At 69.0% G+C, this 110788-nt stretch carries 116 protein-coding genes, 1 tRNA gene and 1 other RNA gene (2 of these 118 running past the window's edge); 48 read left to right on the top strand and 70 right to left on the bottom strand.

Features of this window, described 5'->3' with window-relative positions; translation table 11 throughout:
* Positions 1-645, top strand: partial view of an N-acetylmuramic acid 6-phosphate etherase gene (locus AC0685_RS05275; protein WP_465435033.1) — the 3' portion only. Its footprint begins 285 nt before the window's first position; 645 of the gene's 930 nt are visible here — the last part of the coding sequence; its start codon lies off the left edge, out of view; its stop codon occupies positions 643-645.
* Positions 596-1744, top strand: coding sequence for a Nickel transporter NicT (gene nicT / locus AC0685_RS05270; protein WP_478224377.1), 1149 nt, complete (start codon positions 596-598; stop codon positions 1742-1744). The genes AC0685_RS05275 and nicT overlap by 50 nt, the downstream gene beginning before the upstream one ends.
* A gap of 114 nt (positions 1745-1858) precedes the next feature.
* Here the strand turns inward: nicT and AC0685_RS05265 are convergent, their stop codons facing one another.
* Positions 1859-3028 carry an MFS transporter gene (locus tag AC0685_RS05265; protein ID WP_478224376.1) on the bottom strand — a complete coding sequence of 390 codons (1170 nt, stop codon included), beginning with the start codon at positions 3026-3028 and terminating at the stop codon, positions 1859-1861.
* 52 nt (positions 3029-3080) lie between these two features.
* Here AC0685_RS05265 and AC0685_RS05260 point away from each other — a divergent pair, with 52 nt between their 5' ends.
* Complete coding sequence (locus AC0685_RS05260) at positions 3081-3386, top strand: ArsR/SmtB family transcription factor (protein WP_478224375.1); 306 nt, start codon at positions 3081-3083, stop codon at positions 3384-3386.
* Here AC0685_RS05260 and AC0685_RS05255 read toward each other — a convergent pair.
* Entirely contained in the window at positions 3363-4217 is an 855-nt protein-coding gene (locus tag AC0685_RS05255; RefSeq protein ID WP_478224374.1) for an extracellular catalytic domain type 1 short-chain-length polyhydroxyalkanoate depolymerase, read from the bottom strand. The genes AC0685_RS05260 and AC0685_RS05255 overlap by 24 nt on opposite strands.
* 118 nt (positions 4218-4335) lie before the next feature.
* Here AC0685_RS05255 and AC0685_RS05250 point away from each other — a divergent pair, with 118 nt between their 5' ends.
* Entirely contained in the window at positions 4336-5607 is a 1272-nt protein-coding gene (locus tag AC0685_RS05250; protein ID WP_478224373.1) for a tannase/feruloyl esterase family alpha/beta hydrolase, read from the top strand.
* Positions 5608-5611: 4 nt separating this feature from the next.
* A complete protein-coding gene (locus tag AC0685_RS05245; RefSeq protein WP_478224372.1) occupies positions 5612-6196 on the top strand; it encodes a nitroreductase family protein in 585 nt (194 codons plus the stop codon).
* Here AC0685_RS05245 and AC0685_RS05240 read toward each other — a convergent pair.
* The 5 genes from AC0685_RS05240 to AC0685_RS05220 all read right to left on the bottom strand — a co-directional run bounded on the left by AC0685_RS05240 (position 6174) and on the right by AC0685_RS05220 (position 11489).
* Positions 6174-8009 carry a helix-turn-helix domain-containing protein gene (locus AC0685_RS05240; protein ID WP_478224371.1) on the bottom strand — a complete coding sequence of 612 codons (1836 nt, stop codon included), beginning with the start codon at positions 8007-8009 and terminating at the stop codon, positions 6174-6176. The genes AC0685_RS05245 and AC0685_RS05240 overlap by 23 nt on opposite strands.
* A complete protein-coding gene (locus AC0685_RS05235) occupies positions 8006-9322 on the bottom strand; it encodes an MFS transporter (protein ID WP_478224370.1) in 1317 nt (438 codons plus the stop codon). Before AC0685_RS05235 ends, AC0685_RS05240 begins: the two co-directional genes overlap by 4 nt.
* A gap of 23 nt (positions 9323-9345) precedes the next feature.
* Positions 9346-10104: a 3-hydroxybutyrate dehydrogenase gene (locus AC0685_RS05230; protein ID WP_478224369.1), complete on the bottom strand. Its 759-nt coding sequence runs from the start codon at positions 10102-10104 to the stop codon at positions 9346-9348.
* Positions 10105-10263: 159 nt separating this feature from the next.
* Entirely contained in the window at positions 10264-10995 is a 732-nt protein-coding gene (locus tag AC0685_RS05225) for a Fic family protein (protein ID WP_340685302.1), read from the bottom strand.
* Positions 10992-11489, bottom strand: a complete 498-nt coding sequence (locus AC0685_RS05220) for a phosphoribosyltransferase (protein ID WP_034314770.1) — start codon at positions 11487-11489, stop codon at positions 10992-10994. The genes AC0685_RS05225 and AC0685_RS05220 overlap by 4 nt, the downstream gene beginning before the upstream one ends.
* Before the next feature lie 114 nt (positions 11490-11603).
* Here AC0685_RS05220 and AC0685_RS05215 point away from each other — a divergent pair, with 114 nt between their 5' ends.
* From AC0685_RS05215 to AC0685_RS05205, 3 genes are all read left to right on the top strand, one after another.
* Entirely contained in the window at positions 11604-12182 is a 579-nt protein-coding gene (locus AC0685_RS05215) for a GNAT family N-acetyltransferase (protein WP_478224368.1), read from the top strand.
* 100 nt (positions 12183-12282) lie between these two features.
* Positions 12283-14253 carry an acetate--CoA ligase gene (gene acs / locus AC0685_RS05210; RefSeq protein ID WP_478224367.1) on the top strand — a complete coding sequence of 657 codons (1971 nt, stop codon included), beginning with the start codon at positions 12283-12285 and terminating at the stop codon, positions 14251-14253.
* Positions 14254-14420: 167 nt separating this feature from the next.
* The gene (locus tag AC0685_RS05205; protein WP_478224366.1) at positions 14421-14906 is read left to right on the top strand and encodes a DUF6319 family protein; all 486 of its coding nucleotides are present in this window, start codon (positions 14421-14423) and stop codon (positions 14904-14906) included.
* A gap of 53 nt (positions 14907-14959) precedes the next feature.
* Here AC0685_RS05205 and AC0685_RS05200 read toward each other — a convergent pair whose 3' ends face one another.
* The gene (locus tag AC0685_RS05200) at positions 14960-15295 is read right to left on the bottom strand and encodes a cupin domain-containing protein (RefSeq protein ID WP_478224365.1); all 336 of its coding nucleotides are present in this window, start codon (positions 15293-15295) and stop codon (positions 14960-14962) included.
* Positions 15292-16596, bottom strand: coding sequence for an MFS transporter (locus AC0685_RS05195; RefSeq protein WP_478224364.1), 1305 nt, complete (start codon positions 16594-16596; stop codon positions 15292-15294). The genes AC0685_RS05200 and AC0685_RS05195 overlap by 4 nt, the downstream gene beginning before the upstream one ends.
* Before the next feature lie 107 nt (positions 16597-16703).
* Between AC0685_RS05195 and AC0685_RS05190 the strand changes: the two genes are divergently transcribed.
* Positions 16704-17384, top strand: coding sequence for a DUF2848 domain-containing protein (locus AC0685_RS05190; RefSeq protein WP_478224363.1), 681 nt, complete (start codon positions 16704-16706; stop codon positions 17382-17384).
* Here AC0685_RS05190 and AC0685_RS05185 read toward each other — a convergent pair.
* Both AC0685_RS05185 and AC0685_RS05180 read right to left on the bottom strand, forming a co-directional pair.
* Entirely contained in the window at positions 17348-18124 is a 777-nt protein-coding gene (locus AC0685_RS05185; protein WP_478224362.1) for a tRNA(His) guanylyltransferase Thg1 family protein, read from the bottom strand. The two genes, AC0685_RS05190 and AC0685_RS05185, sit on opposite strands and share 37 nt — an antisense overlap.
* 3 nt (positions 18125-18127) lie before the next feature.
* Positions 18128-18580: an AAA family ATPase gene (locus AC0685_RS05180; protein ID WP_478224361.1), complete on the bottom strand. Its 453-nt coding sequence runs from the start codon at positions 18578-18580 to the stop codon at positions 18128-18130.
* A gap of 111 nt (positions 18581-18691) precedes the next feature.
* Here AC0685_RS05180 and AC0685_RS05175 point away from each other — a divergent pair, with 111 nt between their 5' ends.
* Positions 18692-19411: a VIT1/CCC1 transporter family protein gene (locus AC0685_RS05175; protein ID WP_478224360.1), complete on the top strand. Its 720-nt coding sequence runs from the start codon at positions 18692-18694 to the stop codon at positions 19409-19411.
* Positions 19412-19493: 82 nt separating this feature from the next.
* On the opposite strand, the gene AC0685_RS05170 is transcribed toward AC0685_RS05175, so the two are convergent.
* Entirely contained in the window at positions 19494-20954 is a 1461-nt protein-coding gene (locus AC0685_RS05170) for a peptide MFS transporter (RefSeq protein WP_478224359.1), read from the bottom strand.
* 208 nt (positions 20955-21162) lie between these two features.
* On the opposite strand from AC0685_RS05170, the gene nhaA reads away from it, so the two are divergent.
* Genes nhaA through AC0685_RS05150 form a run of 4 tightly spaced genes read left to right on the top strand, consistent with a single transcriptional unit; the run spans position 21163 to position 24257 of the window.
* Positions 21163-22359, top strand: a complete 1197-nt coding sequence (gene nhaA / locus AC0685_RS05165; RefSeq protein ID WP_478224358.1) for a Na+/H+ antiporter NhaA — start codon at positions 21163-21165, stop codon at positions 22357-22359.
* A 51-nt stretch (positions 22360-22410) separates the two neighbouring features.
* On the top strand, positions 22411-22905 hold the full coding sequence (locus AC0685_RS05160; RefSeq protein ID WP_478224469.1) for a phage holin family protein: 495 nt from the start codon (positions 22411-22413) through the stop codon (positions 22903-22905).
* A gap of 15 nt (positions 22906-22920) precedes the next feature.
* Positions 22921-23844 carry an alpha/beta fold hydrolase gene (locus AC0685_RS05155; protein WP_478224357.1) on the top strand — a complete coding sequence of 308 codons (924 nt, stop codon included), beginning with the start codon at positions 22921-22923 and terminating at the stop codon, positions 23842-23844.
* Positions 23841-24257 carry a DnaJ family domain-containing protein gene (locus tag AC0685_RS05150; RefSeq protein ID WP_478224356.1) on the top strand — a complete coding sequence of 139 codons (417 nt, stop codon included), beginning with the start codon at positions 23841-23843 and terminating at the stop codon, positions 24255-24257. The genes AC0685_RS05155 and AC0685_RS05150 overlap by 4 nt, the downstream gene beginning before the upstream one ends.
* Positions 24258-24347: 90 nt before the next feature.
* Here the strand turns inward: AC0685_RS05150 and AC0685_RS05145 are convergent, their stop codons facing one another.
* Genes AC0685_RS05145 through nth form a run of 4 tightly spaced genes read right to left on the bottom strand, consistent with a single transcriptional unit; the run spans position 24348 to position 27519 of the window.
* Positions 24348-25532 carry a MarP family serine protease gene (locus tag AC0685_RS05145; RefSeq protein ID WP_478224355.1) on the bottom strand — a complete coding sequence of 395 codons (1185 nt, stop codon included), beginning with the start codon at positions 25530-25532 and terminating at the stop codon, positions 24348-24350.
* Positions 25533-25538: 6 nt separating this feature from the next.
* Positions 25539-26246: an NUDIX hydrolase gene (locus AC0685_RS05140; RefSeq protein ID WP_340685288.1), complete on the bottom strand. Its 708-nt coding sequence runs from the start codon at positions 26244-26246 to the stop codon at positions 25539-25541.
* A complete protein-coding gene (locus AC0685_RS05135; protein ID WP_478224354.1) occupies positions 26243-26839 on the bottom strand; it encodes a TlpA family protein disulfide reductase in 597 nt (198 codons plus the stop codon). Before AC0685_RS05135 ends, AC0685_RS05140 begins: the two co-directional genes overlap by 4 nt.
* Positions 26836-27519 carry an endonuclease III gene (gene nth / locus AC0685_RS05130; protein WP_478224353.1) on the bottom strand — a complete coding sequence of 228 codons (684 nt, stop codon included), beginning with the start codon at positions 27517-27519 and terminating at the stop codon, positions 26836-26838. The genes AC0685_RS05135 and nth overlap by 4 nt, the downstream gene beginning before the upstream one ends.
* A gap of 237 nt (positions 27520-27756) precedes the next feature.
* On the opposite strand from nth, the gene AC0685_RS05125 reads away from it, so the two are divergent.
* The 4 genes from AC0685_RS05125 (at position 27757) to dnaN (ending at position 31641) form a co-directional block, all read left to right on the top strand.
* Positions 27757-28008 carry a hypothetical protein gene (locus AC0685_RS05125; protein ID WP_005166943.1) on the top strand — a complete coding sequence of 84 codons (252 nt, stop codon included), beginning with the start codon at positions 27757-27759 and terminating at the stop codon, positions 28006-28008.
* Positions 28009-28168: 160 nt separating this feature from the next.
* Positions 28169-28843, top strand: a complete 675-nt coding sequence (locus tag AC0685_RS05120; RefSeq protein WP_003081747.1) for a Crp/Fnr family transcriptional regulator — start codon at positions 28169-28171, stop codon at positions 28841-28843.
* Between the two features lie 461 nt (positions 28844-29304).
* Positions 29305-30567, top strand: a complete 1263-nt coding sequence (locus AC0685_RS05115) for an MFS transporter (RefSeq protein ID WP_478224468.1) — start codon at positions 29305-29307, stop codon at positions 30565-30567.
* Between the two features lie 9 nt (positions 30568-30576).
* Complete coding sequence (gene dnaN / locus AC0685_RS05110) at positions 30577-31641, top strand: DNA polymerase III subunit beta (protein WP_478224352.1); 1065 nt, start codon at positions 30577-30579, stop codon at positions 31639-31641.
* A 136-nt stretch (positions 31642-31777) separates the two neighbouring features.
* Here dnaN and AC0685_RS05105 read toward each other — a convergent pair whose 3' ends face one another.
* The 7 genes from AC0685_RS05105 to AC0685_RS05075 form a co-directional block, all read right to left on the bottom strand.
* Complete coding sequence (locus AC0685_RS05105) at positions 31778-32029, bottom strand: glutaredoxin family protein (protein WP_034314716.1); 252 nt, start codon at positions 32027-32029, stop codon at positions 31778-31780.
* Complete coding sequence (locus AC0685_RS05100) at positions 32026-32796, bottom strand: MBL fold metallo-hydrolase (RefSeq protein ID WP_478224351.1); 771 nt, start codon at positions 32794-32796, stop codon at positions 32026-32028. The genes AC0685_RS05105 and AC0685_RS05100 overlap by 4 nt, the downstream gene beginning before the upstream one ends.
* Positions 32793-33605 carry an NUDIX hydrolase gene (locus AC0685_RS05095; protein ID WP_478224350.1) on the bottom strand — a complete coding sequence of 271 codons (813 nt, stop codon included), beginning with the start codon at positions 33603-33605 and terminating at the stop codon, positions 32793-32795. Before AC0685_RS05095 ends, AC0685_RS05100 begins: the two co-directional genes overlap by 4 nt.
* A gap of 89 nt (positions 33606-33694) precedes the next feature.
* Positions 33695-34843: a hypothetical protein gene (locus AC0685_RS05090; protein ID WP_478224349.1), complete on the bottom strand. Its 1149-nt coding sequence runs from the start codon at positions 34841-34843 to the stop codon at positions 33695-33697.
* Positions 34844-34881: 38 nt separating this feature from the next.
* Positions 34882-35511, bottom strand: a complete 630-nt coding sequence (locus AC0685_RS05085) for a hypothetical protein (protein ID WP_016337887.1) — start codon at positions 35509-35511, stop codon at positions 34882-34884.
* Positions 35511-35966 carry a RidA family protein gene (locus AC0685_RS05080; protein ID WP_125679755.1) on the bottom strand — a complete coding sequence of 152 codons (456 nt, stop codon included), beginning with the start codon at positions 35964-35966 and terminating at the stop codon, positions 35511-35513. Before AC0685_RS05080 ends, AC0685_RS05085 begins: the two co-directional genes overlap by 1 nt.
* 12 nt (positions 35967-35978) lie before the next feature.
* On the bottom strand, positions 35979-36140 hold the full coding sequence (locus tag AC0685_RS05075; RefSeq protein WP_005166970.1) for a Sp36 family protein: 162 nt from the start codon (positions 36138-36140) through the stop codon (positions 35979-35981).
* A gap of 129 nt (positions 36141-36269) precedes the next feature.
* Here AC0685_RS05075 and AC0685_RS05070 point away from each other — a divergent pair, with 129 nt between their 5' ends.
* The 4 genes from AC0685_RS05070 to bagB all read left to right on the top strand — a co-directional run bounded on the left by AC0685_RS05070 (position 36270) and on the right by bagB (position 39781).
* Complete coding sequence (locus AC0685_RS05070; protein WP_478224348.1) at positions 36270-37214, top strand: esterase/lipase family protein; 945 nt, start codon at positions 36270-36272, stop codon at positions 37212-37214.
* A gap of 161 nt (positions 37215-37375) precedes the next feature.
* Positions 37376-37624, top strand: a complete 249-nt coding sequence (locus tag AC0685_RS05065; protein WP_478224347.1) for a hypothetical protein — start codon at positions 37376-37378, stop codon at positions 37622-37624.
* 22 nt (positions 37625-37646) lie between these two features.
* A complete protein-coding gene (gene bagA / locus AC0685_RS05060) occupies positions 37647-38651 on the top strand; it encodes an ATPase BagA (RefSeq protein WP_005166973.1) in 1005 nt (334 codons plus the stop codon).
* Complete coding sequence (bagB, locus tag AC0685_RS05055) at positions 38651-39781, top strand: ATPase BagB (RefSeq protein WP_478224346.1); 1131 nt, start codon at positions 38651-38653, stop codon at positions 39779-39781. Before bagA ends, bagB begins: the two co-directional genes overlap by 1 nt.
* Before the next feature lie 63 nt (positions 39782-39844).
* On the opposite strand, the gene AC0685_RS05050 is transcribed toward bagB, so the two are convergent.
* A complete protein-coding gene (locus AC0685_RS05050; protein WP_005166974.1) occupies positions 39845-40162 on the bottom strand; it encodes a WhiB family transcriptional regulator in 318 nt (105 codons plus the stop codon).
* 350 nt (positions 40163-40512) lie between these two features.
* Between AC0685_RS05050 and AC0685_RS05045 the strand changes: the two genes are divergently transcribed.
* The 3 genes from AC0685_RS05045 to AC0685_RS05035 all read left to right on the top strand — a co-directional run bounded on the left by AC0685_RS05045 (position 40513) and on the right by AC0685_RS05035 (position 44002).
* Positions 40513-42687, top strand: coding sequence for a transglycosylase domain-containing protein (locus AC0685_RS05045; RefSeq protein ID WP_478224345.1), 2175 nt, complete (start codon positions 40513-40515; stop codon positions 42685-42687).
* A gap of 285 nt (positions 42688-42972) precedes the next feature.
* Positions 42973-43899 carry a metallophosphoesterase gene (locus tag AC0685_RS05040; protein ID WP_425342026.1) on the top strand — a complete coding sequence of 309 codons (927 nt, stop codon included), beginning with the start codon at positions 42973-42975 and terminating at the stop codon, positions 43897-43899.
* Positions 43900-43928: 29 nt separating this feature from the next.
* A tRNA-Pro gene (locus AC0685_RS05035) sits at positions 43929-44002 on the top strand.
* 395 nt (positions 44003-44397) lie between these two features.
* Here AC0685_RS05035 and AC0685_RS05030 read toward each other — a convergent pair.
* On the bottom strand, positions 44398-45090 hold the full coding sequence (locus AC0685_RS05030; RefSeq protein ID WP_478224344.1) for a class I SAM-dependent methyltransferase: 693 nt from the start codon (positions 45088-45090) through the stop codon (positions 44398-44400).
* 39 nt (positions 45091-45129) lie between these two features.
* On the opposite strand from AC0685_RS05030, the gene AC0685_RS05025 reads away from it, so the two are divergent.
* Entirely contained in the window at positions 45130-46974 is a 1845-nt protein-coding gene (locus AC0685_RS05025; RefSeq protein ID WP_478224343.1) for a S9 family peptidase, read from the top strand.
* A 15-nt stretch (positions 46975-46989) separates the two neighbouring features.
* Here AC0685_RS05025 and AC0685_RS05020 read toward each other — a convergent pair whose 3' ends face one another.
* The 6 genes from AC0685_RS05020 to AC0685_RS04995 form a co-directional block, all read right to left on the bottom strand.
* Complete coding sequence (locus AC0685_RS05020) at positions 46990-47175, bottom strand: 2-hydroxymuconate tautomerase (RefSeq protein ID WP_101611157.1); 186 nt, start codon at positions 47173-47175, stop codon at positions 46990-46992.
* A 9-nt stretch (positions 47176-47184) separates the two neighbouring features.
* On the bottom strand, positions 47185-47811 hold the full coding sequence (locus tag AC0685_RS05015; RefSeq protein ID WP_478224342.1) for a TIGR03085 family metal-binding protein: 627 nt from the start codon (positions 47809-47811) through the stop codon (positions 47185-47187).
* A gap of 62 nt (positions 47812-47873) precedes the next feature.
* Positions 47874-49247, bottom strand: a complete 1374-nt coding sequence (gene gad, locus AC0685_RS05010; protein ID WP_478224341.1) for a glutamate decarboxylase — start codon at positions 49245-49247, stop codon at positions 47874-47876.
* A 129-nt stretch (positions 49248-49376) separates the two neighbouring features.
* Positions 49377-49853 carry a Dps family protein gene (locus tag AC0685_RS05005; RefSeq protein WP_034314675.1) on the bottom strand — a complete coding sequence of 159 codons (477 nt, stop codon included), beginning with the start codon at positions 49851-49853 and terminating at the stop codon, positions 49377-49379.
* A gap of 59 nt (positions 49854-49912) precedes the next feature.
* Complete coding sequence (locus tag AC0685_RS05000) at positions 49913-50335, bottom strand: organic hydroperoxide resistance protein (RefSeq protein ID WP_478224340.1); 423 nt, start codon at positions 50333-50335, stop codon at positions 49913-49915.
* A 138-nt stretch (positions 50336-50473) separates the two neighbouring features.
* A complete protein-coding gene (locus AC0685_RS04995; RefSeq protein WP_478224339.1) occupies positions 50474-51049 on the bottom strand; it encodes an NADPH-dependent FMN reductase in 576 nt (191 codons plus the stop codon).
* Between the two features lie 148 nt (positions 51050-51197).
* On the opposite strand from AC0685_RS04995, the gene AC0685_RS04990 reads away from it, so the two are divergent.
* The gene (locus AC0685_RS04990) at positions 51198-52244 is read left to right on the top strand and encodes an alpha/beta hydrolase (RefSeq protein WP_478224338.1); all 1047 of its coding nucleotides are present in this window, start codon (positions 51198-51200) and stop codon (positions 52242-52244) included.
* A 103-nt stretch (positions 52245-52347) separates the two neighbouring features.
* Here the strand turns inward: AC0685_RS04990 and AC0685_RS04985 are convergent, their stop codons facing one another.
* Together AC0685_RS04985 and AC0685_RS04980 are read right to left on the bottom strand one after the other, a co-directional pair.
* Entirely contained in the window at positions 52348-52878 is a 531-nt protein-coding gene (locus AC0685_RS04985; RefSeq protein WP_378443548.1) for a hypothetical protein, read from the bottom strand.
* Positions 52879-53312: 434 nt separating this feature from the next.
* Positions 53313-54755 (bottom strand): catalase, encoded by a 1443-nt coding sequence (locus AC0685_RS04980; protein WP_478224337.1) that lies wholly within the window; start codon positions 54753-54755, stop codon positions 53313-53315.
* 207 nt (positions 54756-54962) lie between these two features.
* Between AC0685_RS04980 and AC0685_RS04975 the strand changes: the two genes are divergently transcribed.
* Positions 54963-56105 carry an MFS transporter gene (locus tag AC0685_RS04975; protein WP_478224467.1) on the top strand — a complete coding sequence of 381 codons (1143 nt, stop codon included), beginning with the start codon at positions 54963-54965 and terminating at the stop codon, positions 56103-56105.
* Positions 56106-56177: 72 nt separating this feature from the next.
* Here the strand turns inward: AC0685_RS04975 and AC0685_RS04970 are convergent, their stop codons facing one another.
* The 4 genes from AC0685_RS04970 to AC0685_RS04955 form a co-directional block, all read right to left on the bottom strand.
* Positions 56178-56549, bottom strand: a complete 372-nt coding sequence (locus tag AC0685_RS04970) for a hypothetical protein (RefSeq protein ID WP_478224336.1) — start codon at positions 56547-56549, stop codon at positions 56178-56180.
* Positions 56550-56623: 74 nt separating this feature from the next.
* Entirely contained in the window at positions 56624-57814 is a 1191-nt protein-coding gene (locus AC0685_RS04965; protein WP_478224335.1) for an RtcB family protein, read from the bottom strand.
* A gap of 135 nt (positions 57815-57949) precedes the next feature.
* Positions 57950-58990, bottom strand: a complete 1041-nt coding sequence (locus AC0685_RS04960; protein WP_478224334.1) for an aspartate-semialdehyde dehydrogenase — start codon at positions 58988-58990, stop codon at positions 57950-57952.
* Positions 58990-60255: an aspartate kinase gene (locus tag AC0685_RS04955; RefSeq protein WP_478224333.1), complete on the bottom strand. Its 1266-nt coding sequence runs from the start codon at positions 60253-60255 to the stop codon at positions 58990-58992. The genes AC0685_RS04960 and AC0685_RS04955 overlap by 1 nt, the downstream gene beginning before the upstream one ends.
* 281 nt (positions 60256-60536) lie before the next feature.
* Here AC0685_RS04955 and AC0685_RS04950 point away from each other — a divergent pair, with 281 nt between their 5' ends.
* Positions 60537-61133, top strand: a complete 597-nt coding sequence (locus AC0685_RS04950) for a nitroreductase family protein (protein WP_478224332.1) — start codon at positions 60537-60539, stop codon at positions 61131-61133.
* On the opposite strand, the gene AC0685_RS04945 is transcribed toward AC0685_RS04950, so the two are convergent.
* Positions 61094-62554, bottom strand: a complete 1461-nt coding sequence (locus tag AC0685_RS04945; RefSeq protein WP_478224331.1) for an MFS transporter — start codon at positions 62552-62554, stop codon at positions 61094-61096. The genes AC0685_RS04950 and AC0685_RS04945 overlap by 40 nt on opposite strands.
* 103 nt (positions 62555-62657) lie before the next feature.
* Between AC0685_RS04945 and AC0685_RS04940 the strand changes: the two genes are divergently transcribed.
* Complete coding sequence (locus AC0685_RS04940; RefSeq protein WP_478224330.1) at positions 62658-63497, top strand: helix-turn-helix transcriptional regulator; 840 nt, start codon at positions 62658-62660, stop codon at positions 63495-63497.
* A gap of 9 nt (positions 63498-63506) precedes the next feature.
* Entirely contained in the window at positions 63507-64100 is a 594-nt protein-coding gene (locus AC0685_RS04935) for a hypothetical protein (protein ID WP_478224329.1), read from the top strand.
* Here the strand turns inward: AC0685_RS04935 and AC0685_RS04930 are convergent.
* Positions 64093-64947, bottom strand: coding sequence for an ANTAR domain-containing protein (locus tag AC0685_RS04930; protein WP_478224328.1), 855 nt, complete (start codon positions 64945-64947; stop codon positions 64093-64095). The two genes, AC0685_RS04935 and AC0685_RS04930, sit on opposite strands and share 8 nt — an antisense overlap.
* A gap of 178 nt (positions 64948-65125) precedes the next feature.
* On the opposite strand from AC0685_RS04930, the gene AC0685_RS04925 reads away from it, so the two are divergent.
* Positions 65126-65869 carry an ANTAR domain-containing protein gene (locus tag AC0685_RS04925; protein WP_478224327.1) on the top strand — a complete coding sequence of 248 codons (744 nt, stop codon included), beginning with the start codon at positions 65126-65128 and terminating at the stop codon, positions 65867-65869.
* A gap of 1 nt (position 65870) precedes the next feature.
* On the opposite strand, the gene AC0685_RS04920 is transcribed toward AC0685_RS04925, so the two are convergent.
* The 3 genes from AC0685_RS04920 to AC0685_RS04910 are packed head-to-tail and all read right to left on the bottom strand — an operon-like array spanning position 65871 to position 68708.
* On the bottom strand, positions 65871-67715 hold the full coding sequence (locus AC0685_RS04920) for a CheR family methyltransferase (protein WP_478224326.1): 1845 nt from the start codon (positions 67713-67715) through the stop codon (positions 65871-65873).
* The gene (locus tag AC0685_RS04915) at positions 67712-68317 is read right to left on the bottom strand and encodes a chemotaxis protein CheB (protein WP_478224325.1); all 606 of its coding nucleotides are present in this window, start codon (positions 68315-68317) and stop codon (positions 67712-67714) included. Before AC0685_RS04915 ends, AC0685_RS04920 begins: the two co-directional genes overlap by 4 nt.
* Positions 68318-68342: 25 nt before the next feature.
* The gene (locus AC0685_RS04910; RefSeq protein WP_478224324.1) at positions 68343-68708 is read right to left on the bottom strand and encodes a hypothetical protein; all 366 of its coding nucleotides are present in this window, start codon (positions 68706-68708) and stop codon (positions 68343-68345) included.
* Between the two features lie 244 nt (positions 68709-68952).
* Here AC0685_RS04910 and leuA point away from each other — a divergent pair, with 244 nt between their 5' ends.
* Complete coding sequence (leuA, locus tag AC0685_RS04905) at positions 68953-70710, top strand: 2-isopropylmalate synthase (RefSeq protein WP_478224323.1); 1758 nt, start codon at positions 68953-68955, stop codon at positions 70708-70710.
* Between the two features lie 64 nt (positions 70711-70774).
* On the opposite strand, the gene AC0685_RS04900 is transcribed toward leuA, so the two are convergent.
* Positions 70775-71401, bottom strand: coding sequence for a peroxiredoxin-like family protein (locus tag AC0685_RS04900; RefSeq protein WP_478224322.1), 627 nt, complete (start codon positions 71399-71401; stop codon positions 70775-70777).
* A gap of 58 nt (positions 71402-71459) precedes the next feature.
* Between AC0685_RS04900 and AC0685_RS04895 the strand changes: the two genes are divergently transcribed.
* Positions 71460-72065 carry a TetR/AcrR family transcriptional regulator gene (locus AC0685_RS04895; RefSeq protein ID WP_478224321.1) on the top strand — a complete coding sequence of 202 codons (606 nt, stop codon included), beginning with the start codon at positions 71460-71462 and terminating at the stop codon, positions 72063-72065.
* On the opposite strand, the gene AC0685_RS04890 is transcribed toward AC0685_RS04895, so the two are convergent.
* Positions 72001-72960: a LysR family transcriptional regulator gene (locus tag AC0685_RS04890; RefSeq protein WP_478224320.1), complete on the bottom strand. Its 960-nt coding sequence runs from the start codon at positions 72958-72960 to the stop codon at positions 72001-72003. The genes AC0685_RS04895 and AC0685_RS04890 overlap by 65 nt on opposite strands.
* Positions 72961-73047: 87 nt before the next feature.
* On the opposite strand from AC0685_RS04890, the gene AC0685_RS04885 reads away from it, so the two are divergent.
* Positions 73048-73971 carry an EamA family transporter gene (locus AC0685_RS04885; protein ID WP_478224319.1) on the top strand — a complete coding sequence of 308 codons (924 nt, stop codon included), beginning with the start codon at positions 73048-73050 and terminating at the stop codon, positions 73969-73971.
* Here the strand turns inward: AC0685_RS04885 and erm are convergent.
* Positions 73874-74608: a 23S ribosomal RNA methyltransferase Erm gene (gene erm / locus AC0685_RS04880; RefSeq protein ID WP_478224318.1), complete on the bottom strand. Its 735-nt coding sequence runs from the start codon at positions 74606-74608 to the stop codon at positions 73874-73876. The two genes, AC0685_RS04885 and erm, sit on opposite strands and share 98 nt — an antisense overlap.
* Before the next feature lie 183 nt (positions 74609-74791).
* Positions 74792-75490 (bottom strand): SDR family oxidoreductase, encoded by a 699-nt coding sequence (locus tag AC0685_RS04875; protein ID WP_478224317.1) that lies wholly within the window; start codon positions 75488-75490, stop codon positions 74792-74794.
* Between the two features lie 88 nt (positions 75491-75578).
* Between AC0685_RS04875 and AC0685_RS04870 the strand changes: the two genes are divergently transcribed.
* Positions 75579-76142: a CGNR zinc finger domain-containing protein gene (locus AC0685_RS04870; protein WP_478224316.1), complete on the top strand. Its 564-nt coding sequence runs from the start codon at positions 75579-75581 to the stop codon at positions 76140-76142.
* Here the strand turns inward: AC0685_RS04870 and AC0685_RS04865 are convergent.
* The 12 genes from AC0685_RS04865 to AC0685_RS04810 form a co-directional block, all read right to left on the bottom strand.
* Positions 76135-76776 carry an SDR family oxidoreductase gene (locus AC0685_RS04865; protein WP_478224315.1) on the bottom strand — a complete coding sequence of 214 codons (642 nt, stop codon included), beginning with the start codon at positions 76774-76776 and terminating at the stop codon, positions 76135-76137. The two genes, AC0685_RS04870 and AC0685_RS04865, sit on opposite strands and share 8 nt — an antisense overlap.
* 130 nt (positions 76777-76906) lie before the next feature.
* A complete protein-coding gene (locus tag AC0685_RS04860) occupies positions 76907-78025 on the bottom strand; it encodes an ABC transporter ATP-binding protein (RefSeq protein ID WP_478224314.1) in 1119 nt (372 codons plus the stop codon).
* Entirely contained in the window at positions 78022-79017 is a 996-nt protein-coding gene (locus tag AC0685_RS04855; protein ID WP_340686321.1) for an ABC transporter ATP-binding protein, read from the bottom strand. Before AC0685_RS04855 ends, AC0685_RS04860 begins: the two co-directional genes overlap by 4 nt.
* Positions 79018-79024: 7 nt before the next feature.
* Positions 79025-79960 (bottom strand): ABC transporter permease, encoded by a 936-nt coding sequence (locus tag AC0685_RS04850; protein WP_034314615.1) that lies wholly within the window; start codon positions 79958-79960, stop codon positions 79025-79027.
* On the bottom strand, positions 79957-80958 hold the full coding sequence (locus AC0685_RS04845; protein WP_063275656.1) for an ABC transporter permease: 1002 nt from the start codon (positions 80956-80958) through the stop codon (positions 79957-79959). Before AC0685_RS04845 ends, AC0685_RS04850 begins: the two co-directional genes overlap by 4 nt.
* An 87-nt stretch (positions 80959-81045) precedes the next feature.
* Positions 81046-82719 carry an ABC transporter substrate-binding protein gene (locus AC0685_RS04840; RefSeq protein ID WP_478224313.1) on the bottom strand — a complete coding sequence of 558 codons (1674 nt, stop codon included), beginning with the start codon at positions 82717-82719 and terminating at the stop codon, positions 81046-81048.
* A gap of 385 nt (positions 82720-83104) precedes the next feature.
* Positions 83105-83620 (bottom strand): uridine kinase family protein, encoded by a 516-nt coding sequence (locus AC0685_RS04835; protein WP_478224466.1) that lies wholly within the window; start codon positions 83618-83620, stop codon positions 83105-83107.
* A 29-nt stretch (positions 83621-83649) separates the two neighbouring features.
* Positions 83650-84087: a DUF2304 domain-containing protein gene (locus tag AC0685_RS04830; protein ID WP_016337936.1), complete on the bottom strand. Its 438-nt coding sequence runs from the start codon at positions 84085-84087 to the stop codon at positions 83650-83652.
* Positions 84088-84099: 12 nt separating this feature from the next.
* Positions 84100-84801 carry a glycosyltransferase family 2 protein gene (locus tag AC0685_RS04825; protein ID WP_257489823.1) on the bottom strand — a complete coding sequence of 234 codons (702 nt, stop codon included), beginning with the start codon at positions 84799-84801 and terminating at the stop codon, positions 84100-84102.
* 59 nt (positions 84802-84860) lie between these two features.
* Entirely contained in the window at positions 84861-86840 is a 1980-nt protein-coding gene (locus AC0685_RS04820) for a DUF6541 family protein (protein ID WP_478224312.1), read from the bottom strand.
* A gap of 71 nt (positions 86841-86911) precedes the next feature.
* Positions 86912-88210 carry a polysaccharide biosynthesis protein gene (locus AC0685_RS04815; protein ID WP_478224311.1) on the bottom strand — a complete coding sequence of 433 codons (1299 nt, stop codon included), beginning with the start codon at positions 88208-88210 and terminating at the stop codon, positions 86912-86914.
* Positions 88207-89223 (bottom strand): glycosyltransferase family 2 protein, encoded by a 1017-nt coding sequence (locus AC0685_RS04810; protein WP_478224310.1) that lies wholly within the window; start codon positions 89221-89223, stop codon positions 88207-88209. The genes AC0685_RS04815 and AC0685_RS04810 overlap by 4 nt, the downstream gene beginning before the upstream one ends.
* A gap of 61 nt (positions 89224-89284) precedes the next feature.
* On the opposite strand from AC0685_RS04810, the gene AC0685_RS04805 reads away from it, so the two are divergent.
* A complete protein-coding gene (locus AC0685_RS04805) occupies positions 89285-90397 on the top strand; it encodes a UDP-N-acetyl glucosamine 2-epimerase (RefSeq protein ID WP_457959305.1) in 1113 nt (370 codons plus the stop codon).
* Positions 90398-90481: 84 nt separating this feature from the next.
* On the opposite strand, the gene recR is transcribed toward AC0685_RS04805, so the two are convergent.
* Both recR and AC0685_RS04795 read right to left on the bottom strand, forming a co-directional pair.
* Complete coding sequence (gene recR / locus AC0685_RS04800; protein ID WP_005166260.1) at positions 90482-91078, bottom strand: recombination mediator RecR; 597 nt, start codon at positions 91076-91078, stop codon at positions 90482-90484.
* A 1-nt stretch (position 91079) separates the two neighbouring features.
* Entirely contained in the window at positions 91080-91436 is a 357-nt protein-coding gene (locus AC0685_RS04795; RefSeq protein WP_007035126.1) for a YbaB/EbfC family nucleoid-associated protein, read from the bottom strand.
* A gap of 68 nt (positions 91437-91504) precedes the next feature.
* Here AC0685_RS04795 and AC0685_RS04790 point away from each other — a divergent pair, with 68 nt between their 5' ends.
* Entirely contained in the window at positions 91505-92371 is an 867-nt protein-coding gene (locus tag AC0685_RS04790) for an N-acetylmuramoyl-L-alanine amidase (RefSeq protein ID WP_478224309.1), read from the top strand.
* Between the two features lie 48 nt (positions 92372-92419).
* Here AC0685_RS04790 and AC0685_RS04785 read toward each other — a convergent pair whose 3' ends face one another.
* Positions 92420-93211 carry a helix-turn-helix domain-containing protein gene (locus AC0685_RS04785; protein ID WP_478224308.1) on the bottom strand — a complete coding sequence of 264 codons (792 nt, stop codon included), beginning with the start codon at positions 93209-93211 and terminating at the stop codon, positions 92420-92422.
* A 250-nt stretch (positions 93212-93461) separates the two neighbouring features.
* On the opposite strand from AC0685_RS04785, the gene AC0685_RS04780 reads away from it, so the two are divergent.
* A complete protein-coding gene (locus AC0685_RS04780) occupies positions 93462-94442 on the top strand; it encodes an ArsR/SmtB family transcription factor (protein ID WP_478224307.1) in 981 nt (326 codons plus the stop codon).
* On the top strand, positions 94439-95200 hold the full coding sequence (locus AC0685_RS04775) for an endonuclease/exonuclease/phosphatase family protein (RefSeq protein ID WP_478224306.1): 762 nt from the start codon (positions 94439-94441) through the stop codon (positions 95198-95200). Before AC0685_RS04780 ends, AC0685_RS04775 begins: the two co-directional genes overlap by 4 nt.
* Before the next feature lie 58 nt (positions 95201-95258).
* On the opposite strand, the gene AC0685_RS04770 is transcribed toward AC0685_RS04775, so the two are convergent.
* Positions 95259-97277, bottom strand: coding sequence for a DNA polymerase III subunit gamma and tau (locus AC0685_RS04770; protein WP_478224305.1), 2019 nt, complete (start codon positions 97275-97277; stop codon positions 95259-95261).
* Positions 97278-97306: 29 nt separating this feature from the next.
* On the opposite strand from AC0685_RS04770, the gene AC0685_RS04765 reads away from it, so the two are divergent.
* On the top strand, positions 97307-98140 hold the full coding sequence (locus AC0685_RS04765; RefSeq protein WP_478224304.1) for a spermidine synthase: 834 nt from the start codon (positions 97307-97309) through the stop codon (positions 98138-98140).
* An 84-nt stretch (positions 98141-98224) separates the two neighbouring features.
* Here AC0685_RS04765 and ffs read toward each other — a convergent pair.
* An RNA gene (ffs, locus tag AC0685_RS04760) (signal recognition particle sRNA small type) lies at positions 98225-98321 on the bottom strand.
* Positions 98322-98366: 45 nt separating this feature from the next.
* Here ffs and AC0685_RS04755 point away from each other — a divergent pair.
* Entirely contained in the window at positions 98367-99257 is an 891-nt protein-coding gene (locus tag AC0685_RS04755; RefSeq protein ID WP_478224303.1) for a serine/threonine dehydratase, read from the top strand.
* Here AC0685_RS04755 and AC0685_RS04750 read toward each other — a convergent pair.
* Both AC0685_RS04750 and AC0685_RS04745 read right to left on the bottom strand, forming a co-directional pair.
* Positions 99235-100716 carry a sensor histidine kinase gene (locus tag AC0685_RS04750; protein WP_478224302.1) on the bottom strand — a complete coding sequence of 494 codons (1482 nt, stop codon included), beginning with the start codon at positions 100714-100716 and terminating at the stop codon, positions 99235-99237. The two genes, AC0685_RS04755 and AC0685_RS04750, sit on opposite strands and share 23 nt — an antisense overlap.
* Positions 100694-101443 carry a response regulator transcription factor gene (locus AC0685_RS04745; protein WP_478224301.1) on the bottom strand — a complete coding sequence of 250 codons (750 nt, stop codon included), beginning with the start codon at positions 101441-101443 and terminating at the stop codon, positions 100694-100696. Before AC0685_RS04745 ends, AC0685_RS04750 begins: the two co-directional genes overlap by 23 nt.
* 169 nt (positions 101444-101612) lie before the next feature.
* On the opposite strand from AC0685_RS04745, the gene AC0685_RS04740 reads away from it, so the two are divergent.
* A complete protein-coding gene (locus tag AC0685_RS04740) occupies positions 101613-102143 on the top strand; it encodes a hypothetical protein (protein ID WP_478224300.1) in 531 nt (176 codons plus the stop codon).
* On the opposite strand, the gene AC0685_RS04735 is transcribed toward AC0685_RS04740, so the two are convergent.
* A complete protein-coding gene (locus AC0685_RS04735) occupies positions 102137-103201 on the bottom strand; it encodes an AAA family ATPase (protein WP_478224299.1) in 1065 nt (354 codons plus the stop codon). The two genes, AC0685_RS04740 and AC0685_RS04735, sit on opposite strands and share 7 nt — an antisense overlap.
* 52 nt (positions 103202-103253) lie before the next feature.
* Between AC0685_RS04735 and AC0685_RS04730 the strand changes: the two genes are divergently transcribed.
* From AC0685_RS04730 to AC0685_RS04720, 3 genes are all read left to right on the top strand, one after another.
* A complete protein-coding gene (locus AC0685_RS04730; protein WP_478224298.1) occupies positions 103254-104423 on the top strand; it encodes a sensor histidine kinase in 1170 nt (389 codons plus the stop codon).
* Positions 104420-105076, top strand: a complete 657-nt coding sequence (locus tag AC0685_RS04725; protein WP_478224297.1) for a response regulator — start codon at positions 104420-104422, stop codon at positions 105074-105076. Before AC0685_RS04730 ends, AC0685_RS04725 begins: the two co-directional genes overlap by 4 nt.
* Before the next feature lie 67 nt (positions 105077-105143).
* A complete protein-coding gene (locus tag AC0685_RS04720) occupies positions 105144-105350 on the top strand; it encodes a hypothetical protein (protein WP_478224296.1) in 207 nt (68 codons plus the stop codon).
* A gap of 115 nt (positions 105351-105465) precedes the next feature.
* Here the strand turns inward: AC0685_RS04720 and AC0685_RS04715 are convergent, their stop codons facing one another.
* A complete protein-coding gene (locus AC0685_RS04715) occupies positions 105466-105915 on the bottom strand; it encodes a nitroreductase family deazaflavin-dependent oxidoreductase (RefSeq protein WP_478224295.1) in 450 nt (149 codons plus the stop codon).
* Between the two features lie 117 nt (positions 105916-106032).
* On the opposite strand from AC0685_RS04715, the gene AC0685_RS04710 reads away from it, so the two are divergent.
* Positions 106033-106722: a TetR/AcrR family transcriptional regulator gene (locus AC0685_RS04710; protein WP_478224294.1), complete on the top strand. Its 690-nt coding sequence runs from the start codon at positions 106033-106035 to the stop codon at positions 106720-106722.
* On the opposite strand, the gene AC0685_RS04705 is transcribed toward AC0685_RS04710, so the two are convergent.
* Positions 106706-107329 carry a TetR/AcrR family transcriptional regulator gene (locus AC0685_RS04705; protein WP_034314557.1) on the bottom strand — a complete coding sequence of 208 codons (624 nt, stop codon included), beginning with the start codon at positions 107327-107329 and terminating at the stop codon, positions 106706-106708. The genes AC0685_RS04710 and AC0685_RS04705 overlap by 17 nt on opposite strands.
* Positions 107330-107338: 9 nt before the next feature.
* On the bottom strand, positions 107339-107533 hold the full coding sequence (locus tag AC0685_RS04700) for a hypothetical protein (RefSeq protein ID WP_478224293.1): 195 nt from the start codon (positions 107531-107533) through the stop codon (positions 107339-107341).
* 169 nt (positions 107534-107702) lie between these two features.
* Here AC0685_RS04700 and AC0685_RS04695 point away from each other — a divergent pair, with 169 nt between their 5' ends.
* The gene (locus AC0685_RS04695; protein WP_478224465.1) at positions 107703-109226 is read left to right on the top strand and encodes a 3-hydroxyacyl-CoA dehydrogenase; all 1524 of its coding nucleotides are present in this window, start codon (positions 107703-107705) and stop codon (positions 109224-109226) included.
* Positions 109227-109302: 76 nt separating this feature from the next.
* Here AC0685_RS04695 and AC0685_RS04690 read toward each other — a convergent pair whose 3' ends face one another.
* On the bottom strand, positions 109303-110788 hold the 3' portion of the coding sequence (locus AC0685_RS04690; protein ID WP_478224292.1) for a PQQ-dependent sugar dehydrogenase. Its footprint extends 1340 nt past the window's final position; only the last 1486 of its 2826 coding nucleotides appear in the window; its start codon lies beyond the right edge, outside the window — the gene reads right to left on this strand; it ends in the stop codon at positions 109303-109305.

Genomic DNA, 110788 nt, shown 5'->3' with positions numbered 1-110788 from the left:
AACGTGCCCTCCGATTGGTTCATCGCGCATCACGCGGGCGGCGCACGCGCGCTGCGCCAAGCCGTCGAAGACGCCGAGGACAACGCGAAGGCCGGAGCCGCCGAGGTGGCCGAGTCCGTCGCACCCGGCGACTTCGTGCTCGGGCTGACGGCTTCCGGCCGGACGCCCTACGTCCTCGGCGCGCTGGCCGCGGCCAGCCGTCGCGGTGCCCGCACCGCCTTGGTGTCGGGTAATCCGGCCGCGGTGACGCCGCCGGGTGTCGATGTCCTCATCGCGGTGGACACCGGCCCCGAGGCGATCGCCGGGTCGACGCGGATGAAGGCGGGCACGGCGCAGAAGATCATCCTCACCGCGTTCTCCACCGCGACGATGATCAAGCTCGGCCGCACGTATTCGAACCTGATGGTCAGCATGCGGGCGACCAACGCGAAGCTGCGCGGACGGACCATCAGGATCCTGCGTGAGGCCACCGGTATGAGCATGGCGGACTGCTCCGACGCGCTCACCGAGGCCGACGGCGACCTCAAGGTCGCGCTGGTCCATCTGCTGTCCGGCGAGGACGTCGCGAGTGCGGCGAAGGCGCTGGCGGCCAACGATGGCCACGTACGCAAGGCTCTCGACTCCCTGCGGGTGCGCGCGAGCTGATCGATTGCCCAGTTCCGGCGGACAGACCCGTTCATCCCGACGCCTCGCGCTCACGCGACGCGAACGGGTGTCCGTCGCCGGGATGGCCGGGTTCATCCTGCTGCTCAACGTCATCGGCTGGGGGGTCCTGACGCTTTTCGTGGCGCCGCGCCGATACGAGCTCGGCGCCACGGGCGTGTTCGGGGCCGGCCTCGGTGTCACGGCGTTCGTGCTCGGGATGCGGCATGCGTTCGACGCGGACCACATCGCCGCGATCGACAACACCACTCGCAAGCTGATGGCCGACGGGCAACGGCCGCTTTCGGTCGGTTTCTGGTTCTCCCTCGGCCATTCGACGATCGTGTTCGCCCTGTGCCTGCTGCTGTCGCTCGGCGTGCGAGCGCTGGCCGGCGCCGTCGAGGACGACTCCTCGGCGCTACACGAGGCGACCGGGCTGATCGGAACGTCGGTTTCCGCGGTGTTCCTGTACCTCATCGGGATCATGAACCTGGTGGTGCTGGTCGGCATCGTGAAGGTGTTCCGGCGGATGCGGCGGGGCGAGTTCGACGAAGCGGCGCTGGAGCGGCAACTCGACAACCGCGGCTTCCTGAACCGCCTGCTCCGTGGCGCCACCAAAGCGGTGCGCAAGCCGTGGCACATCTACCCGATCGGCTTGCTGTTCGGCCTCGGCTTCGACACCGCGACCGAGATCAGCCTGCTGGTGCTCGCCGGCGGGGCGGCCGCGTTTTCGCTGCCCTGGTACGCGATCCTGGTGCTGCCGATCCTGTTCGCCGCGGGGATGACGCTGTTCGACACCGCCGATGGCTGCTTCATGAACTACGCGTATGGCTGGGCCTTCGCGAAGCCGGTGCGGAAGATCTACTACAACCTCACCGTGACGGCGCTTTCCGTCGCGGTCGCCTTGCTCATCGGGACGATCGAGGTCATCTCGATCATCACCGAACGCTTCGGCATCACGACCGGACCGCTCGCGGCGATCGGGTCGATGAGCCTCGACTACGTGGGCTACGCGGTCGTAGCGCTCTTCGTGCTTACGTGGCTCTTCGCGCTCCTCGTGTGGCGCTTCGCGCGTATCGAGGAGCGCTGGTCCGTCGAATAGCGGTCTGACCTGCGAAAAGAGAGCAAGGGACCTTTGCTGCCGCTGGGCGCGTCCACGCAGTAGTTAGCATGCCTACGTAAACGAGAGCAAAGGTCCCTTGCTCCCCCCTTTTGATCAGGCGGGCTCGGGCACCCGCGTCCGCGAAGGCACCGAAAGCGCGAAGCCCAGCAGAGCGACGAAGGCGGCAACGGGACCGACCCACCAAACGCCCGCCGAGGACAGGACGACGCCACCCAGCGCGGCGCCGAGTGCACCACCCGCGTAGATCGCGGAACCGTTCAGCCCCAAGGCGACCGTCGGCACGTCGGGCGCCAGCGAGAACAGCCGGTGCTGCTGCGGCACCATCAGCATTCCGCCGAACACACCCGATGCCAGCGCGAGGATCAGCGCGCCGGGCAGGCTCAGCACGGCGACGTCCACCAGCGCCAGGGTCACGACCGTCCCGATGAGCGAGAGAGCGCGGACGCGCGCGGGGCCGAGCGAGTCGGTGGCCCGGCCCGCGAAGGCGTTGCCCGCGATCTGCCCGATCCCGAAACCGACGAGCAGCCACGAGATCATCGCGCCCGCCGCCACCGGAGCGACCAGCACCGGCAAGTACACGAAGGCCGCGAAGCCCGCGGCGGTACCGAGAACACTCACGCCGAGCACGCGCGCGATCGGTGGCCGTACGACGACGGCGAGCCTGTCGCGCAACGACACCGTCGGCATCCGGACTCCCGGCAGAAGCGGCACGAGCAGCATCACGATCAGCGCCACCGCGCCGATCCCCCACATCACCGCACGCCAGCCGAACCAGTTCCCGGCCAGCACCCCGATCGGCACGCCGAGCACCATCGACACGCTCATCCCGGCGGAGACCGTGGCCAGTGCCTGACCACGGCGCTCGTCCGACGCCAGAGCACCGGCGAGGACATAGGCGTTGGACTGGAACGCGGCGGCGCCGAGGGCGGCCAGCACGCGTGCGACGGCGACCACGGCGAAGGACTCGCCGAGCGCTTGACCGGCCATGCCGATCGTGAAGAGCACCATCCCCGCGCCGAGCACCCAGCGCCGGTCGAGCCGTCCGGTGAAGGCCGCGATGATCGGCGAGGAAACCGCGTAGGTCACCGCGAAGACCGTGGTCAGCTGACCCGCGACGGCTTCGGAGACGCGCAGGTCCGCGGCGATGGTGGGCAGCAGCCCGTTCAGGACGAATCCGTCGGTGCCGACGGTGAACGTCCCGACGGCGAGTACCAGCAGAGCCCCCAGAGCGAGCCGATCATTTGATGATCGTCGAATCGTCATACGCGGTATAGTGGCGTGACTATTCGATGACTGTCAAATAGTTTGGAGTGAAGTGAGCACCACGCTGCCGCAGCCGTCGATCGACGAGATCGAGATCGTGCCGGTGCTCCAGGCGCTCGCGGACCCCGTACGCCTGGAGCTGATCCGCGCACTGCGGAGCAATCCTTCGCCGCGAAGCTGCGCCATCACCGAGTACGACGTCGAGATCAGCGCGCCGACGCTCTCCCATCACTGGAAGGTCTTGCGCGAGGCCGGCCTCACGACGACGTTCGTCGAGGGCCGGACCCGCTGGGTCGAACTACGGACCGAGGACGTCCACGCGCGTTTCCCCGGGCTACTGGACGCCGTCCTCTCCTAGCCGCCACTTCGCCGCGAGTTCCGCCGCGGCGCACACGCCGACGTCGAGCAGATACGGCCCCGCCTGCCCGCATCCGGCTCCCGGCGCGATCGGCTGACCGTGCCCCATCCCGGTGACGGCGTGCGTGTCGACGGCCGCGCCGACGTCGGTCCACTGCTCGGCAAGCTCGCGCATGTTCATCGGAGCCACCGTGTGGTCCGCGGTCCCGTGCCAGACGCTGACCGGCGAACGCGGCCCACTGCTCGCGGCCCGCACCTTGTCGCCCCACTGCTTCGGGGCCAGGTCCTTGCCGGGATTCATGCAGGAGTACGCGTCGATCATCGAAGTCGCGCAGCCATAAGGCAGTCCCGCGACGACACCGCCGCCCGCGAACAGTTCCGGATACGCCGCCAGCAGCACCGAAGTCATCGCGCCACCCGCCGACAGGCCGGTCACGTACGTCCGGCTCCCGGCCGAGAACCGCGCCATCTGCGCGATCGATTCGGCCTCTCCGGATCCTCGCTTGATGTCACCCGCCTGGAACCAGTTGAAGCACTTGCTGAAGTTGTTCGCCGAAACCTGCTGCGGCAGAACGAGTTTGAACCGCAGCTTGTCCGCGAGACCGATCCAGCCGGAGCCACGCGCGTACCCGGCCACGTCCTGGGTGCAGCCGTGCAGCACGACCACCGCCGGACGTCCGGACGGCAGCCCGTCGGGAACGTATTCGAACATCTGCAACGCGCCGGGATTGCTCCCGAACCCGGCGACCGGGCGGATCGCCGCCGCCTGTGCCGGAGCCGGAAAGAGAAGGACCAATGCCGAAACCACCGCGCCGATGAGGAGTTTTCGCATCACCTCAGGCTAAATCCACCGACGCCCGCTTCCCACGTGGAAGACCACCACAGCGGCGGCCCGTTTTGTGTGGTCACACCCGATACCGGCACACGAAGCCGCCGCTTACCGTCGTCCGATGCGGCTCATTCTGGTCCTCGCGATGATGCTGGCCATGGCGACACCCGCCCAGGCGGCGAGCGGTTGCGGGAACGTGCGCGTTCCCGGCGCCGCGACCCAGCAACTGTCCTGTTTGGACGATCTGACCACCACCGGCACCCTGGTCACCGGGCACACCGTCCAGTCCGACTGGGCCGGGCTCACCTCCGCCGGTTTCCCCGCGCCCAAGGCGGTTCCCGGCATCCAGATCGACGGCTACTTCCCGGATTCGTCGACGGCCAACACGACGCACGGCTGGAACCACGACGCGCAGTTCGTGCTGCGGCTGCCCGATCGCTGGAACGGTGGCCTGGTGGTCTCGGGGTCCCCCGGTGTGCGACGGCAGTACGCGAACGATCGCGCGATCGGCGACCAGGTCCTCGCCGCCGGCTACGCGTTCGCCGCCACCGACAAGGGCAACACCGGCGCCGGCTTCCACACCGACGGACGCCGCCCCGGTGACGCGCTCGCCGAGTGGAACTCACGGGTCACCCAGCTGACGATCGCCGCGAAGGCCGCCGTCGCGCATCGCTACGGGCGCCTGCCTAGCCGCACCCTCGCGGCCGGGATGTCGAACGGCGGCTATCTCGTCCGCTGGCAGCTCGAGAACCGGCCATGGCTCTACGACGGCGGTATCGACTGGGAGGGCACGCTTTGGCACGAAGACGGCCCGAACCTGTTCACTTTCCTGCCGCCCGCGATCAAGGCCTACCCCGCCTACGCCGCCGGTTCCGCGCAAGCCCATCAGCGGATTCTCGACGCCGGTTTCGCGCCGGGATCGGAATTCCTCTGGCCGTACCACAACGACGTCTACTGGGGCCTGACCCAGCGCATCTATCAGGCGGAATTCGATCCGTCGTTCGCCGGAACCGACTACGATTACACCACTCGCCCGCCGTCGGTGCACCGCGCGGTGGAACGGATCTCGCTGACCGGCCGGATCGGCAAACCGCTGATCACCCTGCACGGCACCCTCGACACCCTGCTGCCGATCACCCGCGATTCCGACGTCTACCAGCGGATGATCGCCGACCAGGGCCGTGCCGGACTCCAGCGCTACTACCGGATCGTCGACGGCAACCACGTCGACGGGCTCTACGACGCGCACCCGGACAAGCTGCGGCCCATCGGCCCGTGTTTCCGCACGGCTTTCAGCGCTCTCGAAGGCTGGCTCGACGGCGTCCGCCCGCCCGCTTCGGCGACGATCCCGCGCGCGAGCGGTGACCTGGCGACCACTTGCGCACTAAGCTGATCGGATGGAATTCCAGGACGTCGTACGACGCCGTCGCATGGTCCGGAAGTTCACCGGCGAACCCGTCGCCGAGGCGAGCCTGCAGCGCATTCTGCGCAACGCGCTGAAAGGCCCCTCCGCCGGATTCTCACAGGGACAAGGATTTCTCGTCCTCATCGGCGAAGAACTCGCCAAATTCTGGGAGTTCGGGGCGAGCTGGGCGCCGGAAACCGTCACCACGGCCCCGGTCGCGATCGTGCCGCTTTCCGTCAAGAACGCGTACCTCGACCGCTATGCCAAGCCGGACAAGGGTTTCGCCGAGGGCGACGACTCGTGGTGGCGCGTGCCGTACTGGGATGTCGACACCGGGATGGCGACGATGCTGATCCTCCAGACGGCGGTCGACGAGGGTCTCGGCGCGGTGTTCTTCGGGCTGGCGCCGGAAGGCGTGGAGCGGCTGCACAGCGAGTTCGGCGTGCCGGAGGACCACGACCCGATCGGCGTCGTGGCGCTCGGACACGGTGCGGAATCCGGGCCTTCACCCGGTTCTTCGGCGACCAAGATCGCTCGCCGCGACTTCGACGACGTCATTCGTTTCGGTCATTGGTGAGGCGGTGCAGCCTGAGCGCGAGCTGGAGTTCCAGCGCGCGCTCGGGCGCCTGCCACTGCTCGCCCAGCAGTGACGCGATGCGGTCCAGCCGTTGCACGACGGTGTTGACGTGCACGTGGAGCAGGTCCTTCGCGCGCGTCAAGTTGCCGCCACAGGCGAAATACGCGCGAAGGGTGCCGATCAGATCCGTGCCGCGGCGTTCGTCGTAGTCGAGCACCGGGCCGATCGTGGCGGTCACGTACGCGCCGAGGTCGGCGTGCTCGCCGAGCAGCAGCCCGACGAAACCGAGGTCGGCCATGCTCGCGCCTTCCCCCGCCCGGCCCAGCGCCAGCAGCGACGCGACGCATCGCGCGGCTTCGGCGTGCGCCACGGCCAGCTCCCGCGGTGACGCGGCCGGCCCCGCCGCACCGACCGTGACCGCACAGTCCATTGTGGACGTCAGCTCGGCGGCGACGGACCGGGCGAGCGCCCCGGCGTCCGCACCTCGAATCAGAAGGACCACTTCGTCGGCGTGGACACCGACGAGGTCCGCGTGCCGTGCGGCCGCCGTGGCCAGTCTCCGCCGGGAGACGTCGTCGGCATGCGCGACCAGCACCGCGTGCGGTGCCGATAAATCGACCCCCAGGCGGCGGCCGCGGGCCAGCAGCGCGGCCGGATTGCGGCCCGGCGCGGTGAGCAGGTCCGACAGCAACTCCCCGCGCACCTCGTCCTCGGCGCGCGCGACGGAACGCCGCTGCATCAGCAGGACGGCGGTGACCACGCCCGCCCGCTCGAACAGCCGCCGGTCGGCCTCGCCGAGCGACGGCCCACCGCCGAGTACCAGACTGCCGAGGAATTCCTGCCCCGCCTGGACCGCGCACAGCCATCCGTCCTCAGTGGACACAGCGCGTCCGCTCGTCCTGGACGCCGAAACCGCCGCACGCGAAAGGCTCAGCTCGCCGTCGGTCCTGGCGAGGACGACGCCGTCGGCGTCATAGACGGCGATCGCGCCGCCGAGCACGTCCGCGACCGCGGCGGCGACCTCGGCCAGGTCACCACCGCGCAGCACGAGATCCATCAGCCGGTCGTGAGCGTCCTCGGCGCGGCGCATCGCGTCGTTGTGCGCGCTGATCGTCGCGTTGGCGGCGTTCAGTTCGGCGACCGCGCGGCGCGTCTCGTCGAGCAGATGCGCGTTGTCCAGCGCGATCGCCGCGTGGTCGGCCAGCGACGACAGCAGCGCGACCTCGTCGGGCGAGAACTCGCGGGTGGTCCGGTCGGAGGCGAACAGCACCCCGATGACCTTGCTGCCGATCGCCAGCGGTACCCCGAGGATCGCGGTCAGGCCCTCGTCGAGCACCCCGGTGTCGATCGAGGCGGTGTGGCGGAACCGCTTGTCGTCGAAGTAGTCCGCCGTCGCGTACGGCCGCGCGGTCTGCGCGACCAGCCCGCCGAGCCCCTCGCCCATGCCCAGCACGATGTCCTGGAACAGCGCGGAGACCGAGCCGTCGGTCACCCGGACGTAGGTCTTGCCTTCGGTCTCGTCGTTGAGGCTGAGATACGAGACGTCCACGCCGAGCAACGCCCGCGCCCGCCGCACGATCGACCGCAGGACGGCGTCCGGATCGTCCAGCCGGGCGAGGTCGCTGGCCGTGTCGAACAGCGCGGCCAGCTCCGCCTCGCGCCGCCTGTGCTCGGCGACGGTGTCCCGGATCCGCAGTGCCAGCTCGGTGGCCTTCGGGTCGACGGGGACGTGCGCCAGCTGCTCGCTGCCCGCCCCGGAGGCGAGCAGTTCGAGCAGCCGGCGCAACTGCGCGGAACCGTCCACAACGGTCATGCTGACACGTGACCGCGCTCCGTGAGAACTTCGGAGTGCAGGGACTCGCCCTTGGTCTCGCGGGCGGCGAGCAGGGCGGTCACGGTCAGCACGCACATCGCGACCACGTAGAGCGAGACCGGGATCGTGCTGCCGAACTCCCTGAACAACGCGACCGCGATGAGCGGCGCCACCGCCCCGGCCGCGATCGACGACAACTGACCGCCGACCGAAAGTCCGGTGTAGCGCACCCGCGTCGGGAACTGCTCGGAGAAGAACGCGGCCTGCGGGCCGTACATCGCGCCGTGCAGCACCAGCCCGACGGTCGCCGCGAGAATGATGACGCCCGGGTTCTTCGTGTCGAGCATGGCGAAGAACGCGAAACTCCACACCGCCATGCCGATCGCGCCGAACAGGTACACCGGGCGGCGGCCGATCCGGTCGGAAAGCATGCCCCACAAGGGAATGGTCAGGAAGTGCACGGCCGAACCGATGAGCACCGCGTTGAGTCCCGCCGATTTCGGCAGGCTCAGCCCGGTGGTCACGTAGACGAGGATGAACGCCGTGATCACGTAGTACGAGACGTTCTCCGCCATCCGCGAGCCGATCGTGATCAGCACCGCGCGCCGGCTCTTGCGGAACACCTCGACGACCGGCGCGTGCGTGGTCGCGTTGTTCTCCTGCGCGGCAAGGAAGACCGGTGATTCGCTGACCGCGAGCCGGATCCACAGCCCGATCACCACGAGGACACCGGAAAGCAGGAACGGGATCCGCCAGCCCCAGCTGAGGAACACCTCGTCGGACTGTGTCGCGGCGAGGATCGCCAACACCGCCGTCGCGAGCAGGTTCCCGCCGGGAGCACCGCATTGCGGCCAGGACGCCCAGAATCCGCGTCGCTTGTCGTCGCCGTGTTCGGAGACGATCAGCACCGCGCCACCCCATTCGCCACCGAGCGCGAAACCCTGCACGAGCCGCAGCAGCGTCAGCAGGATCGGTGCCAGGACACCGACGGAGGCATACGTCGGGAGGATGCCCATGGCGCAGGTGGAACCGCCCATCAGCAACAGGCTCAGCACCAGCAGCTTCTTGCGGCCGACGCGGTCACCGAAGTGGCCGAACACCAGCCCGCCGATCGGCCGCGCGAGGAAACCGACGGCGTAGGTCAGGAACGCGAGCAGCGTACCGGTCAGCGGATCGTTGGAGGGGAAGAACAATTTGCCGAACACCAGCGCCGCGGCGGAGGTGTAGAGGAAGAAGTCGTACCACTCGATCGTCGTTCCGATCAGGCTGGCGCTGACGACCTTCGCGATCGAGCCACGGTTCTGGGTGGTCACCGAAGACGTCCTTTCTTGGGGGTTCACGCGGCGGTCCAGCCGCCGTCGAGGGGGATCGAGGTACCGGTGACATGGGCGGCGTGCTCGCCGGACAGCCAGAGCACGCACGCGGCGACGTCGGCGGGTTCGATGAGCCGCTTGATCGCGGAACGGCGCAGGAGGACCTGCTCGATGACGGCGTCGCGTTCGAGGCCGTGTTCCTCGGCCTGCGCCTGGAGCTGGCCGGTGACCAGCGGCGTGCGGACGTAGCCGGGGTTGACGCAGTTGCTGGTCACGCCGTGCTCCGCGCCTTCGAGCGCGGTGACCTTGGAGAGGCCTTCGAGCGCGTGCTTCGCGGTGACGTACGCGGATTTGAACGGGCTCGCGCGGAGGCCGTGGACGCTGGACATGTTGACCACGCGTCCCCAGCCGCGTTCGTACATGTGCGGCAGCGCGCGGCGGATCAACAGGAACGGCGCGGTGACCATGAGCGCCTGGACGCGGGTGAACGTCTCCGGCGGGAACTCGTGGATCGGCGCGATGTGCTGGAAACCGGCGTTGTTGACGAGGATGTCGACCTCGGCCGGGAGCGTCTCGACGGCTTGGGCGTCGGTGAGGTCGACGACGTGCGCGATGCCGTTGACGTCGGCCGCCACCTTCTCGACGGCGTCGTCGATGTCGGCGAGGTGGACCTTGGCCCCCGCCTCGGCGAGCGCTTCGGCGCAGGCCAGGCCGATCCCGCTCGCCGCGCCTGTGACCAGCGCGGACTTACCGGCCAGATCGCTGTGATACGCACCACTCATGCCGGACGACGTTAGGTCGATCCCGGCACTTAGACCATGTGGTCACGCCCTACACCTGCGCGAGATCCCGTGTGGGCTCACCCCACTCCCGCATTTCGTCCTCTGAATGCGGTAGTTGGCATCGCGAACTACCGCATTCAGAGGACGAAATGCGGGAAGTCAGCCGGCGGCGTCGGAGATCGACTTCGCCTCACGAGCGCCCGCCTCGAACGCTTCACACGAAAAGAGCAGCCAAGCCCGGACGCCCTCCGGGGTTCCGCCCGCGAACGCCGAAGCGGCTTCGAGGTACTTCGGCACCCGCCGGAAGTACGCGACCTCCGGCACCGTCAGCGCCTTCGGGTCCAGTCCGGTCGCCACCGCCGAAAGCCGCGCCGCCGCCCTCGCGACAACACCGTCCGCGGAGCCGAAAGGCTTGAGTGCCAACAGTTCCCCGTGCACGACGGCGGTCAGCACCGGCCCCGGCACCGACGTCGCACCGGTGACCAGCTGCGCCAGCATCTCCAGCCGCGGCCCGACGTCACCGGACGACCGCGGCCGCCCCAGCGCGTCGAGATCCGTCACCAGATCCGACGCGGCGAGAACGTGCAGACGCGCCAACGCCTGCAACGGCGCGCGCCGCCACGTCGGCAGCAGACCCTCCAGCGCTTCCGCGACCCGCAGCGCGCCCGCCAGCACCGGATCGGTCACTTCACCGGATTCGGGCAGTTCGGGCGCGGCGCCTTCGATCCCGGCCGACGCCCGCGCCGACCGCACGGACGCTTCGGCGGCCGTCGCCGCGCCGCCGCGCAGGTTGGCGGGCAGCCGATGGACGGCGAACACCGCGTCCTGCGCCGATTTCGCGGCCGCGGCGACCCCTTCGAGGTCCAGCAGTGGCTTCAGCGGATCCGTCACGCGTCCAGCACCTGGCCCACGCGCCGCACCACGGGCGCCTGCACCGACCACGGGAAGTTGATCCAGCGGTCCGTGTGCTTCCAGACGTACTCGCATTTGACCTCGGAGCGCGGCTTCTCGTAGACGACCGCGCAGCGCACCTCGGCGACGTGATCGGCGCAGAAGTCGCGGACCAGCTTCAGGGTCGCACCGGTGTCCGCGACGTCGTCGGCGACGAGCACCTTCTTCTTCGTCAGGTCGACGACGTTCGGCACCGGCGGCAGCATGACCGGCAGGTCGAGACGCTGGTCGACGCCGGTGTAGAACTCGACGTTCATCACGTGCAGGTTCTTCACGTCGAGCGCGTAACCGAGCGCGCCGGCGACGAACAGCCCGCCACGCGCGATCGACAGGATGAGGTCCGGCTCGAAGCCGTCGTCGGCGACGGCCTGCGCCAGCTCCCTGCTGGCCGTCCCGAACAACTCCCAGGTGAGCTCTTCCCGCTCCTCGGCCATGCTGCCTCGCCTTCTCGATCGTTCCCGCGAGCATAGGCAACGCCGCAGTGGCCTTCTCGAATGCTTCGAAACTGGCTATCCAGTAAGGCCATTGCCGTCCGTAGCGTCGAGGCCGTGACCGACTGGAACACCCACGCCACCCTGCGCGGCGAACGCGTCCACCTCGAACCGCTCACCCGCGACCACACGAAGGGCCTGTTCGCGGCGGGCTCCGACCCGGCGATCTGGACCTGGCTCAGCCTCCGGCAGCCGCAGGACCTCGCCGCCGCCGAAGCCATGGTCGACGACATCCTCGCCGACACCGACCGCCGCGCCTGGGCCCAGATCGACGCGCGCACCGGCGAAGTCGCGGGCACGACGTCGTTCTACGCGATGAGCGCGCGCCACAAGATCGTTTCCATCGGCCACACCTGGATCGGTTCCGAATGGCAGCGGACCGGACTCAACCGCGAGTCGAAACTCCTGTTGCTGCGCCACGCTTTCGACGACCTCGGCGCGAACCGCGTCTCGTGGGAGACCGACATCCGCAACCTCAAGTCACAGAAGGCGATCGAACGTCTCGGCGCGCAACGGGAAGGGGTGCTGCGAGCGCATCGCGTCCGGCCCGACGGAAGCGTCCGCGACACCGTCGTCTACTCCCTCACCGGACCAGAATGGCCCGCGGTCCGTACCGCTTTGTCCTCAAGCGTGTGAACGCCGCGCGCAACCACGATGCAACCTTTTACTTCGCGTCGTAACGTCGATAGCGTGCCAACGGGCGTGAAGACACGCGAATCACAGGAGGCATCGCACCATGACCGAGCAGTCGCCGGCGCTGGACAATTTGCTCACGGAGAGCAGGACCTTCCCCCCGAGTGAGGCTTTCAGCGCGCAAGCGAATGCCACCGCCGACTTCTACGCCGAAGCCGACGCCGACCGGGAAGCGTTCTGGGCCAAGCAGGCCGAGCGCCTTCACTGGGAAACGAAGTGGTCGCAGGTAGTGGACTGGACCAATGCGCCGGTGGCGAAGTGGTTCGTGGGCGGGAAGCTCAACGTCGCGTACAACTGCGTCGACCGCCACGTCGATTCCGGGCACGGCGACCAGGTCGCCATCCACTGGGTCGGCGAGCCCGGCGACAGCCGCGACATCACCTACGCCCAGCTGAAGGACGAGGTTTCCAAGGCCGCGAACGCGCTCGAGTCCCTCGGCCTCAAGGCGGGCGACCGCGTCGCCATCCAGATGCCGATGGTGCCCGAGGCGATCGTCGCGATGCTCGCCTGCGCCCGGATCGGCGTCCTGCACAGTGTCGTCTTCGGTGGTTTTTCCCCGACAGCCCTGCGTTCCCGCGTGGACGACCAGGCGGCGCGGATCGTCATCACCACCGACGGCCAGTACCGTCGCGGCAAGGCCGCCCCGATGAAGGCCAATGTCGACGAAGCGCTCGAAGGCGCCGAATCGGTCGAGAAGGTCATCGTCGTGCGCCGCACTGGCGAAGAGGTGCCGATCACCGAAGGCCGCGACATCTGGTGGCACGAACTGGTCGACGGCCAGTCCGCGGAGCACACGCCGCAGGCGTTCGACTCCGAGCACCCGCTCTTCATCCTCTACACCTCCGGCACCACCGGGAAGCCGAAGGGCATCCTGCACACCTCCGGCGGCTACCTGACCCAGGCCGCGTACACGCACCACAACGTCTTCGACCACAAGGCAGGCGAAGACGTCTACTGGTGCACCGCCGACATCGGCTGGATCACCGGGCACACGTACATCGTGTACGGGCCGCTGGCGAACCGGACGACGCAGGTCGTCTACGAAGGCACGCCGAACACCCCGCACGAGGGCCGCCACTGGGAGATCGTCCAGCAGCACAAGGTCTCCATCTACTACACCGCGCCCACGCTGATCCGCACGTTCATGAAGTGGGGCAACGAGATCCCGCAGAAGTACGACCTCTCCTCGCTGCGCGTGCTCGGCAGCGTCGGTGAACCGATCAACCCCGAAGCGTGGATCTGGTACCGCGAGAACATCGGCGCGAACTCGGCGCCGATCGTGGACACCTGGTGGCAGACCGAGACCGGCGGGATCATGATCTCGCCGCTGCCGGGCGTCACCGCCACGAAGCCGGGTTCCGCGCAGAAGGCGCTGCCGGGCATCTCGGCGAAGGTCGTCGACGACCAGGGCGTCGAGGTCGGCAAGGGCGGCGGCGGATACCTGGTGCTCGACAAGCCGTGGCCGGGCATGCTGCGCGGCATCTGGGGCGACGAGCAGCGGTTCCGCGAGACTTACTGGTCCCGCTTCGCCGACCAGGGCTACTACTTCGCCGGCGACGGCGCGAAGTACGACGCCGACGGCGACGTCTGGCTGCTGGGCCGGGTCGACGACGTGATGAACGTGTCCGGGCACCGCATCTCGACCACCGAGGTCGAGTCGGCGCTGGTCTCGCACCCGACGGTCGCCGAGGCCGCCGTCGTCGGCGCGACCGACCCGACCACCGGGCAGGGCATCGTCGCCTTCGTCATCCTGCGCGGCAACGCGGTGGATGGCGGCGATGAGGCCGTCCAAGAGCTGCGTAACCACGTCGCCAAGGAGATCGGGCCGATCGCGAAGCCGCGGCAGATCCTGGTCGTGCAGGAGCTACCGAAGACGCGCTCCGGCAAGATCATGCGCCGCCTGCTGCGTGACGTCGCGGAGAACCGCCAGGTCGGCGACGTGACCACGCTGGCCGACTCGTCGGTGATGGACCTGATCTCTTCGGGCCTGAAGTCCGGCAAGTCCGAGGAGTAGCCACTCCCGCACGCGCCATGAAAGGTCCTTTCCTCGCAAAATTTGCGAGGAAAGGACCTTTCCTCGCACGCGACACGCCTACCACACCCCGGTTCGCATCACTCGAACGCCTGTTCTAGGATGTGCCGGGTACCACCCCATACCCGGGCAAGGAGACGACACCGACGATGACCGTGGATGCCTTGACACGCACTAACGCCGTGTCCGAAGAAGCGGCTACCGAAGCGCCCGTCGACTCGACGCCGCAGGCGGAGACGGCCGAAGCCCCGGCGGAGGCGAAGACCGAGACTCCGGAAACCCCGGAGACCCCCACCGACGAAAACACGGTGGAGTCCCCCAAGCCCAAGCGTGGCCGCCCGAAGGTCGCCACGACGGCGAAGAAGACCCGCACCGTCGAGCTGACCCTCACGGTCACCGGCACCGCCGACGGCGAGTGGCAGGCCGAGCTCAAGAACGGCAGCAAGTGGGTCACGAAGGGCCTGGAGATCCCGGCCGCGGCCGTGTCCCGCGCCGCCAAGGAACTGCACGCCGACCTGTCGGGCCCGATCGACGAGGTCATCAACGCCGCCCGCGAGCTGCAGGCCGCGAAGGTCGCCCAGCTCGAAGCCGAGCTGGAGAAGGCGAAGCTGGCGCTGGCCGAGCTGGACGCGTAAGACTTTCCTCCCGACCGGGGCGGACGCTGGAAATCAGTGTCCGCCCCGGTTTTTCATTCCGCGATCGGTGCCCGCGTGGGCAGCGGCGTCTTGAATTCGACCCACTGACTGTCCACAATGGCCTCGACGCTGTGCTGGACGCCGCGCGGGTGGACGATCGTGCCGCCCGCTTCGAGGGTCACTTCCCGGCCGCCGAGCGTGCCGCGCAGCGAACCCGAAACCAGGTACACGATGCTGTCGTGATCGTGGCTGTGCACGGGAGAAGCGACGCCCGCCGGGTAGGCGATCTCGTACGCCAGCCCGCCTTCCGCCGTGGCGAGCGTGCGGAACCTGCCCTGTCCGCCGATCAGCGGCAGACCCTCCACTGTGGACATGGTCGTCCAGGTCATCGCACGGGCTCCATGGCAGCCGCCTCCTCGCGGTCCGGGTCACGGGCGAGCACGACACCGATGATGGTCACCACCGCCGTCACGAGCAAGTAGCCTCCGATCGCGAGCCAGGTGTCGAAACCGGCCAGCAGCGCCGTGAACAGCAGCGGCGCGGGAGCCCCGCCGATCACGCCCGCCAGGGTGTACGCCAGCGAGCTGCCGGTGTAACGCAGGCGCGGCGAGAACTGCTCGGTGACGAGCGCGGCCTGCGGCCCGTAGAGCGCCGCGTGGATGACGAGCGCGAGCACGATCCCGATCGCCAGCATGAGGAACGAACCGCCGCTGACCATCGGGAAGAACACGAACGGCCAGATCCCGGCGGCGATGGTCGCGATCAGGTACATCTTGCGCCGCGAGACGCGGTCCGAGAGCGCGCCGAACAGCGGCATCAGCACCAGCTGGAACGCCGAACCGATCATCACCGCGGCCAGGCCGGCGCCGCGCGAGAGATCGGTGTGCGTGGTGACGTACGTGAGGACGAAGACGGTGAACAGCGCGTACAACACGTCCGGACAGACACGGATCAGCACGGCCGCGACCAGCGCGCGGCGTTCGGTGCGGAAGACCTCGGAGATCGGCGCCGACGGACGTTCGCCGCGCTCCTGGATCTGCTTGAAGACCGGGGTCTCCTCCAGCTTGAGCCGGATCCACAGGCCGAACCCGACCAGCGCGCCGGAAAGCAGGAACGCGATCCGCCAGCCCCAGCTGTTGAACTGGTCCTCGGTGAGCAGTCCGGCCAGCACGGCGAGGACGCCGTTGGCGAGCAGGTTGCCCGCGGGCGGGCCGATCTGGGCGGCGGAGGCCCAGAAACCGCGTTTGTTCGGATCGCCGAACTCACTCGAGAGCAGGACGGCGCCACCCCACTCGCCGCCGATGCCGACACCCTGCGCGAACCGCAGCGCCACGAGCAGCACCGCCGCGAAGCCGCCGATGGTCTCGTAAGTGGGCAGGACACCGATGAGGAACGTCGCCACCCCGGTGAGCACGAGCGTCATGACCAGGATGCGCTTGCGGCCGAGCACGTCGCCGAGGCGGCCGAACAGGAACCCGCCGAGCGGCCGGGCGAGGTAGCCGACGGCGTAGGTGGAGAACGCCGCCATCGTGCTCGCGAGCTGGTCTTCCGAGGGGAAGAAGAGATTCCCGAAGATCGTCGCGGCCGCCACCGAGTAGGCCGCGAAGTCGTACCACTCGAGCGCTGTTCCCGAGAGGCTGGCCGCGAAGGCCTTGTGCAACGAACGCCGGTCACCGGCTGGTGAGGTCATGTCCACATCCGTCCGTAGGAGATCCGCAACCCCGCCGGGAGGGGTTGAATTGCGGATATACTCCTTGTATACAAGCTGTATGCGCAACCCCCGATCTCGGAGGACAGATGCCTGAGCTGCGTTTCACCCTTCCCGGCGGCCAGGAGCGGCGGACCGAGGTCCACACGCTGCTGAACGCCGGATACGCCGGTCGCAGCCAGGAGGACGTCGCCGCCCACGTGGCCGAACTGGCCGAACTCGGCGTCCCCGCGCCTTCGGTGATCCCGGCGCTCTACCCCGTCGCGCCGTACCTGGCGACCCAGACCGACGAGGTCCCGGTGCAGCACGAGCGGACCTCCGGCGAGGCCGAATGGGCCATCGTCATCACCGGCCCCGCGCCCGAGGACGTCCTCCTGACCGCCGCCTGCGACCACACCGACCGCGCGCTCGAAGCGCACGGCGTCGCGTGGAGCAAGAACGCCGGCCCCGACGTCCTCGCCGCCAAGGCGTGGCGGCTCGTCGACGTCCAGGACCGGCTCGACGACCTCACGCTGTCCGCCTGGGCCGGGGAAAACCTTATCCAGCGAGGAAAGCTCGCGGAACTGCTGCCGCCGTCGTACTGGCTCGACGTGCTGCGCGAGCGTGACCTCCACGCCCCGGGCACCGTGTTGATCTCGGGGACGATCCCGATGGTGCACGGCGTCGACCAGTTCGCCGACTCCTGGCGCGTGGAACTGGGCGACCCGGCGACCGGCGAGACGATCGAACTCGCCTACACCGTGCGACGGCTGCCCGAACCGATCGGCTGAAGCAGCTCGCCGAGGAAGGCCCGGTACTCGTCCTTCATCGGCAGCTCGCGTTCCACGCGGACGCGGCGGCGGGTCGCGGAGACCTCGATCTCCCGCACCGGATCGAATCCGGTGCGCTCGTAGGACTCCCAGTACAGCCCGACGCCGCGCCGTTGCCAGGCGGGGACTTCGGCGAAGTTGACGCCGTGCGCGAAGAGCAGCTCGTTCTTCTCGGAGACGCCGGCGCCGTCGAGGACGGCTCCGGCCTCGCTCGCCGATTTCCCCGCCTTGCGGAGGATCCAGTAGCACCAGCCGTTGAGCGCGCATCGGGCCGCGTCCGCCTGGCGCCAGGAGAAGTAGTCGACGACGTCCTCCGCCGTCGTGCCGAGCCAAACGCGGCCGTCGAAGTGCGCGGGTACCCCGGCCGCGTGGGTGAACGCGGCCGAGGCGACGCCGGCGGAGATCGACACGAGCTTCTCGACACCCCGGCCGAAGAGGTCGGCGGACGGGGCTAGCACGAGCGAGATCTCGTCGCTTTCCGTGTATACGTAAGGCGAAGCGAACTCCGACAACAAGGCGCCCGCCGCCTCGGCCATACAGTCGGCGAACCGGGGATCGAACGGCTTCTCGAACCGCGCTTCGGTGAACTTCGAGAAACCCCGGCCGTCGACGCGGAGCACCGTCCAGGCTCCCGGCGGCACGGTCAGCCCGTGGAACCACTCCCGTTCCCGTTGCCGCGCCTCGAAATCACCGGCGTCCATGGTTCACTCCCGCTCGACGACGAAACCGCCTTCGCCGTCGAAACCGACGGTGTACAGCTCGTCGAAACCGTCTTCGGCGCTCGGGCGCCTGAGGCGTTTCAGCGTCGCATACAGACCGACGTCGGGCACCCGGGTTTTCCCTTTCCGGCGGCCGTTGCGCTCTTGGGAGCCTTCGAGATCCGGCGGGAACCAGTATCCGAGGACCCGCGCGCCGTACCGCCTGGCGACTTCGACCAACGGCGCCCATTCCTCCGGCGAGGGGTTGGTGTTGTCCACGACCACCGAACGGCCGCCCTCGAACGCTTCGGCCAGCATCCGCAGCTGCCGGGCCTGCGGCCGCCGGGCGTTGGGGAAGGTGTCCTTGCTGACGTGGACGTGCGTCGCCGCGAACTCCCGGCGGAAGAACGTCGTCTTCCCGGCTGCCTGGAGCCCGATCAGGATCACCACCTCGGCCACGGACACAACGTAGCCGATGGGTTAGGTAAGGCAATAGTCAATAAGGATTGCCTCTATTTACCGAAACGGTCTTCGCTCGCCGGATACCGTTCTTTGTGTTTCACTGAAAAGGTGACCGATACCGTATCGACTTCACATCCGCACGAACCGCACGCGGACCTCGGCGGCAAGCTGAACTGGTTGCGCGCCGGGGTTCTCGGCGCGAACGACGGGATCGTCTCGGTGGCGGGCATCGTGGTCGGCGTCGCGGGCGCGACCACCGACTCCACCGCGATCGCCACCGCGGGAATCGCGGGACTGGTCGCGGGCGCGCTTTCCATGGCGGGCGGCGAATACGTCTCCGTGAGCACACAGCGCGACACCGAACGCGCCCAGTTGCGGCTGGAAAAGCGCGAACTGAAAGAGATGCCCGAGGCCGAAGAACGGGAACTCGCGGAAATCTACGAGGAGAAGGGGCTTTCCCCGGAACTCGCCGCCGAGGTCGCCCGCGAACTGACCGAAAAGGACGCGCTGCAGGCGCACGCCGAAGCCGAACTCGGCATCGATCCGGACAATCTGACCAGCCCATGGCAGGCGGCGTGGGCGTCGCTGGTGGCGTTCACCGTCGGCGCGCTCCTGCCGCTGCTGGCGATCGTGTGGACGCAGACCTCGGCGCGGGTCTGGGCGTGCGCGTCGGCGGTCGTGGCCGGGCTGGCGCTGACCGGGTTCATCAGCGCGAAACTCGGCGACGCCCGCGTGGGCCGCGCGATCGCGCGGAACGTCGGCGTCGGTGCGCTGACGATGCTGGTGACCTACTACGTCGGTGTGCTGTTCGGGACGAGCGTGGCGTAAGCGGTCGCGCGCTGGGGTCGTGAGTGGCGATTCGGGTTAGAACCCGAATCGCCACTCACGACCATCTGGACAGCGAAGCGCGTCAGTGAACGCCCTTCATCAGCTTGCGGATCATCGGCGTAGCCACCAGGAGCGCCACACCGACCACGATGGCCACCCCGCCGACGATGCTGAAGTACGGCGCTTCGTCGTCCACCGTGTAGAACTCGGCGAGCTTTCCGGACATCGCCGTACCGAGCGAGATGGACAGGAAGTTCAGCGCCACCATCTGCGTCCGGAACGCCTCCGGCGCGAGTTTGGTCGACAGCGAGAGACCGACCGGCGAAAGCATCAGTTCCGCCATGGTGAACACGAACAGGATGCCGGCCAGCGCGAGCAGCGGGCTCGCGTTCTTGCCGCTGCCGACCATCGGGAGGAACAGCAGGAACGCCACGCCCATGGTGACCGTGCCGAGTACGAACTTGATCGGCGACGACGGCTGCCGCGAGCCGAGTTTCGTCCAGACCGCCGCGATCACCGGCGCGAACAGGATGATGAACACCGGGTTGATCGAGTTGACCCACGCCACCGGCATCTCCCAGCCGAAGATCGTCCGGTTCAGGCGTTCGTCGGTGTAGGCCGCGACCACGGTGAACTGCTGCTGGTACAGCGAGAAGAACGCGGCGCTCGCGATGAACATCGGGATGAACGAGTACACCCGGCTGCGTTCGTCGGCGGTGATCTTCTTGCTGCTGATGATCACCACGAAGTAGATCACCGAGATGACCGCGACGGCCCAGACGACGACGTCGACCAGGTTCGCCGGGGTGATCACGCCGAAGACCACGAGCAGCACGATCGCGGCGACACCTGCCGCGGTGCCACCGAAGACCAGCGGTCGCTGCGACGCGGGCAGCGGGTTGGGGACCTCGCTCGCCTTCTCGCCGAGGTTCTTGCGGCCGATCGTGTACTGGATCAGGCCGAGCGCCATACCGAACGCGGCGAGCCCGAAGCCGACGTGGAAACCGATCTCGCTCTGCGCGAGCCCGGTCAGCAGCGGGCCGACGAAGCCACCGACGTTCACGCCCATGTAGAAGATCGTGAAGCCGCCGTCACGTCGCTCGTCGCCTGGCGCGTACAGCGTCCCGACGATGGCGGTGGCGTTGGACTTCAGCCCGCCGCTGCCGACGGCCACGCAGACGAGACCGACACCGATACCGGCCAGACCGGGCAGGACGGCGAGGCTGATGTGGCCGATCATGATCAGGATCGCGCTGTAGAACAGCGTGCGTTCCGAGCCGAGCACCCGGTCCGCGACCCAGGCGCCGATCACCGCCGACAGGTAGACCATGCCGCCGTACGCGCCGACGATGCCGAGCGCGGAGGCCTTCGGCAGCGCCAGGCCGCCCTGGCTGACTTCGTAGTAGAGGTAGATCGGGAGGATGCCGAGCATCCCGTAGAACGAGAAACGCTCCCACATCTCGACGCCGAAGAGGTTCGCGAGCCCTCGTGGGTGCCCGAAAAACCTCGTGTCCCGCTGGACCTCGGTAGAGGTACTCACCATGCCGTCCTTAGTGAAGACATCGTTGTCGGTTTCCGGTTGACATGCTAGAAGCCCACTATGTGGACGGGACACCGACGTCCGCATGATCTCTGTGGCAGCTGTCATGAAGGCGGGATTTCCGCAGCTTGAGGCATTAAAATCGCGTCAAGGTGCGCCGGGAAGTCTGGTCGGCAACAGTATTCGTCGTTGCCGAAACCCGGAGGATGCCTTGTCCGGCCCCACCCGCCCCGCGAAAGCCGTCGCAGAGTTCGCCCGCTACCTGCGCACGGAGACGACCGGCGGGATGATCCTGCTCGGCGCCACCGCGATCGCCCTCATTTGGGCCAATTCGCCCATCGACGACCTTTATCGCGCGATCCGCGATTTCCGGCTGGGCCCCGAATTCCTCCACCTGAATCTGACGATCGGCGACTGGGCGAAGGACGGCCTGCTCGCGTTGTTCTTCTTCGTCGCCGGGCTCGAACTCAAACGCGAACTCGTGGTCGGTGAACTTTCGCGGTTCAAGCAGGCGATCCTGCCGGTGGTCGCCGCGATCGGCGGCATGGTCGTCCCGGCGCTGGTCGCGCTCGCGGTCGGCTGGGGAGCGCCGGGCATCGAACGCGCGTGGGCCATCCCGGTCGCCACGGACATCGCCTTCGCGCTGGGCGTCCTGGCTCTGACCGCGTCGAACCTGCCGAGCAGCGCCCGTGTCTTCCTGCTCTCGCTCGCGGTGGTGGACGACCTCGGCGCGATCCTCGTCATCGCGATCCTGTTCACCGCGAAATTCGACCTCGTCGCCGCGGGCGTCGCCGTCGTCGCGCTCGCGCTGTACGCCTACCTGCAGAAACGCCGCGTCCGCAGCGCCTGGATCTACGTGCCGCTGGCCTTGATCACCTGGATCGCGGTGCACTCGGCCGGCATCCACGCCACCATCGCCGGTGTCGCGCTCGGCCTGCTCACCCGCGTCCGCGCCGACGAGGGCGAGGAGCACGCGCCCGCGATCCGGCTCGAACACCGGTTGCAGCCGTGGTCGGCCGCGGTCGCGGTGCCGTTGTTCGCGCTGTTCGCGGCCGGGATCACGGTGGACAGCGAATCGCTCAGCGCGGTGTTCACCACGGCGTTGCCGCTGGCCGTGCTGATCGGGCTGGTCGGCGGGAAGCTGCTCGGGATCTTCGGTGCCAGCCTGCTCGCGGTGAAGTTCAAACTCGCGGAGAAACCCAGGGGTATGGGCTGGCGTGACATCGGGGCACTGTCGATGCTCGGCGGCGTCGGGTTCACCGTCAGCCTGCTGATCGCCGATCTCGCGCTCGACGGCGAAGCCGTGGACCAAGCCAAGATGGCGGTCTTGATCGCCTCGGCGGTCGCCTCTCTGGCGGGCGCCGGGATGCTGCTGCACCGCAGCCGCGTGCACGCGCGCGAGGATTGAGAACGCGACACTCGCCGGTCCGTCGCGCCCGTGATCGGGGCACGTGGCACGATGGCCGGTGTGAGCAGCCCCAAGCACGAACGTACCGGCCCCGACGGCGTGGGGGCCGTGCCCTACCTCCCCCTGTCGAGCGATGACGACGTGGTAGCGAGCGAGCAGTCCCTCGGGAAACTCGTCGGCGATGCCACACAGCACGTCTCGACGCTGATCCGCGCCGAGGTCGAGCTGGCCAAATCCGAAGTCGTCGCGGAGGCGAAGAAGGGCCTCAAGGGCGCCATCTTCTTCCTGGTCGCGCTGGTCATCGGCCTGTACAGCTCGTTCTTCTTCTTTTTCTTCCTCGGCGAACTGCTGTCGGAGTGGCTGATGCGCTGGGCGGCGTTCGCGATCGTGTTCGGGCTGATGCTCGTCGCGACGGCGGCCGCGGGCTTCCTCGGCTATCGCAAGGTGAAGAAGATCAAGGCGCCGGAGCGCACGATCAACAGCTTCAAGGACACCGCCGCCGCGTTCAAGCCGCGTCATGACGACGCGCCCGCGAACCGCGACTGAGAAGTTTTCGAGTCGGTGCAGGCGACACCGGATCCGTCGATCGTCCGGATCGACGGTCCGTGGACCCATCGTGACGTCTCGGCGAACGGCATCCGGCTGCACGTCGCCGAACTCGGTGACGGGCCGGTGGTCCTGCTGTTGCACGGGTTCGCCGAGTTCTGGTGGACCTGGCATCACCAGCTGAAGGCGCTCGCCGACGCCGGTTTCCGCGCGGTCGCGGTCGATCTGCGCGGGTACGGCGACTCGGACAAACCCCCGCGCGGCTACGACGCCTGGACTCTCGCGGGCGACGTCGGCGGGCTGATCAAGTCGCTCGGCGCGCGCAAGGCCCATCTCGTCGGGCATGCCTGGGGCGGCATGCTCGCGTGGACGGTCGGCGCGCTGCACCCGCGGCTGGTGTCGTCGGTCAGCGTGCTGGGCGGCGCGCATCCGCTGGCGTTGCGCCGGTCCATCCGGCGGCCGGGGCAGTTGCGCGCTTCGGGACATCTGTTCCGCTTCCAGGTGCCGATGGCGCCGGAAAAGTGGCTGGTCAAGGACGACGCGCTCGCCGTCGAGGAACTCTTCCACGCCTGGTCCGGTCCACAGTGGACGGTCACTTCCGACTTCACCGAGACCGTGCGCGCGTTCCGGCAGGCGATGCTCGTGCCGGGGGTGCCGCACAGCGCGCTCGAGTACTACCGATGGGCGTTCCGCGCACAGTTCCGCGGCGAAGGACGCCGATTCAGCGAAGCACTGCGAGGCCGCTTCGCTCCCCGTGTGCTGCAGCTACACGGCGAGGAGGATCGGTGCGTCCTGCCCGACACCGCGGCGGCGTCACGTCGCTGGGCCCCGGACGCCCGCCTCGAGCGCTGGCCCGGGATCGGGCACTTCCCGCATCTGGAGGCCCCGGAGCGCACGTCGGCCGCGCTGCTGGACTTCTTCCGTATCTTGGAAACATGACCGAGCGCAAACCGACGGGCGTGTCGTTCGAGTCCTGGGTGGACCGGCAGATCAGCGCCGCGGAGGCGAAGGGCGAGTTCGACGACCTGCCCGGCGCGGGGAAGCCGCTGCCGAAAACGGACGGCAAGGACACCGCGCTGGCCTGGGTGGTGAACAAGGTGCGCGCCGAAGGGCACGACGTCTCGGCGCTCCTGCCGCCGTCGCTGGCGATCGCGAAGGAGCTGGACGACCTGCCGGACACCTTGGCGAAGGTGCGCCGGGAGGCACGGGTGCGGGAGATCGTCGAGGACCTGAACGAACGGATCCGCGCCGAGCACCGGCGTCCGGCCGGAGGTCCGGTGCTGCGGGCACGGCCGCTGGACGTGGACGAGACCGTCGCTTCGTGGCGCGAAGGCCTCTCTCCGAACGCCTGACCAGCCCCTCGCGCGTGCAATGAAAGGTCCTTTCCTTGCAAATTTCGCAAGGAAAGGACCTTTCATTGCACCGGCGAGCGAGTGAGTGGGCTAGTTGGCGCAGGGCCCCGTCGACGTGTTCGCGCTCAGCGCGGGAGCCGTCTCCACCACCGGCCGCACCTGCTCCGACGTCAGCGTGAAGCCGGTCTCCGGATCCTCGACGGCCGCGCCGAAGACGACTCCGATGACCTCGCCTTCGGGGTTGATCATCGGCCCGCCCGAGTTACCGCTGCGCACCTGCCCGCGCACGGTGAACACGTCCCGCTGCACGGTGTTGGCCTCGTAGATGTCCGGTCCGCGCAGGTTGATCCGGCCGCGCACTCTGGCGGGCGTCGCGGTGTACGGGCCGTCGAGCGGGTAGCCGAGCACGATCGCGTTGTCGCCGGCCCGCGCGACCCGCGGCGTGAACGGCAGCACCGGCGCCTGGAGCCTCGGCACCGCGAGCACGGCCACGTCGGCCTCGGGGTCGAAGTAGACGACCCTGGCCGGGAACTTGCCCGAAGTCGATTCGATGGCGACCTCGTCGGTCCCCGCGACGACGTGCGCGTTCGTCATCACGCGCTGCGGCGCGACGACGAATCCGCTGCCTTCCAGCGCCCGCGAGCACGAAGTCGCGTTGCCGCGGATCTTCACGACACTGCGGTGCACCTGTTTGACGATCGCGCTCGCCTGCAGCGCGGTGTCCGGCGGGCTGGTGTCCTGGACGTTCGGCTTCTGGAACGGGTCCACAATGGACGGGAAGCCGGACGCGTCCAGCAGTTTGCGCAGTTCGCTCGGAAAGCCCTGCGCCGCTTCCGGCATCACGTCGTTGACGCCGCCCAGCACCACCGAGCTGTTGATCGACTTCGCCAGCCCTGGCACACCCGAGACGGCCGTCAGTGGCGTCGCGATCAACCACGCGACCACGAACACCACGGCGGCCTGCACCACCGCGCCGAGCGTCTTGTCGACACCGGAAAGCTTGTCCGGGTTGATCTTCTGCCGCAGCTTCCGGCCTGCCCAGACACCGAGGGTCTCGCCGAGCGCGACCAGGAACACCACGGTGGCCACCGCGAAGGCGACCTTCGCCGCCGGATGCTGGAAGAGTTCGACGACCAGCGGCGCGATCTTGATCCCCGCGAGCGCTCCGAGCACCACCCCGACCAGCGAGGGGAGGGCGATGATCACCCCCTGGAACGCGCCGGACACGCCCGCCAGCAGCGCGAGGAGGATCACCAGTACGTCGACCCAGTTCACCGGCGCCTACTCCTTCTCCGGCACTTGCCGCCCGTCGACCCGCGCCTGATGTTCGGCCAACGCTACGTCAAGCTCCCGGACATCGCCGTGGTCCCAGTCCCGTTCCCAGCCGCCGAGCGACAACGTCATCGCCAGCAGGCCGCCCGTGAACCCCCAGACGAACATCCCACCGACGTCGAACGCGGGCCCCTTCCAGTCGTAACCCTCGCGTTTGACCTGGAACCGGTTGGCCGGGTCGGTGAGCTCGGCGATCGGCACCCTGGCCACCGCCGCGGTCTCGCCGGGATCGACCGCGTGCACCGGCGACGGTGTCCGCCAGTAGGCGAGCACCGGCGTCACGGCGAAGCTCGACACCGGCACGAACAGTTCCGGGAAGACCGCCATGGGCAGCACGCCGGAGGGTTCGACGCCGGTCTCCTCCTCCGCCTCGCGCAACGCGGTGCCGACCGGCCCACCGTCATCCGGCTCGGCGCCCCCGCCCGGGAAGCTGACCTGCCCGGCGTGCGAGCCGAGTGTGTCGGCGCGGCGCTGGAGCAGGACGTCGGGCCCCCGCGGGCCCTCGCCGAAGAGCATCAGGACGGACGCGGACCGGTAGGTCGCGTCCCTCGGCACGCTGAACCGGCTGAACGCGTCCGCGCCGACCTCGCCGCTGATCTTGACCAGCGGCTGCAACCAGGCGGGCACGTCCTCCGGGTCCACGAGGGGGCCGGTCATGGTGTCCCTTCCACAGCGGCGCGCACCTGGTCAGTGTTCAGGAAGACGCGTGGGTTCTCGATGAGCCGGACGTCGCCACCCGCCGTGACCAGGTACGTCGCGGGGAGGGAGGAAGGGACCTTCAGTGCCGTCCGCACCGGCCCCGACTGACCGTCACCGTCGAACACCGACGGCAACCGGACACCCAGTTCGCTCAGCATCGCGAGCCCGTCGGCCCCGGAGCTCGCGACCTGGACGAGGAGCACGCGCGCGGCACCGGGCAGCGCGGCGTACTGCTGGAGCAACGGCAGTTCGGCGCGGCACGGCTCGCACCACGACGCCCACAGGTTGACCAGTACGGGACCACCCGAGACCACCTTGGCGAGGTCGACCCGCGAGCCGTCGCCGAGGCATTCGACATCGACTCCGCGCAGCTTCGCCACTTCGCCCGGCCCAGGCGGCGGACAGGGGGCGAGCGCGGCCTTCGCCCGCGCGGCCGTGAGATCCCCCGACGTCTTGGCGGGCGCCTGGCCGTCACGCGTCGTGAGCAGCGCGACGATCAGGGCCACCACCAGCACGGCGGCCCCGAGGGCCAGTTTGGTGACCCTGGTCACCGGACGGCCGCCAGTTCCAGGATGTGCTCGCGTTCTTCGCCCTTGACCAGCTTCGCGGCCTCTTCGAACCCCGTCGGGCCGATTCCGTACGAGGGGCACATCTTGGCCAGCGGGCAGGCGCCACAGGCGGGTTTACGGGCGTGGCACACGCGGCGGCCGTGGAAGATCGTCCGGTGTGAGAGGAGCGTCCACTCCTTGCGCGGGATCAGCTCGCCGACGGCGTGCTCGACCTTGACCGGGTCCTCCTCCTCGGTCCAGCCCCAGCGGCGGACGAGACGGCCGAAATGGGTGTCGACGGTGATCCCGGGAACCCCGAAGGCGTCGCCGAGCACGACGTTGGCCGTCTTGCGGCCGACACCCGGCAGCGTGACGAGGTCCTTCAGCTTGCCGGGCACTTCGCCGTTGTAGCGCTCCACCAGCGCCGCGCCCAGGCCCATCAGCGAGTTCGCCTTCGCACGGAAGAACCCCGTCGGCCGGAGGTACTCCTCGAGTTCGGCGCGGTCGGCGCCGGCGTAATCGGCGGCCGTCCGGTAGCGGGCGAAGAGCGCGGGCGTGACCTGGTTCACGCGGACGTCGGTGGTCTGCGCCGAAAGCACGACCGCGACCAGCAATTCGAGCGGAGTGGTGAAGTCAAGCTCACAGTGCGCGTCCGGGAACTCGTCGTCGAGGCAACGCTTCATCCGCCTGGCGCGTCTCACCAACGCGAGCCGGCTTTCACCCTTGCCCCCCGCACGGGGGGCATTGGTGGGGGCAGGAGGCACCCCGATAGCCTACGGGCGCCATCGGACGAGCCAGTGGGAGCACCCGCCGGTCGACGGCCGACACGCCAGAGCACCACCTCGGCGCTTCGATCGAGGACGCCATGAGCGAGGATCTGGAGTAATGCACAACTTTTCGGAATTCCCTGGGCAGGGCTCATGACCGTCTGGTTCGTCATCCTGGTGCCCCTGGTGATCATGTTCTTCGCGCTGTTCATGGAACGCGTGGAGACCAGGCTCAAGCACGTCGCGGTGCAGGAGAACGAGGTCGAGGAGTTCCTCGAGCAGGCTCAGCCCAACGAGGTCAGGGCCCTTTACGGGCACGGCATCGGGCGCGCGCTCGAGCTTTTCCGGCTGCGCAGGCTGGGCGGGAAGGCGGCCAGGCTTCGCGCGCGACGCGTGCGGAGTTAGGCTCCACGTTCGAGCGAGATCGTTCCCGGGCCGCGCGCACGTTCGGCGTGCCGACGAGCGATCTCGCGCGCACGACCTAGACTGACGCGAAAAGTGATCGACGACACGGTCCTCGGCAGGATGAGGATCGACGTCGTATCTCGATGAGGAGGCACCCGAGGTGGACGAAACCCTGGCCCGAGCGGGCATTTTCCAGGGTGTTGAGCCGGCAGCCGCCGAGGCGCTGGCACAGACCTTGGAATCCGTGGAGTTCCCTCGCGGGCATGTCATCTTCAACGAGGGTGAACCCGGCGACAAGCTTTACATCATCCAGTCCGGCAAGGTGAAGATCGGCCGCAAGTCACCCGACGGCCGGGAGAACCTGCTGGGCATCTTCGGCCCGTCCGACATGTTCGGCGAGCTGTCCATTTTCGACCCCGGCCCGCGGACGTCCAGCGCGACGACCGTGACCGAGGTCCGTGCGGTGACGATGGACCGCCCGGCGCTGCGGCAGTGGATCTCCACCCGCCCGGAGATCGCCGAGCAGCTACTGCGCGTGGTCGCCCGTAGGCTGCGCCGGACGAACAACATGGTCGCCGAGCTGATCTTCACCGACGTCCCCGGACGCGTGGCGCGTGCGCTGCTGCAGCTGGCGCAGCGCTTCGGCAGCCAGGAGGCCGGTCTGCTGCGGGTCACGCACGACCTGACGCAGGAAGAGATCGCCCAGTACGTCGGCGCTTCGCGCGAGACCGTCAACAAGGCTCTCGCCGACTTCGCGCACCGCGGCTGGCTGCGGCTCGAAGGCAAGAGCGTGCTGATCCTGGACCCGGAGCGCCTGGCCCGCCGCGCCCGCTAGGACCCCGCTTCACGTGCAATGAAGGGGCCTTTCATCGCAAATTTCGCGATGAAAGGCCCCTTCATTGCGCCTGGTGCCGAACACAACGAAGAGCCGGGCGCCACCCCCGACGTGGCGCACCGGCTCTTCGCTGTGCGCGGATCATCCCCCGACGATCCGCGCTCCCCGCCCTCCGGAACAAGGCCCCGACCCGTACGCCGGAGGGAGCTGGAGACTGTGTGATTGTCGTACAACCATCCACGGCCGTCGGCCGTGAACTCAAGTTCTTTCACTCTCAAGGACGCCAAACGCGTCGATTTGTTGCCCCGAATGACCCAAAATCGACCGACTGTTACCTGATCGTGACGAACCAGGGCGATTCAAGGTCCGTAATACCCGAATCCGGTGGTGACCAAACTTACCGCCGCAGATCTGGTACTCGCGTACCAAAGTAGTTCATACTGGTACGCGTGTCCCAGTCTGTGTCCGCTTCCGCCGAGAGCCACCGCACCTCCCTCGCCGACTACCGAGCCGCGCTGACCGCGCCCGGATCCCGCGGGGCGGTGATCGCGTCCCTGCTCGCCCGCCTGCCGATCGCGATGATCGGCATCTCCGCACTGCTCTACGTCCAGCGCGAGACGGGCTCCTTCGCCGCGGCCGGGCTGGTGTCGGCCGGGTCGCTGGTGGGCGTCTCCGTGGGCGCGGTCGTGCAGGGACGGCTCATCGACCGCTTCGGGCCGACAAGGCCGCTGCTGACCACCACGGTGTTTTTCGCGCTGGCGATGACCGCGCTGGTGCTCGCGATCGAGGCGCACGCGCCGACTCTCGTGCTGGTCCCGCTCGCCTTCGGCACCGGGATCACGGAACCGATGGTCGGTTCGGCCTCGCGCGCGCTGTGGACACGGCTGCTGCCCGCCGGGCCGACGCGGAACGCCGCGTTCTCCTACGAGGCCATCAGCATGGAGGTTTTCTTCATCCTCGGACCCGGGTTCGCGGGGCTGCTGATCGCCGCGCCGTGGGCGGGCACCGGGATCGTGACCGGCTCGCTGACCATGATCGCGGGCGCGGTGCTGTTCGCGCTGAGCCCGACCGTGCGCGCCTGGGGTCCGTCGCCTTCGTCGGGCGGCAAACTGCTCGGCGCGCTGGCCAGCCCCGGAATGCGCACGCTCGCGGTCGCCGCGCTGGGCTTCGGTGCCGTGATCGGATTCGTCGAGGTCGCCGTCCCGGCGGCCGCCACCGAGGCGGGGAACACCTCCATCGGCGGCCTGCTGCTCTCGGCCTGGTCGGTCAGTTCGGTCGCGTTCGGGGTCGCGTACAGCCTGCGCCCATGGCCACGTCAGATGGGCTTGCGGCTGCCGGTGCTGCTGGCCGGATTCGGCGCGCTGGTGGCGCTGTTCGCGCTGCCCGGCTCGCTCTGGGGCCTCGCGCTCGCCATGCTCGCCGCGGGCGCGCTCATCACGCCGCAGTCGACGACGCATTCGGCGGCCATCGAGATCGCCGCGCCGAAGGGCACGGCGGCCGAGGCGTTCGGCTGGGTGCTCACCGCGGTGACCCTCGGTCTCGCGTTCGGGCAGTCGATCAGCGGCTACCTCGTCGAGCACGCCGGGCACGAAGCGGCGTTCCTCGCCGCCGGCGGTGTCGGGTTCGCGCTCGCCGCGGTGGTGTGGCTGCTGCGCGGCACCTTCCGCCCGCAGCCGGCCGGAGCCGTCGCCGAGGCCCCCGAACTTGTCGGTGCCGCCCGCTAGCTTGCGGGCATGGACCTGACTGCCGCCACCCGCTCCCTCTCGTCCGCCGTTTCCGCCGCCGCCCGGCTGCTCACGGCCCGCTCCGGCCTGCTCCTGCGCGCCGGGAAGGATGGGCTGACCGTCTGCGGCAGCGACGGTGAACGGGCGGTCCGCCTGACCAGTGACGCCATGGTCCACACCGACGGCGAGGTCCTCGTCCCGGCCGGGCCGCTCGCGGAAACGCTGCGGATGCTCGAAGACGACCTGGTACGCCTGGTCGTCGAGGGTTCGCGGCTGGCCGTGCGGGTCGAGGGCGGCCGTTACGCGCTTCCGCTGCTGAGCCGCGAACTGAACCTCCCGGACATGCCGCCCAAAGTGTCCGAAGTGGACGGTCACGCACTGGTGACCGCGTTGCGCACCGTCGCGGGCACGGCGGCCAAGGACGACGCGCTGCCCATGTTCACCGGTGTCCGCGTGCAGAGCTTCAGCCGCGAGCTGCGGCTGACGGCGTCCGACCGGTACCGGATGGCCGTGGCCACCCTTCCGCTGCGGTCCGAAGGCGAGCCGATCGACGCGCTTGTCCCGGCAGGCCTGCTCGCGGAGACGGGGAAGCAGGCACGCGGCGTCGTCGGCCTGCACGGCGACAAGACCCGCTTCGGGCTGAGCTGGGCGGGAGTCACCGTCACCACCGCCGTACTCGACGCGGGATTCCTGTCGGAGAAGCTGATCGACTCGTCCACTGTGGATACAACGGTCGAGGTCGCCGCCGACGCGCTGGCCGCCGCCGTGCGCCGGGTTGGTGTCTACGCGGACGATCGCCGGGTGCTGACGCTGGAGGTCGGCGACTCACATCTGCGGCTGGCCAGCTCGAAGCAGGACACCGGGGAGGCCGAGGAGACGTTGAAGGCCGAGGTTTCGGGCGGCCGGACTTCACCGTCGTTCCAGGCGCGCTACCTGCTGGACGCGCTGCAGGGTTTCGCCGGGGAACGGGTGCGGCTCGAGATCCAGCCCGGGATGCGGGCCTGCGTCATCCGGGCGGTGGAGCCTGGCGATGTGGAGCTGACGTACTACGTGATGCCGATGCTGCCGCGCTGACACTGTCCACAAGGGACCTATGCCGCAACGCCACCTCGGCGCCCCAAACTCGACGCGGTCACCCCTGCCGAACGCCATGAAAGGTCCTTTCCTTGCGAATTTTGCAAGGAAAGGACCTTTCATGGCATTTGGCGACCTAGGCGGACGCGGCCTTCACGGCGGCCTCGATCTCACCGAACGAAGGATTCACCATCGCCTTCGAGCCCACGAAGACCGTCGGCACGACCTCGTTCCCGTTCGCCACCGAACGCACCCGCGCGGCGGCGTCCGGGTCCTCCCAGATGTTGACCCGCTTCACCTTGAAGCCGCTCTTCGACAGCGGCCGTTCCAGCGCGGCGCAGAATCCGCATCCGGGGCGCCAGTAGAACTCGACCTCGACGTCACTCATTCGCCGTCCTCCGACCTCAGGTAGTCCAACTGTGCCTGCACACTCCACTCCGCGGGCGCCCACAGAGCCTTGTCGACGTCGGCGTAGACGACCTCGACCACCTGGCGCGGGGTGGCGTCCGCGCCGAGCTTCTCCAGTGCCGAACGCACCTGGTCCAGCCGTTCTTCCCGGTGTGCCAGGTATTCGCGCGCGGTCGCGGCCAGGTCGGGCAGTTCGGGGCCGTGCCCCGGCAGACCGGTGGTGCCGCCGGGCAGGCCGATGAGTTTCCGCAGCGAGCGCAGGTAGTCGCCGAGGTCGTGCAGCACGGTGGTGCCGCGGCCGAGGATGGTGTCACCGGTCAGGATCTGCCCGTCGGACACCAAGCAGATCGAGTCGCCGGTGTGGCCGGGCGTGTGCAGCACCGACAGCCGGAGACCGGCGGCCTCGATCACCTCACCGTCAACAAGGGACTTCCCGCCGACGCAGAGCGACTCGTCGAAGGCCCGCACCGGGGCGCCGACGCGCTCGGCGAACCAGGGCGCGCCCTCGGCGTGGTCGGGGTGGTGGTGGGTCAGGACGATCAGCGCGACGGCGCCGGTTTCCGCCAGCAGCGTCAGATGTTCGATGTCCTCGTGCCCGGGGTCGACGACCACGGAACCGGCCGCACCCGGTCCGCGCAGCACCCAGGAATTGGTGCCCTCCAAGGTCATCGACGACGGGTTGTGCTCCAGCAGCACGGAAGCCGTCGGCGTCACCTGGCGCAGCACGCCGTACGCGGGGGCGCTCATGCCGGGTCCAGGACGACGCGGACCTTGTCGCCTTCGCGCACCAGCGTCGGCATGATCTTCGAAATCTCGCGCTCGACGGCCTGCGCCGCGGCCGCCGAGTCGAATTCGCCCAGTTCCGCGAGCGTGATCCAGGTCGGTGGCATGAGCATGCGGCGCCCTTCCTTGGCATCGGCGATGGCCTCGGCGGGCCGCTGCCAGCCGGAGCTGACGGCCTCGGAGGTGGCGCCGTCCGCCTCCTGTCCCTCGGGCAGCACGGCGACGAAGAAGCAGGTGTCGTAGCGGCGCGGTTCCTGCGGCGGGGTGACCCAGTTCGCCCACGGGCGCAGGAGATCCGCGCGCAGCGTCAGGCCGTTGGCTTCGAGGAACGCGGCGAGTGAGAGTTCCCGGGAGATCAGCTTCGCGCGGGCGCCGTGGTAGGGCGTCGTGTCGGTGACGACGGTGTCCCCGAGGCTCGCGAGCAGCACGCCCGACTCCTCGAACGTCTCCCGCACGGCCGCGCACACCAGGGCGCGGGCGAGCGATTCGTCGCAGCCGAAGCGTTCAGCCCACCACGCCGGCTCCGGGCCCGCCCAGCTGACGGAGGTGTCGACATCGCGGGAATCCACGCCACCGCCGGGGAAGACGGTCATCCCGCCGGCGAACGGCATGCCCTTCACCCGGTGCTGCAGGAAGACCTCGACGCCGTCGGCGCCGTCCCGGAGGAGGATCACGGTCGCCGCGTCCTTGGGCGTCACGGGCTCGCCGTCGGCGTTGGCGCGGGTGCCCACCCCGGCCCCCACCGGGATGTCGAATGTCAGTTCTTCAGCCACCCTCGCAACCTAACATCGCAATTCGTCCTCTGGATGCGGTAGTTGCGCGTGCAACCACCGCGCCCAGAGGACGAAATGCTCAGAACATGTCAGGAAGACCAGCCGCTGCTGCGCGAAGCACCGTTCAGCCGGATCTTCGCCGCTTCGGCGCGCTCCCGTTCGGCGAGCTCGGCGTGCAGCTCGCGCAGGAGCGCGCGGTCGCGCTCGCTCAGGCTGGGGTCGTCGAGGTCGAGAGCGGGCAGCTCGACGACCTCGTGCATGCTCGGCTTGCCCGTGGCGATCTCGCGGCCCTTTTCGGGGTCCTCCTTGAGCGCCTGGCGCAGCTGCGCCACCTCGGCGGGCGTCAGGTCGGCCGTGCGCTCGGCGCGGGTCTCCGCCCGCGACTTGCGCGGCGGTGCCGACTCCGACGAAGACGAGGACGACGGCGTCGCCGAGGGCGCCTGCTGCACGATCGGCACCACCGGCGCGATCGGCTCGACCGGTTCGTGAGTACTGCTGCTGACCGGCCGCAGCCCGTGCCTGCTCGGCTGCTCCTTGACCGGCTCGGGAGCCGGGCTGGGAGCGGGCGGCGGGGTCACCGGCTCGGACCGAAAGTCACTGGAGTGAGCACTCCCGGTGACCCAGACAGGACTCGCGGCCGACGACGCGGCCTGGTGGTACGCGGACCGCGCGACGCCGGGCCCCGCGACCTCGACGACCGAACGGATCCCCGCGCGGCGAAGCGCGGTGTCCACGCGGAACGCGACCGCGGGCGGGTTGCCCTCCGGGCCGATCTCGACCAGGACCACCCGCTGCGGCAGCGCGCCGGGCACGCTGCCCGCCGGCGTGTTCCGCCACACCGCGTGCACCGACCGGACGTCCGGCAGCACCTGCAGGGTGCGGTCGAGCGCCTCGGCGAGGCCGAATTCGGGCTGGTTCTCACCGGTGAACCGGTGGGTGAGCACCGGCTCGTCCTCCTCGACGACCAGCAGGTCGTTCGCCAGGGTGGCGTCGGACCTGCTCATCTCGAGGACGAGCGCGAGTTCACGCTGTTCGGCCGAGCTCACCGGGATCTTCCCCGCGATCAGGGTGCCGGTGGTGAGCTCCACCGCTTCGTCGATGTGCGCACGCGCGATCAGCTCACGCGCTTCGGTCAAAGCACTGTCGTCGATCCGACCCGCCAGGGCCAGTAACAGGTTGTGCAGGCGCAGGGGCACCGAGAACCCGTCCATGGGCGGGCCGTCGTGGACCTCCACCATTGCTCTGCTCCCTCCCGGCTCGCCTGGTGGAGCGAGCGTTAAGCGGCGACCAGCCGACTTCCGGTGTCCACCGCGCCCACACAGACCAGCTCGGAGTTGGCGAGCGCGGTGCGGTGATAGCCGGTGAGGTCGATGCTCGGCGGGAGAACCTCGACGCCGGGCTCCTCGTCACCGAGCACGCGCAGGACGCGCTGCAGCTCGCCGGTCAGCCTCGGCAGGCCGTTCGTCGCCGTGACCAGGAGGACTCGTTTCGCCCCACCCTCGCCGACCACACCGAGGTGTCGCCAGCTTTGCCGCACTTCACCCACATCCGGCCGTCCCCGCAACGTCGCGTGGATCAATACGGACACAGAGTCGACGGAGTTCACCCATTCGGGCGCACTCTGCGTGAATGTGTACCTGGTCTCGGTGACGTCGTCTACCCCCAGGGTGGAACTCACCTGATGCCAGTCGGCTCCGTGCGGGATGAGTCCGGCGACTAGCAGGCGATACTCCGTCTGATCCAGGTCGATCCTGTGCTTAAGCAAAGACCTGGGCAGGGTGCGCGCGAGCGTGCCCATCGCGCCCTCGCCCAGCCAGTCACGGAACCGCCACAAGAGCTGGTCCGGCAGCCGTCCGGCCAGCCGGAGCAGGAGCTCGTGCGAGGACCGTTCGATGTCCGGGTCCATCACTTCACCTCCACGATCAGTTCGATCTCGACCGGCGCCCCGATCGGCAGCTCGGCGACCCCGACGGCCGAGCGGGCGTGGATACCCGCCTCGCCGAAGATCTCGCCGAGCAGCTCGGACGCCCCGTTGATCACCGCGGGCTGACCGGTGAAGCCCTCCGCGGACGCCACGAACCCGACGACCTTGACCACCCGCACGACGTTGTCGATGCCGACGACCGAGTCGACCGCGGCGAGGGCGTTGAGGATCGACGTCCGCGCGTACTGCTTCGCCTCTTCGGGGCTGACCTCGGCGCCGACCTTGCCGGTCGCTTCGAGCTCACCGGAGACGAAGGGCAGCTGCCCGGCCGTGTAGACGTGCGAACCCGTGCGGACGGCGGGCACGTAAGCCGCCAGCGGGGCGGCGACGGCTGGCAGCTCGATACCGAGCTCGGCGAGTCGATCGCTCCAGGTCATGACTTCAATCCCTCAGTTCTTCGCTCGTTTGAGGTAGGCGACGTGCTGCTCGCCGGTCGGGTTCGGGAGCACGGTGACGAGCTCCCAGCCGTCCTCACCCCACTGGTCGAGGATCTGCTTGGTGGCGTGGATCAACAGGGGGACGGTCGCGTACTCCCACTTGGTGGCGCTCATGCCCGGGAGCGTAGCCAAACCGGCAAGCGCGCCCGACACACATGCGGAAAACCCTCTCGCGACCGGTTCGCCGAATTCCCGCCGATGTGTTTCACTTCACACCTACTCGGGAGTAGATAGGACGCCGACATGCGGACGACGAAGTCCCTCGCCGCCACCTTCCTGGCCGCGGCCCTTGCCCTGATCTGCGCCTCACCGGCGAACGCCGACGAGGAACTCCCCGTCCCGTGGACCCTCGCCGCGGCACTGCCCGCGCAGGCGGCGAATCCCGGCGGCCCGCCGCCCGGCTCGAACGACTTCGGCTGCCGTCCGGGCGAGGCCCACCCGAATCCGGTGGTGCTCACCCACGGCCTGAGCGCCAACCAGACGGTGAACTGGCAGACGTTCGCCCCACTGCTCAAGAACAACGGGTACTGCGTCTTCTCCCTGACCTACGGGGTCCCCGGGAAGCCGCTGCCGGTCTACCAGCCCGGCGGCCTCCTGCCGATGGAGCAGAGCGCGAAGGAGCTTTCGGCGTTCGTCGACAAGGTGCTCGGCGCGACCGGCGCGGCCAAGGTGGACCTCCTCGGGCATTCCGAAGGCACGCTGATGCCTTCCTATTACGTGAAGTTCCTCGGCGGGGCGTCCAAAGTGGACAAGTACGTCAGCCTGACCCCGCTCTGGGACGGCACGACCCTGTTCGGCGCCTCGCGTCTCTACGCGCTTTCCGGCGCGCTGGGGCTCGCGACCGGCTTCAACGGCATCCTCGACCCGCTCTGCGGCTCCTGCCGCCAGTTCCTGCGCGGCTCGGAATTCCTCACGAAGCTGCGGTCGGGCAACGGCGTCTTCCAGCCGGGCGTGACCTACACGAACATCATGACCCGGTACGACGAGGCCGTCGTCCCGTACACGAGCGGGATGGGCAAGGGGCCGAACGTGAAGAACATCGTGCTTCAGGACAGTTGCGTGCTGGACCTGGCCGAGCACGCCGGGGTCGCCGCCGACCGCAACGCGGCCGGGCATGTCCTCAACGCGCTGGACCCGGCGCACGCGAAGCCGGTCCCCTGCGTGCCCGCGACCCCCATCGGGAGCTGACCGACCTGGCGTGCTCGAATCCCGAACTCGCGTGCTTGAAGACGGAACTCACGTGCTTGAGGGCGGAACTCGCGTGATCCGTCTTCAAGCACGCGAGTTCCGGGCTCAAGCACGCGAGTTCGGTGCCCGAGCACGCGTGTGACGCGCACTAGGCTGGGCCCGTGGAGACCTGGCGTGTGGTCGCGACCGTCCTGCTCGCCGCGGCCGGGCTGCCGCTGGTGCTGGTCCTGATGGCGAAGGCACGGGACCGCACGGACCGCTCGGCGACGGTCGCGATCACCGGCGCGGTGGCCTTCGTGGCCCTCCTGCTGCTCGGTGTGGTGATGCTCACGGTCCTGCCCGGCGCTCTGACCTGGGGCGTCGTCGCGGTGGTCGTGGCCGCGCTCGGCGTCATGATGCTGGCGAGCTGACCGCTCAATTAGGGTGGGACCGGTGAGCACACCCCTTGCCGGCTGGACCGACGAACTCGCGAGAGCCAGGCTGCATTTCGTCACCGGTAAGGGCGGGACGGGCAAGACAACGCTCGCCGCCTCCCTCGGCCTCGCGCTCGCCAAGGGCGGACGCCGGGTGCTGCTGATCGAGGTCGAGGGCCGCCAGGGCATCGCCCAGCTCTTCGACACGGAGCCGCTGCCGTACGCCGAGCAGCGCATCGCGGCCGTTCCCGGCGGCGGCGAACTGCGCGCCCTGCACATCGACGTCGAGGCCGCGCTCCTCGAGTACTTCGAGATGTTCTACAACCTCGGCTTCGCGGGTCGGACGCTGCGGCGGATGGGCGCGATCGAGTTCGCGACCACGCTCGCGCCGGGTCTGCGCGACGTCCTGCTCACCGGGAAGATCAAGGAATGTGTCGGCCGCACCGAATCGGACGGCCGCCACACCTACGACGCCGTCGTCGTCGACTCGCCGCCCACCGGCCGGGTGGTGAAGTTCCTCGACGTCACCAAGGCACTGACCGATCTCGCCAAGACCGGCCCGATCCGCGGCCAGGCCGACGGGGTCGTGCGCCTGCTGCACTCCGGTGAGACCGCGGTCCACCTGGTGACGCTGCTGGAAGAGATGCCGGTGCGGGAGACCGTCGAAGCGGTCGCCGAACTCGACGGCGCCGACCTGCGCCCCGGCGCGGTCCTGGTCAACCGGGTTCGCCCGCCGCGGCTGCCCGCCCGTTCGGTGACCGCCGCCGCGGACGGCCGCGTCGACGCCTCGCGCGTCCGCGCCGGGCTCGCGTCGGCCGGGCTGAACCTGCCCGACAGCACCCTCGACGCGCTGGTCGAGGAAACCGTCGAGCACGCCGTGCGGGTCGCGGCCGAGCAACGCGCCCGCGAGCAACTGTCCGAAGCGGACTTGCCGGGTCTCGAACTGCCGGACCTGACCGACGGGGTCGACGTCGCGGCGCTCTACGACCTCGCCGAAGCGCTGACCGAGCAGGGGGTGCGCTGATGTCGGACGTCTTGGAGGTCGACAGGCTGATCGACGATCCGGAGAGCCGGGTCATCGTGTGCTGCGGGTCCGGCGGGGTCGGCAAGACGACCACCGCGGCGGCGCTGGCGTTGCGCGCGGCCGAACGCGGGCGGCAGACGGTGGTGCTCACCATCGACCCGGCCCGGCGGCTGGCGCAGGCGCTCGGCCTGCGGGAACTGGGCAACCACCCGAAGCAGGTGCTGGTCGAAGGCTTCGAGCCCAAGGGCGAGCTCTGGGCGATGATGCTCGACATGCGCCGCACCTTCGACGACATGGTGCGCGTGCACGCCGGCCAGGAACGCGCCGAGCAGCTGCTCCAGAACCCCTTCTACCAGACCATTTCCACTTCGTTCTCCGGAACGCAGGAGTACATGGCGATGGAGAAGCTGGGGCAGCTCGCGGCCACCGACGAGTGGGATCTGATCATCGTCGACACGCCGCCGAGCCGGTCCGCGCTGGACTTCCTCGACGCGCCGACGCGGCTTTCCAGCGCGCTCGACGGCCGGATGATCCGGCTGCTCACCGGTCCCGCCAAGGCGGGCGGCTGGGGCTTGCGCAAGGTCGTCAACGCCGGGTTCTCGATGTTCGCGAAGGCGGTCTCGACGATCATCGGCGGCCAGTTGCTGACCGACGCCTCGGCGTTCATGCAGGCCTTCGACAGCATGTTCGGCGGGTTCCGCGAACGCGCACGCAAGACCTCCGAGCTGCTGCGGTCCGGCGGCACTTCTTTCCTTGTCGTGGCCGCGCCGGAGCCGGACGCGCTGCGCGAGGCGTCCTACTTCGTGGAGCGGCTCTCGGAAGAGAGCATGCCGCTGGCCGGGCTGGTCGCGAACCGGACGCACCCGGTGCTGGCGCCGTTGTCCAGTGCCGAAGCCATCGCCGCGGCCGAGCAGCTCGCGAAGGGCGAGGCCAGCGCTCCGCTGGCCGAAGCCGTCCTTCGCCTGCACGCGGACCGGGTCGCGCTGGCCGATCGAGAGACGCGGCTGCTCGCCAGGTTCACGCGGGCGCATCCCGAGGTCCCGCTGGTGCGGGTGCCCGCGCTCCCCAGTGACGTGCACGATCTCGAAGGCCTGCGCGACATCGGGACCAGGCTGGCCACCCAGTCCTGAGTTTCCGTGAAGGACCCCTTCCCTACCTTGGACTCAGGGAAGGGGTCCTTCACGAAACCATGATCACGAGACTCGGACGCGTACGTCTTCCTCTTCGTCGATCCCGGTGAAACTGCGCTTCGCCGCTTCAAGCAGGTCCGCCCAGCTGGAAACGTCCGGCCGCCGCCGCAGCAGCGCCCGCCGTTCCCGTTCGGTCATACCTCCCCAGATGCCGAAGTTGATCCGGCCATCGAGCGCTTCGGCGAGGCATTCCGTCCTGACCGGGCAACCGAGGCAGACCGCCTTGGCCCGGTTCTGTTCCGCCCCCCGGACGAACAAACCGTCCGGATCGGTGTCGCGGCACGACGCATTGACTCGCCAGCTCGACTGGTTGGTTTCCATACCCCCAGCTCCCTACCCTGGTGTTCGACACACCACGGGAGGACGAAAAGCCTGCGCTCCTGCCCCCATGAGCGTGTCTCCCTGTGTGCTCACGTCGGTTGAGCCGACACCTCCCCGGTGCCGGTGCCTCCGTTCGGCCGAATGCGACTGCCGCTCGCACTCACCCGTCTGTCGGCTTTTTCATACGTGAGACGTTGACGGACTGTAGGGGCCCTCGGTTCCCCCCGCCAAGCCCTAGAATGCCTGGCGTTACCGAACGTCACCTCATGGGGTCGATTTCGTGACCGAATCCCCACTTACAGCGAGGTGACGTCACGGTGGGCTAACGGGATCCGCGTACCCTGGTCCGCGTGCGCAAAACGGACGGTCTGCTGAAGCTCATTGGCCTGTGTGTGCTCGCGGGGGTGCTGGTCGCGGGGATGTTGTTCCCGGTGGCGGGCGCCGCGGGGGTGCTGTCGAACCAGGCGAGCGAGACCGTCGACAAGACATCTTCGGACCTGGCGGACATCCCGCCGCCGTTGGTGACGACGATCACCGACAACACCGGCAAGCAGATCGCGACGCTGTACAAGCAGTTCCGCATCCCGACGAGCGAGACCCAGATCAACGACGCCATGAAGTGGGCGCTGATCTCGGTCGAGGACAAGCGCTTCTACGAGCACAACGGGGTGGACTGGAAGGGCACGCTGCGCGCCGCGGTCAGCAACAGCACCGGCGGCGACACGCAGGGCGCGTCGACGCTGACCCAGCAATACGTCAAGAACTACCTGATCAACGTCGTCTACCGGGACGACAAGCCGGGGCAGAAGCGCGCACAGGAGCAGTCGGTCGCCCGGAAGCTGAAGGAAGCCCGGATCGCGATCCAGCTGGAAACCAAGCTGAACAAGATGCAGATCCTGACCGGCTACCTGAACGTCGTCGAGTTCTCGCGCGAGATCTACGGCGTCGGCGCGGCCGCGAACGCGTACTTCAACACGCCCGTCGAGAAGCTCACGGTGCCGCAGGCGGCGCTGCTGGCCGGTCTGGTGAACAACCCGATCGTCAACGACCCGTGGAAGAACCCGGCGAAGGCGACCGAGCGCCGCAACCTGGTGCTGGACCGCATGGTCGACAACCAGAAGCTCGCGAAGGTGGACGCGGAACGCTTCAAGGCCGAGCCGCTCGGCGTCGTCGAGGGCGGCCCGCAGAAGCCCGCTTCGAACTGCACCGGCGCCGGTCCGGAGAACGGTTTCTTCTGCCAGTACGTCGAGGACTACCTCCTCAAGTCCGGGATGACGAAGGACGACCTCTACACCGGCGGCTACCAGATCAAGACCACTTTGGACGAACGGGCGAACCACGAAGCCAAGATGTCGGCCGAAGCCCAGGTCAAGAAGACCCAGGACAACGTGGCGAACACGCTCTCGCTGGTGAAACCGGGCAAGCAGCGGCACGAAGTCGTGGCGCTGGCGGCGAACCGTGACTACGGGCTCCACGAAGACCAGGGGCAGACGACCTTCGCGTTGCCTTCCGGCGTCTACAACACCGGCGGTGCCGGCTCGGCGTACAAGGTCTTCACCGCCGCGGCGGCTTTGGAAGCGGGCGTGGCCGGGATCAACAGTTCCCTCCCGGTGCCCGATCTCTACACCTCTCACGTGTTCGCCGGTGGCCCGAAGCGATGTCCTGTAGCTCCCCGGCCCCCCGCCGGGCCAGGTGGTAACTGGTACTGCGTCGGCAACGCGGGCGACTACAACCCGGCGGGTGGGGCCATGTCACTGCAGCAGGCACTGGCGACCTCGCCGAACACCGCGTTCGTGAACCTCGAGGACAGGCTCGGGAGCACTGGACCGATCGTGGAGATGGCGCGCAAGCTCGGCATGCGCGACACCATGGCCAGCAACCTCGGCGGTGGCGCCGTCGACCCGAACTCCGACAACCCCGGCGTCAACGCCAGCCAGCTGCAGGCCTTCGGCCCGAGGCCCGGCTGGCCCGGAAGCGCCTCGTTCACCCTTGGCCCCGCCGCGCTGAGCGGCCTGGAATTGGCGAACGTCGGTGCCACGATCATGAGCGGTGGCGTCTGGTGCCCGCCGACCCCGCTGGCGGGTGTCACAGACCGGGACGGAAAGCCTGTTCCCGTCAAGGAAGCCGCTTGCGAGCAGGTGGTCCCCGAAGGTCTCGCCAACACTCTCGCGGTCGGCATGAGCAGGGACAGCCAGCCCGGCGGGACATCGTTCGGGGCAGCGAGCGGCGCCAAGTGGAACCGGCCGGTGATGGGCAAGACCGGAACCACGCAGAGCAACGGCTCGGGGACATACCTCGGAGCCACCCCGCAGCTCGCGGGCGCGGCGATGGTGTTCCGCCCGAAGGGTGGGAATGGCGGCCTCTGCTACCTCGGCCCAGGTAACGTGACCACCCGCTGCGAAAACATGTGGGGCGGGAAGACGCCGGCGCAGACCTGGTTCGGGGCGATGTCGAAGATCCTCGAAGGCCAGGAAGCGCTGCCGCTACCGCAGCCGGACCCGAAGTACATGGGCGGCGGACGCTGATCCGCAACGGCCGCGTTCACCAGCGCAAATCACGATGAGTCACACGAATCTAACTTTGAGTGAGCGGCTGGCGGCCTAACGGGGAACGGTGGTCGACGAGATCATGTCGGTTGATCGCGACACCCCGCGCCGACCACGGAAGGTGAAGAAAAGAGGCCATTCCAGCGATTTACCGAGATCGCCGGAATGGGGGCGAACGGTCACCACCGAAGAGCACGTAAACTGGACATTGTGAGCACGCTCAGTAACGAAAACACTTCGGGGGCGACGGTACGGCGCTTGGCCGTGGGAACCGTCGCCCTGGGAGCCGCGACCCTCGGTTACGCGGTCGGAATCGAAAGGCGCCGGTGGACGCTTCGCACCGCGGAGCTCCCGGTCCTCGCGGCAGGGGCGAAACCCTTCACGATCCTCCACATCTCGGACCTGCACATGCTGCCCGGTCACGTGAGCAAGCAACGCTGGGTAGCGGCGCTCGACGAACTCGAACCGGACCTCGTCGTCAACACCGGTGACAACCTGTCACATCATCAGGCCGTCCCGTCCGTACTGCGCGCGCTCGGCCCCCTGCTCGACCGGCCCGGCGTGTTCATCTTCGGGAGCAACGACTACTACGCGCCGAAACCGAAGAACCCCGCCCGCTACCTCATGCCGAAGGGCAAGAAGAAGCGCATCCACGGCGAGCACCTGCCATGGCGCGACCTCCGCGCGGCCTTCGTCGAACACGGCTGGCACGACCTCACCCACGTCCGCCGCACCATCGAGGTCGCCGACCAGTACGTGTTCACCGCCGGCGTCGACGACGCGCATCTCCACCGCGACCGCTACGCCGACATCGCCGGCCCGGTGGACACCGCGGCCGCCGTCCGCATCGGCGTCACGCATTCGCCGGAGCCCCGCGTTCTCGACGAGTTCGCCGGCGACGGCTACGACCTCGTCCTCGCGGGGCACACCCACGGCGGGCAACTCCGCGTCCCCGGCTACGGCGCGCTCGTCACCAACTGCGAACTCGACCGCACCCGCGCCCGCGGTGCGTCCCGGTGGGGCGCCCAGATGTGGCTTCACGTCTCCGCCGGGCTCGGCACCTCGCCGTACGCTCCCGCGCGCTTCGCGTGCCCTCCCGAAGCGAGCCTGCTGACCCTCGTCCCACGGGGTACGACCAGCGACAATCGCCGGAACGCGGCCCCCCGCAAAGCCCGGAACACCGTCCGCTAGACTTCTCCACGACCCGTTAAGCAGTACCCCGGGGTGTGGCGCAGCTTGGTAGCGTGCCTCGTTCGGGTCGAGGAGGTCGTGGGTTCGAATCCCGCCACCCCGACGTTGGATCGAAAGAGCCTTGCTCGCTTTGGCGAGCAAGGCTCTTTCGCGTTGCGGGACCCAGAGGTGTCCTGAAGGTTCCTTTGAGACGCTCGATGTCCCAAAGGCCCCCTTCAGGACACGCATCACCGGCGCACCAGAAGGCCCACGCGAAAGGCGCCGACCACCGGCCAGCCCCCGCCACTCCCAGGGGGGCGACCCCGAGGCCAGTCTATCGGCGAGGGGCGTCGGGGCTGGCCGAAAGAGGGGGCGGCGGGGCTGGTTGTCCACAACGGTGAGCGTCTGTGGACAGCCGAGGGCGCGCCGAGGCCCAAGGGTTCCCAATGTGGCATTGGGGACACTCAACGTCCCCTGTGCCACATTGGGGACACCAGAGAGGGAGGCACCGAAAAGGCCTCAGCGGGTGGCGAGGAGCTCGGTCCAGCACTGGGCGAAATCCCCATCGCCCGAGCGCGCCCACGACCAGGCCGAGCGGGCCGCCGAAGCGAGTTGATCGCGGTCCGGGGTCGTCGCGGTTTCCAGCGCCGTCACCAGCCGCGCCTCCACGGAGGTCGCCAGCGCCCGGTATGTCGTGTCCGTGCGGTAGCGGATTTTCGTTCGCACGTCGGTGAAACCGGCGGCCGTGACCGCGGCGGGCAGCGAGCGTCCGGCGAACGGGTCACCGCCCGCGCGGCGGCACAGCAGATAGTGACCGCGGAGGGCGGCGTCGACGTTCGCCGTCTTCGGCCGCAGCCGAGCCCGGCTCCAGTCCGATGTGGACAGTGCGAGCGTGCCGCCCGGTTTGAGGATCCGCCGGAGCTCCGCCAGCGCGGCGCCCGGCTCCTTCAGATGTTCGAAGACGGCGTGCGCGAAGACCACGTCCACCGAAGCCTCGGCGAACGGCAGCGCGCACGCCTCCGCCACCAAAAAGTCCACTGTGGACTTTCTGTGCCCGTTGTCGATACCGAGGGTGATCGAACCCGGCCCGCAGCCGACGTCGACGCACCCCATCCCCGGTCCGAACAGCGGTTGCGCGAACACGGCCCGCTCGACCGCCTGACGCGCGAACCGCGCGGACACCGCGGCGCGCGGCGCGTTTCCCTCCAGCACCCCGCACACAGTACGGCTCCGGAGTGGCAGGATCGAGGGGTGAGCACGCAGCCAGGCACTGAATATCCGTCCGCGGTGGTCCCGGACCGCCTGTTCGACGACGCCGAAGCCGAGGCCAGGTGGCGGGCCCGCTTCCGCGCGCCGCGCATCTCGGTGCCCGAATGGGCCATCGACGCCCCGGACGCCAACGTCTACGTTTCCAACGCCAGCGGCGTGTGGGAGGTCTACTCCTGGGACCGGTCGACCGGTGAGCACCGCCGCGTCACCGACCGGCCCAACGGCACCATGCACACGACCCCGTCCCCCGACGGCCGCTGGATCTGGTGGTTCAACGACACCGACGGCGACGAATTCGGCTCCTGGGTCCGCGAACCGTTCGCGCCGGGGGCAGCCGCCGAGCGCGCGGTGCCGGGCGTCCACGACGGCTACCCAGCCGGGCTCGAAATCGGCACCAAGGTGGTCGCCGTCGGCGTCTCGACCGACGACGGCAGCGAGCTCTTCGCCCATATCGACGGCGAAACCACGTCCTTCTACAAGCACGAGGACGACGCCGGGGTCGCGTCACTGTCCCGCGACGAGTCGCTGCTCGTGATCTCCCACTCCGAGCACGGTGATTCACGACACCCCGCGCTTCGCGTCCTGTCGACCGACGGCTTCACGACGGTCGCCGACAAATGGGACGGCGAGGGCAAGGGCCTCGGCGCGCTGGAGTTCTCCCCGGTCGCGGGCGACCAGCGGTTGCTGGTGCTGCACGAGCGGCGCGGTCGCGAAGAGCTCCTGATCTGGGACACCGCCGCGGACACCGAGCAGGAGATCGAGCTGGACCTGCCCGGCGAGGTGGTCGCGGGCTGGTACCAGGACGCGCGGGCGCTGCTGGTCGTCCACTTCCACCAAGGCCGCAGTTCCCTCCACCACTACGACCTCGCCAGTGGCGAATTGTCCTCTTTGGACACCCCACCCGGCCGGATCGGCGGCGCGGGAGTGCGGCCCGACGGCATCGTCGAGTACTCGTGGTCCAGTGCCGCGCAGCCGCCGTCCGTGCGCGCACGGACGGCGGACGGCGAAGACTCGGTGCTCCTCGAACCGCCGGGCGAGCGCGCCCCGGGATCGGCACCGGTCACCGACGCGTTCGTCGACGGGATCGGCGGGCGGATCCACGCACTCGTCTCGCGCCCGGCCGACGCGCCGGAAGGTCCGCTGCCCACGGTCTTCTCCTTGCACGGCGGGCCGCATTCGGCCGACGAGGACCGCTTCTCCGCGTACCGCGCCGTGTGGCTCGACGCGGGATTCGCCGTCGTCGAGGTCAACTACCGCGGTTCGACCGGCTACGGCTCGGCCTGGCGTGACGCCATCGAAGGCCGTCCCGGCCTGACCGAACTCGAAGACGTCGCCGCCGTACACGACTGGGCCGTCCAAAGTGGACTTTCGGATCCGGCCAAATGCGTGGTGAACGGCGCTTCGTGGGGCGGGTACCTGAGCCTGCTGGCACTGGGCACCCAGCCGGCGCGCTGGGCGGCGGGGATCGCCGGAGTGCCTGTCGCGGACTACGTCGCCGCGTACGAGGACGAGATGGAGCAGCTCCGCTCGTTCGACAGGGCGCTGTTCGGCGGTTCGCCGGAGACGGTGCCGGCGGTGTACCGCGAATGCTCGCCGATCACCTACGTCGAAGCCGTGACGGCGCCGGTGCTGGTGCTCGCCGGGGACAACGACCCGCGCTGCCCGATCCGGCAGGTCGAGAACTACCTCGACAGGCTCGCGAAGCGGGAGATCCCGTTCGAGTTCTACCGGTTCGACGCGGGCCACGGGTCGCTGGTGATCGCCGAGACGATCAAGCAGACCGCGATCGAGGTGTTCTTCGCGCTGCGGGCGGTCGGGCTTCGCTGACCCCGGCGAGCGAGGTCAGCGCTCGGAGAAGAGAGTCCCGCCGGACGCCCAGTGTTCGGCGGGAATCTCGTTGATCGTCACCCAGACGCCTTCGGCTTTGCCGCCGCAGGTGCGGACGAAGGCGTCGGTCACCTCGCGCACGAGGGCCTGCTTCTGTTCGGCCGTGCGGCCGGGGAACATCGAAACACTGATCATCGGCATGAACGGACTCTAGAGCCCGCGATCGTGCTTCCGCAGACGGTCGACGGCGTAGGCGTCGCCCTCGAAGGTGAGACGGACGGCGTCGCGGCCGAAGACGAACAGCAGCAGTTCGAGCGGCGAGCCGATCACGGTCACCGTGTCCGGGCCTTCCTTCACCCGCGCTTCGCGGCCTTCGGGGGTCTTCAGGATCACGCCGACCGGTGATTTCCGCAGGTTCAGCTTCGAGGCTTGCTTCGCCGACTTCCAGGCAGCCGCATCCCGCGCGGAGTCCGCCGGACGCGGTTCCCAGCCGGGCTGTCCGCGCCGGACATCCTCGTGGTGGATCAGGAATTCCGCGCTGTTCGCCAGCTCGTCGAGCGCGGCGATCGACGTCGGCCAGTACCAGGCGGGGCCGGACCGGACTTTGCCGACGACCTCGGACCAGGGGCGCGCGGCGTAGGAGTCCTGCACCCGCTGGGTGTACGACGCCAGCGCCGGGACCAGGATGCCGGGCGCCGCGTCGGGCCGCCGCTCGCGGACCAGCAGATGCGCCGCGAGATCCCGCGTCTTCCAGTCCGCGCACAGGGTCGGCGCGTCCGGGCCGACCTCTTCGAAAAGCTCGCTCAACGCACGACGTTCGTCTCCGGCGACTCCCATACCCCACGACGTTACGCGCCGGTAGGGCGCGGGGAAATCCGGCGTGACGCAGGGCACCCGGCTCAGTGATGGAACGCGGTCCGCGGTCGCGGGCCGTGATCGAGCTCGGGCAGCAGCCGCCGGAGATCGGCGAGCAGCAGATCGGCGAGGTCGTGCGTGAAACCGTTGCGCACCACGATCCTCAGCACCGCTAGATCAGTCCGGTTGTCCGGGAACGTGTACGCCGGGACAAGCCAGCCACGCTCACGAAGCCGCCGTGACACGTCGAAGACGTCGAAGCCCTCCACATCCGCCTTCGTCGTGAAGGCGAACACGGGCAGCTGATCGCCTCGCGTCAGCAGTTGGAAGGGGCCCAGCCCGGCGATCCCGTCCGCCAGCTGGGTCGCGACGTCACGCGAAGCCTGTTGCACGGCACGGAAACCTTCGCGGCCGAGCCGGACGAACGTGTAGTACTGCGCGGCCACCTCGGCGCCGGGACGGGAGAAGTTCAAGGCGAAAGTCGGCATGTCTCCACCGAGGTAGTTGACGGTGAAGACGAGTTCTTCCGGCAACGCCTCCTTGTCGCGCCACACCACCCAGCCGACGCCGGGGTAGACCAGGCCGTACTTGTGCCCGGAGGTGTTGATCGACGCCACCCTCGGCAGGCGGAAATCCCAGCTCAGCCCGGGGTCGAGGAACGGCGCGATCATCGCGCCCGAAGCGCCGTCGACGTGCACCGGGATGTCCCAGCCGGAGCGTTCCGCCAGGCCGTCGAGCGCGGCCGCGATCTCGGCGACCGGCTCGTAGCTGCCGTCGAACGTGGACCCGAGGATCGCGACGACGCCGATCGTGTTCTCGTCGCAGCGGGCGATCGCCTCGTCGGCGGTGAGGTGGAAACGGTCGCCGTCCATCGGCACCAGCCGCGGCTCGACCTCCCAGTATTCGCAGAACTTCTCCCAGCAGACCTGGACGTTCGCGCCCATCACCAGATTCGGCTTCCCGGTGCGGCCCAGTTTCGACCAGCGGCGTTTCAGCGCCATCCCGGCGAGCATGCAGGCTTCCGACGAACCGGTCGTGGAGCAGCCCATGATCGCGGCGGGATCAGGCGCGTGCCACAGATCTGCGAGGATGTTCACGCAGCGCCGTTCGAGTTCCGCGGTCTGCGGGTACTCGTCCTTGTCGATCATGTTCTTGTCGACGCATTCGGCCATCAGCTCGCGGGCCTGCGGCTCCATCCACGTGGTGACGAACGTGGCGAGGTTCAGCCGGGCATTGCCGTCGAGCATCAGCTCGTCGCGCACCAGCTGGAGCGCGGCGTCGGGCGGGAGCGGGTCCTCGGCGAGGCTGTCGTGCGGGAGGCGGATGTTCGCGGCGAGCGCGGGATACGCGCCGGCGTGCAGCGGGTTGGCCCCGCCCTTGCGGTCCGGATCGGACGCGGTTCCCTTGTGCAGCACCATGGATCGAACGTAGCCCGGGACGCCGACGGGGGCATCTCACCGACCCGGACGTGCAAGGAAAGGTCCTTTCCTCGCAAATTTTGCAAGGAAAGGACCTTTCATGGCACTCGTGAGGCGAGAGAGGTCAGGTCAGGCCTGCTGCGCCTGCCACATCCAGTGCGCCTTTTCGAGTTCCTGGGTGATCTCGATGAGGAGATCCTGCGTGACCAGGTCGCTCTTGTCGGTCTCGTCGATGCGCTTGCGCAGCCGCTCGATCAGCGCCGCGAGGATGTCGACGATCGCGGCGACCGTGGACTCGACGGACTGCCAGTTGTCGGGGTAGTCCGGCAGTCCGGAGCTCTCCACGACGGCCTTCGCCTGGCCGTTCGGCGAGATGCCGATGGCGTTGGCGCGCTCGGCGACCTCGTCGACGTACTGGCGCGCGGTGGCGACCAGCTCGTCGAGCTGCAGGTGCGCGCTGCGGAAGTTCGCGCCGACGACGTTCCAGTGAGCCTGCTTCGCGATCAGCGACAGATCCACCAGATCGACCAGAGTGGCCTGCAAGGCGTTACCGGTGATCTCCTTGTCGGCGTCGCTCAGCGGACTCTTGATCGGAGACTTGCCCATCTTCGGTCTTCCTTTCGGAAATCAGTCGGTTCGGGAATGGACCTCTGCCGCGGACGGGATCAGACCGTCGCGGACAGTACGACCTCGATGTTGCCGCGAGTCGCGTTCGAGTAGGGGCACACCTGGTGCGCCTGCTCGACGAGCTGATCGGCCTGCGCCTGCTCCAGGCCGGGCAGCGAAACCTTGAGCGCCACGCCGAGACCGAAGCCCTCGCCCTGCTTGAGCACGCTGACCTCGGCGGTCACGGTGGAGCCGTCCAGCGTCACCTTCGCCTGGCGCGCGACGAGCTGCAACGCGGAGTGGAAGCAGGCGGAATAGCCGGCGGCGAAGAGCTGCTCGGGGTTGGTCTTGTCCCCACCCGGCCCGCCCATCTCCTTCGGGATCGCCAGCGACTCGTCGATGACGCCGTCAGAGGACGTGACCTCACCGTTGCGGCCGTCGCCGCGAGCGGTGGCCACAGCGGTGTACAGAGCCTCAGCCATTCTTCGCCTACCTCCTGGTCTCAAGACACGCCCCGTTGAGCGTCTCTTCGGTGTCAACATCCCGCAACCGCGAAACCTTGCCACCCCATGGCAGGCGTCACGTCCGGGAATTACCCGGACGACGACCGGAGCAAACGACTAGTGACCGGCGCGACTCAGCGCGAACTCGGCGACCTGGCTTCCGATCAGGCGAAGCGTGCGGACGCTCTTCTCGTCCGAGGCGCCGCCGGCTTCGTCGAACTTGGTCTCCGCGGTGTTGATCGAACCACCCAAAGGGGTGGCCCAGCCGCGCAGCGCGTGCGTGATCGTGCGCAGCTGCTCCAACGTGGTGACCGCGGCCTGCCAGCCGTACGCGACGGCGGCGAGGCCGACCGCGCGGCCGTCGAGATACGGACGGGTGTCGTCGCGCAGGTCTTCGGCGTAGTCCAGGGCGTTCTTCACCAGGCCGGACAGCGCGCCGTGGTAGCCGGGCGAGACGACGACGATCCCGTCGGCGCGGCGGATCGCCTCGACCAGCCGGGTGGCTCGCTCGTGCCGCTCCCCCAGCACGGTGTCGTAGAACGGCAACACCAGCTCGGGCCCGGGAATCAGCTCGGTGGTGACTCCGGCTTCGGACGCGGCGCCGAGCGCGATGCGCAGCGCACGCTCGGATTGCGAGCCCTCCCGCAGAGAGCCGCCGATCCCGAGGACATGCACCGCGTTCGTCGAAGTCACGCTTTCGAGGCTAGCCCCTCTACTTAAGTGGAGGACCAGGATCTGAAACGGAGGCCTGCGTCACACCCGTTCGCCTCAACCGCCCCGTTCCCCGCTGGACGGCATACCTACTCGAAAGTAACCTGACGGGAAGCCCTCAGGAGGAAGCATGGCGATACCGCTCCAGATCCGTGCCGAGGCCGCGTTTTCGCAGCTTGCGTTCTGGCTCCCGAAGCCGGTCAGACGGGCCATCGCGGGACCGCCCCTCCGCCTGGACGGACAGGAACTCGCGCTGGACGCCCAGCTCCTGCTCCGCCTGCAGAAGCTGGCGAAGGCGTCGCTGGTGCGAGGGACCGTCGAAGAGTCGCGCACCATGCTCCTGACGAGCAGGCACCTGGTCAGCGGGCCGACGATCGAACCGGTCGCCACCAGGGAACTGCTCATCCCCACGGGTGACGGCGACGTGCCCGCCACGCTCTACACGCCGGCCGGGCTGCCGGATCCGTCCGGGCTACTGGTGTTCTTCCACGGCGGTGGCTGGGTGGTCGGCAGCCGCGTCTCCCACGACAACACCGTTCGCTACCTGGCGAAACAGGCGGGTGTGCGGGTTCTTTCGGTGGAGTACCGGCTCGCGCCGGAGACCCGCTTCCCCGGCGCCACCGAAGACGCGATCGCGGCGTTCGAGTACGCCTTCGCGAAAGCGCGGGACCTGGGCGCAGACCCGGCGCGCATCGCCGTCGGCGGTGACAGCGCCGGTGGGAACCTCGCCGCGGTGACCGCGCAGCAGGCAGTGAAACGCGGCGGCGGGGTCCCGGCGTTCCAGCTGCTGTTCTACCCGGCGACCGATTTCACCGTGCGCCGCCGCTCCCGGGAATTGTTCGCGGAGGATCTGTTCCTGACCGACACGGATATGACGTGGTTCGAGGGACATTACGTGCCGAAGGGCACCGATCTGTACAACCCGAAACTGTCGCCGCTGCACGGTGACGTTTCCGGATTGCCGCCCGCGTATATCGCGACGGCCGGTTTCGATCCGCTGCGCGACGAGGGCGAGGCCTACGCGGAGAAATTGCGGAAAGCGGGTGTTCCGGTGGCGCTCAGCCGCCAGCCGGATCTGATCCACGGGTACATCAACTTCCTCGGCGTCGGACGGCGGTTCCGTGAGGCGACGGCCGAAGCGGCGGGAGCCTTGCGGCTGGGTCTCGCGCCGAAGTGAAAGCCAGAGCCCGAGTGAGGAGAAATGTCCCCACTCGGGCTCCGGCCCCCATATCGTGGCCCGCCGCCCTGCACGGCGAACCCTGACGACTCCCGGTCTCCTTCTAGGGTGTGGGAAGCGGTACGGGCGGGACCGGCAGCGGCGGGACAGGGAGTCCGCCGAGCAGGCCGGCGAGAATGCCGGTCACGGCTGTGAGCAGGGCTTTCACCAGGTCGCTGACGATCTTCAGCGGTCCGGGAAGGTCCGGGAGCGAGGGGATCGGCACCGGCAGCGGCGGCAGCTGTCGCGCCTTGGCCGTCGGGTCGGCCAGCAGCCTGCTGGACTCGACGGAACGGCCCTGGGCCAGGTCTCCGAGCTTCTGCGTTTCGGTCTGGATCTGGTAGCGCTTGCCCGCGGCGATGTCACCGAGGACGGGGCTGAGCTTGTCCAAGTCCGCCCGCGTTTTGGCGACGTCGCCGGCGTAGGCCACCTTGGTGAGGCCGTCTCGCATCTGCAGCACCTGCGCGGCGAGCGCCTGTGTGTTCGACGAGCCCTTCCCACCATCGGTGCCAGCCGTAGCGGCGCCGGCCGAGGCCACCGCCAACAGACTGCCTGCGGCGACCGCGGCAATCGTCCGGGCAATGTTGCCTTTCATTCCCTTACCTCCTGGCCTCTGGGACCTGACGAGGTAAATCGATACCCCCCGTATCGGCCGAACACCACCCGATCACCGGTTGGAACACTTTTCTAACCCTTACGTGCCGGATTCATTCCCGGGTAAGACTCCCGCAATTGATTAACGGCGAAATCTTGCGCCTCCCCCTGAAGATCATCCTTTTCCCGCCGATTTATGACCACCTGTGACCGGTCGACACCGTGGTGCGGCTCGTTCACCCACAGCGGTGTAAACGGTGATCGTTTGGCTTCATCACTCCGTCGGACAGGCGTGTCGCACTGCTCCACTCGGGGTGTCCCCCACGCACGCCACGCCCTCTTCTGGTTTCACATGCGAGTGGGGACATGGAAACGCCCCCGGTGCGCGCACCGGGGGCGTTCCGTGGTGGGAGCAGCCTCTCCAGGAGAGGTCCTTTACTCGCGGAAGGCGTCCGCGACCTTGTCGCCGAGGTCCTTGTCGACGTTCCGCCAGTACTCGAAGACCCGCTCGAGCACCGGGCGCGAGACGTCGTTCGAGGCGTGGCCGATGATGTTGCTCGCGAGCCGCTCGCGCTGCGCGTCGTCCATCACGTCGCGGACGAGCGTGCCCGGCTGGCCGAAGTCGTCGTCCTCGGCGTGGAGCTTGTACGCCGACCGGATGACCTCGTCCTCGACGCCGTAGCCCGAAGCGGTCTCGGCGGCGATCTCCGCGTTCGCGTGCGGACCGCCGTAGGAGTTCGGCGCGTACACCGGGTCGCCCGGGTTGTTGTAGCGCATCGCGCCGTCGCGCGAGTAGCTGTTCACCGGGGACTTCGGCGCGTTGACCGGCAACTGCGTGTAGTTCGCGCCGATCCGGTAGCGGTGGGCGTCCGGGTACGCGAACAGGCGGCCCTGCAGCATCTTGTCCGGCGACGGGCCGATGCCCGGCACCAGATTGGACGGCTCGAACGCGGCCTGCTCGATCTCCGCGAAGTAGTTCGCCGGATTGCGGTCGAGTACCCAGCGGCCGACCTTGATCAGCGGGTAGTCGCCCTTCGGCCACACCTTGGTCAGGTCGAACGGGTTGAAGCGGTAGTCCGCGGCCTCGGCGTACGGCATCACCTGGACGTACAGCGTCCAGCTGGGGTGATTGCCCTGCTTGATGTTCTTGAACAGGTCGCGGATGTAGTAGTCCGAGTCCTCGCCGGCGATCCGGTCCGCGTCGGCCTGCGTGAGGTAGCCGATGCCCTGGTCGGTCTTGAAGTGGTACTTGACCCAGAACTTCTCGCCGCCCGCGTTCTCCCACAGATAGGTGTGCGAGCCGAAGCCGTCCATCTCGCGCCAGTTCGACGGGATGCCGCGGTCGCCCATCAGCCAGGTGACCTGGTGCGCGGACTCGGGCCGCAGCGTCCAGAAGTCCCACTGGATGTCGTGGTCGCGCAGATGGTTGTCGGCGCGGCGCTTCTGCGAGTGGATGAAGTCGGGGAACTTGATCGGATCGCGGATGAAGAACACCGGGGTGTTGTTGCCGACGAGGTCGTAGTTGCCCTCGGAGGTGTAGAACTTCACCGCGAAACCGCGCGGGTCGCGCCACGTGTCGGGCGAGCCGTTCTCCCCGGCGACCGAGGAGAACCGGACCAGGCTCTCGGTGCGCACGCCCGGCTGGAACAGCGCGGCCTTCGTGAACTGACTGACGTCCTCCGTGACCTCGAGGAAGCCGTGCGCGCCGCCGCCTTTGGCGTGGACGACGCGTTCCGGCACCCGCTCACGGTTGAACTGGGCGTTCTTCTCGATCAGGTAGTGGTCCTGGAGCAGGATCGGGCCGTTGGCGCCTACGGTCAGGGAATCGTTGTCGCTCGCGACGGGGATGCCCACGTTGTTCGTGGTCGGCAAGGTCACGCCGATGCCTCCTGGTTCGTGGTGGTGAGCGGTCAGTCCTCCCCACCCTCTCGCCTAATCTGGAATCAGTCAAGAAAACACCCCGTACCGGGTGACCCTGGCTACGCGAAAAAAACTTGCACGCGCGTACCAAGTTACGTTCTCATCGGACGTATGGCCCTCGCTCCGTATCGTCGCGTGTTAGCCGTGCCCGGAGTTCCCAGCTCGATGCTGTTGATGTTCCTGGCCCGGCTCCCGATGACGGCCATGGGCGTGACGATGACGCTGTACGTGGTCAACGACCTGGGCCGCGGCTACGGCGCGGCCGGGCTGGTCGGCGCCGCCACCACGCTCGGCAGCGCGATCGGGGCACCGCTCGTCGGCCGGTACGTCGACCGCTACGGGCTGCGGCCGGTGGTCGCGATCTGCGGACTGGCCTCGTCGGCGTTCTGGATCAGCGCGCCGCATCTGCCGTATCAGGTGCTGCTCGCGGTCGCGCTCCCCGCGGGGGTGCTGTCGGTGCCCGCCGGCACGCTCGCGCGGCTGGTGCTCACCGCGCTCGTGCCACTCGAACAACGGCGGGCGGCCTACTCGCTGGACACGATCCTGGTGGAGGCGTCGTTCATGATCGGGCCGTCGGCCGGGATCATGGCGATCACTCAGCTGCCCGCGGTCTACGCGCTCACCGGGATCGGGGTCTGCTTCGCGCTTTCGGCGACGCTGATCTACCGGCAGAACCCGCCGATCCGCGCCGAGGCCGACGCCGAGGTGTTCGCCGGGGAGCGGCCGACCGTGCGGAGCTGGCTCACCGGACGGCTCGTGATGGCGATGTTCATCGCCGCGGGCGCGCTGTTCTGCCTGGTCGGCATGGAGCTCGCCGCGCTGGCGACGCTGCGCGCGAGCGGTGACATCGCCTGGTCCGGGCTGCTGATCACGCTGATGTGCGTCGCGTCGGTCCTCGGCGGGGCGATCCACGGCGCGGTCCGGCGGTCGCTTTCGCAGGGCACGCTGATGGTGCTGCTCGCGGTGCTGACCCTGCCGGTCGGGCTGATCGCCGAGCCGTGGTGGCTGCTGGCGATCGTGCTCTTCCCGAGCAACGTGCTGTGCGCGCCGACGCTCGCGGCGAGCACGGAGACGGTCAGCGCCGCGGCGCCCGCCCGCGTGCGCGGGGAGGCGATGGGCCTGCTGGACGCGGCCAGCCGGATCGGGCTGGCGATCGGGAGCCCGATCATCGGGTTCGTGATCGACCACTCCAGCCCCGGCTGGGGCTTCGCGGCCTCGGCGCTGGGCGCGCTGGCGATCGCTTCGGCCGGCCTGTTCTGGCGCCGCTCCCGGACCCCCGCCCAGGTGTCCGCGCTCACTTCCTCCTGATGCGTTTTGTCCTCTGAATGCGGTCGTTGCACGCGCAACTACCGCATTCAGAGGACGAAACGCGAAACAGGGCTAGGCGCAGACCTTCCGGAGGGCTTCCAGCTGCTCGAGGTTGCGCTTGGTCCAGTCCGCGACCTTGCCCGCGTCCTGGATGTTCTCCTTCTGCACCTGCAGGTACGAGTCGGCCATACCGGTGAGCGCACCCGCCACGTTCTGCTCGCCGACGCTGCCCGCCAGCTCCCGCAGGCGCTTCTCCTTGTCCGCGGCGCGCTCCTTGAGCGTCGCCGGGTCCGGATTGAGGTCGGCGAGGCTGAGCGCCTCGGCGCAGGCGCTGACCTTCGTCGCCGCCTTGTTCGTCTGATCGACCGCGTTCGTGACCTCGCTGCAGCCCGCCAGCGAGAGCCCGGCGGCCGCCAGGAGCGCCGCGATTCCCAACCTCTTCATACGGTCAAGCCTAGCGATTTCGTGGGTGGTATGTCGGGTTCCCCCGGCCACCACCCACGAACCGCCCCGGTAATTCAGCCCTTCACGCAGACGACCTGCTTGAGGTGCGCGACCACCTCGACGAGATCCGTCTGCGCCTTGATCACCGTTTCGATGTCCTTGTACGCGGCCGGGATCTCGTCCACCACACCGGAGTCCTTGCGGCATTCCACGCCGGCGGTCTGCGCGGCGAGGTCCTCGGCGGTGTACAGCTTCTTCGCCTTGTTCCGCGACATCCGGCGGCCCGCGCCGTGCGACGCGGACTGGAAGGACGACTCGTTCCCGAGACCGCGCACGATGTACGAACCGGTGCCCATGCTGCCCGGGATGATCCCGAGATCGCCCGAACCCGCGCGGATCGCGCCCTTGCGGGTCACCAGAAGGTCGACGCCGTCGTAGGTCTCTTCGGCGACGTAGTTGTGGTGACAGCTGATCGCGTCGTCGAAGGTCGTCTGCGGCACGACGTCCTTCAGCGCCTGCTTCACGAGCGCGACCATGGTGGCGCGGTTGCGCGCCGCGTAGTCCTGCGCCCAGAACAGGTCGCGCCGGTACGCCTGCATCTCGGGCGTGCCCGCGACGAACACCGCGAGATCCGGGTCCGGCAGGTCCGCGTTGTGCGGCAGCTTCCGCGCGACGGCCATATGCCGTTCCGCGAGTTCCTTGCCGATGTTGCGGGAACCGGAGTGCAGCATCAGCCACACGCGGCCTTCGTCTTCGCCGCCCTGTTCGAGGCAGACCTCGATGAAGTGGTTGCCGCCACCGAGGCTCCCGATCTGGCGCGACGCGCGGTCGTGCAGCTCCTGGACGCCGGGATGCAGGTCGCCGAAGGACTTCCAGAACGCGTCCCAGCCACCGACTCCGTGCACCTTCGCCGGGTTCACCGGGGTCTTGTGCAGGCCGAACCCGACCGGGACGGCCGATTCGATCCGGCGGCGGAGCTTCAGCAGGTCGTCGGGCAGGTCGGCGGCGGTGAGCGAGGTCCGCACCGCGCTCATCCCGCAGCCGATGTCCACGCCGACGGCGGCCGGGGACACCGCGTCGCGCATCGCGATCACGCTGCCGACGGTCGCGCCCTTGCCGTAGTGGACGTCGGGCATGACCGCGACGCCGTGCACCCACGGCAGGTTGGCGACGTTGTGCAGCTGTCGCATGGCTTGGTCCTCGACCGACGTGGGGTCTGCCCACATCCGGATCGGAACCCGCGAGCCTTCGACCGCCGTGTACATGATTTTCCCTTCGTGGAAACGTTTGTCGCCGTTGAGCATGCACGGGCCGAAGGCCCCCGACAACGCAATTACGACGTGAAGGCCCCCTTTCCTCGGCTGAGCCGAGGGAAGGAGGCCTTCACGCGCAAGCAGGCGTCAGGAGTTCGCGGCGACCAGTTCCGCGATCTGCACGGCGTTGAGCGCCGCGCCCTTCCGCAGGTTGTCGTTCGACAGGAACAGCGCCAGACCACGACCGCCGTCGACGCCCGGGTCCGTCCGTAGCCGCCCGACGTACGACGGGTCCTGTCCGGCGGCCTGCAGCGGCGTCGGGATGTCCGACAGCTCCACGCCGGGGGCGCCGGTCAGCAGTTCGGTCGCGCGGGCGACCGAAAGCGGCTGCGAGAACTCGGCGTTGATCGAGATCGAGTGCCCGGAGAACACCGGCACCCGCACACAGGTGCACGAGACCAGCAGCTCCGGGATGCTCAGGATCTTGCGGCTCTCGTTGCGGAACTTCTTCTCCTCGTCCGTCTCGAACTCACCGTCGTCCACAATGGACCCGGCCAGCGGGAGGACGTTGTGCGCGATGGGCCGCGCGTACTTCTTCGGCTCGGGGAAGTCCACCGCCGCGCCGTCGTGGGTCAGCGCGCCCGCGTTCGCCGCCGCCGCGGCGAGCTGGCCTTCCAGCTCCTCCACGCCGGCGAGCCCGCTGCCGGACACGGCCTGGTAGGTGCTGGCGACCAGCCGCACCAGACCCGCTTCGGCGTGCAGCGGCTTGAGCACCGGCATCGCGGCCATGGTGGTGCAGTTGGGGTTCGCGATGATCCCCTTGCGCGCCTCCTTGACCGCCTCCGGGTTGACCTCGCTCACGATCAGCGGGACGTCCGGGTCCATCCGCCACGCCGACGAGTTGTCGATGACCGTGGCACCGGCCGCGGCGAACCGTTCCGCCTGTGCCTTGGAGGTCGCGCCACCGGCCGAGAACAGCGCGATGTCCAAACCGGACGGATCCGCGGTCGTCGCGTCCTCGATGACGATTTCCCCGTCACGCCAAGGAAGCTTCGAACCGGCGGACCGCGCCGAAGCGAAGTACCGCATTTCGGCGACCGGGAAACCCCGTTCGGCCAGCAGACGGCGCATGACGCCGCCGACCTGACCGGTCGCCCCGACCACGCCTACCCGCAAACCTTCCGGCATCAGCGACCACTCCCCGCGTAGACGACGGCTTCTTCATCGCCGCCGAGTTCGAACGCCTCGTGGATCGCGCGCACCGCGTCGTCGAGCTGCGCGTCCCGGATCAGCACCGAGATCCGGATCTCCGAGGTGTTGATGATTTCGATGTTGACGCCCGACTGGGCGAGCGCCTCGCAGAACGTCGCCGTGACACCGGGGTGCGAACGCATCCCCGCGCCGACGAGCGACACCTTGCCGACATGGTCGTCGTAGAGGACCGACTCGAAGCCGATCTCGTCCTTGATCTTCTCCAGCGACTGCACGGCCTTGGCCCCGTTGGCCTTCGACAGGGTGAAGGTGATGTCGGTGCGGCCCGAGACGGTGCTGGACACGTTCTGCAGCACCATGTCGATGTCGATCTCGTTGTCGGCGATCACGCGGAAGATCCGGGCGGCGGCACCGGTCGTGTCGGGCACTCCGGTCACCGTGATCTTGGCTTCGGAGCGGTCGTGCGCCACACCGGTGATCAACGCTTGTTCCACGGGGATCTCCTCGATAGAACCGGTCACCGTGGTGCCCGGCTTGTCACTGTAGGAAGAACGGACTCGGATCGGGACGCCGTAGCGGCGCGCGTACTCCACCGAACGCAGGTGCAGGATCTTCGACCCGCTCGCCGCCAGCTCCAGCATCTCCTCGTAGGCGATGGTGTCGAGCTTGCGCGCGTCGGACACGACCCGGGGATCGGCGGTGTACACACCGTCCACATCGGAGTAGATCTCGCAGACGTCGGCGTTCAGCGCGGCGGCCAGCGCGACGGCGGTGGTGTCCGAACCCCCGCGGCCGAGGGTGGTGATGTCCTTGGTGTCCTGCGACACGCCCTGGAACCCGGCCACCAGCGCGATGTAGCCCTGGTCGAGGGCTTCCGTCACCCGGCTGGGGCTGACGTCGATGATCCGCGCGTTGCCGTGCACCGACGTCGTCACCACACCGGCCTGCGAGCCGGTGAACGACCAGGCCTCCGCGCCCTGCGCCGAAATCGCCATCGCCACCAGGGAGTTGGAGATACGCTCACCCGCGGTGAGCAGCATGTCCATCTCGCGTTCCGGCGGCGCCGGGTTGACCTGCTGAGCCAGGTCGAGCAGCTCGTCGGTCGTGTCGCCCATGGCGGAGCAGACGACGACCACGTCGTTGCCCGCCTTCTTGGTGGCGACGATGCGTTCCGCGACGCGTTTGATCCGGTCGGCACTTTCCAGCGACGAACCGCCGTACTTCTGGACCACGAGGGCCACGCCCGAACCTCCTCGACGGGCCGGGCGTGCTCCTGGTGGGCACCGAGGAGCCCCCGCGTCCCTTATTTGGGCGAAAGCCTACCGGGGTGACGCGCGCTCGCCACCCTCGTAAGTGGTCCTGACCACCACTTCGAGGACTCCTGGAAGTAAATCTTCCTTAACACCAACGAAATAGTCGGAGGGCTTTCGCTTTAGTGACGGAGAGCACCCCTTGTTATCCATCCATGCCCCCGCCTCCACCCTCAAACGAGGAGCTCCGCTCCGCTGTATCTTCCCGAGCCATGCACAAACCCGCCGACACGAGTACCCCGATCGCGTCGATCCTGGCCCACCGCTGGAGCCCGCGCGCCTACGACGAGTCAGCGATCGTCACCGAAGACCAGCTCCGCGCGCTGCTCGAAGCGGCCCGCTGGGCGCCGTCGTTCGGCAACACCCAGCCCGCCCGCTACCTGGTCGGCCTGCGGGGAACGCCGTCGTTCGACCGCATCCTCTCGACGCTCAACTCGGGCAACCGGGCGTGGGCCCATCGCGCCGGGCTGCTGCTGATCGGCGTGATGGTGACCACGAACGAGAAGGGTGAAGTCCCGTACGCCGAGTACGGGCTGGGGCTGGCGAGCGAGAACCTCGTGCTCCAGGCCGTCGACCTCGGCCTGATCGCACACCAGATGGCGGGCTTCTCCGCCGAAGCGGCGAAGGACTTCTTCGGCCTCCCTGACGACGTCGTCCCGAAGGTCGCGATCGCCGTCGGCTCGCCCGCGGACCCCTCGGTGCTCGAAGAGGACTGGCGCATCGAGCGCGAAAAGGCGCCGCGCGAGCGAGTCCCGCTGGCTGAATTCGCCTACGCCGACGCCTGGGGCACGAGCGCTTTCGACGGCTGAGGGAGCCAGCGAAGGGCGAGAATGCCGAGCCCGACGTGCAGCAGGCTCAGCACCGCGACGGCGGTGTGGAGGCCCGCGACGAAGGCCTCCTTCGCGTCAAGAGCGGCTGTGGGCGCGATCTCGAGGGTTTCGCCGAGTGTCGGCGCGAGGTCCGGGCCCGCCAGCCGGAACACCAGCGCGGCGAGCGAGCCCATGAGCGCGATCCCCAGCGCGTTGCCGATCTCGTTACTCGTTTCGGCGATCGCGCCCGCCGCTCCCGCGCGCGCGGCGGGCACCGCGGCGACGGCCGTGTCGGCCACCACGCTGAACGAGATGCCGTAGCCGACGCCGGCGACCACCGTCGACGCGACGTACCAGCCCGCTCCGCCCGTGACACCGGTCATGAGCAGCAGGGCGAGCCCGGCGGCGATGGAGAAGTGGCAGACGATCAGCGCCGCGCGTGCGCCGATCCGGTCGACCAGCGCGGGCGTGACGACGCACATGATCGTGAGCACGGCCGCGCCCGGCAACGCCAGCAGCGCCGCGTGCAGCACGGGCAGGCCGAGCACGGACTGCAAGTGGATCCCCGACAGGTACGCGGCCGCCGACCACGCCGCCAGCGGCAGCAGCCCGGTGACGATCGCGATCGTGAAGACACGGTCGCGGAACAAGGAGAACTCGACCAGCGGGTACTCGAGACCCCGCTGACGCCGGGCGAACCACACCAGCAGCCCCGCCCCGGCGACGGCGGCGGAGACCGCGGTGACGGACAGTCCGTCGGCGGCCGCGTGCTTGATCCCGTAGATCGCGAGCAGCAGGCCGGCCGCGGAGAGCACGACGCTCAGCACGTCGACGCGTCCCTTCCCGGTGGCCCGCACCTCCCGCAGCAGCACTGGCGCGAGCGCCAGGAACACCGCGATCACCGGGAGGTTGACCAGGAAGACCGAGCCCCACGCGAACCGTTCCAGCAGGACACCGCCGACGACCGGGCCGATCGCGAAACCGGCGGCGAACGCGGCCGCGAAGATCCCGATGGCCCGCGCCCGGCGTCGCGCGTCGGGGAAGAGCTCGCTCAGCACCGCCAGCGCGGACGGCAGCAGCGTCGCTCCCGCCAGCCCCATCAGGGCGCGGAACGTGATGAGCAGCTCCGGGTTCGGGGCGAACGCGGCGCCCGCCGAACCGATGCCGAACACCGCGGCGCCGATCATCAGCAGCTTCAGCCGCCCGTACCGGTCGCCGATATTGCCGAACGCGATCAGCAGCGAGCCGACCGCGAAGCCGTAGACGTCGAGGATCCACAGCGCCTGATCGGCCGTGGGGGTGAGCGCCTGGCTGATCCTGGGCATCGCGAGGAACAGGATCGACCCGTCCATGGAGACCAGGAACACCGGGCAGAGGATCACCAGCAGGCCGAACCAGGCCCGGGAGTGCTGTCGTGTCATGCCCTCGACGCTGTACCGGCTTCGAGTGAGCAGCCATCCCCGTGCCGTGGGTACACCCGGCGGGTACACCCACGCGGCGGGCGGAGAACTTAGGCTCGGAGTCATGGAAAGCCTCGGCGTATACCTCAAGAGCCGTCGTGATCGCGTGACGCCCGCCGAGATCGGCCTGCGCACGTACGGCACTTCGCGCCGTGTACCTGGTCTACGCCGCGAAGAGCTCGCCCAGCTCGCCGGAGTGAGCGCCGGGTACTACACGCGGCTGGAGCAAGGACTGGCCGAAACCGCTTCACGGCAGGTGCTCGACGCGCTCGCCCGCGCACTCCGGCTCGACGACGTCGAGACCGGCCATCTGCACAACCTCGCCCGGCAGACTTCGCTCCCGAAGCTGTCGGACCCCGGCCCGGAAGACCCGCACCCGCGGGTCCTCGCGCTGCTGGAGAACCTCGGCGAGGCCGTGCCCGCCCTCGTCTTCGGCCGTCGCGGCGACGTGCTCGCGTGGAACCACGCCGGACACACGCTCATGGCCGAACACCTGGATTTCGACGCGCCGAACGATCCCGAACGGCGGCCGTCGCTGCCGCGCATGTTCTTCCTCGACCCGCTGACCCGCGAGCTGCACCGGAACCGGGCCGAACTCGCACCGATCCACGTCGCCTATCTGCGGTTGACCGCGGGCCGCTACCCCACCGACGCCCGCCTGGCCGCGCTCATCGGCGAGCTTTCGATGCGCAGCGACGAGTTCGCGTCACTCTGGGCGACCGGCGACGTGGCTGATTGCACCGTCGGCGCCATGCACCTGCGTCACCCGACGGTCGGCGCGGTCAGCGTCGACTACCAGGTGTGGCTCCAGCCCGACAGCCCCGACCACCGGCTGGAGATCTACACGCCGAAGGACCCGGGATCCGCCGACGCGCTGAAGATCCTGACCCACTTCGATCGCTAACCTGGGGTCATGGGGGCCTTTCGCAGCGTTCTCCGCAACGAATCCCGCACGATGGCCGGACTCTGGCTGTATCTCAGGCGCCGGAAGGACGGCATCGACGGGGACGCCGTCGCGGTGCCGTACGGCGCGAACGGGAAGTCGATCTTCATCGTGTTCGCGGTGGTGAGCGCCGCCGAAGCGGGTCTCTTCTGGCTGATCGACTTCGGCCTCGTCGTCGACCTCCTGCTGCTCGCCCTTGGCGTGTACTCGGCGCTGCTGGTGTTCGGGGTCTACGCCGGCACCGTCGTCCGGCCGCACGTGATCTCGTCGCGCGAGGTGCGGGTGCGCTACAGCTCCTTTTACGACGTGCGGATCCCCAGGGAGAACGTGGTCAGCCTGCGGAACGTGAAGGAAAGCCACGATCCCCTCAAGGCGAAGGCCTTTCGCGACGGAACCTGGCTCAGCTACGACAACTTCTACGAGACGAACCTGGTCGCCGAACTGCGTGAGCCGATCACGGTGACCCGGCCGCTCGGCAAGACCGAGACCGTCCGCGTCGTCAAGTTCCAGGCGGACGACCCGAAGGCCGCTGTCGAGGCTTACGAACGGCTCGGTGTCAGCTGAGCCGGTACGTCCTGGCGACGATGGCACGGGCGAGCTCGGTGACGCTCTCGTTCCGTGCGAAGGCGTGCGCGCGGATGAGGACCAGAGCGTCGGCCGCCGAGCAGTCGTGGGTGGACATCACGACCCCGGTGGCCTGGTGCGCCACGACGCAGAGGTCGACGTCGCCGAACAGCGGATGCACCGGCAGGCCGTCGTCCACGTCCAGGCGCACCGCCGGGTCCAACGCGGTGCTGGTCAGTACGTCGGCGAGCACCCCCACCGACCGGGCCACCTCGGCACCCGGTTCGGGCTCGGGCCGGTACGCGGTGACGTTGCCCATCGGCACCTCGGCGGGGCCAAGCCGGGCCGACACCACCGATCGGACGCCGAATTCCCTGGCCGCCGGGCCGAACTGGGGCCACCGGCTCACGAGTTCCGGCTCGCCGCAGACCCCCGGTCTCCCCGTCGTGTCCTGGGAAGGTCCTTCGCCGAGGGCGTATTCGAGGTCGTGCGCCCTGGCGGCGATGGGATCGGACACGACGACCGAAGCCTCGCCCCCGCCGGTGCTGAACAGGGACACCGCCAGGCTCCGGAGGCCGGTCGCCTCGGCGGCGACCGTCATGAACGCCGGGGGCACGCCCGCCGGTTCCTCCGGCAGGTCCGCCCAGCGCCCGACGGCGTCGAGGTAGCCGGCGTGCATGTCCGCCGCGGCCCGGTGCTTGCGCTCGGTGGCGCGGTGCAGCTCCGCCATCCGCAGATGAAAGGGCCGCATCGAGACGATGGCCGTCTCCATCAGGCTTTCGTGCCGCCTCGCGACTGCCGCCGCTCGATCCGCCCGCCCGCGCTCGGTGTCGATCAGTCGGCGCATAACGGTCGGGTCGTACCGACCACCGGTGCCGTCCCACATGGGCTGAGCGTACGCCCGGCGACGCCCGCGGAGAGGACCCGAACGGCTGAGCCCCGGCGGGTTCCCCGTCAGCGGGCGGAGGACTAGCGTTGATTCCCCAGCGCCCTCGAAACCGTATTTCGCAGGAAGGCCGGATTTCATGCAGAACCGGGAAAGATGGGTCGCCGACACGTTGGTGGAGCTGGCCGACACCTTGGCACCCGCGCTCGACCCGAAAGACTATTGGCTCTGTGTGACGAACCGTTACGCAGAACTGGTTTCGTCCTCTTCGGTCCGGCTCGTCGCGGCAGGCGACCACCCGATCACGGTACACACCGATGAACGGCTCGAAAGACCGTCGCTCGCCCGGATCCTCGCCGAGGAAGGCCCCGGCGTGGACTGCCGCGCAGGGCGTGAGCCGGTCGTCAACGTGCTTCTGGACGAGGCGGGAACACGCTGGAAACGACTGGTCCCCGCCGCTCTCTCGCTCGGTTTCCGATCGGTACACGCGTTCCCGTTCAGCCGCCGCGAAGCCGTCCTCGGCGACGTCACGATCCTGACCACGGAAACCGCTCCGCTGCCGGTGGCCGACCTGCGGGTCGCGGTCGCGCTCGCCGACGCGGCGACGATCGGCATGCTCAACCACCGCGCGATCGCCGGCCTGACCAGGACCTCCGAACAACTGCAGGTGGCGCTGGACAGCCGGGTGATCATCGAGCAGGCGAAGGGCATCGTCTCGGCTCGGCTGGAGATCGAGCCGGGCGAAGCGTTCCGCCTGTTGCGCCGCTACGCGCGCGGCCACAACCGCCGGATCAGCGACCTGTGCGAACTGATCGTCACCCGTCGCGTGACGGCGTCCGATCTGGTGGGTTCACTCCCCAGGAACACGACGCGCGGGCGCTGACTCACCCCCGCCGCTTTTCCATCAGCAGCACCACTCCGCCGCCCGGTCCCCGCAGCGGCGAGGAGCTGACCGAAACGACGAGTGACCTGCCCTTCCGGTCCACCGCGTCGATCTCGACCCGCGCCGCCCGATGCCCGGTCTCGTTGCAGACCTCGACGGTGTCGCGGAGCCCGGCGGTCGGCAGGCCGAAGTCGAGGCCGAAGAAATCCTGCCGGTAGACCTCGTCGGCGCGCATACCCCACAGTTCCTGGGCGCCCCGGTTCCAGCTGCGCACCTGGAGATCTCCGTCGAGCACGACCACGCCTGCTTCGACGCTCGAAAGCACTCCTTCGAAGAACATGCGCGTCTCGTCGAGTTCCGCGGTGCGGATGCGCATCTCCTCGTTCATGGTTTCGAGTTCTTCGTTGCCCGACTGGAGTTCTTCGTTCGTGGTCTCGAGTTCCTCGTTCGTGGACTGGAGTTCCTCGTTCGTCGTCTCGAGTTCCTCGATGCTCGACTGGAGCTCCTCGTTGACCGTTTCGAGTTCCGCGTTCGTCGACTGAAGTTCGGCGTAGGCCGTCGCCAGGTCCTCCTGCACCCGTTTCACCTCCTGCTGGAGCCTGGTCGCCTCGGTGGTGTCCACGAATGTGATGGCCACGCCGATGTCCTCGCCTTCGATGGTGATCAGCGGCCGGACGATGATGTCGAGGTACTGCGTCTCTTCCGTGCTCTTCTGGCGCCGGACGGAATCGATCCGCACGCTGCGGCGCTCGGCGTGGGCCTGATCGATCACCGAGCGGAGTTCGATCGGCCGGTAGGAGATCTCCAGATCGTGGAACGGCCTGCCGACGTCGTCCGAGGACAGCCCGAACTGCAACCGAGCCGAGCCGTTGATCAGGGCGACCGTGCCGTCACGTTCGACGCCGAGGACCGAATCGGGTGACGACGCCAAGGCGAGTTCGGTGACGTGACGTCGCCGGTTGGCGTCCCGCACCCCCGCGCCTGCCCGGACGTCGAACCGCGCGGGCTTCACCGGCATACCCCCCGTTCGCAGCTTGAAAACCCGGTTACGGATGTTGGCCGCGTCGAATCGGATGCCGTCGGAAAGCAGCATTTCGGCCTTCCCGAGGAACAGGTAGCCACCTTCGTTGAGCGCGAAATGGAAGCGCTCGATGATCTTCGCCTGCGCCTCGACGTTGAAGTACATCAGGGTGTTGCGGCAAGCGAGCAGGTCGACCCGGGAGATGGGGGCGTCACGCGTGATGTCGTGTCTGCCGAAGATCACCCGACGCCGGAGGTCTCGCCGGAAGGCGAACAGATTGCCGGTCGGCTCGAAGTACTTCTTCTTCAGTCCTTCGGTCAATCGATCCAGCGCTTTCGAGGAATACAGCCCCGTCCTCGCCTCGCGCAGGGCCTCCTCGTCGACGTCGGTCCCGTAGATCTTGACCCGCCTCGTGGTCTCCTCGACACCGAGGTGCTCGGCGAAGATGATCGCGAGGGAATACGCCTCCTCGCCGCTGGAGCATCCGGCGCTCCAGATACGGATCTCACCTTCGCCGACCCTCGCCACGATTTCGGGCACGACGGTCGTCTGCAGGTAGTGCCAGGCTTCGGGATCCCGGAGGAAACTGGTGACGTTGATCAGGATGGTGTTGAAGAGTTCCAGGAACTCTTCGGCGTTGATCTCCAGGAAGTCCCGGTATTCGGCGTATCCGTCGATCTTCACGGCCTGCATCCGTTTCCGGATCCGGCGAGCGAGGGAGGTCCGCTTGTAGCCGGTGAAGTCGAAGCCGCGGGAATCCCTGATGAACGTCAGCAGGTCCTCGAGCCCGCGATCGTCGTGGATTTCGCCGTCCGGCGCGTTCATAGCGTCCTCGTTCCCTTGACCAGGCCGACGAGAGCACCGGCGATTTCGTCCAGCGGAAGCACCAAGTCGACCGGCACGGCCTTCACCACGGCCTGGGGCATGCCCTTGAATTCGGCGGTCGCCGGATCCTCGGCGACAACGCTGCCGCCCCGCGCCTTCACCATCGCGGCCCCTGCCGAACCGTCGGACCCTGTCCCGGTCAGGACACAGACGAGGGCGGCGGGACCGTAGACGGCGGCGACGGATTCGAAGAGCAGATCGACCGACGGCCGTACGAACTTCACCTGTTCGGTCGCCGAAAGCTCCAGCACACCGCCGGGTCTCACCAGGAGATGCCGGTTCGGCGGTGCCATGTGGACGACGCCGGGCTCGAGGACGTCCCCGGTCTCGGCCAGCTTGATCCGCAGCCGTGACCGCCGGTTGAGGATATCGGCGAGAACCGTGTCGTGCCGGGGATCGAGATGCTGGACGACGATCAGCGGCACGCGGAAATCGGCGGGCAGCTCGCCGAGGATCGCCATGAGCGCCTTGACTCCACCCGCCGAGGAACCCACGGCGACGATCTCGTAAGCCATCGCCTCGTGACGGTCGGGGGCGGGCATACCCCCCAGCGTAGTGCTCCGTGCGCTAAGCCGGACCGCCGACGCGTCGGATGATCCTGGCGAGGATTCCCGTGACGACCATCCAGAAGACCGCGGCGATGCCGTAGTTGATCAACACGCGGAGCTTGGCGTCCTCGGGCATGAAGAGATCCTTGAAGCCCAGCAGGAGCCCGTCGGCCCAGCCTCGGACGAACGACACGATGCCGTTGCCGGGGTTCGCCTCGCCGATCACGAAGACGACGTGCAGCACCAGGATGGCCGCGAAGATCAAGCCGGCCCAGCGGACGACGTTCGCCAGGATCCCGGCCGCACGACTGCCGCCCGCTCGCCAGTCGACCTTGCGCCTGGTCGCCTGATCAGCGGTTTCCTTCTCTTCAGCGTGCTCGCCCATGCCGGGCAGTGTGGCACGCCGCCTGGTCCGATTGCTACCCGCGAGTAACCCGAATGGGCGCCACTTGAGTCACGGTTCGATCGCGGCCCGGGTTTCCTTTCGGGAGATCACGCGGTTAAGGTGGCGTCGTGGCTCGAGCTCTCCTGCTTCGCTGCCGCGACGGGGCCTGATCGGACCGGCTCCCCGTCGCGGGGCTTCGTGGTGCCGGTCGTCGCACCCGATTCTTCAGGAGAACCGTCCCCTCATGAGCATCCGCAAGCCCACCCGTCCTGCCCCTTCCGAGCAGGCTTCGTGGAATACCCAGCGCGGCACTTCGATGCCCGTGCACCGCTATCGTCCCTGGTACGACCTGATCGAGGACATCTCGCTGCCCGACCGCACCTGGCCGGACAAGCGCATCGACACCGCGCCGCTGTGGTGCGCCGTCGACCTGCGTGACGGCAACCAGGCCCTGATCGACCCGATGTCGCCCGCGCGCAAGCGCAAGTTCTTCGACCTGCTGGTCCGCATGGGCTACAAGGAGATCGAGGTCGGCTTCCCGGCGGCGTCGCAGACGGACTTCGACTTCGTCCGCGAGATCATCGACGAGGGCGCCATCCCGGACGACGTCAGCATCCAGGTGCTGACCCAGTGCCGCCCGGAGCTGATCGAGCGCACCTTCAAGGCGCTCGAAGGCGCGCCGCGCGCGATCGTGCACATCTACAACTCGACCTCGATCCTGCAGCGTCGCGTCGTGTTCCGCGAGGAACGCATCGGCATCACGAAGATCGCTTCGCAGGCCGCCGAGCTGGTCGTCGACTACGCCGCGAAGCAGCCGGACACCGACTTCCGGTTCCAGTACTCGCCGGAGTCCTACACCGGCACCGAGCTGTCGTACGCGCTCGAGGTCTGCAACACCATCACCGGGATCTGGCAGCCGACGCCGGAGAAGCCGGTCATCCTGAACCTGCCCGCCACCGTCGAGATGGCATCGCCGAACGTCTACGCCGACTCGATCGAGTGGATGCACCGCAACCTGGACCGCCGCGATTCGGTGATCCTGTCGCTGCACCCGCACAACGACCGCGGCACCGGCATCGCCGCCGCCGAACTGGGCTTCCAGGCCGGCGCGGACCGGATCGAAGGCTGCCTGTTCGGCAACGGCGAGCGCACCGGCAACGTCGACCTGGTCGCGCTGGGCATGAACCTGTACAGCCAGGGTGTCGACCCGCAGATCGACTTCTCCGACATGGACGAGATCAAGCGGACCGTCGAGTACTGCAACCAGCTGCCGGTGCACGAACGCAGCCCGTGGGCCGGTGACCTGGTGTTCACCGCGTTCTCCGGCAGCCACCAGGACGCGATCAACAAGGGCCTCGACGCGCTGAAGGCCGCCGCCGACAAGGTGGGGACGCCGGTCGACGAGCACCCGTGGGAGGTCCCCTACCTGCCGATCGACCCGAAGGACATCGGCCGCAACTACGAGGCCGTGATCCGGGTGAACTCGCAGTCCGGCAAGGGCGGCGTCGCCTACATCATGAAGGCCGAGCACCAGCTCGACCTGCCGCGGCGCCTGCAGATCGAGTTCTCGAAGGTCGTCCAGCGCCACACCGACACCGAGGGCGGCGAGGTCGACCCGGCCACGATGTGGAACGCGTTCTCGGCCGAGTACCTGGAGCTGAAGACGCCGCTGGAGCTGGTGCGCCAGCACGTCAGGGACAACGGCGACGGCGAGTACGACATCACCGCCACCGTGCGGGTCGAGGGTGACGAGCACGAGGTCACCGGCCGGGGCAACGGCCCGATCGCGGCGTTCTTCGACGCGCTGTCGACCGTCGGGTTCGACCTGCGGCTGCTGGACTACAGCGAGCACACGCTCTCGCCGGGCGACGACGCGCGGGCCGCGTCGTACATCGAGTGCGCGATCTCCGACCGGGTGTACTGGGGGATCGGGATCGACCCGTCGATCGTGACCGCTTCGCTGCGGGCCGTCATTTCCGCGGTGAACCGGGCTCACCGGTAGTTTTCGCTTCGCGCGTGAAGGCCCCTTCCCCTCGGCTGAGCCGAGGGGAAGGGGCCTTCACGCGCTACAGGGCCTTCACGGCGGCCAGGATGTCGGCCGGATCGGTGCGCGTCGTGTAATCCGGGTGCACGTCGATGTACCGGATGACCCCCTCGCCGTCCACGACCAGGACGGTCGGATAGGGCAGCTCCCATTCCGCCGCCCCGTTGATCTTCTCGACGTCGCCGATGAGCGTGTCGAAGGCCGGCTTCGTCTCCGGAGCCAGCCGGAACGTGATGCCGAGCGCACGGCCGAGCTGGTTGTCCACATCGGACAGCACGGCGAACTCGAGATCCTTCGTGGACAAGGAGTCGTCCGGCAGCTGCGGGCTGACGGCGATCAGCTTCACGCCCAGGTTCTCCAGCTCCGGCAACAGTTCCCGCTGATACGTACGCAAGGCCAGGTTGCAGTACGGACACCACGCGCCGCGGTAGAACACCACGACCGCGGGGCCGTCCGCGACCCGGACCCGCTCGCCGCCGGCGTCCGGCAGCACGAGGTCCGGCATCGCCGTTCCCGGCTTCGCGGCCTCCTCGGCGACCACCCCCACGAACGTCGCACGGTCGGCCTTGAGCACCTCGGCGACCTCGGCCGGAACGTGGCTCGCGACGGATTCCCGCAGCTCGGCGAGGTCGGTGTTGAGATCCCCCATGGTCAGCTCCCTTGGTTGTACTGATCGGTACAGTGAGGCTGACTGTACTATTCGGTACATGAGTGGTCAACCGGCGAAGACCCCGCAGGGGCGGATGACGAGGGACGCGATCGTCGACGCGGCGGCGGAGCTGATGTACGTCAACGGCGTCGCCGGGACGAGCGTCGACAAGGTGCTCGCGGCGAGCGGCGCCGGGAAATCGCAGATGTACCACTACTTCAAGAACAAGGATCAGCTCGTCGAGGCGGTCATCGCCCGCTTCCTCGAAAACATCCTCGGCAATCAGCCGACCATCTTCGAGCTGCACGACTGGGCCGATTTCGACCAGTGGGCGAGCGAGATCCTGGCCATCCAGACCACGCCCAAGGGACCGATCGCCTGCCCGCTGGGCAACCTCACCGGCGAACTCGGCGACGACCCCCAGATGGCCCCGCTGCTGGACAAGGCCTACCGCGAATGGGAGTCACATCTCCAGCGCGGACTGGAATCGTTGCGAGAAAAGGGAAAACTCGCCGCGGACGCCGACCCGGCCAGGCTCGCGCAAGCCGCCATGAGCTGCGTCCAAGGCGGCCTGCTGATGGCCCACCTGCGCCATGACGTCACGCCGATCGCCGACGCGCTCCAGATCGCGCTGGACCACCTGAAGAGTCACGCTCGCCCGTGAGCGCGCCGACCTCGTCGGCGAGCGCGTCGAGCACCTTCGCCACCGCCGGCCGGGAAGACGCCCCGAGCCGGTAGACCGCTTCCACGTGCCGCGCCGCCTTGATCCCGGCGAGCGGGCGGCAAACGAGGCCGCTGCCGCGCCGAGTGTCCATTGTGTACCGGGGCAGCAGCGCGATCCCGTGCCCGGCGGCGACGAGCCGCTCGGTGATGCGGAAATCGTTGATGCGCTGGACGACCTGCGGGCGCACCCCGGTGCGGATGATCAGCGACTGCAGGATGTCGTCCACCGGGAACCCGGCGTTGACGCTGATCCAGCGTTCGTCGGCGAGTTCGGCCAGCTCGATGCGGCGCCGCTTCGCCAGCCGGTGCCCGGCGGGGAGCGCGACGTCGAGCGGTTCACGCAGCAGATGCCGCGTCTCCAGCCGGTCCGAGCCGAGCGACGGCGCGTGCTCGTCCCGGTGCGCCACCACGATGTCGTAATCCGCGACGAGCCCGGGGACCTCCGGCGGGGTCATGTCGACGTCGCGCACGATGACGTCCAGCCCGTCGAACTCCGCCGTCCGGTGCAGCAGCCCGGGCAGCAGCATCAGCCCGGCCGACTGGAAGATCGCCACCCGGACCCGGCCGCGCGGGGCGCTGCGATAAGTGTCCAATTCGGACTCCGCGCGCTCCAGGGCGGCGAGTACGTCGTCCGCGCGGGCGACCAGCGCGCGACCCGCGTCGGTCAGCCGCAGTCCTCTTCCGGCGGGTTCGGTCAGCGCGAGACCGACGTCACTCTGCAAGGCGCGCAGCTGCTGGGAAACCGCGGACGGCGTGCAGTGCAACGCCTTCGCGGCCGCCGTCACGCTTCCGCGATCGGCGAACTCCCGCAGGGTCCGCAACCGGCCGATGTCCATACCGCCAGCATATGTGAAGCCGAACTGAACGATCGCTGCAAATATTCTCGCTGGTCCTAAAGGGTCGCACCACGTAAGAGTGAAGACATGCCCGCCCGCGATCGTCTGCTCGCCCTGTTCGTCGCCGTCCTCTGGGGCTGCAACTTCCTCGCCATCCACGCCACTCTCGGCCAGTTCCCGCCCGTCTTCGCCGGCGGGCTGCGCTTCGCGGTCATCGCCATCCCGACGATCCTGTTCGTGCCGTGGCCGAAGGTGAAGATCCGCCACCTGCTCGGCTACGGGCTGGGCTTCGGCACCGGGCAGTTCGTGTTCCTCTTCATCGCGATGGACACCGGTATGCCGACCGGTCTCGCGTCGCTGGTGCTGCAGGCGTCGGCGCCGTTCACCGTCCTGCTCGGCGCCGTCTTCCTGCGTGAACGCGTGTCCGGACGGCAGCTCACCGGCATCCTGCTCGCCGTCGCCGGGATGGCGACGATCGCCTGGCAGCAGGCCGGGAACGCCGCCCTGCTGCCGGTGATCCTGACCCTCCTCGGCGCCCTGAGCTGGGCGTTCGGCAACCTGAGCACCCGGCAGGCGGCACCGGACAACCCGCTGAACTTCGTCCTCTGGATGTCCGTGGTGCCGCCGCTGCCGATGTTCGCGCTGTCGCTGGTCATGGAGGGCCCCGCCGAGATCGGACACTCGCTGAGCACCCTCGGCACCACCACCGGGCTGATCGGCCTCGGCGGCCTCGCCTACGTGGTGCTGTTCGGCACGATCGTCGGCTCCGGGATCTGGACGTCGCTGATGCGCCGCAACCCCGCGGGCGTGGTCGCGCCGTTCTCCCTGCTGGTGCCGGTCGTCGGACTGTCGATGGCGTTCCTGGTCCTCGACGAACGCCCCTCACTGGCAGAGATCCTCGCGGCGGCCGTGGTCATCGGCGGCGTCCTGTTCGGTTCGACGAAGCGCCGCGCGCGCGAACCGGATTTCCTCGCCGAAGCCGAAACGCCTCAGCCCACTGGTGTGCGGTGAGGCTTTTGGGCACGACCTCCTTGCCGGGACAGGTGAACACCCGCCGTACGAAGTCCTGGTAGCGCACACGATCCGCGGCTTCGACGAGCGGACGCTCGCGGCGGGTCATGGTGAGCAGACCGCCGTCGACACCGGGTTTCGGGCGGAACGCCGTGGCGGGCACCCGCCCCGCCAGCCGGAAGTCGAACCACGGCCACCACTGCGCGGTCATCATGGTCGCGCCACCGACCCCGGCCCGGCGGCGCGCCACCTCCCACTGCATGAGCAGGACGGCGTCCGTCCAACCGGGAGCGGCGAGGACGTGACGCAGGGTCGCGGTGGTCAGGTGGAACGGCAGATTGCCGACCAGTACGTGTGGCGTCTTCGGCAGGGGGAACCGCAGGTAGTCCGCGGTGACGATCTTCGTCGAGGGCTGGACGCGGCCCGCCAGCCGGGCGGCTCGGCGGTCGTCGACCTCGACGCCGGTCAGTGGCCTGCCGAGCCGTTCGAGCGGCAAGGTCAGCGCGCCGTCGCCGGTGCCGAATTCGATGACCGGCCCGTCCGTACCGTCGACGAGCTTCACGACGGTTTCGATGATGTTCCGGTCGATGAGGAAGTTCTGGCCGAGTTCATGACGGCCAGGACGCTGTGTGCGCAAGGGATCTCCGCGGCTTCGAGGTGAGCCGGGCAGCACGAGGCCTGCCCGGCGATGACTCGCTCGGGCGGCGGTTCCTTGCTTGACGCCGGGGATCCGCCGCTAGTTGCGGCGGGTCCTGGTGAACGCGGAAGCACACATGGCGGCGAAACTACCTCGGGCCGGAGGCCTCACGCCAATCGTTTTCTACGCGCCGATCCGGCTGGTGCCGAGGTGCTCGACCGGGCCGGACAGCGCGGCCTTGACGTGGCGGGTGAGGTCGTCGGTGAGCACCTCGGTCTCGCCCTTCTCCAGCCCGTCGACGACCTGGCGGGCGACGTCGCGCGGGTCGTTCTTGGGGATGTCGAGGCCCTGGGTCATGTCGGTGTCGGTGTAGCCGAGGTGGACGCCGACGACCTGTGTGCCCCGGTCGGCGAACTCGATGCGGAGCGAATTCGTGAGAGACCAGAAGGCCGCCTTCGACGCGCCGTAGGAGCCCGAGCCGGCCGCCCACGACAGGATGGAATGCACGTTGACCAGCGCTCCGCCGCCCTTGAGCTGCGGCGCAAACGCTTGCGCGATCCGCAGCGCGCCGAAGACGTTCGTTTCGAAGACCGGGCGGTGCGCGTCGACGTCATCGGTCAACAGCGAACCGAGGCCGAGGACTCCGGCGTTGTTGAAGACGATCGTGGCGTCGCCCGCCTTCTCCGCCAGCGCGCGGACGGATTCGGGGTCGGTGACGTCGAGCGGGAGCGGGACGATCCGCGGGTCGGTCTCCTCGCGCGGCGACCTGGCGGTCGCGTAGACCTTGGCGGCACCGCGGGCCAGCAGTTCGGCGACGAACGCCTTGCCGAGCCCGCGCTGCCCGCCGGTGACCAGGGCGACGGCGCCTTCGATGGAGGTCATGACTGTGCTCCCTTGACAGAAGTGTTTATTGTTTGCCTCTGTCGTCAGCATGGCGACGCGCGCCGACAGAGTCAAGTACGCTTGACCTATGTCATGGACCGCGACGGACCGATACCGGTTACGCACCGCCCCCTCGGGGCTGGCGCTCGTTCAGGACTTCCTCAACACGAAGGCGATCAAGACCTACGGCCTCGACCTGCTGAACGACACCGACCTGACGCGGCCTTGGGCCGCCGAGGCGCTGGCGGAATGGTCGCGGGCACGGGACGCCGAGGTGCCCGAGATCACGCTGGGGCCAGGCGACCTTCGCGCGCTTCGCGACCTGCGAGAGACCTTCGTTTCGCTCGTGGAAGACGGGGACGCTGACTTCGGCAAACCGGTCAAGGCGGATCTGACGCTGCGGGACGGCGTCGTCCGGCTGTTCCCGTCCGGTACCGGACGGCAGTGGCTCGCGTCGGCGCTGTGGACGGAGACGCTGCTCGCGCAGCAGGCCGGGATCTGGCCGCGGCTGAAACTGTGCCGTCTCGACGGCTGCCGTTCGGCCTTCTACGACGTCTCGCGCAACAACAGCGGGGTCTGGCACGACGTGCGCACCTGCGGGAACGTCGCCAACCTGCGGGCGGCCCGGGAGCGGAAGAGAGCGCTCAGCTGAACGAAGCCAGCGCCGAGGGGATCGGGATCTCGCCGCCGATGACGTCGAAACCCTGGTTCTCGGTGAGCGGCTCCTCCAGCGTGGCGACCAGGACGGCGGCGACGTCCGCGCGGGAGACGCGGCCCGGTTCGAGGTGACCGCCGAGCTTGACGCGGCCGGTGGGCTGGTCGTCGGTGAGCGTGCCGGGCCGGACGATCGTCCAGTTCAGGCTGGAGCGCCGCAGGACACTGTCGGAGATCTGCTTCGCCATCAGGATCGACCGCACCAGGCGATCGCCCTGGTCCGGCGAATCCGCGAACTGCGCGGAAAGCTGCACGAACCGCGAGACACCGGCCTTCTCGGCGGCGCGGATCGCGGTGATCACGCCGTCGCGGTCGACGAGGTCGACGGAGGCCTGATCGGGATCGGGTGCGCCGATCGCGCTGATCACCACCTCGGAACCGGCGAGCGCCTCGACGAGGTCTTCCGCGTCCGCGGTGACGTCCGCGACCACGGTTTCGGCGCCGAGACCGGCGACCTCCTCCGCGCGGCGACGACTGCGCAGCCCCGCCCGCACCTGATGGCCTCGGCCCCGCAGAAGCCGGACCACGTGGATCCCCGTCCGCCCCGACGCTCCCAGCACTGTGACCCGCATGACACGAGTCTGCCCGAAGGCGGCCTTCCGCGCCTGCCCGCGTTTAGTCCTCTAAATGCGGGAAGTACAGGAAGGCCCCCTTCCTGTACGCAGGCGCAAGGAAGGGGGCCTTCATGTACTTCAAGCGGGACTAGAGGATCTCCGCCGCCGAGCCGACGTCCGGCAGCCCGCCGACGTCGGGGTTCAGCTCCCCGGCTCCGACGAGTTCCGCCTTGACCTCGTGCGGTTTGATCCGCCCGTCGCGGATGTCCTCCGCGTAGTGGCAGGCGACCCGGTGCCCGGCGCCGATCTCCCGCAACTGCGGGCGGTCGGTGTCGCACAGGCTCTGCTGTTTCCACGGGCATCGCGTGTGGAACCGGCAGCCGGACGGCGGCCGCGCCGGCGACGGCAGGTCGCCGGCGAGCAGGATCTGCTCCCGGTTGTCCTCCACCGTCGGGTCCGGCACGGGGATCGCCGAAAGCAGCGCCCGCGTGTACGGGTGCAGCGGGTTCTCGTACAGCGTGTCGGCGTCGGCCTCTTCGACCAGCGAGCCGAGGTACATCACGCCGATGCGGTCGGAGATATGCCGCACCACCGCGAGGTCGTGCGCGATCACCAGGTACGTGAGCCCGAGCTTCTCCTGCAGGTCCTCCAGGAGGTTGACCACCTGCGCCTGCACCGAGACGTCCAGCGCGGACACCGGTTCGTCGGCGACGATCAGGTCCGGCTCGACCGCGAGCGCCCGCGCGATCCCGATGCGCTGACGCTGGCCGCCCGAGAACTCGTGCGGGTACTTCCGCAGCGAGGACTCCGGAAGACCGACGGCGGCGAGGAGTTCGCGCAGCCGCTTGGCCGTCGCCTCCTTGTCCTTGGCGAGGCCGTGCGCCTTCATTCCTTCGGTCAGAATGGATTCCACCGACTGCCGAGGGTCCAAAGAGGACATCGGGTCCTGGAAGACCATCTGCATCCGGCGGCGGGCCTTGCGCAGGTCCTCGCCATTGAGGCCCGCGACGTCGGTGCCGTCGAAGACGACGTTGCCGTTCGTCAGTTCGGTCAGCCGGAGGATCGCCCTGCCCAAAGTGGACTTCCCGCAGCCGGATTCCCCGACCAGACCGTAGGTCTCACCCCTGCGGATGGCCAGATCGACGCCGTCCACGGCGTACACGTACCCGACCGTCCGGTCGATCACGATGCCGCGTTTGATCGGGAAGTGCACCTTGAGGTCGTTGACCTCGAGCAGTACTTCCTGCTCCGGTACCGCGTGCGTCATCGGACCCCTCCTCGTGCGGCCACGGCCGGGATCACCGGGTTGTGGCAGCGCAGCAGTCCACCGCGATCGGGGGTCAGCTGCGGTGAAACCTCCCGGCACACGCCGAGAGCGTTCGGGCAGCGGGGCGCGAAGGCGCAGCCGCCGTCCCACGGGATGTTGTCGGCGACGGATCCCTTGATGGGGATCAGTTTCTCGCCGCGGCCCGCGTCGAGCCGCGGGATCGAGGCGAGCAGGCCGTGCGTGTACGGATGCCGCGGCTCGGCGAACAGCGAGTGCCGCTCCGCCCGCTCGACGATCTTGCCGCCGTAGAGCACGTTTACCTCGTCGCAGAGACCGGCGACGACACCGAGGTCGTGCGTGATCATGATCAGCGCGGTCCCGGTGTCCTGCACCAGTTCCCGCAGCAGCGCGAGGATCTGCGCCTGGATCGTCACGTCGAGCGCGGTGGTCGGCTCGTCGGCGATGAGCAGCCGCGGACGGCACGCCAGCGCGATCGCGATCAGCGCACGCTGCCGCATCCCACCGGACAGCTGGTGCGGGTACTCGGAAAGCCGCCGCGTCGGGTCGGGGATGCCGACCTTGTCCAGCAGCTCCGCCGCCTCCACCGACGCCGCCTTGCGCGCCATCCCGCGGTGCCGCTCCAGCACCTCGGTGATCTGCAGGCCGATCGGGATGACCGGGTTCAGCGAGGACAGCGGATCCTGGAACACCATGCCGAGGTCACGGCCGCGGCGGTCCCGCATTTCCTTGTCCGACAGGCGAAGCAGATCCGTGCCTTCGAACGACACCGAACCGCTGACCTGGTTGCCGCGTTTCGCGAGCAGCCGCATGATCGCCAGCGAGGTCACGGACTTGCCGCAACCGGACTCACCGACGAGACCGACCGTCTGGCCGGGTTCGACGTCGAAACTGACCTCGTCCACCGCGGTGAACGGCTTCTCGCCGCGTCGCTGGAAAACGACCTTGAGGTCGCGTACTTCGAGGAGTGCCATCAGAAAGTCACCGCCTGTTCTTCGGATCGAGGGCTTCCCGCAGGGACTCGCCGAGCAGCGTGAACCCGAGCGCGACGATGATGATCGCGATGGCCGGGTAGTACGCCAGCTCGGGGCGGATGTCGAGGAACTGCCGAGCGCTGCGGCTCAGCATGATGCCCCATTCCGCCCGGTTCGGGTCCGGGTCGCCGAGACCGAGGAACGACAGCGCCGCCGCCTCGAGGATCGCGGTCGCCAGGGTCAGCGTGGCCTGCACGATGACCGGGCCGAGCGAGTTGGGCAGCATATGCCGCAACACGATCGCCCCGCGTTTGACGCCGAGCGACGTCGCCGCGAGCACGTGGTCGCTGTTTCTCTGCGCGAGCATCGAACCGCGCAGCAACCGCGCGAAGATCGGCACGCTGACCATCGACACCGCGACGATCACGGTCCACTGGCTCGGCTTCTGGAACAGCGCGGCGACCGAGATCGCCAGCAGCAGCGACGGCACGGACAGCATGACGTCGACGAGCCGCATCAGCACGGTGTCGACCCAGCCGCCGAACGCACCGGCGAGGCCACCGATGATCATGCCGACCACGACGCCGATGATCGTCGCGAGCACACCGACCAGCAGCGTGTTCTGCGCGCCGACCAGCAGCCGCGAAAGGTAGTCGCGGCCGAAGTCGTCGACACCGAGCGGGAAACCGGGCTGAGCGCCCGGGATGATGCCCTGGCCGAGGATGACCTGGCTCTGCAGATACCGCTCGTAGGGATCCTTCGGCGCCAGGAGCGGTGCGAAGATCGCCACCAGCAGGAACAGGCCGGTGATCACGGCGCCGGTGATGGCCACCGGGCTCCGCATCATCCGGCGCAGCGCCTCGCCACCGAGGCTGTGGCCCTTCGCCGACGAAGCCGCGAGCTTGTCGATCGGCTCCTTCTTCTTGTTCAGCAAGGTGTTCATCGGACACGCACCCTCGGGTCGATGAGCCCGTACGAGATATCGACCAGCATGTTCACCAGCACGTAGACCAGCGCGCCGAACAGCAGCAGCGCCTGCAGACGTGGGTAGTCACGCCGCTCGATGCCTTCGGCGAGCAGGAAGCCGAGGCCGCGGAAGTTGAACACCCGCTCGGTCAGCACGGCGCCACCGAGCAGCGCGCCGGTCTGGAGGCCGATGACGGTGACCACCGGCAGGAGGCCGTTGCGGAGCACGTGACGGCGCCGCACGATCGGCTGGGTCAGGCCCTTCGAGTTGGCCGTGCGGATGAAGTCCTCGTTCAGCACGTCCAGCACCGAGGCCCGGGTGATCCGGACGATGACCGCGAGCGGGATCGTGGCCAGCGCGAACGCCGGGAGGATCAGGTGGGTGAGCGCGTCCCAGGCGGCGTCCCATTCCTGGGTGATGATGCCGTCGAAGACCGCGAACCCGGTGACGGTGGTGGCGTCGAGACCGGCCATCTGACGGCCCTGCGAGGGAAGTCCCAGCGGGGCGGCCAGCAGGTCCTGCATCATGTAGCCGAGGAAGAACACCGGGACGGCGACGCCGACCAGGCTGAGCACGATGATGACGTTGTCGACGGCCCCGCCGCGGAAGCGGGCGGACAGGTAGCCGAACGGGATGCCGAGGCCCACCGCGATGAGCATCGCGCAGAAGCCGAGCTCGATCGTGGCGGGAAGGAAGTTCCCGATCTCCGACATGACCGGCTGGGCGGAGACCAGCGAGTTGCCGAAATCGCCGGTGATCGCCCGGCCGAGGAACTTGAAGTACTGGACGAAAATCGGATCGTCGAGGCCGAGGAGCTTGTTCAGGTCGGCGATCTTCTCCGGGGTCGCCTTGTCACCCAGGAGGGCGCCGGCGGGGCCACCGGGCAGGGACCGGAGCCAGGCGAAGATCAAAATGGACAGGATCAAGAGCGTCGGTATCGCTTGTAGCAGCCGACGCACGAGAAAACGGAGCACGTGCGTTCCTTTGTTGCCAGCCCGGGAATGGGCCACTAGGGGGTGGGCGCGGTAGCGCCCACCCCCTAGTGGCTCAGTGGTGGTGGATCAGTTGACCGTGACGGTGTAGAAGCGCTCGTCGGTCAGCGGGCTGGCCACCAGGCCCTTCACCTTCGGGCCCACGACGATCGCCGGGGGGCCGTAGGAGATCGGGATGGCGGGCAGGTATTCCATGATCTTCTGGTTCACTTCCTGGTACGCCTTGGTGTGCGCCTCACCGGCGGGCGCGGCGTCCGCGGCCGAGATGGCCGAGAACAGCTCCGGGTTGGCGAAGCCGAACTCCGGCTTCTCGCGGCCGAAGAAGGTACCGACGAAGTTACCGGCGTCGTTGTAGTCACCGGTCCAGCCGAGCAGGTGCACGTCGTGCTTGCCCGCCTTCTGGACGTCGTCCTTGTAGCCACCGTTCCACGGCTTGGCGACCGGCTCGACCTTGATGCCCATGGCCTTCATGTCCTCGGACAGCGAGGTGAAGATGTCGGCCGGGTTCGGCATGTACGGCCGGGTGACCTCGGTCGGGTAGTAGAACTTCAGGGTCATGCCTTCGGCGCCGGCTTCCTTCAGCAGGTCTTTCGCCTTCTGAAGGTTGTAGTCGTACTTGGTGACGTTCTCGTTGTAGCCGTCGATCGCCTTCGGCACGAACTGGGTCGCGGTCTCGGCGCCCTCGGGGAGCTTCGACTTCACGAACTGCTCACGGTTGAGGCCGTAAGCCAGCGCCTGGCGGACCTTGAGGTCCTTCAGCTTCGGGTTGTTCTTCTGGTTGATGCCCAGGTACAGGACGTTGAACGACGGGCGGATGAGCACCTGCTCGCCGTCGTTGCGCAGCAGGCCGTAGTCCGCGGGCGACGGGTAGTCGTAGCCCTGGATGTCGCCGGCCTTGAGCGCCTGCTTGCGGGCGTTCTCGTCCGGGATGACCTTGAAGACCAGCTTGTCGAGCTTGGCCGTCTGGGTCGGCGAGTCGGTGGCCTTGACCAGCGTGATCTCACCCTTGGCCTGGTCCCAGCTCTCGAACTTGAACGGGCCGGTGCCGGTGGGATGCTTCAGCGCGTACTCCGGGTAGGAGAACGAGTCACCGCTCTGGGTGACGGCGTCGGCGTTGTACTTCTTCAGCGCGTCCGGGCTCTGGATCGAGAACGACGGCAGCGTGAAGGCCGCCGGGAAGGCGCCCTTGGCCTTGTTCAGGTTGAGGACGGCGGTGGACTCGTCCTTGACCTGGCAGTCCTTGAAGACCGGGTCACCGGAAGCGTCGCCCTCGTTCTTGGCGAAGCCTTCGAAGACGTCGCCGTAGTAGATCATCTGGCTCTGGGCGGCGGCGCCCTTCATGTTGTACATGCGGTTGAAGTTGAAGCAGACCGCCTCGGCGTTGAACGGGGTGCCGTCGTGGAACTTGACACCCTTCTTCAGGGTGAAGGTCCAGGTCTTGCCTTCGTTGCTGCCTTCCCACTTCTCCGCCAGACCAGGCTCGAGGTCCGCGGTCCCCGGCTTGTTCATGATCAGCGTGTCCATCATCTGGCGGATGATGCGGAAGGTCTCACCGTCGTCGTTGAAGAGCGGGTCGAACGTCTTCGGGTTACCGGCGGCACCGAAGACCATCGTGCCTCCCGAGCCACCCCCTGCGCCTTCTTCACGCTTCGATTCGGCACAGGCGGAAATGGAGACCGCGAGTGCGCCGGCAAGCCCGATCAGGGCCACACGGCGTGCTCGGGTCACCCGCAGTTGCTGCATCTGGCACCCCTTGAGGAGATTTTCGGTGTTTAGGCACCGTCCGGTCGGTCGGAAAGTCGAGCTCCACGGACGATCGGTGTGCCCGCCGACACTAGCGGGAACTCAGCCCGCACTTAAGCACGCGAGGTTACGATCGCGCTACACGACGGCCAATACGACCGCAAAGTGTCCGCAATTCCGGACGGAGTGTAATCAATTCCGGACCACTAACGCGCAGAGTGCCGGGTCACTGACTCAAATGGGTGCTTACCGCTACAACCAATGGGTCACTGACAAAACAGGACATTCGCGGGTATCGGGCCGCCTCTCGTGAGTGGTAAGGCCGGTTCTAACCGTCCTTATCACTCACGACCGCCTGTACCGATACCGCCACTCGGCACGGGCCTTACCACTCCAGAGGGGTGATCACGCGATCCGCCGCGGCCCGGGTCCCGTCGACCGCGAACCACCCGCGCTCGAACAACTGCCAGCGCCGCAGTTCCGCCCGGGACCCCTCGCCGTCACGCTCGACGCCGCGGTCCAGCCGTTCGGCCTCGCTCCCGCCGTCCAGCCAGGTCAGCAGGGACAACGCGGGCCGCATCCGCGCGCGGCCGCTGGAAACGCCCTCCAGCACCAGCACCTCGGGGACCGGGATGTCGATCTCTTCACCCGGCAGTGGGACGCCACTGGACCAGTCCACTCGCCGGTACCGGCCGACCCTTCCCGCGCGCAGCGGTTCCAGGACACCGGTCTCCAGCCGCGGCCACCACGAAACGGGTTCGTCCCAGGTGGCGAACTCGTCGGTGCTCACCAGCGCCACCCGGACACCACGACCGGCCAGTTCGGCCACGATCTTCCCGGCCAGCGTGGACTTCCCGGAGCCGGACGGGCCGTCGACGGCCAGCACGCGGACGGCGCCCAGCCTCGGCGGGGCCGCGAGAAGGGCGTCGATCAGCGTGCGCGTGCGGGGCTCACTTCGGGGAGCCCCTTGACGTTGTCGGGCGTGGCCGTCCTGGCTTCGAGCGCGGCGACCCGTTCTTCCAGGTCACGCTGGGCGTCGGCGAGTTCGCAGCGGAGCAGCGCGATCTCCTCGACGGAGGTCCGGACCTCTTCTTCGAGATGCCCGACTTCGGTCGACAGATGCAACGCGACCAGCGCCAGCACCACGCCGGCCAAGAGGAATACGAAGTTCGACGGCGTCTGCACGCCGGTTATCCGTGCCATGAAGTCGGCGGCCTGCGGAACGAGGGCGAGCACGACCACGCCGACGGCGAGGACGAGCCAGACACCCGCGTACTTTTCCCGCAGTTTCCGCCGTCGCATCATCTCGAGGACGACGAACAGCACGAGACAGGCGACGACGATGCTGAGAATGCGCCAGCCAGCCATAATCAGCTCCTTTTACGCCGAATCCGACGAGTCGACGGCGGGACGGCGGCGCACCAGCGCCAGCAGCAGGGCGAGTCCGGCGCGGCCGAGGTAGATGGCCGATTTCACCGGCGAATGGCTCGGCGTTCCGGCCGCCCGTTCGCGCATGATCACCGGGATTTCCTTGATCTTCAGTTCGGCGCGGATCGCCATCACCAGCGATTCGACCGTGTCGCCGAGGTATTCGGCCGGGTAGTACGCGGCGAACAGTTTGATCGCGCGCGGGCCCATCGCCTTGAACCCGGAGGTCACGTCGGTGAGCTTGGTCTTCCCGAGCCGGGAGAAAACGACCGAGAGCGCGACCATCGCGTATTTCCGCGGGCCGCTCGCCTTGTACGAACCCTTGCCCGCGAACCGCGAGCCGATCGCGATGTCGGCGTCGTCGAGCGCGTCCAGCAGGGCGGCGACCTCGTCGGGATCGTGCTGACCGTCCGCGTCCACCTGGACGACGACGTCGTAGCCGCGGGCGGCCGCGTACCGGAAGCCGGTGCGCATCGCCCCGCCGACGCCGAGGTTCACCGCCAGGCGGGCCACCTCCGCGCCCGCCGCACGGGCGAGCTTGGCCGTGTCGTCGGACGAGCCGTCGTCGACCACCAGCACGTCCATGCCCGGCAAGGACTGCTTGACCTGGGAAATGACCGCGCCGACACTGGCCTGCTCGTTCAGAGCGGGCATCACGATGAGTACGCGGCGGGTGGTCACGGACGTACTGGACACTGGATCACTCTATCTTCTTACTGGCCGTGAGCGGTGTCGGACCCGGCGGGGGCGCCGGCGGCGACCACACCTTGCTGACCTTCGATTTCGTAAACCGACGCGTCGAGGTTGTGGAAGACGCGCTTGAAACCCGGAGTGATGTCGAGGCGCTGGAGACCCACCGCGGACTGCGCGTTGGGGGCCACCTTGCCCTTGCCGACCAGCACGTAGCGCACCTTGAGGTCGGTGAGCGCCTCGCGCACACGCGGCTCGCGGTTGAGGTCGTTGAGGAACACGCTGAGCCAGCCCGCCTTGGTGGTGAACTCGGCGCCGTAGTTGGTCCACTCGACCGGCTGAACCCCCGCGAGCGCGTACAGCCACACCGAGCCGTCGGCCTTGTCGTTCATCACCCGCTCGCCCGGTACGACGTGCTTCCCGAGCCAGGCGTAGGCCTCTTCCTCGCCCTTGCTGACCGAGGGACCGTCCGGGCCGTAGTTCATCGCGAGCCGTGCGGAGTTGCGGCCGATGTAGCCGCCCTTGCTCAGCACCGCGACGACCAGGCCGACCACCAGCGCGCCGGCGACGGCCGCGGTGAACGGGTTCAGGTTCGGTTTCCGCTCGCCGATCTTCTCGGCGAACTTGCCGGACGCGGTGTGCACGAACTCGCCGAACGCGACGGCGCCCGCCAGCGGCACGAGCGCGCCGATCCGCCAGTGGTCGTTGTAGAACACGCCGGTCAGGGTGTGGATGAGCGGGGTCTCCAGCGAGATCGTCGCGGCGAACAGGCCGCCGAGCACGACGTACGCGCCGACCATCCAGAGCATCCGCCGGTGCTTGACCAGGAGGAACACCCCGATGATCGCCGGGATGCCGATCCACCACTGCGGGAACGACGCCATCGGCGAGAACGTGATCGTCTGCCCGAGCGCGCCGGACACGCTGGTCTCCGAGGCCCAGAACGCGCTCGTCACACCACCGGCGTTGTAGAGCGCGGGAAGGACCTGCGGGACGCCGAGCACGACCGCCATCACGACCGTGGCCACCAGCGAGGCGGCGCTGCGGCGCCAGCCGATCTTCTCGAAGCGGAACAGCACCGCGAGCAGGATCAGCAGGAAGTAGACCATGATCACGAAGATCAGGCTGGTGTGCAGGCCGGCCAGGCCGGCGACGCCGACGCCGATCGCGAGCGGTCCGGCGACGCCGTTCGGCTTGAGCAGCAGGCGGGCGAGCGCGAGCATGGCGGGCACGAGCGCCACCCCGGCGACGTACGGCCACAGCGGGCCGCGCCACAGCGAGTCGTACGGGAACGCGGTGAACCAGGTGGACACGGCCGCGGCGGCGGCGGTCGCGAGGACCGGCATGCGCCAGGCGCGGCACATCGCCGCGACCCCGACCGGGACGGTCAGCACGACCGCGAGCGCCGCCAGGTTCAGCGTCGGCATCATCGTCAGGCCGCCCTTGCCGAAGATCAGGGCGAGCAGCGCGTGATAGGTGTCCGGATAGAAGTAGTCGTGCTGGTTCGGCAGGTTCGCGATGGTGCCGACGGTCGACGCGCGCGCGTCGCCGTGCTCGGCGATCCAGCGCACCAGGTTGCCGTGGAACGGTGCGTCCCAGCCCTGCTGGACGTTCTCCAGTGAGTGCGAGCCGCGCAGGAAGGTCACCGTGCCGACGCCGAGGCCGACCACGACACCGGCGCCGATCAGCAGGTGGTCGCGCAGGGAGCGCTTCGTCTCGTCGTCGTCTTCGTCCTCGGCCCACTCGGGGTGCCGCTTCGCGGTGAAGCGGAGGACGAGGAACGACAGGGCGAAACCGACGACGGACAGCAGCAGGACCCAGAGGCCGACGTTCAGCATGGTCCAGCGGATGCCGAAGCGGCCGAGGATCGGGATGCCGATGGCGACGAGACCGAAGGTCAGCAGCGGGGCCGCGGCGGCGAGCGTCCAGCCGCGCAACCTGATGGCGGCACCGAAGACGAGCCCCGGCAGCCAGAACGCCAGCAAGACCAAAAGAACGTTCATCGAATTCGCTGTCCAACCCTATTCGGCGTCAAGGACGCCACCTCGTTCGCGGCGCGCGATGCGCGGCCACACTATCGAGACGTTTCGGAAGGTCGCGCGTTGCCCGTCGCGGGGGTGCCCCTCACCACGAACGCCATGACGACCAGCAGGCCGACGGTCGGTCCTGCGGCGAGGCCGACGACGGCGCGCACGACCGTGTCGCCGGGGAAGAACAGCAGGACCAGCGCGGTCGCGACGACGACCGCCGCCCAGGTGATCAGCACCTTCGTGGCCTTGGCCTGCGCGACGAGGACGGCGGCGAGCAGCTGCATCGCGGCCAGCAGAACCGACGACCAGACCAGTCCGGCCATCCACCAGGCTTCGGGATCGTTCTTGGCGCTGTAGACCAGGCGCACCACCCACGGGCCGATCAGCCAGCCGATCAGCGCGCCGAGCGCCGCGAGCGCCAGCGCGCCGGCCGAGCCGAGCGCGAGCAGCCTCCGCAGCCGGTGCTTGCCCTCCTCGGTGCTGGACAGGCGGACCACGGTCGGGACCGCGAGGGCCTGGACCGGCGCCATCAGCGTGAGCGGCGTCCTGGCCACGAACAGGGCGACGAAGAGCACGCCGAGCTTGTCCTTGTCACCGCCGGGCGCGAGCAGGCTGACCAGTGCCGGATACCCGGTGATGACGCTCGCGGTGAGCCCCGCGCCCGCGAGGAGCATCAGCATGTTCTTGACGATCGGCTTCGCGGGCACGTCGGCTTCGAGCTTGGGATCGACCAGCTTGGCGGCGCCGCGGGCGAACAGCAGCCAGGCGAACGAGCCGGTCGCGGCGGCGATGGCGAACCAGTACAGCTGGGTGAGCCCCGCGACCACCAGCGCGGCGACCACGAGGATCCGCACGGCGGCCTCGACCAGGATCAGCCACGAGTAGGACCGGACGTGGTCCTGGCCGATCAGCAGGCCTCGCGCGGCGAACTGGAAGGCGAACGACAGCCCGCCCGCGAGCACGATCACCGCGAGCGCGAACTGACCGCCGTAGACCTTGTCGGTCACCGGCGGGATGAGCGTGAACAGGGCCGCTACGGCGACCGCGACCAGGCTGGTGACGAAGGCGATCACCGCCGGGCGGCCCGCCTTGCGACCGGCGAGCGCGGCGTGCGCGGACTGGCGCGAGATCTCCTGTTCGAGCGGGGACAGGGCGGCGCCCAGCCCCATCAGCATGCCCCAGAAGGAGAGCAGGACCGCGTTGTCGGCCGTCGACAGCGTCCGGCCCCAGACGACGGTGAGGACGTAGCCGAGCGCGATGGCGATCAGCAGGTAGACACCGATGCGACCGGCGGATTTCCCGGTGTCCTTGGCCAGTTTTTCGCTGCTCACCGTGCTGCTCATCGACGCAGCCGGGCCCGCAGCGCCATGAACAGGCCGCGGAGCGCCCCGGCCCCGAAGCCGGCGGCGAACACCGGGGTGAGCTGGGCGACGGCCTTGGCCTCGGCCTTGGTCGCGCCGAACTTCGTCACCGCGAACCCGGCGGCCGTCGACCCCGCGGCGGCCAGCGCGACGGCGGTCTTCGGCCGCTTCGCGGCGACACCGAGGCCGAGCACGCCGACGGCCATCGCGGCGAACAGGCCGTTGCGCGCGGGCCCGGGCGACGCGAGATACGAATCGACGAACGTGGTGCCGCGGAAATACGACTGCCCGACGAACTTCTTGAACGAATCGCGGCCGTGGTAGGTCGCGGAGAACTCGGGCGCGAGGAAGATGCGGTGGCGTTCCGCGATCCAGCGCAGAACACCCGTGTCGTCACTGGCGAAACGGACGTCTTCGAAGAGTGACTCGAACGCGTTGGACGAATCCTCGAGAACGTCCTTCGGCGCGGAAAAGAATCCGGTGCCTTTGGGGAAGACGTCGAACTCCTCGATACCGAACGACATCAACCGCGGGTTCGCGCAATAACGGCGCCACGGGATCTTGACCAGTCCCGCCATGAATCCCGCATACGGATTGTGTTCGGACGCGACGTCGATGTGACCGTTCCACACGGTGCGCCCGGGATGGTCGACGAGCTGGTCGCGAAGGAAGGTGAGCGAACCGGAATCCACGATCACGCGGCTGTCGAGCAGCAGGATCTGCCGCCCGGACGCCTTCGCGATCCCCGCGCGGCGGGCTTCGAACCGGCCGCTGTTCGGCTGGGTGAGGACGGTGATGCCGTACAGCTCCCGCAGCTTGGCGAGCTTTGCGCCGGTGCCGTCGGTGCTGCCGTCGTCGACCACGACTACCTCGACCGGCCAGTTCGCCGACTGCGCCGACGCGATCAGCGCGCCGACACTGCGATCGATCCAGTCCTGCTCGTTGTAGACGGGGATCACGACGGACAGGGCCGGGAGGAGCGAATTCGCACTCACCCCGGCGAGGCTACCTTGCGCGGCCCACCAGTATCCTTCGGGCACCGCAGACCCCGACAGAATGGCTCTTCCGGTGATTTCCTTCATTCTCGGCACCACGGCGGAACTGATCAAAATCGCGCCGGTCTACCACGGCATCCTCGAACGCGGGGTCCGGCCGAAGATCTGGTTCACCGCGCAGCACGTCGACGAGGTCTCGGACGTTCTCGCCGACCTGAACCTCCCGGAGCCCGACGTCTGGCTCGTGCCGAAGGAGAAGGCGCACAACCTGGAGTCGCCCGCGCAGGTGCCGGGCTGGGCCGCGCAGGTGCTGCGGACCGCGTGGAGCCGCCGCGCCGAACTGAAGGCCGCGCTGGTCGAGGACGGGCGTCCGCCGCTGGTGCTGGTGCACGGCGACACCTTCACCACGCCGTACGGCTCGCTCATCGGGAAGCGGATCCTCAAGTCGCGGGTCGGGCACGTCGAGGCGGGCGCGCGGTCGGGCAGCATCATGTCGCCGCTGCCGGAGGAGCTGAACCGGAAGATCGCCGCGAAGATCGTCGACATGCACTTCGCGCCGAGCGCGCGTGAGGTGAACAACCTCCGCAACGCGCGCGGCGTCGTCGTCGACACCGAGGCGAACACCGCGATCGACGCGATGCGGATGGCCATCAACGGGCCGCTCGACGTCGAGGGCCTGCCGGAGAAGTTCGGCCTCGCCACCCTGCACCGGTTCGAACTGGTCTCGCGCGCGGAGAAGTACCGCGAGGCGCTGGAGATCCTGCGCGAGCAGAGCAAGCAGATGCCGATCCTCTACATGGCGGGCGCGCCCGAGCGGGAGAAGATCCGTTCGCTCGGCCTGGCGAACCTCTTCGACGAGAAGAACTTCATCATCCAGCCGAAGATGCGGTACCTGAAGTTCCTGCCGCTGGTCGCGCGCGCCGAGTACGTCGTCACCGACTCGGGTGGCCTGTCGGCCGAGTGCTACTACCTCGGCCTGCCGTGCGCCGTGCACCGCGAGCGCACCGAGACGCCGCAGCACCTCGGCGAGACCGTCGTGCTGACCGAGATGCGCGGGGACAAGCTGCAGAACTTCCTCGACACCTACCAGAACCGCCGCGGCGAGTCCTGGGTCGACAAGTTCCACCCGTCGGAGATCATCGTCGACACGCTGGCGCGGCTGGGCTACTGCTGACGCTTCGCGCTCGCTTACGAACGCTATGAAAGGTCCTTTCCTCGCAAAATTTGCGAGGAAAGGACCTTTCATAGCATCGGGGGACTAGAGAGCCCGCCGGCCCGAGAGCGCCCGGCCCAGCGTCAGCTCGTCCGCGAACTCCAGGTCACCGCCCATCGGCAGACCCGACGCCAGCCTCGTCACGGTCAGCCCGGGGAAGTCGCGAAGCATCCGCACGAGGTACGTCGCGGTCGCTTCGCCTTCGGTGTTCGGATCGGTCGCGATGATGATCTCGCTGATCTCCGCGCCACCGATCCGCGCGAGCAGCTCCCGCATGCGCAGCTGCTCGGGTCCGATGCCGGACAACGGGTCCAGCGCGCCGCCGAGCACGTGGTAGCGGCCCTTGAACTCGCGCGTCCGCTCGACCGCCAGTACGTCCTTTGGCTCCTCGACCACGCAGATGACCGTGAGATCGCGGCGGGTGTCGCGGCAGATCCGGCAGGTCTCCTGCTCCGAGACGTTGCCGCAGACCTCGCAGAACTGCACGCCTTCTTTGACCTTGCCGAGCACTTCCTGCAGGCGCGCGATATCCGCGGGATCGGCGGCCAGCAGGTGGAAGGCGATCCGCTGCGCGCTCTTGGGACCGACGCCGGGCAACCGCCCGAGTTCGTCGATCAGATCCTGGACGACACCCTCGTACAAGCTAGCCGCCGAGCCCGGGGAAGCCGCCGAGGTCGGGCATCCCGCCACCGAGGCCGCCGGCGAGCGGGCCGAGCTTCTGCTCGGTCAGCTTCTGCGCGTTGGCCGAAGCGTCCCGCACGGCCGCGACGACCAGGTCGGACAGGGTCTCGACGTCGTCGGGGTCGACCACCTTGGGGTCGATGGACAGCGACTTGAGCTGGCTGTCGCCGGACACGGTCGCGGTGACCAGGCCGCCGCCGGAAGTACCGGTCACCTCCGTGTTGGCCAGCTCTTCCTGGGCCTCGACCAGCTTCTGCTGCATCTGCTGGGCCTGTTGCATGATCTGCGACAGGTCGAAGCCGCCACCGGGTTGCACCATGATCCGATCGGTCCTCTCCTGGAAAATCCCGTGCCGCCTACCAGCCTAGCCGTCACGCGTGTGGCACCGTGGGCGCCGTGCGACGACGGCTGGGCCTTGTGGTGGCGATCGGATTGACGCTGTTCACGGCGTGCGGGGTGGACACCCCCGCGTCCTCGCCGTCGAGTCCGGCCCCGCCCGGCACCACGACGGTCTTCACCACCCTTCCGCAGCCGAGTCCCACGACGAGCACGCCGCCGTCTTCGAGCGCGCCGCCGCCTCCGAGCACGCAGCAGCCGAAAACGGGCAAGGTCGTCGTGCTCGATCCCGGTCACAACGGCGGGAACTCCGGCAAGCCGGGCGAGATCAACAGGCAGGTCCCGGCGGGGCGCGGCAAGACGAAACCGTGCAACACCACCGGAACGTCGACGAACTCCGGCTATTCCGAGCACGCGTTCACCTGGGACGTCTCGCAGCGGATCTCGCAGGCGTTGACGGCCAAGGGGATCCGGGTCGTCCTCACGCGGCAGAGCGACACCGGGGTCGGGCCGTGCGTCGACGAACGCGCCGCGATCGGGAACGACGCGCAGGCGGACGCGGTCGTGTCGATCCACGCGGACGGCTCGAATTCCGCCGGGGCGCACGGTTTCCACGTCGCCTACTCGGCACCGCCGCTGAACGCCCAGCAGGGCGAGCCCTCGGTGAAACTCGCGACGGCGTTGCGGGACGGGCTCCGCGCGGGCGGCTTCCCGACGTCGACGTACCTCGGGTCGAACGGGCTCGCCCCGCGCGCCGACCTCGGGGGGCTCAACCTCTCGACGCGGCCCGCCGCGCTCGTCGAATGCGGGAACATGCGCAACGCCGCCGAAGCCGCGGCGATGGCGAGCGAAGAAGGACGTCAGCAGTACGCCGCCGTCATCGCGAAGGCCATCGAGGACTACCTCGCCGGGTCGTGAGTGGCGATTCGGGTTAGAACCCGAATCGCCACTCACGACCACCTGGACCTAGGGCTTGAGCAGCGCCGGGCTGCCCGTGACCTCGACTAAGCCCGACCCGGTCTCCGGCCGCGTCCGTCCAGGGGTTCCACCGTGCCTGGGGCGGACAAGCGCGGTGCCGGCGGGCGCCCACGCGATCCGGAACTCCTCGCCGTCCCGCTCGAACCGGCATCGCCGACGGCGGTCCGCCTGGCCCGCGCCGTCGACCATTCTGTCCAAAGTGGACCATTCCGGCCTGCCACGCCGCGGTTCCAGGTTCTGCCAGCGGGTTCCCGAATCCCAGAGCCGGACGGCCCCGGCGCCGAACGACGGCATCAGCCCCGTCTCGCTGTTCGCGGTCACCCCGAAGAACTCTTTGCCCACCGGGGCCGGGAGGTCCGTCCACATCGGGGCGTGGACCGTCCGCGCGACCGGTTCCGCCGCGGGCACGGCGCTCGCCCCGACCAGGGTGACCATGACGAGCGAGGCCACCAGCGGCCACCATCCGATCCAGTGCCGCGCCCTGGACTCCGGCACCGGATCGGGCGCGGGAGGCGCGGACGCGACATCTCCCCTTGCCGCGTCCGCGCGTTCCCACAACCGGAAGAGCGCCGACAGTTCGTCGCGCCCCGCATCGCAGGCCGTCGCGATCCGTTCCAGCGGCCCGAAAGCGGCCGGGACGCTGGCACCGCTGCAGTAGCGGTGAACGGTCGAACGGCTCAGATGTGCCTTGACGCCGATCCGTTCGTAGCTGTGGCCGCTACGCCGTTTCAGCTCTTCGAGCAGTTCCGCCAAGGCCCGGCCGTGTCCTCCCCCTGCCATGGATCCCTCCCCGCGTGGTGCCTACTAAGCGTCACCGATGGACCCAGCGACGGGACACACCTTTTCGTCCCAGCGAAAACACCCCCCGGTGTGAGACCTCCCGATGTCGTCCCACGCGCCGGTGTCTCCGCAGGTCGGCGCCGGGTTTCCGTCCCACCCTCCCGGATTGGGCCGAATGGCTTGTCTCGGCATGTCCGGCACGTTTGAGTTACCGGCGGAGAAGAAAATGCCGTCTTGAGGGGGACTGGGCATGACTCTGCGCATGATCTTCGATCGGAAGGATCTCCAAGGGATCCGGATAGCCGAAGCACCCGACCCGCTGTGGGAGCTGGTCCTCGGTTCGCATCAGCTGAGGGAGGACCGCCCGTCGGCCTGGCGGCAGCAGGTCCGGCTGAACCTGCGCCAGAACGAAGAAGCGGCACGATCGCTGAAGACCTTGTTCACACTGGTTCCACCGAAGGGGAACTTTCCCGACTTCCTGACCCCGCCCACCTCGGCGGGTTCCTTCGAAAGCGGGCTCGAGGCGGTGGCGTGCACGCCTCGCGGGCGGTTGCGCGCCGATCTCCGGACCGTGTTCACCGGCGCCGCGCCGCCCTGGGTGAAGCGGCTCGCCGACGGTGATCGCGAGGAGGTCAGCGGGGTCGTCGGCGCGCTGCGGGACGCGTACGGCTTGGTGATCGAGCCGTTCTGGCACAGCATGCGCGAGACCGTCGCCGCCGACCGGGCACGGCGGGTCCGCACGCTGGCCACCGAGGGGGCGGGGGCGATGATGCGCGGCATCCCCGGTGTCCGCGGCTGGGACGGCGAGGTGCTGGAGATCGCGTACCCACGGGAACGGACCGTCCATCTCGACGGCCGGGGGCTGACCTTGATCCCGAGCCGGTTCTGCGCGAACACGCCGGTCACGTTCATCGATCCGGCGCTGCCGCCGGTGCTGCTGTACCCGGCCAGGGTGACCGGTGCCCACCCCGCGGACGTGTCCCCCGAACTGGTGGCGCTCCTCGGCCGGACCCGCGCCGAAAGCCTCGGCGCGCTGCGTGTCCCGCGCACGACCAGCAAGCTGGCCTCATGCCTCGGCACGTCGATCGGCACGGCCAGCAAACAGGCCGCCGTGCTGCGCGAGGCCGGGCTCGTCACCAGTGCCCGGCAGGGCAGCGCCATCCTGCACCACCTCACCCGGCTCGGCACGGCACTGCTCGCCGGGGAACTCCACGAAGGGACCGCTCCATGAAATCGGTACTCGCCGCCGTCGCCCTGATCGTGGGCACGGCCGCCCCAGCCGCCGCGGCGACGGGCTTCCCGGTGCTGCAGATGAACCTGTGCCGGAGCGGGGTCGCGAACTGCTTCAACCAGGGCGGGACGAACCCGATGGCGAAGGTGGCGAGCACGATCGTCGCGGTGAACCCTGCCGTCGTGACCTTGAACGAGGCCTGCTCGTCGGAAACGACGAAGCTGGCCGCCGACATCAAGGCGCGGTCCGGCCGGGCGTACACGGTCGTGTGGCAGCCCGTCGGCAAGAAGGAGAACGGCCGGACGTCACCGTATCCATGCACGTCAGGGCGTGGCGAGTACGGCATCGCGGTGCTGGCCAGGCAAGACCTCGGCGCGGTGAAGGCGCGCGAAGGCGGCTACTACGGGCCTCAGGACGGCGGCGCGGAACAGCGCGCCTACCTGTGCGCGAAGTTCGGCACGGTCACCGCGTGCACGACGCATTTGTCGACAAAGCGACCCGCGGTCGAGCGGCGGTGCCAGGACCTGAAGGGCCTGCTGGCGAAGTACGGCACCGGCACCGTGTTCGGCGGTGACCTGAACCTGCGCTACCCGGGCGACCCCAGCGCGCAGGCGTGCGTCCCCGCGGGCTCGTTCCGGAAGGGCGACGGCGGCGTGCAGCACATCATCGCCGGTGGCGCCTTCCGCTTCGGAAGCTCCGGGAAGACGTCGATCCCCGGCACCGACCACCCGGCGTGGCGGGTCACCTTGACCCGCTGACCCCGCGTTTCGTCCTCTGGATGCGGTCGTTGCGCGTGCAAGGACCGCATCCAGAGGACTACTTGCGCTCGTCGAGCGGGCGGGCGTTGAGATGGTCGGCGAGCAGCTTCCGGGCGATCTCTTCCGGATCCTGCTCGGGCGGGAGCGGCGGAGGCGGCGGGGCGGGGCTCGCGTCCTCGTTGTAGAGGTCCTCGTCCTCCTCGACCGGCTCGGGCGGGAGCGGGATGTCCGGCTCGGAGGTCGTCACCTTCGGCCGCTGGGGCTCCGGCTTGGGCGCGGGCGGCGCAGGAGGGGCGGCGGGCGCTTCGACGGACCGGCGGGTGAAGGACCGCTCGGGCGCCGGTGGCTGCGGCGCGGCCTTGGGCGCGGCGGCCTGCCGGGCCTGTGCGGCGCCGTGGACGCAGCGCACCTGCCAGTCGCCGCCGAAGACCTCCTTGAACGCGGTCGCGACGCGCTCCGCGTTGTGCGGCTCGGAAAGCCGTCGGGCCAGCGGCTCGGCGCTGTGCGTGAGCGTGACGGCGTTGCCCTCGACACTCACCACGCTGGCCTGCGTGAGCATTGCTTCGGTGCTGCGGCCGCCCGGCACCTTGCGGATCGCGGCGAGCACCTGCGGCCAGCGGCCGCGGATCCCGTCCACGTCCGTCGCGCCATCGGAAGCCGCGGCGGGAGCGGGCGCGGCGGCCGGGGGCGGGGTGGGCCGCTCGATGACCGGCTCGGGCCGCGCGGCGGGCCGTGGAGCGGGCTGCTGGGCGGCTTGGGGAGCCGGTGCGGCCTGCGGCTGCGCGGGTGCGGCGGCCCGTTGCGACGGCCGCTGGAACTCGCGCACGGGCTCACCCGCCGGAGCGACCGGAGCGGACTGGGCCACCGGAGCGGCTTGAGCGGCCGGCGACGGAGCGGCGGCGACGGCCGCCGGAGCCGAAGCGGCACGGCGTTCGAGCCGTTCGAGCCGGGCGAGCAACGCGTCGGTGCCCTCGGCGACCGACGGCAGCAGCATCCGCGCCGTGAGCAACTCCAGGACCAGCCTCGGCGAGGTCGCGCCCCGCATCTCCAAAAGTCCATTGTGGACGATGTCGGCGTAGCGCGAGAGCGTGGCGGGCTCCAGTTTGCCCGCCTGCTCCTTCATCTTCTTGAGTTCGTCGTCCGGCGCGGCGACGAGTCCGCGCTCACCCGCGTCGGGCACGGAACGCAGCATCACCAGGTCGCGCAGGCGGTCGAGCAGGTCGGTGGCGAACCGGCGCGGGTCGTGCCCGGCCTCGGCGAGCCGCTCGACGGTGCCGAACACCGCGGCGGCGTCGTCCGCGGCCAGCGCGTCTACCATGCCGTCGATGAGCGCGACGTCCGTGACGCCCAGCAGCGACACCGCGCGCGAGTAGTCGACGCCGTCCGGCCCGGCCCCCGCCAGCAGCTGGTCCAGCACCGACTGCGTGTCCCGCGCCGAACCCCCGCCCGCGCGGATGACCAGCGGATACACCGCGGGCTCGACCTTCGCGCCCTCGGCGGCGACGTTGCGTTCCAGCAGCTCGCGCATGGAACTGGGCGGGATGAGCCGGAAGGGGTAGTGGTGCGTCCGCGACCGGATGGTGGGAAGCACCTTGTCCGGTTCGGTGGTCGCGAAGATGAAGATCAGGTGCTCCGGCGGCTCTTCCACGATCTTCAGCAGGGCGTTGAAGCCCTGCGTGGTGACCATGTGCGCCTCGTCGATGATGAAGACGCGATAGCGCGAGTCGGCCGGGGCGTAGAAGGCCCTGTCCCGCAGCTCGCGGGCGTCGTCGACGCCACCGTGGCTGGCTGCGTCGAGTTCGGTGACGTCGACACTGCCGGGGCCTTCGGGCGCGAGGTTGCGGCACGAGTTGCACTCGCCGCACGGATCCGGCGTCGGGCCCTTCGCGCAGTTCAGTGACCGCGCCATGATGCGGGCACTGGACGTCTTGCCGCAGCCGCGCGGGCCGGAGAAGAGGTAGGCGTGGTTGATGCGGCCGGCGGACAGCGCCGTGCGCAGCGGATCGGTCACATGCTCCTGCCCGACGACCTCGGCGAAGGTAGCCGGACGGTACTTTCGGTATAGAGCTAGAGCCACGGCCGCGAGACTACCGGGAAGGTCCGACGGTGAGACCAGCACCGACCCCAGGCACGTATCCGGTCCGCTTCGGCACCGCCGAACTGCTCCAGGACGCCGACCGCCCCGACGCCTGGCTGATCTCGGTCGACGGTGTGGCCCAGTCGCACGTCAATCTCGACGATCCCACGGATCTCGAGTTCGACTACATCCGCCGGATCGCCGACGTCGTCGACTGTCTCGGCGAAGGCCCGCTCGACGCGCTGCACGTCGGCGGGGCGGCCTGCACGCTGCCCCGCTACATCGCCGCGGCGCGGCCGCGGTCACGGCAACTGGTCTTCGACGCCGACGGTGAACTCGTCGCGCTCGTCCGCGAGCAACTGGGCCTGAAGGGGCTGAAGGTCCGTGTCGGCGACGGCCGCGAAGGCGTCTCCGGCAGGTACAACGCTTCGGCCGACCTGGTCATCGTGGACGCTTTCGAACGCGGAGTCCTGGCCGGTGGGCTCGCGACCGTCGAGTTCACGAGCGAGATCGCGCGGGTCCTCCGCCCGGCCGGGACCTACGTCGCCAACGTCTCCGACGGGCCGAACCTGCCGTTCCTCCGCCGCTTCCTGGCGACACTGGCGAGTTCCTTCCCCCACCTGGCCCTGCTCGCGGAACCGGGCGTTCTCCGGGGCCGCCGGTTCGGGAACATCGTGGTCGCCGCTTCTCGCGTCGAACTCCCGGTCACGGACCTGACCCGCCGAGCCGCGTCGTCCGCCTACCCGGCTCGCTGCGTCGCGGGAGAAGACCTCCGGACGCTTCAGGGGACGGCCCGCCCCATCACGGATGCGGAGGCCCTACCGTCCCCAGTACCGCCGAAGGATGTGTTCGGGATCTTCTAGAACCCGCACGCGGTCACCCAAGCGACCAACCGTGGGGTCCGGGGGCGGAGCCCCGCCGGGCGGGCCTGGGGTCGCACCCCCAAAATAAGGCGGATCCCGCGCACCCGTCAGAGCTTGCTTATCCTTGCTGCCTTCCGGCCCTGGGGAGGTTCACAAGATGGACGCCGCGCGGGATCCGGGGACCAGTGTAGTCACTCCCGTCCATGCATGGAGGACAGTGGGGGGTATGAGCACTCCGACCTGGGCAGATGTCCGCAAGGCCGCCGAGGCCGTCCACCCGTTCGTGCGACACACGCCGCTGCTGCGCGCCGAGGTCGACGGGCGGCCGCTGATCCTCAAGCTGGAGCATCTGCAGCGAAGCGGATCGTTCAAACTGCGGGGCGCGGTGAACGCGCTGGTGAGCGGGCCGTTGCCGGAGCGCGTGCTGACGGCTTCCGGCGGCAACCACGGACTGGGCGTGGCGACGGCGGCTTCGCTGCTGAATCTGCCTGCGACGGTGTACGTGCCGGAGTCGGCTCCGCAGGCGAAGACGGCTCGGATCGAGGCGACGGGCGCCAAGCTGATCCGTCACGGAGCGACGTACGCGGAGGCGGCCGCGAAGGCGCTCGAAGCCGCCTCAGAGCCGGGTACGCGGTACCTGCACGCGTACGACGATCCCGCCGTCGTCGCCGGTCAGGGCACCGTGGCGGCCGAAGTGGTCCAGGACGCCCCGGACGTCGACGCGTTCCTGGTCGCGGTCGGCGGTGGCGGGCTGGTCGCGGGGACGTCGCTGGCCGGGGTGCCGACGTTCGCCGTCGAGCCGGAGCGATGCCGTGCGCTCAGCGCGGCGTTGGAGGCGGGCGAGCCCGTGGACGTGGAGATCGACTCGGTGGCCGCGTCCGCGCTGGGCGCGACCAGGATCGGGAGCGTCCCGTTCACCGTGCTCCGCGAGCGGGTGACGTCCGTGCTGGTCAGCGACGCGGAACTGCTCGCCGCGCGGGACCGGCTGTGGGACGAGTTCCGCCTCGCCGTCGAACCGGCGGCCGCGGTCCCGTTCGCCGCGTGGCTGGCGGGGCGGACCGAGGGCGAGCTGCCCTGCGTCGTCCTGTGCGGTGCTAACAGTGACTGGACGCCCTGAGCACGACCCGGAACTCCGTCCGCCCCGGACGGCTGGCGACCCCGACCTGCCCGCCGTGCGCGGCGACGACGGCCGCGACGATGGCGAGGCCCAGACCCGTGCTGCCGGCGGCCCGCGATCGCGAGTCGTCGCCGCGGGCGAAACGTTCGAAGACCTCCGGGAGGATCTCCGGCGGGATCCCCGGTCCACCGTCGACAATGGACAGTGTCACCGTCGAGTCCACTATGGACAAAGCGGTGGCGACCTCTGTCCCCGCCGGGGTGTGCGTACGCGCGTTGCCGAGCAGGTTGATCACCACCTGGTGCAGCTGATCCGCGTCGCCGAGGACGATGATCGGCTCCGGCGGGACCTCCAGCAGCCATTTGTGCTCCGGCCCGGCGACGTGCGCGTCGGCGACGGCGTCCGCGACCAGCCGGGAGAGATCGACCGGCTGGTGCACCACCGGACGACCGGAGTCGAGCCTGGCCAGCAGCAGCAGATCCTCGACCAGGCCGGTCATCCTGGTCGACTCCGACTCGACCCGGCCCATCGCGAACGCGATGTCCGGCGGCACCTCGGAGCCGGAGCGCCGGGTGAGTTCCGCGTAGCCGCGGATGGCCGCGAGCGGCGTCCGGAGTTCGTGGCTGGCGTCCGCGACGAACCGGCGCACCCGGCTTTCACTGGCCTGGCGGGCGGAAAGCGCGTTCGAGATGTGGCCGAGCATGCGATTGAGCGCGAAGCCGACCTTCCCGACCTCGGTCCGCGGATCGGTGTCCACTTCGGACACTCGCTCGGACAGGGCGACCTCGCCGCGGTCGAGCGGGAGCTCGGCGACCCTGGTCGCGGTGGCGGCCAGTCGATCGAGGGGTTTCATGGTGCGCCGCACGGTCACCGCGCCGAGCGCGCCCGCCAGCAGGACGCCGCCGACGGCGACCCCGCCGAAGATGAAACCCAGGTTCCACAAGGTGTCCGTGACGTCCTTTGTGGGCAGTCCGGTGATCGCGACACCGCCGTTGGACGACGGCTTGGCCACCACGCGGTACTCCCCGAGTGATCCGAGGTCCACGTCGGTGGGCTTGTCGGTGGGCGTCGACCGCAACAGGGCCGAGAGCTGGGCCGGGCCGATCGGGTCGTGGGGGAACGGGTCGGCGACCTTCGCGTCGTAGCTGGACCGCAGCACCGCCGCGACCACCCGCCCGTCCGGGAGGATGTTCACGAACAACGAACCGGTGCTCTGGCCGTACGCGCGCAAGCCTTCCGGCACCCGTTCCCCGCCAGGGCGCCCCGGCGGCGGCGGACGGCTGGCGCGTTCGCTGGTCTCGGCGATCCGCGCGTCGAGCTGGTCGATCAGGAAGTCCCGCAGCGCCAGTTCGGTCACCACGCCCACCACCAGGCAGACGAGCGCGAGCAGCCCCGCGACCTGCGCGATCAGCCGCCGCCGCAGGGACCAGGGCCGCCTACCCCGCGGGTTTGAGGACATACCCGGCGCCGCGCATCGTGTGGATCATCGGTTCCCTGTCGGCGTCGATCTTCTTGCGGAGGTAGGAAATGTACAGCTCGACGATATTGGCCTGGCCGCCGAAGTCGTAGCTCCAGACGCGGTCGAGGATCTGCGCCTTGGACAGCACGCGCTTGGGATTGCGCATGAGATAACGCAGCAGTTCGAACTCGGTCGCGGTCAGCGGCACCAGGTCGCCGCCGCGGTGCACTTCGCGGCTGTCCTCATCCAGGGTCAGGTCCCCGACGACCAACATCGATCCGCGCGGCCCGGCGACGCCGCCCGCGCGCCGGAGCAGCGCGCGCAGCCGCAACGCGACCTCCTCCAGGCTGAACGGTTTGGTGACGTAGTCGTCGCCGCCCGCGGTGAGCCCGGCGATCCGGTCCTCCACCGCGTCCTTCGCGGTCAGGAACAGCACCGGCAGGTTCGGCACCTCGGAACGCAGGCGCCGCAACACTTCCAGGCCGCTCATATCCGGCAGCATGACGTCCAGCACCACCGCGTCCGGCCGGAACTCCCGCGCGACGCGGACGGCCTCGGTGCCGTCGGCGGCGGTGCGGATGTCCCAGCCCTCCATGCGGAGCGCCATCGACACGAGTTCGGACAGGGTCGCCTCGTCGTCGACGACCAGCACCCGCACGGGGCTGCCGTCGGCACGGCGCAGGCCGGCCTTCGCGGAACCGGACGATGGGACGTTCACACTGGTCATGCTGCCATCCTGGGCGGCGGCGATGAGGCTTCTCTGTGTGCCGCCTGTGCGTTTCCTGTGAACGATCACCCTGCCGGGGCGGAATCACAGCGCGTGCCCACCGATGGCACAGCTCCCGCACAGCGACGGCGCCGAGCATGGCCGCAACCGACCACACGGAGGCGACCAGATGACCGAACCGACCCAACCCGCCGATTGGGGCGCGCCCGCCCCGGAAGGCGAGCACAAGAAGACCTGGTCGGGCCGCAAGACCGCGATCGCGGCCGGGGTGGCGGTGGTGATCGCCGCCGGTGGCGGGGCCGCGATCTGGGCCGGGACCGCCGCGAACGGCGCCGAACAGGCCGGGATGATGGGCGGCCCCGACGGCGGCCGGGTGCTCATGGGCCCTGGCGGCGGCATGCCGCGCGACGCGCTGCACGGCGACTTCGTCGTCTCCGACGGCAAGGGCGGCTACAGCACCGAACGGATGCAGACCGGCGAGATCACCGAGATCAGCGCGACGTCCGTCAGCCTGACCAGCAAGGACGGCTACAAACAGGTCTACACGATCGACGCGTCGACGAAGAAGACCGGTGATCCCAAGACCGGCGAGACGGTGACGGTGAACGCCAAGGTCACCGGCGACACCGCGACGGTGACGAGTATCGGCAAGCCCGCGCAGAACCAGCGCGGCGGGCCGCCCGGCCAGCGGCGCTACTGAGCCACGACGGCGAGCAACGCGGTGGCCGTTTCGGCGGGTTCCTGTCCGGAGGTGTCGAGGACGACGCGATCGCCGCCGGAGCGCCGCATCCGGGCCGCCTCGGCGACCGCGCGCGCGGCCACCCGGTCCCGTACGCCGGGTGGCGCGCCGCGTAGCTCGTCGCCTGCCAGCAACGCGGACTCGCCTTCGGCCCGGCGCCGGACTCGCTCGGTGAGCGCCGGTTCGTCCGCGTCGAGGTGGACGACGGTGACCGCGTCGAAGACCCGCCGGTGCTCCGGGCGGAATTCCCGGGCCACGACGATCAACCGCTTCGCCCCGGCGTCGCGATAGCCGCGCCAGACCGCCGACAGGTGTGCCGCCTCCAGCGCCGGATCCGGGCCGGGGTGCGCGAACCCGAATTGGGCGAGATCGACGTACGCGACGGGCAGGTCGCGCCCCCACAGGTCCCGCAGCGCGCTGAACGCGGCCGTCGACTTGCCGACCGCCGTCGGGCCGGTCACCACGGTCACCGGTCCGGGCTGCGGCTGTCCGGGGTCCGGCGGCCGAACACTCCCGGCGTCCACGACGCAGCGGTGGAACAGCGCTTCCACGGTGTCCTCGGGTCGTTGCCCGGTCGTGTCCAGCTCCTCGCCGAAACCGGCGCGGTCGTAGGCGTCCGCCACCGCGAAGAGGTCGGGCAAGGCCGCGGCGGGTGAGCCACGCCCGAGGAACCGGCTCCGGAGTTCGTCGCGATCACACGTCAGGCGGACGAGCGTGAGGTCGAGGTCGCGGCTCTCGATGTACGGCTTCGCCGGATCCACCACACCGGACACGACGAGTTGCGCGGCACCCCGCGCGCGCAGGATTTCCAGTACCCGCAGCAGGTTGGCCGCCTTGATCGCGTGCGCGGCGTCCCCGCCGCCGGGCGGCGGGCCGATCAGCCCGAGCTGGTCGATGTCGACGTACGCGACGTTGCCGCCGGCTTCCACGACCCGGCGGTACAAACCCCAGGCCGTGGTGGATTTCCCGGCACCTGGCGCGCCTGTCGTCCAGAGCACGGGCGTCTTCGCGGTCCCCATGGCTTTCGATCTTAGGAACCCCTGTCCAGCGAAATAGGGCAGAGTTGAGCGCGTGCGGGACATCAGTGGTTCGCTGGCGAGACAGGCCTGGGCGGTCGCGGCCGTCTGCCTGGTCGCCGACGCCGGCCTGTTCCTCATCGCCGGACCGCCGCTCTCGCTCGGCTGGCAGGCGTGGGTGGTGCTGCTGGGCGGAATCCTCGCGAACGTCGCGCTCGCCGGGCCTTCACGGTATTCCGGCTGGGTTTCGGCCGCGCACGGCGTGCTGCTCACCGCCGCACCGCTCCTGCTGTACCCGTACGACCGCTACTTGCAGGCCACCAACGCGGGCGTGCTGATCGCGGGTTACCGCGCGGGCGCTTGGCTTTCGGCCAAACCGGCGCTGGCCGCGCTGGCGGTGATGCTCGCCGGGCTCGTCGCCTGCAACCTCATCCCGGCCGACCGGGACGACCGGGACTGGCGGCTCCTGCTCATCGAAGTCGGTGTGAGCGGCCTGCTGCCGTGGATGGTCGGCCGCTACACGACCGCGCGGCGCGCGTACATCGCCGATCTCCAGCGCGTGGAGGAACAACGGCGACAGCACGAAGCCGAAGCGGTCCGCCGTGCCGTCGCCGAGGAACGCACGACGATCGCCCGCGACCTGCACGACGTGATCTCCCACCATGTCAGCGCGATCGGCGTGCACGCGGGCGCCGCGCGGCTCGGGCTGCCGGAGGGCGGACCTGCCGTCCGGCGTTCGCTCTCGGCGGTCGAATCGTCGAGCCGGGCCGCGATGGCCGATCTGCGGCGTCTGCTGGATCTGTTGCACGGCAAGGAGAACGGTGACGCGCAACGGCAGCCGGGGCTGGACAACCTCGACGAGCTGCTCGACAACCTCCGCACCGCCGGGCTGCCGGCGCGGCTGACGAGCCACGGCGGGCCGAGGGAGCTCCCGGGTTCGGTGGACATCGCGTTGTACCGCATCGCGCAGGAGGCGCTGACGAACGCGCTCCGGCACGGCTCCGGCGGGATCGTCGAGATCGACCTCGCCTACCGGCAGACGGAGGTGATCCTCACGATCACGAACGAGATCGGCCACGCGAACGCGGCGGCCGAGTCGACGAAACGCGGGCTCGCCGGGATCCGGCAGCGGGTCGCGTTGTTCGGCGGACAGGCGGAGTGCGGCCCGCTCGACGACGGCAGGAGCTGGCGGGTCCGCGTCGGTTTTCCTTTGGAGGCACAGTGATCCGGGTTCTGCTCGCCGACGACCACGCGATGTTCCGGTCCGGGATGCGCGCGGTGCTGGACACCCAGGCGGACTTCGAATGCGTCGGCGAGGCCGCCGACGGACGCGAGGCCGTCGCCCACGCGGCCGAGCTGCGCCCGGACGTCGCCGTGCTCGACGTCCGGATGCCCAAATTGGACGGTCTGGCCGCGACCGAGGCGATCATGTCCGCGCCGGGAAACGACACCCGCGTCCTCGTGCTGACGACCTACGACTCCGACGAGTACGTCTATCGCGCGCTTCGGGCCGGTGCGAGCGGGTTCCTGCTGAAGAGCCTCGCCCCCGAAGAGCTCGTCTCCGCCATGCGGGTGGCCGCGCGCGGCGACGCGCTGATCGACCCGACGGTGACCCGGCGGCTGGTCTCGACCTTCGCCACCAGCATCGAACCCGCGGCCGCCGAACCGGCGGAACTGGAACGGCTCACTTCCCGCGAACGCGAAGTCCTCCTCCTCGTCGCCGACGCCTCCAGCAACGCGGAGATCGCCGCGCATCTGCACGTGGGCGAAGAGACGGTGAAGACCCACGTCTCCCGGATCCTGGCGAAGCTCGGGCTGCGGGACAGGGTGCACGCCGTCGTCTACGCCTACCGGAACGGTCTCGTCGGCGGACGGTGATCGGTTCGCCGGACAGGGCTCCCGGTGCCAGAATCGCCGCAGGGCACGTCGAGGCGGGGAGCTGTGCATGAAACGCTGGGTCACGCTGACGGTCGGGCTGGTCTTCCTGCTGGTCGGCGGCGTCTGGGTGCTCCAGGGCGCCGGCGTGCTGACCGGCAGCTTCATGACCGGTCAGAAACTGTGGTTCCTGATCGGGCTCATCGCGTTCCTGGTCGGGGTGGTGCTGCTGGCCGCCACCGCCCGCCGCACGCGCCGGGCACCCACTGACGACTAGCCCGCGCGTTCACCGGCCGTGACACGCGTGTTTGAAAACGTGACTCACGTGCTTGGAGACGTGACTCGCGTGCTTGGGCGGCGAACACGCGTGATCGAAGGCGTGACTCGCGGCATCAGGTGAGCTTGAAGATCGGGTAGCCGGGCGCGATCTCCAGCAGCTTCTCGTCGGACGCCTTCGCGTCGACACCGTCGAAGAACACACCGACCTCGAACTTCCAGCGCTTGAGGTACGCGCGCAGGATTTCGGGCTTCTCGGCGTCGGCGAGTTCGGTGTAGGTGAACGTCTCGGTGCGGCGCCCGACGGTGAGCTGTCCTTCCCCGGCGACGCGCAGGTTCCGCACCCACTGCGTGACACCGCGCGGCGCGACCAGGTAGCGCTCCCCGTCCAGCTTCAGCAGGTTGACCGGCACCGAGCGCAGTTCGCCGCTCTTGCGGCCGCGGACCGAAAGCACCCGGCTGCCCAGGACGCTGACGCCCAGCCTCGTCAGCTTCAGCACGAATTCGTTGAACGCGCTGGTCGCCTTGGCGGGCTTGAGGTAGCGGGGCGTGCTGGCGGTGGCCATCTCGTCTCCTCGAAGTCGGCGAGAGCAGTGCTCTCTGTTAAGAGCAGTGAACACCAGAGCAGTGCATCATGTCAAGAGCGGTGCTCTCGTTTAGGTGCGATGCTCTATGGTGAGAGCATGGCCGCCACTCAGACCGCGCGGGAACGCGCCCGCGCCGAGCTCACCCGCGAGATCAAGGACGAAGCCCGCCGCCAGCTCGCCGAAGTGGGCGCGCTCGGTCTCTCGCTCCGCGCGGTGGCGCGGGAGCTGGGCATGGTCTCGTCGGCGCTCTACCGGTACTTCTCCAGCCGCGAGGAGCTGCTGACCGCCCTGATCGTCGACGCCTACAACGCCGTCGGCGAAGCCGCGGAGGCAGCCGATGACCCGAAGAAGACCTCACTGGAGCGATGGGAGTCGATCTGGCACGCGGTCCGCGCCTGGGCGAAGGCGCACCCGCACGAGTACGCGCTGATCTACGGCTCGCCGATCCCCGGCTACCAAGCCCCGCAGGACACCGTCGCTCCCGCCGGCCGAGTGGCGTTCGCACTGGTCGCCGTCCTGCGTGACGCGAACCTCCGCGTCGAGACCGAGGTCGGCGAGATGCCCGTCGCGCTCCTGCACCAGCTCGGCGCCCTCACTGGGATCCTCAAGATCAACCTGGCCCCGGAGACGGCTTCCCGGCTGATCATGGCCTGGACCCAGCTGTTCGGGATGATCAACTTCGAGCTGTTCGGCCAGTACGTCGGCTCGGTGGACCCCGCGGACGACTTCTTCGCGCACGGGATCCGTCAGATGGCCGAGTTCACCGGGATCAAGATGACCGGCTGAGCGCGGTCCACGACCTCATCAGCAGCTGGACGGCGTCCACCACGTCCTCGTCCCCGGTCCCTTCGGGGCTGAGGAAGCGCTGCAACAGGAGGCCGTCCTCGAGCGCGTGCAGGATCAGCGCGAGAAAGGCCGGGTCTGCGGGCGGTTCCACGCCCCGCGCCGCGAGTTCGGTCCGGACCGAGGTCTCCAGCAGCGCCCTTGTCGACTTCTCGCCTTCGCCGACCAGCGGGCGCGCGTCGGGATTCCGCAGCGCGTAAAGGGCCAGCTCGGTGCGCAGGGTCAGCCAGCCGGCGAGGTGCTCGGCGCGCTCGACGTTCCACGCGCGCAACCGGTCCATCATCTCGGCGAAGGAGCCGACGCCCTCCCGCAGCGCCGCGACCTCCTCGGCCTCGCGCTGGGTCCGGCGGCGCAGCAGTTCGACGACCAGCTCGTGCTTGCCGTCGAAGTTGCCGTAGAAGGCGCCTCGGGTGAATCCGGCCCGTTCGGCGATCTGTTCGACGGACGTGCCGTTGACCCCTCGTTCGGAGAACAGCTCGGCGGCCGCCGCGAGCAGGCGCTGTCTGGTCTGCTCGCGGCTTTCTTCCCGCGTCAAGCGTTTCGCCGTCACATGGCGATCTTAGAGTTCGGTGTCCGCCTTCCGGCCGGTCAGCCACACCCCGCCCGCGAGGACGGCGGCGGCGGCCACGACGGCCAGTGCGGTGAGCGACCACAACGCCTGGCTCGCCAGGAACGCGGCGACGGCGCCGAAGAGAACGGCGACGAGGAGCAACGGCGTGGTCCGGACGGCTGTGGCGGCGGGGACGGTGGCCATGGGAGCTTTCCCTTCGGGGTGGGGCGCGGAACACTCGGTTTTCGCGGAGGGGACCGCGCCCGGTCGGTGGCCTTACGCCGAGCAGGGCACGGATCACCCTTCCGGGCGAGGTATCGGCGTGGCGGCTAGCGTCACGCCGGGAACGACTTCGAGGGAAAGGCGGCTCGCGGTGGAGAAGTGGGCGGAGCAGGTCGGCAGGATCCGGGTCATCGGAACCGGGGTGATGGGCCGGGGCATCGTCCAGCTCGCCGTGACGGCGGGGCTCGAGGTCGAGCTCGCCGACGCCCGGCCCGACGCGGTCGGCGAGGCCATCGAGCACGTCGGCGCGATGCTCGGCAAGCTCGCGTCGAAGGGCAAGATCACCGAGGAAGCCGCCGAGTCGGCGAGGGGCAGGCTGATCGCGGCCGAGGGCCCGCTGGCCCCCGCCGAGGGCGTCGACCTCGTCATCGAGGCGGTGCGCGAGGACCTGGAGATCAAACGCACGCTGTTCGCCGAGCTGGAACGCGTGTGCGGGCCGGACACCGTGTTCGCCACCAACACCAGCTCGCTTTCGGTGACCGAGATCGGGGCCGCGCTGACCGATCCCGGCCGGTTGCTCGGCCTCCACTTCTTCAACCCGGTCCCGCTGATGCGGCTGGTCGAGGTCGTGCCCGGCGCGCGGACCGCCGCCTGGCTGCCCCCCGCCGTGACCGAACTCGTCCGCGGCTGGGGACACGAACCCGTCCTCGCCCGCGACGCGCCGGGCTTCCTGGTCAACCACGCCGGTCGCGGGCTGGGCACCGAAGCGCTGCAGATCCTCGCCGAAGGGATCGCGAGCCCGGCCGAGGTGGACCGCGTCGCCCGTGACGTGCTCGGCCTGAAACTCGGCCCGTTCGAACTGCTCGACCTCACCGGTCTCGACGTCTCGCACGCCGTGCTCGAAAGCATCTGGAGCGGTTTCCACGGCGAACCGCGGCTGCGGCCGTCGTGGCTGACGCGTCCGCGCGTCGCCGCCGGGCTGTTCGGCCGCAAGAACGGCGAAGGCTTCTACTCCTATGTCGACGGACAGCAGCAGGTCGAGCCGGAACCGGCCGCGCCGGTAGCCCCGGCCACTCCGGTGTGGGTCGACGACGAACGGCTCGGCACGCTGCTCTCGTCGGCGGGCATCCAGGTCGTGCACTCCGCCTACCCGGACACGGTCCTGATCGTCAGCCCGATCGGTACGTCCACTGTGGACGCCGCACGCGCGGCGGGCCTCCCGGCGGAACGGGTCGTCGGCGTCGACCCGCTCGGCGGCTACGGGAAACGCCTGACGCTTTCGGTCCACCCCGCGCTCGACCCGGCCGCCGGCCGCACCGCATGGGGCGCGCTCGCCGCGACCGGCCTGCCGGTGACCGTGGTCCGCGACGGTCCCGCGCCGATCGCGCAGCGGTTGCTGGCGTCGATCGTCAACACCGCCTGCTTCATCGCCGGGCAGCGGCTCGCGACACCGGAGGACATCGACATCGCCGTCCGGCTCGGCCTCGGCTACCCGCGCGGACCGCTGGCCTGGGGCGACGAGGCGGGCGCGGATCTCGTGCTGCGGGTCCTGCGCGGACTCGTCGCGAGCACCGGCGACCAGCGCTACCGGCCGAGCGCCTGGCTCACCGAACGCGTCGCGCTCGGCCTGCCCCTCACCTCGACCGGAACCTCACCGGCCGACCTCCTCCCCTGAGACCTCTACGCGCGTGAAGGCCCCCTTCCCCTTGGGTCAGCCCAAGGGGAAGGGGGCCTTCACGCGCGATCACCGCTTACCAGGGGCGGTCGGTCACCGCGCCGGTGGAGGAGTTCCAGAACACGTAGCCGCCCTGGAAGTTGTTCTGCCGTCCACCGGTGGCCGCCATCTCGTCGGTGGTCGGGTAGCGCAGGTACGAACGCTCCCAGCCGAGCGAGGCCCAGCGCTTGCGGATCTCACCCCACACACCGTGCGCGTCGGTCGCCGACGTCCAGTAGATGGAACCACCCTTGGTGAAGTGGTTGTAGCGGCCGACGCCGTCCGGCGTGCTTGTCTCGTCGGTGGTCGGGTAGCCCATCGGTCCGCGTTCCCAGTCGAGCGCGGCCCATCGGGCGCGGATCCGTCCCTGGATCGCCTTCACGTCCGTCTGCGCCGTCCAGTAGATGGACGCGGCCTTGCTGAAGTGGTTGTAGCGGCCGACGCCGTCCGGCGTGCCCATCTCGTCGGTGGCCGGGTAGCCCATCGGTCCGCGCTCCCAGTCGAGCGCGGCCCACTTCTGCCGGATCCTGCCGTAGATCGCGTTCGCCCCGGTTTCGCCGGTGTAGTAGATCGACGCCTGGATGATGCCGGGCCAAGCCGGGAAGTGGTTGTACCGGCCGACACCGTCCGGAGTGGACCGTTCGTCGGTCGCGGGCGGGCCGAACTTCGCGTGCCCGCCCGCGGCGAGGTACTTCTTCAGGATCTCGCCCTCGATTTGCTGCACGCCCGTGTCCTTCGACCAGTACAGCCGTCCGCGCTCGTAGGTGCGGAAGCGGACCGTGCCGTCGACTGCCTCCGGCGCGGTCGGCGCGCCGAGTCGTTGCGCCAGCGCGGGTTCGTCGCGGTAGCGCTTGTCGATCGGGGTGATGTAGTTCGCCGTGATCGTCTGGTCGGCGGCGCCCATGGTGATGCTGGTCAGCCGCTCGGTGGCCCCGGTGGACCAGCCGGTGAAGGTCGACGCGCCGTCCGAAGCGACTTCGGCCGCCTGGATCTCCACGGTCGCGCCTTCGACCACCATCGCCGAAGCGGCCCCGCCTTCCGGCGTGATGCCCAGCGCCGCGGCGACGTTGCCGATCAGGGTCAGCCGGTGTTCCCGAGGCTTCGCGACGTAGGTCTTCGAGACCGTGACTCCGGAGCTGTCGGTCGCCGACGCGGTGAACTCCAGGTTGGAGTCCGTGTGGTCGGTGAACGGCATGGCGAACTGGGGGCCGGTGCCGCTCTCGGCCGGATGCGCGTGGCAGACCGCGTTCTCCGGGCAGTGCCGGACCAGCGTGGTCCAGGTGACCGGGAGGTCTCCGTCCTCGGTGTCGGTGACGGTCGCGCCGATCTTGACCTCCTCGCCGACCGCGAACAGGCTGCCGCCTGGGTCGGTCATGGTCAGCTTCGGCGAGTGGTTCCCGGGTGCCACGGCGACGTCCGTGCTCCCGGACGCCTGCAGTCCGTCCTTCACGGTCAGTTTGGCGGTGAATTTCTCGGTCCCGGCCGCGTAGGTGTGGCTGACCTTCGCCCCGGTACCGGTGGTG

Source organism: Amycolatopsis sp. NPDC043889, assembly GCF_056435645.1.
This window is presented reverse-complemented; position numbering and strand designations above follow the sequence as displayed.

Excerpts from the sequence above, each read along its gene's own strand:
- AC0685_RS04795 (WP_007035126.1), bottom strand. The coding sequence starts at position 91,436 with ATGGTGCAACCCGGTGGCGGCTTCGACCTGTCGCAGATCATGCAACAG.
- AC0685_RS05205 (WP_478224366.1), top strand. The coding sequence starts at position 14,421 with ATGACCGTGGATGCCTTGACACGCACTAACGCCGTGTCCGAAGAAGCG.
- AC0685_RS04915 (WP_478224325.1), bottom strand. The coding sequence starts at position 68,317 with ATGCCCGCCCCCGACCGTCACGAGGCGATGGCTTACGAGATCGTCGCC.
- AC0685_RS05050 (WP_005166974.1), bottom strand. The coding sequence starts at position 40,162 with ATGGAAACCAACCAGTCGAGCTGGCGAGTCAATGCGTCGTGCCGCGAC.
- AC0685_RS05140 (WP_340685288.1), bottom strand. The coding sequence starts at position 26,246 with ATGACCGGCCCCCTCGTGGACCCGGAGGACGTGCCCGCCTGGTTGCAG.
- AC0685_RS04990 (WP_478224338.1), top strand. The coding sequence starts at position 51,198 with ATGGCGATACCGCTCCAGATCCGTGCCGAGGCCGCGTTTTCGCAGCTT.
- AC0685_RS04885 (WP_478224319.1), top strand. The coding sequence starts at position 73,048 with ATGCCCGCCCGCGATCGTCTGCTCGCCCTGTTCGTCGCCGTCCTCTGG.
- AC0685_RS04755 (WP_478224303.1), top strand. The coding sequence starts at position 98,367 with ATGAGCACTCCGACCTGGGCAGATGTCCGCAAGGCCGCCGAGGCCGTC.
- AC0685_RS04930 (WP_478224328.1), bottom strand. The coding sequence starts at position 64,947 with ATGCGCCGACTGATCGACACCGAGCGCGGGCGGGCGGATCGAGCGGCG.
- AC0685_RS05200 (WP_478224365.1), bottom strand. The coding sequence starts at position 15,295 with ATGACCTGGACGACCATGTCCACAGTGGAGGGTCTGCCGCTGATCGGC.
- AC0685_RS05170 (WP_478224359.1), bottom strand. The coding sequence starts at position 20,954 with ATGGTGAGTACCTCTACCGAGGTCCAGCGGGACACGAGGTTTTTCGGG.
- AC0685_RS04865 (WP_478224315.1), bottom strand. The coding sequence starts at position 76,776 with ATGCGGGTCACAGTGCTGGGAGCGTCGGGGCGGACGGGGATCCACGTG.
- AC0685_RS04875 (WP_478224317.1), bottom strand. The coding sequence starts at position 75,490 with ATGACCTCCATCGAAGGCGCCGTCGCCCTGGTCACCGGCGGGCAGCGC.
- AC0685_RS04945 (WP_478224331.1), bottom strand. The coding sequence starts at position 62,554 with ATGACACGACAGCACTCCCGGGCCTGGTTCGGCCTGCTGGTGATCCTC.
- AC0685_RS05005 (WP_034314675.1), bottom strand. The coding sequence starts at position 49,853 with ATGGGCAAGTCTCCGATCAAGAGTCCGCTGAGCGACGCCGACAAGGAG.
- AC0685_RS04935 (WP_478224329.1), top strand. The coding sequence starts at position 63,507 with ATGGGGGCCTTTCGCAGCGTTCTCCGCAACGAATCCCGCACGATGGCC.
- nicT (WP_478224377.1), top strand. The coding sequence starts at position 596 with ATGGCCACGTACGCAAGGCTCTCGACTCCCTGCGGGTGCGCGCGAGCT.
- AC0685_RS04970 (WP_478224336.1), bottom strand. The coding sequence starts at position 56,549 with ATGAAGAGGTTGGGAATCGCGGCGCTCCTGGCGGCCGCCGGGCTCTCG.
- acs (WP_478224367.1), top strand. The coding sequence starts at position 12,283 with ATGACCGAGCAGTCGCCGGCGCTGGACAATTTGCTCACGGAGAGCAGG.
- AC0685_RS04960 (WP_478224334.1), bottom strand. The coding sequence starts at position 58,990 with ATGCCGGAAGGTTTGCGGGTAGGCGTGGTCGGGGCGACCGGTCAGGTC.
- leuA (WP_478224323.1), top strand. The coding sequence starts at position 68,953 with ATGAGCATCCGCAAGCCCACCCGTCCTGCCCCTTCCGAGCAGGCTTCG.
- AC0685_RS04985 (WP_378443548.1), bottom strand. The coding sequence starts at position 52,878 with ATGAAAGGCAACATTGCCCGGACGATTGCCGCGGTCGCCGCAGGCAGT.
- AC0685_RS04965 (WP_478224335.1), bottom strand. The coding sequence starts at position 57,814 with ATGTACACGGCGGTCGAAGGCTCGCGGGTTCCGATCCGGATGTGGGCA.
- AC0685_RS04715 (WP_478224295.1), bottom strand. The coding sequence starts at position 105,915 with ATGGCCACCGCCAGCACGCCCCGCTACCTCAAGCCCGCCAAGGCGACC.
- AC0685_RS04860 (WP_478224314.1), bottom strand. The coding sequence starts at position 78,025 with ATGACGCACGCGGTACCGGAGCAGGAAGTACTGCTCGAGGTCAACGAC.
- AC0685_RS05080 (WP_125679755.1), bottom strand. The coding sequence starts at position 35,966 with ATGACCTGGAGCGATCGACTCGCCGAGCTCGGTATCGAGCTGCCAGCC.
- AC0685_RS05160 (WP_478224469.1), top strand. The coding sequence starts at position 22,411 with ATGGCCGGTGTGAGCAGCCCCAAGCACGAACGTACCGGCCCCGACGGC.
- dnaN (WP_478224352.1), top strand. The coding sequence starts at position 30,577 with ATGGACCTGACTGCCGCCACCCGCTCCCTCTCGTCCGCCGTTTCCGCC.
- AC0685_RS05150 (WP_478224356.1), top strand. The coding sequence starts at position 23,841 with ATGACCGAGCGCAAACCGACGGGCGTGTCGTTCGAGTCCTGGGTGGAC.
- AC0685_RS04735 (WP_478224299.1), bottom strand. The coding sequence starts at position 103,201 with ATGGGGACCGCGAAGACGCCCGTGCTCTGGACGACAGGCGCGCCAGGT.
- gad (WP_478224341.1), bottom strand. The coding sequence starts at position 49,247 with ATGGTGCTGCACAAGGGAACCGCGTCCGATCCGGACCGCAAGGGCGGG.
- AC0685_RS04855 (WP_340686321.1), bottom strand. The coding sequence starts at position 79,017 with ATGGCACTCCTCGAAGTACGCGACCTCAAGGTCGTTTTCCAGCGACGC.
- AC0685_RS04825 (WP_257489823.1), bottom strand. The coding sequence starts at position 84,801 with ATGCCCGCTCTGAACGAGCAGGCCAGTGTCGGCGCGGTCATTTCCCAG.
- AC0685_RS04920 (WP_478224326.1), bottom strand. The coding sequence starts at position 67,715 with ATGAACGCGCCGGACGGCGAAATCCACGACGATCGCGGGCTCGAGGAC.
- AC0685_RS05075 (WP_005166970.1), bottom strand. The coding sequence starts at position 36,140 with ATGAGCGCCACCAAGTGGGAGTACGCGACCGTCCCCCTGTTGATCCAC.
- AC0685_RS04815 (WP_478224311.1), bottom strand. The coding sequence starts at position 88,210 with ATGAGCAGCACGGTGAGCAGCGAAAAACTGGCCAAGGACACCGGGAAA.
- AC0685_RS04940 (WP_478224330.1), top strand. The coding sequence starts at position 62,658 with ATGGAAAGCCTCGGCGTATACCTCAAGAGCCGTCGTGATCGCGTGACG.
- AC0685_RS04820 (WP_478224312.1), bottom strand. The coding sequence starts at position 86,840 with ATGAACGTTCTTTTGGTCTTGCTGGCGTTCTGGCTGCCGGGGCTCGTC.
- AC0685_RS05195 (WP_478224364.1), bottom strand. The coding sequence starts at position 16,596 with ATGACCTCACCAGCCGGTGACCGGCGTTCGTTGCACAAGGCCTTCGCG.
- AC0685_RS04740 (WP_478224300.1), top strand. The coding sequence starts at position 101,613 with ATGACCGAACCGACCCAACCCGCCGATTGGGGCGCGCCCGCCCCGGAA.
- AC0685_RS04925 (WP_478224327.1), top strand. The coding sequence starts at position 65,126 with ATGCAGAACCGGGAAAGATGGGTCGCCGACACGTTGGTGGAGCTGGCC.
- AC0685_RS04975 (WP_478224467.1), top strand. The coding sequence starts at position 54,963 with ATGCTGTTGATGTTCCTGGCCCGGCTCCCGATGACGGCCATGGGCGTG.
- AC0685_RS05190 (WP_478224363.1), top strand. The coding sequence starts at position 16,704 with ATGCCTGAGCTGCGTTTCACCCTTCCCGGCGGCCAGGAGCGGCGGACC.
- nth (WP_478224353.1), bottom strand. The coding sequence starts at position 27,519 with ATGAAGCGTTGCCTCGACGACGAGTTCCCGGACGCGCACTGTGAGCTT.
- AC0685_RS04830 (WP_016337936.1), bottom strand. The coding sequence starts at position 84,087 with ATGGCTGGCTGGCGCATTCTCAGCATCGTCGTCGCCTGTCTCGTGCTG.
- AC0685_RS04895 (WP_478224321.1), top strand. The coding sequence starts at position 71,460 with ATGAGTGGTCAACCGGCGAAGACCCCGCAGGGGCGGATGACGAGGGAC.
- AC0685_RS05230 (WP_478224369.1), bottom strand. The coding sequence starts at position 10,104 with ATGAGTGGTGCGTATCACAGCGATCTGGCCGGTAAGTCCGCGCTGGTC.
- AC0685_RS04745 (WP_478224301.1), bottom strand. The coding sequence starts at position 101,443 with ATGACCAGTGTGAACGTCCCATCGTCCGGTTCCGCGAAGGCCGGCCTG.
- AC0685_RS04775 (WP_478224306.1), top strand. The coding sequence starts at position 94,439 with ATGAAATCGGTACTCGCCGCCGTCGCCCTGATCGTGGGCACGGCCGCC.
- AC0685_RS05250 (WP_478224373.1), top strand. The coding sequence starts at position 4,336 with ATGCGGCTCATTCTGGTCCTCGCGATGATGCTGGCCATGGCGACACCC.
- AC0685_RS05185 (WP_478224362.1), bottom strand. The coding sequence starts at position 18,124 with ATGGACGCCGGTGATTTCGAGGCGCGGCAACGGGAACGGGAGTGGTTC.
- AC0685_RS05015 (WP_478224342.1), bottom strand. The coding sequence starts at position 47,811 with ATGGGAGTCGCCGGAGACGAACGTCGTGCGTTGAGCGAGCTTTTCGAA.
- AC0685_RS04950 (WP_478224332.1), top strand. The coding sequence starts at position 60,537 with ATGCACAAACCCGCCGACACGAGTACCCCGATCGCGTCGATCCTGGCC.
- AC0685_RS05100 (WP_478224351.1), bottom strand. The coding sequence starts at position 32,796 with ATGAGCGCCCCCGCGTACGGCGTGCTGCGCCAGGTGACGCCGACGGCT.
- AC0685_RS05085 (WP_016337887.1), bottom strand. The coding sequence starts at position 35,511 with ATGGACCCGGACATCGAACGGTCCTCGCACGAGCTCCTGCTCCGGCTG.
- AC0685_RS04900 (WP_478224322.1), bottom strand. The coding sequence starts at position 71,401 with ATGGGGGATCTCAACACCGACCTCGCCGAGCTGCGGGAATCCGTCGCG.
- AC0685_RS04710 (WP_478224294.1), top strand. The coding sequence starts at position 106,033 with ATGGCCGCCACTCAGACCGCGCGGGAACGCGCCCGCGCCGAGCTCACC.
- AC0685_RS05220 (WP_034314770.1), bottom strand. The coding sequence starts at position 11,489 with ATGGCCGAGGAGCGGGAAGAGCTCACCTGGGAGTTGTTCGGGACGGCC.
- bagB (WP_478224346.1), top strand. The coding sequence starts at position 38,651 with ATGTCGGACGTCTTGGAGGTCGACAGGCTGATCGACGATCCGGAGAGC.
- AC0685_RS05240 (WP_478224371.1), bottom strand. The coding sequence starts at position 8,009 with ATGACCGTTGTGGACGGTTCCGCGCAGTTGCGCCGGCTGCTCGAACTG.
- AC0685_RS05070 (WP_478224348.1), top strand. The coding sequence starts at position 36,270 with ATGCGGACGACGAAGTCCCTCGCCGCCACCTTCCTGGCCGCGGCCCTT.
- AC0685_RS05265 (WP_478224376.1), bottom strand. The coding sequence starts at position 3,028 with ATGACGATTCGACGATCATCAAATGATCGGCTCGCTCTGGGGGCTCTG.
- AC0685_RS04840 (WP_478224313.1), bottom strand. The coding sequence starts at position 82,719 with ATGCAGCAACTGCGGGTGACCCGAGCACGCCGTGTGGCCCTGATCGGG.
- AC0685_RS05105 (WP_034314716.1), bottom strand. The coding sequence starts at position 32,029 with ATGAGTGACGTCGAGGTCGAGTTCTACTGGCGCCCCGGATGCGGATTC.
- AC0685_RS04910 (WP_478224324.1), bottom strand. The coding sequence starts at position 68,708 with ATGGGCGAGCACGCTGAAGAGAAGGAAACCGCTGATCAGGCGACCAGG.
- AC0685_RS04750 (WP_478224302.1), bottom strand. The coding sequence starts at position 100,716 with ATGTCCTCAAACCCGCGGGGTAGGCGGCCCTGGTCCCTGCGGCGGCGG.
- AC0685_RS04890 (WP_478224320.1), bottom strand. The coding sequence starts at position 72,960 with ATGGACATCGGCCGGTTGCGGACCCTGCGGGAGTTCGCCGATCGCGGA.
- AC0685_RS05090 (WP_478224349.1), bottom strand. The coding sequence starts at position 34,843 with ATGGTGGAGGTCCACGACGGCCCGCCCATGGACGGGTTCTCGGTGCCC.
- AC0685_RS04870 (WP_478224316.1), top strand. The coding sequence starts at position 75,579 with ATGTCATGGACCGCGACGGACCGATACCGGTTACGCACCGCCCCCTCG.
- AC0685_RS05245 (WP_478224372.1), top strand. The coding sequence starts at position 5,612 with ATGGAATTCCAGGACGTCGTACGACGCCGTCGCATGGTCCGGAAGTTC.
- AC0685_RS04785 (WP_478224308.1), bottom strand. The coding sequence starts at position 93,211 with ATGGCAGGGGGAGGACACGGCCGGGCCTTGGCGGAACTGCTCGAAGAG.
- AC0685_RS04780 (WP_478224307.1), top strand. The coding sequence starts at position 93,462 with ATGACTCTGCGCATGATCTTCGATCGGAAGGATCTCCAAGGGATCCGG.
- AC0685_RS04850 (WP_034314615.1), bottom strand. The coding sequence starts at position 79,960 with ATGAACACCTTGCTGAACAAGAAGAAGGAGCCGATCGACAAGCTCGCG.
- AC0685_RS05255 (WP_478224374.1), bottom strand. The coding sequence starts at position 4,217 with ATGCGAAAACTCCTCATCGGCGCGGTGGTTTCGGCATTGGTCCTTCTC.
- AC0685_RS05020 (WP_101611157.1), bottom strand. The coding sequence starts at position 47,175 with ATGCCGATGATCAGTGTTTCGATGTTCCCCGGCCGCACGGCCGAACAG.
- AC0685_RS05125 (WP_005166943.1), top strand. The coding sequence starts at position 27,757 with ATGACCGTCTGGTTCGTCATCCTGGTGCCCCTGGTGATCATGTTCTTC.
- AC0685_RS05000 (WP_478224340.1), bottom strand. The coding sequence starts at position 50,335 with ATGGCTGAGGCTCTGTACACCGCTGTGGCCACCGCTCGCGGCGACGGC.
- AC0685_RS04700 (WP_478224293.1), bottom strand. The coding sequence starts at position 107,533 with ATGGCCACCGTCCCCGCCGCCACAGCCGTCCGGACCACGCCGTTGCTC.
- AC0685_RS04805 (WP_457959305.1), top strand. The coding sequence starts at position 89,285 with ATGGCTCTTCCGGTGATTTCCTTCATTCTCGGCACCACGGCGGAACTG.
- AC0685_RS04720 (WP_478224296.1), top strand. The coding sequence starts at position 105,144 with ATGAAACGCTGGGTCACGCTGACGGTCGGGCTGGTCTTCCTGCTGGTC.